Source organism: Streptomyces sp. NPDC048434 (assembly GCF_043200375.1).
In the GTDB taxonomy this organism is placed as follows: Bacteria; Actinomycetota; Actinomycetes; order Streptomycetales; family Streptomycetaceae; genus Streptomyces.
In genome coordinates this window covers 1-115,343 of record NZ_JBICXQ010000001.1, presented here as the reverse complement: position 1 = coordinate 115,343, position 115,343 = coordinate 1, and the positions used below count along the sequence as shown (strand labels likewise).

General features: G+C 69.9%; 87 protein-coding genes and 1 pseudogene. 33 read left to right on the top strand and 55 right to left on the bottom strand.

Translation table 11 applies throughout. From position 1 onward, the window contains the following. Positions 1-121 precede the first annotated feature (121 nt). The 7 genes from ACGFWI_RS00440 to ACGFWI_RS00410 all read right to left on the bottom strand — a co-directional run bounded on the left by ACGFWI_RS00440 (position 122) and on the right by ACGFWI_RS00410 (position 9,464). Positions 122-3,085 (bottom strand): polynucleotide kinase-phosphatase, encoded by a 2,964-nt coding sequence (locus tag ACGFWI_RS00440; protein WP_393903660.1) that lies wholly within the window; start codon positions 3,083-3,085, stop codon positions 122-124. Beyond that, positions 3,082-4,599: a 3' terminal RNA ribose 2'-O-methyltransferase Hen1 gene (locus ACGFWI_RS00435; protein WP_393903659.1), complete on the bottom strand. Its 1,518-nt coding sequence runs from the start codon at positions 4,597-4,599 to the stop codon at positions 3,082-3,084. The genes ACGFWI_RS00440 and ACGFWI_RS00435 overlap by 4 nt, the downstream gene beginning before the upstream one ends. 77 nt (positions 4,600-4,676) lie before the next feature. Next, positions 4,677-5,600: an LLM class F420-dependent oxidoreductase gene (locus tag ACGFWI_RS00430; protein ID WP_393903658.1), complete on the bottom strand. Its 924-nt coding sequence runs from the start codon at positions 5,598-5,600 to the stop codon at positions 4,677-4,679. A 638-nt stretch (positions 5,601-6,238) separates the two neighbouring features. Beyond that, a complete protein-coding gene (locus ACGFWI_RS00425) occupies positions 6,239-6,694 on the bottom strand; it encodes a DUF6099 family protein (RefSeq protein WP_393903657.1) in 456 nt (151 codons plus the stop codon). Between the two features lie 490 nt (positions 6,695-7,184). Beyond that, on the bottom strand, positions 7,185-7,544 hold the full coding sequence (locus ACGFWI_RS00420; protein ID WP_393903656.1) for a nucleotide pyrophosphohydrolase: 360 nt from the start codon (positions 7,542-7,544) through the stop codon (positions 7,185-7,187). Then, positions 7,541-9,019: a biotin transporter BioY gene (locus ACGFWI_RS00415; RefSeq protein ID WP_393903655.1), complete on the bottom strand. Its 1,479-nt coding sequence runs from the start codon at positions 9,017-9,019 to the stop codon at positions 7,541-7,543. The genes ACGFWI_RS00420 and ACGFWI_RS00415 overlap by 4 nt, the downstream gene beginning before the upstream one ends. 55 nt (positions 9,020-9,074) lie before the next feature. Beyond that, positions 9,075-9,464 (bottom strand): cell division protein SepF, encoded by a 390-nt coding sequence (locus ACGFWI_RS00410; protein WP_393903654.1) that lies wholly within the window; start codon positions 9,462-9,464, stop codon positions 9,075-9,077. 219 nt (positions 9,465-9,683) lie between these two features. Here ACGFWI_RS00410 and ACGFWI_RS00405 point away from each other — a divergent pair, with 219 nt between their 5' ends. The 3 genes from ACGFWI_RS00405 (at position 9,684) to ACGFWI_RS00395 (ending at position 13,175) form a co-directional block, all read left to right on the top strand. Next, complete coding sequence (locus ACGFWI_RS00405) at positions 9,684-10,841, top strand: magnesium and cobalt transport protein CorA (protein ID WP_393903653.1); 1,158 nt, start codon at positions 9,684-9,686, stop codon at positions 10,839-10,841. A 312-nt stretch (positions 10,842-11,153) separates the two neighbouring features. Next, positions 11,154-12,341, top strand: a complete 1,188-nt coding sequence (locus tag ACGFWI_RS00400) for a glycosyltransferase (RefSeq protein ID WP_393903652.1) — start codon at positions 11,154-11,156, stop codon at positions 12,339-12,341. Between the two features lie 189 nt (positions 12,342-12,530). Then, positions 12,531-13,175 (top strand): TetR family transcriptional regulator, encoded by a 645-nt coding sequence (locus ACGFWI_RS00395; protein ID WP_393903651.1) that lies wholly within the window; start codon positions 12,531-12,533, stop codon positions 13,173-13,175. Between the two features lie 244 nt (positions 13,176-13,419). Here the strand turns inward: ACGFWI_RS00395 and ACGFWI_RS00390 are convergent, their stop codons facing one another. The 6 genes from ACGFWI_RS00390 to ACGFWI_RS00365 form a co-directional block, all read right to left on the bottom strand. Further along, a complete protein-coding gene (locus ACGFWI_RS00390) occupies positions 13,420-14,847 on the bottom strand; it encodes a DUF2079 domain-containing protein (protein WP_393903650.1) in 1,428 nt (475 codons plus the stop codon). 347 nt (positions 14,848-15,194) lie between these two features. Continuing rightward, positions 15,195-16,058 (bottom strand): ABC transporter permease, encoded by an 864-nt coding sequence (locus ACGFWI_RS00385; RefSeq protein WP_393903649.1) that lies wholly within the window; start codon positions 16,056-16,058, stop codon positions 15,195-15,197. Beyond that, positions 16,018-17,115 carry an ABC transporter ATP-binding protein gene (locus ACGFWI_RS00380; RefSeq protein ID WP_393903648.1) on the bottom strand — a complete coding sequence of 366 codons (1,098 nt, stop codon included), beginning with the start codon at positions 17,113-17,115 and terminating at the stop codon, positions 16,018-16,020. The genes ACGFWI_RS00385 and ACGFWI_RS00380 overlap by 41 nt, the downstream gene beginning before the upstream one ends. Next, positions 17,112-17,348, bottom strand: coding sequence for a hypothetical protein (locus ACGFWI_RS00375; RefSeq protein WP_393903647.1), 237 nt, complete (start codon positions 17,346-17,348; stop codon positions 17,112-17,114). The genes ACGFWI_RS00380 and ACGFWI_RS00375 overlap by 4 nt, the downstream gene beginning before the upstream one ends. Before the next feature lie 129 nt (positions 17,349-17,477). Beyond that, a complete protein-coding gene (locus ACGFWI_RS00370; protein WP_393903646.1) occupies positions 17,478-19,040 on the bottom strand; it encodes a PTS ascorbate transporter subunit IIC in 1,563 nt (520 codons plus the stop codon). 294 nt (positions 19,041-19,334) lie between these two features. Continuing rightward, complete coding sequence (locus ACGFWI_RS00365; RefSeq protein WP_393903645.1) at positions 19,335-20,180, bottom strand: PTS sugar transporter subunit IIA; 846 nt, start codon at positions 20,178-20,180, stop codon at positions 19,335-19,337. 178 nt (positions 20,181-20,358) lie between these two features. Between ACGFWI_RS00365 and ACGFWI_RS00360 the strand changes: the two genes are divergently transcribed. Together ACGFWI_RS00360 and ACGFWI_RS00355 are read left to right on the top strand one after the other, a co-directional pair. Then, the gene (locus ACGFWI_RS00360; RefSeq protein ID WP_393903644.1) at positions 20,359-21,423 is read left to right on the top strand and encodes a hypothetical protein; all 1,065 of its coding nucleotides are present in this window, start codon (positions 20,359-20,361) and stop codon (positions 21,421-21,423) included. Positions 21,424-21,471: 48 nt separating this feature from the next. Continuing rightward, positions 21,472-22,005, top strand: coding sequence for a hypothetical protein (locus ACGFWI_RS00355; RefSeq protein ID WP_393903643.1), 534 nt, complete (start codon positions 21,472-21,474; stop codon positions 22,003-22,005). A 68-nt stretch (positions 22,006-22,073) separates the two neighbouring features. Here ACGFWI_RS00355 and ACGFWI_RS00350 read toward each other — a convergent pair whose 3' ends face one another. The 3 genes from ACGFWI_RS00350 to ACGFWI_RS00340 all read right to left on the bottom strand — a co-directional run bounded on the left by ACGFWI_RS00350 (position 22,074) and on the right by ACGFWI_RS00340 (position 25,162). Continuing rightward, complete coding sequence (locus tag ACGFWI_RS00350; protein ID WP_393903642.1) at positions 22,074-23,294, bottom strand: PP2C family protein-serine/threonine phosphatase; 1,221 nt, start codon at positions 23,292-23,294, stop codon at positions 22,074-22,076. Positions 23,295-23,530: 236 nt separating this feature from the next. Beyond that, complete coding sequence (gntA, locus tag ACGFWI_RS00345; protein ID WP_393903641.1) at positions 23,531-24,241, bottom strand: guanitoxin biosynthesis heme-dependent pre-guanitoxin N-hydroxylase GntA; 711 nt, start codon at positions 24,239-24,241, stop codon at positions 23,531-23,533. A gap of 222 nt (positions 24,242-24,463) precedes the next feature. Next, positions 24,464-25,162 (bottom strand): class I SAM-dependent methyltransferase, encoded by a 699-nt coding sequence (locus tag ACGFWI_RS00340; RefSeq protein WP_393903640.1) that lies wholly within the window; start codon positions 25,160-25,162, stop codon positions 24,464-24,466. A gap of 945 nt (positions 25,163-26,107) precedes the next feature. On the opposite strand from ACGFWI_RS00340, the gene ACGFWI_RS00335 reads away from it, so the two are divergent. Beyond that, complete coding sequence (locus ACGFWI_RS00335) at positions 26,108-27,427, top strand: sensor histidine kinase (protein WP_393903639.1); 1,320 nt, start codon at positions 26,108-26,110, stop codon at positions 27,425-27,427. A 47-nt stretch (positions 27,428-27,474) separates the two neighbouring features. Here the strand turns inward: ACGFWI_RS00335 and ACGFWI_RS00330 are convergent, their stop codons facing one another. Then, positions 27,475-27,702: a DUF5133 domain-containing protein gene (locus tag ACGFWI_RS00330; RefSeq protein ID WP_393903986.1), complete on the bottom strand. Its 228-nt coding sequence runs from the start codon at positions 27,700-27,702 to the stop codon at positions 27,475-27,477. 171 nt (positions 27,703-27,873) lie between these two features. Continuing rightward, positions 27,874-28,734: an RNA polymerase sigma factor SigF gene (locus tag ACGFWI_RS00325; RefSeq protein ID WP_393903638.1), complete on the bottom strand. Its 861-nt coding sequence runs from the start codon at positions 28,732-28,734 to the stop codon at positions 27,874-27,876. Positions 28,735-28,902: 168 nt separating this feature from the next. On the opposite strand from ACGFWI_RS00325, the gene ACGFWI_RS00320 reads away from it, so the two are divergent. Continuing rightward, positions 28,903-29,079: a hydrophobic protein gene (locus ACGFWI_RS00320; protein ID WP_393903985.1), complete on the top strand. Its 177-nt coding sequence runs from the start codon at positions 28,903-28,905 to the stop codon at positions 29,077-29,079. Positions 29,080-29,330: 251 nt separating this feature from the next. Further along, a complete protein-coding gene (locus tag ACGFWI_RS00315; protein ID WP_393903637.1) occupies positions 29,331-29,504 on the top strand; it encodes a CsbD family protein in 174 nt (57 codons plus the stop codon). A 139-nt stretch (positions 29,505-29,643) separates the two neighbouring features. Here the strand turns inward: ACGFWI_RS00315 and ACGFWI_RS00310 are convergent, their stop codons facing one another. Beyond that, on the bottom strand, positions 29,644-30,537 hold the full coding sequence (locus ACGFWI_RS00310) for a SigB/SigF/SigG family RNA polymerase sigma factor (RefSeq protein WP_393903636.1): 894 nt from the start codon (positions 30,535-30,537) through the stop codon (positions 29,644-29,646). A 303-nt stretch (positions 30,538-30,840) separates the two neighbouring features. On the opposite strand from ACGFWI_RS00310, the gene ACGFWI_RS00305 reads away from it, so the two are divergent. Further along, complete coding sequence (locus ACGFWI_RS00305) at positions 30,841-31,203, top strand: STAS domain-containing protein (protein ID WP_393903635.1); 363 nt, start codon at positions 30,841-30,843, stop codon at positions 31,201-31,203. A 188-nt stretch (positions 31,204-31,391) separates the two neighbouring features. Here the strand turns inward: ACGFWI_RS00305 and ACGFWI_RS00300 are convergent, their stop codons facing one another. Both ACGFWI_RS00300 and ACGFWI_RS00295 read right to left on the bottom strand, forming a co-directional pair. Continuing rightward, positions 31,392-33,284: a glycoside hydrolase family 15 protein gene (locus ACGFWI_RS00300; RefSeq protein ID WP_393903634.1), complete on the bottom strand. Its 1,893-nt coding sequence runs from the start codon at positions 33,282-33,284 to the stop codon at positions 31,392-31,394. Between the two features lie 308 nt (positions 33,285-33,592). Further along, positions 33,593-33,820, bottom strand: a complete 228-nt coding sequence (locus tag ACGFWI_RS00295; protein ID WP_393903633.1) for a DUF6458 family protein — start codon at positions 33,818-33,820, stop codon at positions 33,593-33,595. 114 nt (positions 33,821-33,934) lie between these two features. Between ACGFWI_RS00295 and ACGFWI_RS00290 the strand changes: the two genes are divergently transcribed. Next, positions 33,935-34,057, top strand: a complete 123-nt coding sequence (locus ACGFWI_RS00290) for a hypothetical protein (RefSeq protein ID WP_393903632.1) — start codon at positions 33,935-33,937, stop codon at positions 34,055-34,057. Between the two features lie 100 nt (positions 34,058-34,157). Continuing rightward, positions 34,158-34,604 carry a GNAT family N-acetyltransferase gene (locus tag ACGFWI_RS00285; RefSeq protein ID WP_393903631.1) on the top strand — a complete coding sequence of 149 codons (447 nt, stop codon included), beginning with the start codon at positions 34,158-34,160 and terminating at the stop codon, positions 34,602-34,604. Between the two features lie 251 nt (positions 34,605-34,855). On the opposite strand, the gene ACGFWI_RS00280 is transcribed toward ACGFWI_RS00285, so the two are convergent. After that, positions 34,856-35,215 (bottom strand): ATP-binding protein, encoded by a 360-nt coding sequence (locus ACGFWI_RS00280; RefSeq protein WP_393903630.1) that lies wholly within the window; start codon positions 35,213-35,215, stop codon positions 34,856-34,858. Between the two features lie 253 nt (positions 35,216-35,468). Then, positions 35,469-35,798: pseudogene (locus ACGFWI_RS00275) on the bottom strand (IS701 family transposase); the annotation flags it as partial. Positions 35,799-35,910: 112 nt separating this feature from the next. Between ACGFWI_RS00275 and ACGFWI_RS00270 the strand changes: the two are divergent. Beyond that, the gene (locus tag ACGFWI_RS00270) at positions 35,911-36,867 is read left to right on the top strand and encodes an NAD-dependent epimerase/dehydratase family protein (RefSeq protein ID WP_393903629.1); all 957 of its coding nucleotides are present in this window, start codon (positions 35,911-35,913) and stop codon (positions 36,865-36,867) included. A gap of 61 nt (positions 36,868-36,928) precedes the next feature. On the opposite strand, the gene ACGFWI_RS00265 is transcribed toward ACGFWI_RS00270, so the two are convergent. The 6 genes from ACGFWI_RS00265 to ACGFWI_RS00240 all read right to left on the bottom strand — a co-directional run bounded on the left by ACGFWI_RS00265 (position 36,929) and on the right by ACGFWI_RS00240 (position 42,158). Further along, positions 36,929-37,330, bottom strand: a complete 402-nt coding sequence (locus tag ACGFWI_RS00265; protein WP_393903628.1) for an ATP-binding protein — start codon at positions 37,328-37,330, stop codon at positions 36,929-36,931. Between the two features lie 114 nt (positions 37,331-37,444). After that, a complete protein-coding gene (locus ACGFWI_RS00260; RefSeq protein WP_393903627.1) occupies positions 37,445-37,888 on the bottom strand; it encodes a PRC-barrel domain containing protein in 444 nt (147 codons plus the stop codon). 304 nt (positions 37,889-38,192) lie between these two features. Beyond that, entirely contained in the window at positions 38,193-38,957 is a 765-nt protein-coding gene (locus tag ACGFWI_RS00255) for a thioesterase II family protein (protein WP_393903626.1), read from the bottom strand. Between the two features lie 122 nt (positions 38,958-39,079). After that, positions 39,080-39,769, bottom strand: coding sequence for a class I SAM-dependent methyltransferase (locus tag ACGFWI_RS00250; protein WP_393903625.1), 690 nt, complete (start codon positions 39,767-39,769; stop codon positions 39,080-39,082). Positions 39,770-39,847: 78 nt separating this feature from the next. Then, positions 39,848-41,176 carry an acyltransferase gene (locus tag ACGFWI_RS00245; protein WP_393903624.1) on the bottom strand — a complete coding sequence of 443 codons (1,329 nt, stop codon included), beginning with the start codon at positions 41,174-41,176 and terminating at the stop codon, positions 39,848-39,850. After that, positions 41,169-42,158 (bottom strand): alpha/beta hydrolase, encoded by a 990-nt coding sequence (locus ACGFWI_RS00240; protein ID WP_393903623.1) that lies wholly within the window; start codon positions 42,156-42,158, stop codon positions 41,169-41,171. Before ACGFWI_RS00240 ends, ACGFWI_RS00245 begins: the two co-directional genes overlap by 8 nt. 920 nt (positions 42,159-43,078) lie before the next feature. Here ACGFWI_RS00240 and ACGFWI_RS00235 point away from each other — a divergent pair. Next, on the top strand, positions 43,079-43,735 hold the full coding sequence (locus ACGFWI_RS00235) for a response regulator (protein ID WP_393903622.1): 657 nt from the start codon (positions 43,079-43,081) through the stop codon (positions 43,733-43,735). Positions 43,736-44,809: 1,074 nt separating this feature from the next. On the opposite strand, the gene ACGFWI_RS00230 is transcribed toward ACGFWI_RS00235, so the two are convergent. Next, the gene (locus ACGFWI_RS00230) at positions 44,810-47,530 is read right to left on the bottom strand and encodes a CHAT domain-containing protein (protein ID WP_393903621.1); all 2,721 of its coding nucleotides are present in this window, start codon (positions 47,528-47,530) and stop codon (positions 44,810-44,812) included. 280 nt (positions 47,531-47,810) lie between these two features. Between ACGFWI_RS00230 and ACGFWI_RS00225 the strand changes: the two genes are divergently transcribed. From ACGFWI_RS00225 to ACGFWI_RS00210, 4 genes are all read left to right on the top strand, one after another. Then, positions 47,811-48,572, top strand: coding sequence for a DUF6338 family protein (locus ACGFWI_RS00225; protein ID WP_393903620.1), 762 nt, complete (start codon positions 47,811-47,813; stop codon positions 48,570-48,572). 187 nt (positions 48,573-48,759) lie between these two features. Continuing rightward, positions 48,760-50,139, top strand: coding sequence for a serine/threonine-protein kinase (locus tag ACGFWI_RS00220; RefSeq protein WP_393903619.1), 1,380 nt, complete (start codon positions 48,760-48,762; stop codon positions 50,137-50,139). 86 nt (positions 50,140-50,225) lie between these two features. Beyond that, positions 50,226-53,249, top strand: a complete 3,024-nt coding sequence (locus tag ACGFWI_RS00215) for a DEAD/DEAH box helicase (RefSeq protein ID WP_393903618.1) — start codon at positions 50,226-50,228, stop codon at positions 53,247-53,249. A 34-nt stretch (positions 53,250-53,283) separates the two neighbouring features. Next, complete coding sequence (locus ACGFWI_RS00210) at positions 53,284-58,443, top strand: class I SAM-dependent DNA methyltransferase (protein WP_393903617.1); 5,160 nt, start codon at positions 53,284-53,286, stop codon at positions 58,441-58,443. Between the two features lie 61 nt (positions 58,444-58,504). On the opposite strand, the gene ACGFWI_RS00205 is transcribed toward ACGFWI_RS00210, so the two are convergent. Together ACGFWI_RS00205 and ACGFWI_RS00200 are read right to left on the bottom strand one after the other, a co-directional pair. Next, a complete protein-coding gene (locus tag ACGFWI_RS00205) occupies positions 58,505-58,702 on the bottom strand; it encodes a DUF397 domain-containing protein (protein WP_393903616.1) in 198 nt (65 codons plus the stop codon). Further along, on the bottom strand, positions 58,699-59,586 hold the full coding sequence (locus ACGFWI_RS00200; protein WP_393903615.1) for a helix-turn-helix domain-containing protein: 888 nt from the start codon (positions 59,584-59,586) through the stop codon (positions 58,699-58,701). The genes ACGFWI_RS00205 and ACGFWI_RS00200 overlap by 4 nt, the downstream gene beginning before the upstream one ends. Before the next feature lie 146 nt (positions 59,587-59,732). On the opposite strand from ACGFWI_RS00200, the gene ACGFWI_RS00195 reads away from it, so the two are divergent. From ACGFWI_RS00195 to ACGFWI_RS00185, 3 genes are all read left to right on the top strand, one after another. Beyond that, positions 59,733-60,224 carry an ATP-binding protein gene (locus tag ACGFWI_RS00195; RefSeq protein ID WP_393903614.1) on the top strand — a complete coding sequence of 164 codons (492 nt, stop codon included), beginning with the start codon at positions 59,733-59,735 and terminating at the stop codon, positions 60,222-60,224. A 145-nt stretch (positions 60,225-60,369) separates the two neighbouring features. Beyond that, entirely contained in the window at positions 60,370-60,753 is a 384-nt protein-coding gene (locus ACGFWI_RS00190; protein WP_393903613.1) for a hypothetical protein, read from the top strand. Between the two features lie 6 nt (positions 60,754-60,759). Further along, a complete protein-coding gene (locus ACGFWI_RS00185; protein WP_393903612.1) occupies positions 60,760-64,656 on the top strand; it encodes an AAA domain-containing protein in 3,897 nt (1,298 codons plus the stop codon). Positions 64,657-64,705: 49 nt separating this feature from the next. Here the strand turns inward: ACGFWI_RS00185 and ACGFWI_RS00180 are convergent, their stop codons facing one another. Continuing rightward, positions 64,706-65,761 (bottom strand): beta family protein, encoded by a 1,056-nt coding sequence (locus ACGFWI_RS00180; protein ID WP_393903611.1) that lies wholly within the window; start codon positions 65,759-65,761, stop codon positions 64,706-64,708. Positions 65,762-66,057: 296 nt separating this feature from the next. Between ACGFWI_RS00180 and ACGFWI_RS00175 the strand changes: the two genes are divergently transcribed. From ACGFWI_RS00175 to ACGFWI_RS00155, 5 genes are all read left to right on the top strand, one after another. Then, positions 66,058-67,275 (top strand): AAA family ATPase, encoded by a 1,218-nt coding sequence (locus ACGFWI_RS00175; RefSeq protein ID WP_393903610.1) that lies wholly within the window; start codon positions 66,058-66,060, stop codon positions 67,273-67,275. Next, positions 67,272-67,901: a hypothetical protein gene (locus ACGFWI_RS00170; protein WP_393903609.1), complete on the top strand. Its 630-nt coding sequence runs from the start codon at positions 67,272-67,274 to the stop codon at positions 67,899-67,901. Before ACGFWI_RS00175 ends, ACGFWI_RS00170 begins: the two co-directional genes overlap by 4 nt. Positions 67,902-68,013: 112 nt before the next feature. After that, positions 68,014-74,946 (top strand): DEAD/DEAH box helicase, encoded by a 6,933-nt coding sequence (locus tag ACGFWI_RS00165; protein ID WP_393903608.1) that lies wholly within the window; start codon positions 68,014-68,016, stop codon positions 74,944-74,946. Then, complete coding sequence (locus tag ACGFWI_RS00160; protein WP_393903607.1) at positions 74,943-77,237, top strand: UvrD-helicase domain-containing protein; 2,295 nt, start codon at positions 74,943-74,945, stop codon at positions 77,235-77,237. The genes ACGFWI_RS00165 and ACGFWI_RS00160 overlap by 4 nt, the downstream gene beginning before the upstream one ends. Before the next feature lie 102 nt (positions 77,238-77,339). Beyond that, complete coding sequence (locus tag ACGFWI_RS00155; RefSeq protein ID WP_393903606.1) at positions 77,340-79,913, top strand: DUF262 domain-containing protein; 2,574 nt, start codon at positions 77,340-77,342, stop codon at positions 79,911-79,913. 461 nt (positions 79,914-80,374) lie between these two features. Here ACGFWI_RS00155 and ACGFWI_RS00150 read toward each other — a convergent pair whose 3' ends face one another. The 3 genes from ACGFWI_RS00150 to ACGFWI_RS00140 all read right to left on the bottom strand — a co-directional run bounded on the left by ACGFWI_RS00150 (position 80,375) and on the right by ACGFWI_RS00140 (position 86,388). Then, positions 80,375-81,703 (bottom strand): class I SAM-dependent RNA methyltransferase, encoded by a 1,329-nt coding sequence (locus ACGFWI_RS00150; protein ID WP_393903605.1) that lies wholly within the window; start codon positions 81,701-81,703, stop codon positions 80,375-80,377. 217 nt (positions 81,704-81,920) lie between these two features. Continuing rightward, positions 81,921-83,972 carry an APC family permease gene (locus ACGFWI_RS00145; RefSeq protein ID WP_393903604.1) on the bottom strand — a complete coding sequence of 684 codons (2,052 nt, stop codon included), beginning with the start codon at positions 83,970-83,972 and terminating at the stop codon, positions 81,921-81,923. Positions 83,973-84,375: 403 nt separating this feature from the next. Beyond that, positions 84,376-86,388: an NAD-binding protein gene (locus ACGFWI_RS00140; RefSeq protein ID WP_393903984.1), complete on the bottom strand. Its 2,013-nt coding sequence runs from the start codon at positions 86,386-86,388 to the stop codon at positions 84,376-84,378. A gap of 329 nt (positions 86,389-86,717) precedes the next feature. On the opposite strand from ACGFWI_RS00140, the gene ACGFWI_RS00135 reads away from it, so the two are divergent. Together ACGFWI_RS00135 and ACGFWI_RS00130 are read left to right on the top strand one after the other, a co-directional pair. Beyond that, positions 86,718-87,386 (top strand): potassium channel family protein, encoded by a 669-nt coding sequence (locus tag ACGFWI_RS00135; protein WP_393903603.1) that lies wholly within the window; start codon positions 86,718-86,720, stop codon positions 87,384-87,386. Then, positions 87,383-88,054, top strand: coding sequence for a potassium channel family protein (locus ACGFWI_RS00130; RefSeq protein WP_393903602.1), 672 nt, complete (start codon positions 87,383-87,385; stop codon positions 88,052-88,054). The genes ACGFWI_RS00135 and ACGFWI_RS00130 overlap by 4 nt, the downstream gene beginning before the upstream one ends. Before the next feature lie 137 nt (positions 88,055-88,191). On the opposite strand, the gene ACGFWI_RS00125 is transcribed toward ACGFWI_RS00130, so the two are convergent. The 4 genes from ACGFWI_RS00125 to ACGFWI_RS00110 all read right to left on the bottom strand — a co-directional run bounded on the left by ACGFWI_RS00125 (position 88,192) and on the right by ACGFWI_RS00110 (position 92,911). Beyond that, positions 88,192-89,076 (bottom strand): DUF3159 domain-containing protein, encoded by an 885-nt coding sequence (locus ACGFWI_RS00125; RefSeq protein WP_393903601.1) that lies wholly within the window; start codon positions 89,074-89,076, stop codon positions 88,192-88,194. A gap of 3 nt (positions 89,077-89,079) precedes the next feature. Beyond that, the gene (locus ACGFWI_RS00120) at positions 89,080-89,478 is read right to left on the bottom strand and encodes an OB-fold nucleic acid binding domain-containing protein (RefSeq protein ID WP_030088861.1); all 399 of its coding nucleotides are present in this window, start codon (positions 89,476-89,478) and stop codon (positions 89,080-89,082) included. A gap of 117 nt (positions 89,479-89,595) precedes the next feature. Next, the gene (locus tag ACGFWI_RS00115; protein WP_093491608.1) at positions 89,596-90,279 is read right to left on the bottom strand and encodes a response regulator; all 684 of its coding nucleotides are present in this window, start codon (positions 90,277-90,279) and stop codon (positions 89,596-89,598) included. Between the two features lie 79 nt (positions 90,280-90,358). Beyond that, entirely contained in the window at positions 90,359-92,911 is a 2,553-nt protein-coding gene (locus ACGFWI_RS00110; protein WP_393903600.1) for an ATP-binding protein, read from the bottom strand. Positions 92,912-93,572: 661 nt separating this feature from the next. On the opposite strand from ACGFWI_RS00110, the gene ACGFWI_RS00105 reads away from it, so the two are divergent. Beyond that, positions 93,573-94,136 carry a GNAT family N-acetyltransferase gene (locus ACGFWI_RS00105; RefSeq protein WP_393903599.1) on the top strand — a complete coding sequence of 188 codons (564 nt, stop codon included), beginning with the start codon at positions 93,573-93,575 and terminating at the stop codon, positions 94,134-94,136. 94 nt (positions 94,137-94,230) lie between these two features. On the opposite strand, the gene ACGFWI_RS00100 is transcribed toward ACGFWI_RS00105, so the two are convergent. The 8 genes from ACGFWI_RS00100 to ACGFWI_RS00065 form a co-directional block, all read right to left on the bottom strand. Further along, positions 94,231-95,409 (bottom strand): alginate lyase family protein, encoded by a 1,179-nt coding sequence (locus ACGFWI_RS00100; protein WP_393903598.1) that lies wholly within the window; start codon positions 95,407-95,409, stop codon positions 94,231-94,233. A 265-nt stretch (positions 95,410-95,674) separates the two neighbouring features. Beyond that, positions 95,675-96,343 carry a potassium-transporting ATPase subunit KdpC gene (gene kdpC / locus ACGFWI_RS00095; protein WP_393903597.1) on the bottom strand — a complete coding sequence of 223 codons (669 nt, stop codon included), beginning with the start codon at positions 96,341-96,343 and terminating at the stop codon, positions 95,675-95,677. 5 nt (positions 96,344-96,348) lie between these two features. Then, positions 96,349-98,448, bottom strand: coding sequence for a potassium-transporting ATPase subunit KdpB (gene kdpB, locus ACGFWI_RS00090; protein WP_393903596.1), 2,100 nt, complete (start codon positions 98,446-98,448; stop codon positions 96,349-96,351). Positions 98,449-98,480: 32 nt separating this feature from the next. After that, on the bottom strand, positions 98,481-100,157 hold the full coding sequence (gene kdpA / locus ACGFWI_RS00085) for a potassium-transporting ATPase subunit KdpA (RefSeq protein WP_393903595.1): 1,677 nt from the start codon (positions 100,155-100,157) through the stop codon (positions 98,481-98,483). 34 nt (positions 100,158-100,191) lie between these two features. Next, on the bottom strand, positions 100,192-100,281 hold the full coding sequence (gene kdpF, locus ACGFWI_RS00080; RefSeq protein WP_055544543.1) for a K(+)-transporting ATPase subunit F: 90 nt from the start codon (positions 100,279-100,281) through the stop codon (positions 100,192-100,194). A gap of 326 nt (positions 100,282-100,607) precedes the next feature. Further along, positions 100,608-101,372: a DUF3710 domain-containing protein gene (locus tag ACGFWI_RS00075; protein WP_393903594.1), complete on the bottom strand. Its 765-nt coding sequence runs from the start codon at positions 101,370-101,372 to the stop codon at positions 100,608-100,610. A 1-nt stretch (position 101,373) separates the two neighbouring features. Beyond that, complete coding sequence (gene dut, locus ACGFWI_RS00070) at positions 101,374-101,895, bottom strand: dUTP diphosphatase (RefSeq protein WP_327154418.1); 522 nt, start codon at positions 101,893-101,895, stop codon at positions 101,374-101,376. Further along, complete coding sequence (locus tag ACGFWI_RS00065; RefSeq protein WP_393903593.1) at positions 101,892-102,485, bottom strand: PaaI family thioesterase; 594 nt, start codon at positions 102,483-102,485, stop codon at positions 101,892-101,894. Before ACGFWI_RS00065 ends, dut begins: the two co-directional genes overlap by 4 nt. Positions 102,486-102,543: 58 nt before the next feature. Here ACGFWI_RS00065 and ACGFWI_RS00060 point away from each other — a divergent pair, with 58 nt between their 5' ends. Beyond that, entirely contained in the window at positions 102,544-102,987 is a 444-nt protein-coding gene (locus ACGFWI_RS00060) for a DUF3093 domain-containing protein (RefSeq protein ID WP_393903592.1), read from the top strand. 22 nt (positions 102,988-103,009) lie between these two features. On the opposite strand, the gene ACGFWI_RS00055 is transcribed toward ACGFWI_RS00060, so the two are convergent. The 4 genes from ACGFWI_RS00055 to ACGFWI_RS00040 all read right to left on the bottom strand — a co-directional run bounded on the left by ACGFWI_RS00055 (position 103,010) and on the right by ACGFWI_RS00040 (position 106,666). Further along, complete coding sequence (locus ACGFWI_RS00055; protein WP_393903591.1) at positions 103,010-103,822, bottom strand: hypothetical protein; 813 nt, start codon at positions 103,820-103,822, stop codon at positions 103,010-103,012. A 92-nt stretch (positions 103,823-103,914) separates the two neighbouring features. Further along, positions 103,915-104,217, bottom strand: a complete 303-nt coding sequence (locus ACGFWI_RS00050) for a DUF4193 domain-containing protein (RefSeq protein ID WP_003982531.1) — start codon at positions 104,215-104,217, stop codon at positions 103,915-103,917. 526 nt (positions 104,218-104,743) lie between these two features. Then, the gene (locus tag ACGFWI_RS00045; RefSeq protein ID WP_393903590.1) at positions 104,744-106,006 is read right to left on the bottom strand and encodes a sensor histidine kinase; all 1,263 of its coding nucleotides are present in this window, start codon (positions 106,004-106,006) and stop codon (positions 104,744-104,746) included. Between the two features lie 6 nt (positions 106,007-106,012). Then, positions 106,013-106,666: a response regulator transcription factor gene (locus ACGFWI_RS00040; protein WP_006602630.1), complete on the bottom strand. Its 654-nt coding sequence runs from the start codon at positions 106,664-106,666 to the stop codon at positions 106,013-106,015. A 327-nt stretch (positions 106,667-106,993) separates the two neighbouring features. Here ACGFWI_RS00040 and ACGFWI_RS00035 point away from each other — a divergent pair, with 327 nt between their 5' ends. Next, the gene (locus ACGFWI_RS00035; protein ID WP_006602631.1) at positions 106,994-107,170 is read left to right on the top strand and encodes a hypothetical protein; all 177 of its coding nucleotides are present in this window, start codon (positions 106,994-106,996) and stop codon (positions 107,168-107,170) included. Positions 107,171-107,251: 81 nt separating this feature from the next. On the opposite strand, the gene ACGFWI_RS00030 is transcribed toward ACGFWI_RS00035, so the two are convergent. Next, positions 107,252-108,097, bottom strand: a complete 846-nt coding sequence (locus ACGFWI_RS00030; RefSeq protein ID WP_393903589.1) for an inositol monophosphatase family protein — start codon at positions 108,095-108,097, stop codon at positions 107,252-107,254. 43 nt (positions 108,098-108,140) lie between these two features. Further along, the gene (locus ACGFWI_RS00025; protein ID WP_393903588.1) at positions 108,141-109,295 is read right to left on the bottom strand and encodes a ferrochelatase; all 1,155 of its coding nucleotides are present in this window, start codon (positions 109,293-109,295) and stop codon (positions 108,141-108,143) included. 180 nt (positions 109,296-109,475) lie between these two features. Here ACGFWI_RS00025 and ACGFWI_RS00020 point away from each other — a divergent pair, with 180 nt between their 5' ends. Together ACGFWI_RS00020 and ACGFWI_RS00015 are read left to right on the top strand one after the other, a co-directional pair. Further along, positions 109,476-110,747: an MFS transporter gene (locus ACGFWI_RS00020; protein WP_393903587.1), complete on the top strand. Its 1,272-nt coding sequence runs from the start codon at positions 109,476-109,478 to the stop codon at positions 110,745-110,747. 247 nt (positions 110,748-110,994) lie between these two features. Further along, on the top strand, positions 110,995-112,338 hold the full coding sequence (locus ACGFWI_RS00015) for a D-arabinono-1,4-lactone oxidase (protein WP_393903586.1): 1,344 nt from the start codon (positions 110,995-110,997) through the stop codon (positions 112,336-112,338). Positions 112,339-112,422: 84 nt separating this feature from the next. Here the strand turns inward: ACGFWI_RS00015 and ACGFWI_RS00010 are convergent, their stop codons facing one another. Continuing rightward, positions 112,423-113,634 carry a hypothetical protein gene (locus ACGFWI_RS00010; protein WP_393903585.1) on the bottom strand — a complete coding sequence of 404 codons (1,212 nt, stop codon included), beginning with the start codon at positions 113,632-113,634 and terminating at the stop codon, positions 112,423-112,425. Positions 113,635-114,132: 498 nt separating this feature from the next. Here ACGFWI_RS00010 and sepH point away from each other — a divergent pair, with 498 nt between their 5' ends. Further along, positions 114,133-115,197 carry a septation protein SepH gene (gene sepH, locus ACGFWI_RS00005; protein WP_393903584.1) on the top strand — a complete coding sequence of 355 codons (1,065 nt, stop codon included), beginning with the start codon at positions 114,133-114,135 and terminating at the stop codon, positions 115,195-115,197. Positions 115,198-115,343 lie beyond the last annotated feature (146 nt).

Here is a 115,343-nt window from a genome sequence, read left to right as displayed (position 1 = left end):
CCCGTACGCAACTCCGGCCGGACGCCACTTCGGCCTTCACTCCGCTCCGGCCCGTACGCAACTCCGGCCGGACGCCACTCCTGCCCGTACCCCACCCCGGCCGTACGTCACTCGCGCCCGTCTACAGCCGCGGGTCCACCGGCTCCGACTCCAGCGCGAGCACCGCGAACACCGCCTCGTGCACCCGCCACAGCGGTTCGCCTTCCGCCAGCCGGTCGAGCGCCTCCAGGCCGAGCGCGTACTCGCGCAGGGCCAGCGAACGCTTATGGCCGAGATGACGAATGCGCAGACGCTTGAGGTTCTCCGGGCGGGTGTACTCCGGCCCGTAGATGATCCGCAGGTACTCGCGGCCACGGCACTTGACGCCCGGCTGGACGAGCCGTCCGTCGCCCTGCCGGATCAGCGCCTGAACCGGCTTGACCACCATGCCCTCGCCACCGCCGGCGGTCATCTCCAGCCACCAGGCGGTACCGGCCGCGACCGACGACTCGTCCTCCGTGTCGACGATGATCCGCCGGGTCGTGGCGAGCAGTCCCGGCCCGGCCTGGGTGCCGCCGGCCGCCACGCCGTTCCGGGCCGTCACCACGCCCTCCGCCGTGATGAGCCGGTCGATCAGGGCCAGCTGGTCGGTGTGCGCCAGCCCGGCGAGGCTGCGGCCCTGCACCGCGAGAATCTGGAACGGCGCGAGCCGGACACCGTCCAGCTCACCGAGCCCGGCGAACCGGTCCGACGCCTCCGGTGCAGGCCGAGCGTCCGCAGCCTCCGGTACGTCGTCGGCACGCGAGGAGCCGCCGGCGTGCGGTGCGTCCGGCACAACGGCGGCACCCGAGACATCAGCGGTATCCGAGGCAACGGCGGCACCCGACGCATCGGCGGCATCCGAGGCGACGGCAGCATCTGACGCATCGGCGGCATCCGAGGCGATGGCAGCATCCGACGAGTCCGCCCCGACGCGCCAGCAGTAGCGCCGGTATGCCTCCGTGAAGGCGGCGGCGTCCGCGGCCCGGTCCCGCTGCCGGGCGAGCAGCGGCGACACCTCAACCCCTCGCGCGGCCGCCGCCTCCAGCGCACCGAGCACACCTGGGAACGCCGCCCCGGATGCCGCGCCCACGGCCGCGTACTGCTTGCGCAGCAGACCGGTCGCCTTCAGCGACCACGGCATCAATTCGGCGTCCAGCAGCAGCCAGTCGGTCTCCAGCTCCGCCCACAGACCGGCCTCTTCGGCACAGTCCCTGACCCGCCGCAGGATGCGCTCGGTCGTCTCCGGGTCGTCGAAGAACGGCCGGCCGGTGCGGGTGTACAGGGCGCCCGAGACGCCCTTCGGCACCCCAAAGTGCTCCTCGGCCACCGTCTCGTCGCGGCACACCAGGACCACCGCACGAGACCCCATGTGCTTCTCCTCGCACACCACTTCCCGCACTCCGTCCGCCCGGTACCCGGCGAACGCCTCCGCGGGGTGCTCCAGGTAGCCGTCCTCCGCCGAGGTCGCGCAGGGCGCCATCGTCGGCGGGAGGTACGGCAGCAGCCGCGGGTCGATCGCGAAGCGGCTCACCACCTCCAGTGCGGCCGCGGCGTTCTCCTCCTTGACCGCGAGCCGGCCCATGTACCGGGTTTCCACGATCCGCCGCCCCGCCACGTCGTTCAGATCGAGCGGACGGCCGTCCGCCCCGCCGGGCGCCTCCGTGGCGAGCGGTTTGACGGGCTCGTACCAGACCCGCTCCGCCGGTACGTCCACCAGCTCGCGCTCCGGCCAGCGCAGCGCGGTCATCGCACCGCCGAAGACACAACCGGTGTCCAGGCAGAGGGTGTTGTTGAGCCAGTTGGCGCGCGGGGTGGGGGTGTGGCCGTAGACGACGGCGGCGCGGCCGCGGTAGTCCTCGGCCCACCGGTAGCGCACCGGCAGGCCGAACTCGTCGGTCTCGCCGGTCGTGTCGCCGTACAGCGCGAAGGACCGCACCCGGCCGGATGTCCGGCCGTGGTACTTCTCCGGCAGCCCGGCGTGACACACCACGAGTCCGCCGCCGTCCAGGACGTAGTGGCTGACCAGACCCTGGATGAACTCCCCGACCTCGGTGCGGAAGGCGGCGTCCTCCTTGTCCAACTGCTCGATGGTCTCGGCGAGCCCATGGGTGTGCTGAACCTTGCGGCCCTTGAGGTAGCGGCCGAGTTTGTTCTCGTGGTTGCCCGGCACGCACAGCGCATGCCCGGCTCCGACCATGCCCATCACCAAACGCAGCACTCCGGGGCTGTCCGGCCCACGGTCGACGAGGTCACCGACGAAGACTGCGGTACGGCCCTCGGGGTGTGCGGCGTCCACGGCCCGGCCGAGACCGTCGCGCACCAGCGCATAGCCCAGCCTGCCGAGCAGGGTCTCCAGCTCGGAACGGCAGCCGTGGATGTCGCCGATGATGTCGAACGGACCGGTGACATGCCGCAGATCGTTGAACCGCCGCTCGGTGACGACCTCGGCGGACTCCACCTCCTCCTGCCCCCGCAGGACGTGCACCTTGCGGAAGCCCTCACGTTCCAAATGCCGCAGGGAACGGCGCAGTTCACGCTGGTGACGCTGGATGACCCGGCGTGGCAGCCCGGCCCGGTCGGCGCGCGCCGCGTTGCGTGCGGCGCAGACCTGCTCGGGAACGTCCAGGACGATCGCCACCGGTAGTACGTCATGCTCCCGGGCCAGCCGCACCAGCTGGGCGCGCGCCTCGGACTGCACATTGGTGGCGTCCACGACCGTCAGCCGCCCGGCGGCCAGCCGCTTCGCCGCGATGAAGTGCAGCACCTCGAACGCGTCGCCGCTGGCGCTCTGGTCGTTCTCGTCGTCGCTGACCAGCCCCCGGCAGAAGTCGGAGGAGAGGACCTCGGTCTGCCGGAAGTGCCGGGCCGCAAAGGTGGATTTGCCGGAACCGGTGGCTCCGATCAGCACCACGAGCGAGAGATCGGGCACGGCGAGCGTGCGCCGGGCCGGCTCGGGCCGAGGCTGCGGCTCGGGCCCGCGCTCCTGCTGAGTCCTGCCTCCCTGCCGGTCCTCGTGCGTGTGCTGGTTTTCGTCTCCGTACTCCGTGCGGTCGTCATCCGTCATGCCGCGACCTCCTTCCCGGTCGTCGAAGCGCCGCTGCTTTCACGACTACTACTGTCTTCACGATTACTGCTGTCTTCACCGGTCGTACGGAAGTGCGCCAGTTGGGTGGGCGGGCCGACCTCGGGATCGTCCGGGCCCACCGGGGCAAAGCTCACCTCGTAACCGTGCCGTGCGGCGACCTCCCGCGCCCACTGCCGGAACTCCTCGCGTGTCCACTCGAAGCGATGGTCCGCATGCCGTACGTGACCGGCCGGCAGCGACTCCCAGCGCACGTTGTACTCCACGTTCGGCGTCGTCACCACGACGGTCCGCGGCCTGGCCGACCCGAACACCGCATACTCCAGCGCCGGCAGCCTCGCCGGATCGACATGCTCGACGACCTCGCTGAGCACCGCCGCGTCATAACCCTTCAACCTGCTGTCGGTGTACGCCAGCGACCCCTGTACGAGGCGTACGCGATCCGACTGCCGCTCGGAGATCCGGTCCAGCCGCAACCGGCGCCGCGCCTCATGCAGCGCCCGCATCGACACATCCACGCCGACGACCTCGGTGAACTGCCCTTCCTTGAGCAGCACACCGACCAACTGCCCCTGCCCGCACCCCAGGTCGAGCACGCGTGCCGCCTTGGCCGAGCGCAGCACCGTGAGGATCGCCTCGCGCCGCCGGACGGCGAGCGGCACCGGCTTCTCCTCGGTGTCCGCCTCCTCGTCCACGGCGTTGTCGATCTCCTCGGAGGCCGCGTCATCCGACTCGGCCAGCCGCTCCAGTTCCAGCCGCTCCATGGCCTGGCGGGTGAGCGACCAGCGCCGCGCGAGGTAGCGGCCGACGATCACCCGCTGCTCCGGGTGGTCCTCCAGCCAGCCCTCGCCGGCCCGCAGCAGCTTGTCGACCTCGTCCGGGGCGACCCAGTAGTGCTTGGCGTCGTCCAGCACCGGCAGCAGCACATACAGGTGCCTCAGCGCCTCGGCGAGACGGCACTCCCCTTCCAGGACGAGCCGTACGTAGCGCGAGTCACCCCACTCCGGGAACGTTTCGTCCAACGGCAGCGGCTCGGCCTGCACCGTCCAGCCCAGCGGCTCGAACAGCTTGCGCACCAGCGCCGCGCCGCCCCGGGCGGGCAGCACCGGCACCTCGATACGCAACGGCATCGGCTGTGCCACCAGTCCGGGCCGCGCCGCGCACTGCCCCTTCATCGCGCTCGCGAAGACGCTCCGCAGCGCCACCGCCAGCAGCGAGGAGGCCGCGTACGGCCGGTCGTTCACATACTGCCCCAGTGCAGAATCCGGAGCGCCGCCACGGCCCTTCCCGCGGCTCCGGCGCACCAAGGCAATGGGATCGACCTCCAACAGCAGGGCGGCCGTGCACCGCTGCGCGTCAGCCTCGGGATACAGGACGTGCGCGATGCCGTGCGACGTCGAGAACTGCTGCGCCTTGTCAGGATGCTTGTGCAGCAGGAATCCGAGGTCGGTCGCGGGACGGTCGGCGCTGCCGGTGGTGGTTATCGTCAGGAACACGCGTCCGAGTATTGCCGTAGTACGCCTCGATCCGCACCGGTTTTCCGGCAGCGCCGCCCGACGTCAGGTCTCAGACGTCAGCTCAGCTGCGACTGCACCTGCGTGGAGATCAGCTCAAGGTGGTCGAGATCATCCAGGTCCAGCATCTGCAAGTAGACGCGGGACGCACCGATGGCGGCGTAGCGCCCGATCTTGTCGACGACCTCGGCGGGTGAGCCCGCAAGGCCGTTGGCCTTCAGTTCGTCCACGTTCCGCCCGATGGCCGCGGCCCGTCGCGCCACCTCGGCATCGTCCCTGCCGACGCACGCCACGAGGGCGTTGGAGTAGACCAGGTCATCGCCCTTGCGCCCGGCGGCTTCAGCGGCCGCCCGCACCCGTCCGAACTGGCGCTCACTGTCTTCGAGCGAGGCGAAGGGGATGTTGAACTCATCGGCGTACTGCGCCGCCAGCCGCGGTGTACGCGTCGCACCGTGGCCGCCGACCAGCACCGGTACCTTGCCCTGGGCGGGCTTGGGCAGCGCCGGCGAATGCTCCAGCTGGTAGTAGGTCCCGTCGTAGCTGAACTCCTCTCCTGCCTCAGTGGCCCACAGGCCGGTGACGATCGCCAGCTGCTCTTCCAGCCGCGCGAACTTCTCCTTGGGGAACGGAATGCCGTACGCCTTGTGCTCCTCCTCGAACCAGCCGGCCCCGAGACCGAGTTCGACGCGGCCGCCGGACATCCGGTCGACCTGAGCCACCTGGATGGCCAGCACGCCCGGCAGCCGGAAAGTACCCGCCGTCATGAGCGTCCCGAGACGGATGCGCTTGGTCTCACGCGCCAGGCCAGCCAGCGTGATCCAGGCGTCCGTCGGTCCGGGCAGACCGTCGACATTGCCCATCCGGAGATAGTGGTCCGAGCGGAAGAACGCGTCGAACCCAAGATCCTCAGTGGCTTTGGCGACCTTCAGAAGGGTGTCGTAAGAAGCCCCTTGCTGGGGCTCGGTGAAGATGCGTAGCTCCATACCTCCATCCTGCACTCCGAACGACGAACCAATCGTCAGAGGCGTATTGATGCACTGGGTCGGGTCAGGGCAAGTCGAGCCAGGTCAGTTCAGGTCAGCCATCCCCTGCCTGCGCGCGGACGATGAGGCAAGAGCGACGGAACGGGCGACGGGGACGGCGTGGGCAACCGGGGTCGGCAGGGGGCGGCGGGGGCGGTGCGGGCGACCGGGACTGCGTGGGCGACATGGACGCCGCGCGACATGGACGGCGGGACGTCCGGTCGGCCCAGCTCGTTGACCGGCTGCGGGTGGGACGTCGGGTCGGCCCGAGCTCGCAGGTCGGCTGCGGGGGACGAAAATTGGCCGGCGGGGCAAGGGTCAGCGGCAGTAGCAGGACCAGTAGCAGCGGCAGAAGATGCGCCGGGCCGCCAACAGCGCGGGCGCGCGACCACGCCAGTGCGCCGTCAAGGTGCCGAGCATGGGATGTCGGGATATCCGGATGTTGGGGGGGTGCCGGACGTCGATGCGGGTGTCGGGCATCGGGACATCGATGCCGGGGCGGGCGTTCGGGCGTGAGCACTCCCCGGCCCTCGGTCGGTGAGTCACCGCTCGGGGCATATGTGCCGTGCGGACGCAGCCGGTTCGGTGCTGTACTTACTTCAGGCAGGATTCCGGTCGCGCACCTCCAGCCTCTCCAATATTCCGGCCACGCGATCTCTCGATTCGTCGACCGTGTCCATCGCCTCGACGCAGGTCCAGTACATCCCCTCCTCATCGGCGAGCAGCACTACGCCCACCAGCGCTTCGCACACTTCCCGCAGCAGTCGGCACAGGCTGGTTAAAGCCTCCTTGACGTCCCGCACTTCGGACAGCTGAGCCGCCCGCAGCCCGCCGGTGACCGATGCCGGGCACAGCAGTCCCCCGCTGAACCGCCCGCCCGCGTCGCCCAGCCCTCGGGCTCTGGACCGCACTTCGTACGGCCCGAATATCGCGAGATGGCTGCCGATCGCCTCCGCCAAGGCCTGCGCCTGCCATGCCTCGACGACCACTCCCTGCACCGTGTTCGCCTCGGCCAGACCGCGCCGGCTTGCCGCAATGATCCGCACCGCGTCCATCCGCTCCCTCCTCTCCTCATCATTCGCATGCACCTTGCACTCTTTCCACTACCCAGAGTGAGGGCGAACACCCAAAAAAGCCAGGGGAATTCGCAAATCTGTGGACAAGCAAGGCGATGTGGAGAGATTCATGACTCCATAGAGTGACGAAGAGCGACCTCGGTCCCGCTCCTTCCCCTCACGCCACAACACCCCCACCTTCCCCACGCCCTGCACAAGTCACGTGAAACGCCCGAAGGGGGCACCCCAGGCAGCATCAGCGGCTGAAGGAGCGTAGAGAGGGAAGCAGAGAGGGAAGCCCGCGAAGAACGCCGGAATGACGCGCCCGAGGGCTATGCAAGCCATCAGGCGAAGTCGACAGGCGAAGCCGACAGGCCCGGCGGGCCGAAGGCGACAGCCGGCCCCGGAAGAAGCCGAAACAACGGTGGGGCGGGAGCCGACGCCCCGCCCCACCGAGCCTCCCGGCCCAGCCCCCCACGCCCTCGGCCCGCTACTCCTCACCCTCCCGCGGACGGTCGGGCCGCGCCGAGCGGACCGCCGGGAACCGCGACTCATTACGCTCGATCTTCGCGGCGAGCGCCGCCAGCGCGTCGATCCCCAGCGCCTCGCAGAACTGCAGCAGATACGCCAGTACGTCCGCGACCTCGTCCTCGACCCGGCCGGCCTTCCGCGGATTCGACATCACCTTCGCCGACTCCTCCGGCGTCAACCACTGGAAGATCTCGACGAGTTCAGCAGCCTCGACGCTCAGCGCAGCGGCCAGGTTCTTGGGCGTGTGGTACTGCTGCCAGTCCCGCGCGGCCGCGAACTCGGCCAGGCGTCGCTGCAGCGCATGAAGATCCTCACTCATGCCTCTAGATGTAGCACCTGTACGCCGGGCAGCCCCTCGGCGACCGAGGGATCCCGCACCGTCCCCAGCAGCCGCACATGCCCGCGCTCGGTCATCCGCACGGCCAGCGACACCAGCTCACGCGCCTGCCTGCGGTCTATACAGCGATCCATACCGTCCGCCATCACCGTCATCTGCTGATGGGCCGACGGCACCTCCCCGACCGGGTCCATGGCCAGCACGTCCGGCCCGGTGAGCAGCACCAGCGCCAGCGCGAGAAACCGCAGCTCACCATCGCCCAGCTGCTCGACGGGCAGCTCCCCCAGTTCACCCCGGTCGAGGACGGCCCGCACGCCCGCCGCGCCCCCGGCCCCCTGCGCGCTCCGCGGACCTGTCGAGCCACTGCGCCCCACCTCCCCAGGAACGACAGCGGACCCGTCTCCCGTCCCGTCCGACTGGCTCGGCACCGCACGCAGCCCCTCGACGGGACCGGCACACGCCTCCCGTACCGCCGCGACCAGCACGGCATGCCGCCGCGCGCACTCCCGGCTCGTGCGCTGCAACACCATGGGCAGGTTGTCGCAGGACGACCGCAGCCGCCCCTCGTCCCGCGGCTCCCCCGCGTCGCGACCCCAGCCGCCCGACTCGCCACCGCCCGTCTTACGCCCCCGCGCACCCCAGGCCGCGGCAGCTCCCGTCCCGCCGGATCCTCCGGCTTTCCCCGGCCCACTCACCGATGCCCCGCGCCCGGCCCCGGAGCCGCCCCCTCGGCCGCCTCCTCGCGCCCCGGCAGCACGCCCCGCACCTCCGCCACCGTCCACGCCCCGTCCGCCGCCCTCACCGAAGGCACCCGTGCCGCCCGCCCCCGCCCGCCGCATGACCTCCGGCCGCGGGTCACACACGAACGCCGACCGCAGCGCGACCACAACCTGCTCCGCCGCGGCCAGCACCAGCCGCTGCCCCGCCGTTTTGCCCGCGACACGCAACGGCAGCAAAGAAGTGCCGAGTCGGTCGTCGGGCAGCGGCGCGCGGGTCACGGGAGTCGCACCCGCCGTGTACCAGGCAGCCTGGACCGCGGGGCGGGTGGGGTCGGTGAGTGCGGTGGTCAGCAACGTCTCGCCGCCGCCGGTCAACCGCTCGCCGACGATCCGCAGTTCGGGCTCGGCCTGTACGGCGAGATCGAGGTTGACGGGGCCGGCCGGGCCGTCGACCGTGCAGCCGATACGGAACCCGCGCCTCCCCTGTTCGTCGGGACTCGCCCCGGCCGGGACACAGGCCGCCGGGCTGCCCGCCACCTCCCCCACCGCCCGTGCCAGCGACTCCCCGCTGCCGAGCCGCGCGAGGATCTCGTACGCCTGCAGCGCACTGGACTTGCCGCTTCCGCTCTCGCCGCTCAGCAGGGTCAGTGGGGTGAGCGGCAGGATGACGCCGCGATGGGACTTGAAGGCGGACAGCCGTAACTCGGTGACCGCCGGCCGCACACTGTCGGAATTCATGCCCGGACGCTATGCAGCGTCCCGGCCGGAGAACCGTTACGCCGCACAGCTCTTCCTACGAACGGGGGACAGTTCCCGCCGCCTCCTCCGCCACCTCGGTGCCGATCGGCGCCAGCAGGAAGACATTGGTGTCGACGCGGTGCATCCCGCTGCTGAGCCCGAAGACGACTCCGCTGGAGAAGTCCAGGATGCGCTTGGCGACCTCACCGTCGGCGCTGCTGAGGTCCAGCAGGACCGGGATCTGCGCCATCAGGTACTCGGCGACCTCGCGGGCGTCCGCGAAGGTCTGGACGCGGATGACGATGAACCGCCGCGCCTCCTCCGCCGGTTCCTCCTCGGGGAGGGCACGGTGGTCGGGCCAGGAGGGCCATTCACTGCTGCCGCGGAGCGGGACGACCTCGGCAAGCCCTTCCCACTGCTCGTCGGTGGCATCGGGGCCGTTCACCGAATCACCTCACCCGGGAGAGCGCTGGCTGTCTGCGGTATCTGCATCGCACAATTCTAGGGATAAACATACAAAGCTCGGCGGACGCGACACACGCCGCGCCACGCCCCGCTCCATCCTGCACCATGGCCGCTGACCTGTTCCGACATCCGCGGCAGATATCCTCCGTCGTGATTCTGTGTGCCTGTTCATCCCCTTGTGACGGAGGTTGGTGCTGTCGTGGGCTCTGAGCCTCCCGGTCGTCGGCCGCGTGGCCTGCGCGGCCTGCGCAAGCCCGCCAAGAAGCGGCCCGCCGGGCCCCCGCCCGCCGAGGCCACGGACGACTCCGACGCGGCGGAGCCACCGGCCGAAACCACCAGCAGCGTCATCAACGCCGTCCTCTACCGTGACGGACGCCGGGTCAGCACCCATGACACGCTCGCCGAGGCCTTCCGGCAGCAGCGCACCACCTCCGGCACCCTCGCCTGGATCGGCCTGCACCGCCCCAGCCGCGAGGAACTGCTCACCCTGGCCTCGGAGTTCGACCTCCACCCGCTCGCCGTCGAGGACGCTCTGGAGGCCCATCAGCGGCCCAAGCTGGAGCGCTACGGCGGCACCCTCTTCGTCGTCCTGCGCGCCGCGCGCTACCTCGACGACCCCGAGGAGGTCGACTTCGGGGAGCTGCACATCTTCGTCGGCCGCGACTTCGTGATCACCGTCCGGCACGGCGGCGCGCCCGACCTCTCGGCCGTACGCGCACGCATGGAGGACGCCCCCGAACTCCTCAAACGCGGCCCCGAAGCCGTCCTCTACGCCATCCTCGACGCCGTCGTCGACGGCTATGAGCCCGTCGTCGCCGGCGTCCAGAACGACATCGACGAGATCGAGACCGAGGTCTTCGGCGGCGACCCCCGGGTCTCCCGCCGCATCTACGAACTCTCCCGCGAGGTCGTGGAGTTCCAGCGCGCCACCCGTCCGCTGAACGGCATGCTGGAGAGCCTGACCGCAGGCTTCGAGAAGTACGCCATCGACGAGGAACTCCGCCGCTATCTGCGCGATGTGGCCGACCACGTACTGCACACCACCGACCGCGTGGACGGCTTCCGGCAGGCCCTGCAGGACATCCTCGCCGTCAACGCGACCCTGGTGAACCAGCAGCAGAACGCCGAAATGCGAGCCCTGGCCGAGGCCGGCTTCGAACAGAACGAGGAGATCAAGAAGATCTCGTCCTGGGCGGCCATCCTCTTCGCCCCGACCCTCGTCGGCACCATCTACGGCATGAACTTCGATCACATGCCGGAGCTGCACTGGTCGTTCGGGTACCCCTTCGCGATCGTACTCATGGCCGTCGTCTGCACCAGTCTGTACGTCATCTTCAAGCGGCGGGACTGGCTCTGAGTGACCGGCGGGCTTTGCCGCTGCGGCAAGCCGGCGTGAGATCCAGGTGCTGAATCACCGGCCGCCACCCTGAGCGGTCACCACGACCAGGTGCGGTGGGCCGAAAGCCGTTGGGACGTGGGGAAGGCTCATGCCGCCTGTGCGCGCGGGCGCGTAAGCACCGGGACCCGAGCGGTGGGGCAGGGCCCTGACGCGGGCGCGAAGCGCGGGTGGTAGCTTCTCAACAAGCGTTTATTTTTGAGAAGTCGGCCGTGAAGCCCGGGGCGAGGCCCACACCGTGGCGCCCGCACCGCATCGTGGAGAGCGAGCACCATGCGCATCCTCATCACCGCACAGGCAATCTATTCGCACCTCGCCCCCCTGGTGCTGCCAGTGGCGGAGAGAGCCCAAGAGGCGGGTCATGAGGTGGCCGTCGCCACGGGAGCCGGCGTTGTCCCACACATCGAGAAGCGCGGACTTACCGCGTTGACGCTGCCCCACATGCAGTCGATGGGGGAATCACTTCAGGGCGGTGCGCTCCGGCCCCCGCCCGGCATGGAGAAGGTGGGCTCCGTGACCGTCGAGCTGGCGCCGGAATTCTTCGCTGCGGCCTTCGTCGGGCATCTCGCCGCGGCCAGCACCCCCGACCTTCTCGAAGTGGCGAGGAGTTGGCAACCGGACCTGATCCTCCATGAGTCGACCGAGTACGGCGGCTATCTGGCGGCGGAAAGCCTCGGCATCCCACACGGCGCTTTGGACATCGCGCCGATGGCACCCTATGCGCACCCCGTCGTGACGGAGGAGCTCAACCGGCAGCGGGGGAAACTCGGCCTGTCGCCGGTCAGCGACCCCTGGCACCCGTTCCGCGCCTTCCGCGCCGGCGTCGTTCCGGAGGACTTCTACCCCACGGACAGCCGACTGCCCAACGCCCGCTACTACCAGGTTCCCGCCCAGACGGCACAGGGTGGCCTCGACCCGGACATCGCCCAACTCTCCACGGACCGGCCGCTCGTCCTCGCCACGCTCGGCTCGAACGCTACCCGGCTTCCCGGCGGCGCCCAAGCTCTGCTGGGGACCATCATCGAGACGCTCGGAGAGCTGCCCGTCACCGGTGTCGTGGCTCTGGGGGTGGACCGCGACCCGCGGCAGTGGGACGGGCCACGCCCCGGCAACGTCCATCTGACGTCGTTCGTCCAGCAGGAACTGCTGCTCCGGTCCAGCGACCTGTTCATCACGCATGCCGGTTTCAACGGGACCCGGGAGGCGCTGGCAGCCGGAGTTCCCATGGTGGCTGTGCCGTTGTTCGCCGAGCAGTCCCACAATGCCAGCCGGCTCCAGCAGTTGGGCGTCGGGACTCGGATAGATGTCCAGGACGCCACCCGCGATGTGCTGGCCACGGCGGTGCGCAACGTACTGGAGGACCGCTCGTACCGGTCGCGCGCCCAAGGACTCCAGCGCCGGGCTCACGCTCTGCCGGATCTCGACCGGCTGGTGGAGGATGCGGCGGCGCTGGCCGCCTGAGCCGGACGGCTCCGGTCCGCACACCACCGCGGTGACGGTTTCGCCGAACCGTTCCGTCCCGCTCCGGCCGTTGGGACTCCACCGGCCGGAGCGCAGTGGCGGTACGGGCCGGTCCTTCCCGTGCCACGGTGCCGGCGCCGCCCGGAGGTGCTTGTAGCATCAGGGCCGGCACCGGAAAGGGGACCGACTTTGACCTGCGCCGATGCAGCGACGAATGCGCCCGGACAGGCCGCGGGGCGGAAGTCCGGTTCAGGTGGCCCGACCGCGGAAGCAGCCCTTCCGGAGCGCAAGGGCGAGCGCACCCGCCGGCGCATCCTGACGGCCGCCCGGCGGAAGTTCGCGGAAGTCGGCTATGAGCGCGCCACCATCCGCGCCATTGCGACCGAAGCCGACGTGGACAAGTCCTCCGTGATCCAGTATTTCGGCAGCAAGCAGGACCTGTTCCGCGAGGCCGTCCACTGGCAGATCCCCCACGACGAACTCACCACCAGCGACCCCGGCCACACGGTGGAGAACCGCCTGCGCGGCATGCTGGACACCTGGGCGGCGGATCCGGACAGCCCCATGGCAGTGCTCCTGCGGACCAGCATGACGAGTGACGAAGCGGCAGAGCTGCTGCGCCGGCATGTCACCGTGGAGGTCACCGACCACATCGCCGCCACCATCGATGCCCCCGACGCGCGACTGCGGGCCGCATTGTTCAGCGCGATCATGATGGGTCTCGCCGCCCAGCGCTATCTGCTGCACATGCCCGACCTGGCCGAGGCAGACGTGGAGGACATCGTGCGGATCGCCACCCCCCTGCTCCGTAGCCTCGTCGCTCCGGACGCGTGAACCACCTCCACCGCCCGACCCACCGTCCGGCCCGCGGTGAGGCCCTCGACCCGGCACGTGGACGACGCGCCGTACCCGTCGCCGTCGTCATCGCTCGCACCGAGGCGTACGTGTCATGGCCCCGGACTGCGGCACAACCGGCACGGCACCGGCTGCGCCGCAGTCCGCCCAGCAGGTGACCCGACCAGCCCGGTGGTGAACCCACGTTCCGGTCTTGTGGAGGGCGTGGAAGCCGGCTCGGCCGTTACCGCCTGCGCAGCAGGGTGATGCCGTCCTCCTCGGCGACCTGGACGTAGCCGTGGGCGCGGTAGAGGCGCAGCATGCGGTGGGTCTGTGCGACCGGGCAGGGGGTTTTGACGGTCGGGTCGTGACGGTCCGAGACCACCCAGCGCGGCGGGTCGGCCGGGAGGGCGGTCGGTGCGGCGGGGTCGGGGCCGGTGCCGAAGCAGACCAGGCTGACGGTGGCGCGTCCGGTCAGCATCGGTGCCAGCCGGTTCGAGGAGGCGACGGTGTCCCCGTCGGGTATGCGCGTCAACAGTCTCTCCGCCGTGCGGACATGGGCCGGGGTCTGCCAGGCCGAGGGGAGGACCAGGTCGTGGAGCGGATAGACCGCGGCCGTGACGGCGGTGAAGGCGGCGGAGAAGGCCAGGACCTTACGGCGTCTGTGGGGCGGCACGATATCCGGCCGTCGATGGAGCACATCGATGAGACCGGCGAATACGAGGGGCATCAGGATCGCGTTGTAATGGAAATTCGGCTGCCAGTAGTGCTCGTTGCCGGCCAGCAGCCGCCACGCGAGGGTGGGTATGCACAGCAGCGTCAGGGGGGAACGCAGGCCGAAGAATGCGGTGGGTGCGGCGAGCATGAACAGCAGCAGCCATTTCATCGGCGGCCAGAGCAGATGCAATCCGACGGATGCGAGGCCGAGGCTGCCGGACGAGGATGTCTCACCGGGCATCTGATGCCAGTAGTCGAAGCCGCCGCGGGGATTCATGGCGGGCAGCAGAACGAGAATCTCCACGGCCGTGCCCACCACGCCGAGGCATGCGACGGCCACGCCGAGCAGGAAGGGGAAGCGTCGCCGCGCCGTGGGGTGAGGACGCCGCTCGCGCAGTCCCTGCCATGCGATATAGCCGCCTATTGCGGCGAGCGTGAGCCCGAGGTCCTCTTTCACCAAGAGCAGCGGGAGTGCCCAGGCTGCGGCCGCCCACCAGCGCCGCTGTCCGAGCGCGGTGACGCTGAAGGCGAGAAGCGGGACCGCACAGCAGATTTCGTGGAAGTCCTTGGTGACCCCCGCGACGAGGCCCCACGAGGCGCCCAGCCCGCAGCCCACCACCAGACCGGTGACCGGTCCGACAGCACGGTGTGCCCAGCGGGTGAGCGGAAAACAGGCCAGTGCCATCAGGGCGGCCTGTACCACGAGCAGCGTGACGGCACTGGGGAAGAGCCGGTAGAGGGGGGCGAAGAGCGCCAGGATGGGGTGGAAGTGGTCTCCGAGGAGATTGAAACCCGGGCCCTTGAGTTCCACGACCGGAGCCTGCCCGTGCGCATAGGCACGTATCGCCTGCTCGAATATCCCCAGGTCGTAACCGGCATTGAGCATGCGGTCGTTCCGGAGAAGCGATACCAGGGTGTACACCACAAAAAATACCGCGGTGACGGTCCAGCCCATGGCCCGAGGGCCGGGTAGGCGTTTCCCGAACGCGGCACCGAAATCGGAGACTTGGCGGTCCGAGGGTATTCGGGTGAACCACGTTCCCCTGATCCGCTCCGCCGTTTCCACCATCGCACCCACCGTCATCGACTCTGCACCAGGAACACGATGTACTGCCCCGGTCAGGAGACGGAAAGCGAGATCGGGCCGGCAGGCCTGCCGGCGGCAGAGAATTCACTCCCGTCCCTGCCTGCCCGGGTGGCGGTACGACCGCAGGAACGCATCCCGCGTGAGTGTAACGCCGGGTCTGCGGGGCGAGTTCGAGGAGTTGCGGGGAGCGCGACGGCGGGCGAGGTGACGTGGAGTCAGCGGGCCAGGCGGCCCAGGAGTGAGGAGGCCGCGGCGATGCCCAGTACGGCGGCCCCCACCAGGACGGCGTAGTCCAGGAGCAGATGGGCGTGGGTGCCCAGGAGGAGTCCGCGGAGGGCATCGACCTGGTAGCTCAGGGGGTTGATCCGGCTGACCGTCTGGAGCCAGCCGGGCATGATCTCCACCGGGTAGAGGGCGTTGGAGGCGAAGAAGAGCGGCATGGTGATGGCCTGGCCGATACCCATCAGGCGGTCGCGGGTGAGCACGATCCCGGCGATCGTCATGGACAGACAGGAGAAGAAGGCCGAGCCGAGGATCACGGCGACGCCGACGGCGAGGAGCCGCAGGGGGTTCCAGGTCATGGCCACGCCGAGCAGTGCGGCGATGACGATCACCACGACGGCCTGGATCAGCGCCTTCACCCCGGCGGCGAAGGCCTTTCCGGCGATCAGGGCGGAGCGCGGGGTCGGCGTGACCAGCAGCTTGGTCAGGATGCCGGCATCCCGCTCCCAGATGATCATGATGCCGTAGAAGATCGCGATGAACATGGCCGACTGGGCGATGATGCCGGGCGCCAGATAGTCGATGTACGGGGTGCCGCCGGTCGGGATGGCCTTGATGCGGGTGAAGGTCTCGCCGAAGATCAGCAGCCACAGGGCGGGCTGGACGGCGCGGGTGTACAGCTCGGTCCGGTCGTGGCGCAGCTTTTGCAGTTCGACCACGCACATCGCGACGACTCTGGCGGGCAGCACCCGCCAGCCGGTACGTGCGCGGGGCGGGACCAGCAGCAGGTCCAGTCGGCCGGGGCCGACGGCCGGGTCAGCCGACTCGGTTTGCGGTGCGGCGGGTGCTTCGGACATCGCGGAAGTCTCCTGACTGCTCGTCGAGGCCGCTGCCGGCGACGTCCCGGAAGACGTCCTCCAGCGTCGGCACGGCATCGGACGAGTGCGATGGGGCCGACGAGGTGGAGGAGGGGGACGTGGCCGGCGAGGAGGCAGCGGCCGGTGCGGCGGTGGGGGTGGTGGAGGGGTTCGGTGGCGTCTGGGTGGGCGAGGCCGCGGCCGCGCGGCGGCGGGCGCGCAGGGCGGACCGGAGCTCGTCGGGGGTGCCGAGGGCGCGGATCCGGCCTCGGTGCATCAGGGCGACGCGGTCGCAGTACTGGTCGGCCTCGTCCATGTAGTGCGTGGTCACCAGGACGGTCATGCCGGTGGCGGCCCGTACGGCGTTGATGTGCTGCCAGACGCTGGTGCGGGCGATCGGGTCGAGGCCGATCGTCGGCTCGTCGAGCATCAGCAGACGGGGCGCGCTGACCAGTGCCTGGGCGAGTTCGAGGCGGCGGATCATGCCGCCGGAGTACGTCTTGGCAAGCCGGCCGGCCGCATCGGTGAGGCCGACCGCCTCCAGTGCCTGGGAGACGCGTGCGGCGCGCTCACGTCGGGGGACGTCGAAGACCCGGGCGAACAGCGCGACGTTCTCGCGGCCGGTCAGCCCGGCGTCCGCGGACAGCTGCTGCGGTACGTACCCCAGCAGCCGGCGCACCGCCATCCGCTCCTTCGCCGCGTCGTGCCCGAATACCCGCACCATGCCGGCCGGGACGGGGAGGAGGGTGGTGATACAGCGGATCGCGGTGGTCTTGCCCGCGCCGTTGGGGCCGAGCAGGCCGAAGACCTCGCCGGGGCGGACGGAGAGGTCGACGCCGTCCACGGCCTTGGTCTCACCGAAGGCGTAGCGCAGGGCGCGGCAGGTCACGGCGTCGGGGGTGGTCACGCCCCGGCCGGGAGCGGTCACGTCCGAGCCGGGCGCGGTCACGTCCAGGCCAGGGACGTCCGGTTTCGGGGCCTCCGGGGTGAGCGGCGCGCCGGCCGGCCCGGCGGGGCCGGACATCTGCCCCTGCCTTCCCTCGTCGTCGCAGGTCATGTGCGCTCCGCCTCCTCGTTGGCCGGGGTGGAGACCGAATTGCCCGCGAGACGGAGCTCCCGCGCCACGGCCGGGACCCGTGACCCTGGCCGGGCCGTGACCCACCGGAGGGGTTCCACCTCGGCACCGCACAGCCCGGAGGCGGTCAGACCGGCCCGCAGCCGGCGGCGGATCAGCCGCTGGACATCTGCCGGCACCTCGGCCGGCGAGTCGGGGATCTCCCCTGCAGCCATGCTCCGGATTTTAGCTCTGTGGGAGAGGCAGCGGCCGGGACGCGCGCGGGACAGGCTTCGAACGGCCCAGCCGTGAGCTGGGCCGTTCCGTGCCGTACGAACGGGAAGCTTGCGCCGGAACGGACCGGCTCAGCTCGCTTCCGGGGGCGGTGGCGGGGTCGGCGCCCCGGCCGGCGGCGCGATCCTCGCATGGACCCGGACCGGCCCCGCGGCCGTGCCGGAGGCCGCGGGTGCGGTCCGCGGCAGGAAGGCATCACGGCGGGCGCCCGGATCCCAGCCGGTCTCCACGACACGCTTCTGGAAGAGGATCGCCGCGCCCAGGAGTACGGCGCCGAGGGCCAGCATCACGAGGATGCCGCCGGTGGCACCCGCCTTGGCGGCATTGCCGAGCAGGGTGCCGAACCAGCCGAAGTCGGCATCTCCGAAGGTGGTGTTCTCCTTGCCGAACGCCCCGAGCACCTTGAGCAGCAGCGCGGGCAGGAACGTGATCAGCACACCGTTCAGGAAGGCGCCGACGACCGCACCGCGCCGGCCGCCGGTGGCATTGCCGTAGACACCGGCGGCACCCCCCGTGAAGAAGTGCGGTACGAGCCCGGGAAGGACCAGCGCGAGGCCGAGCGCCGGATGGCCCACCCAGGTGAGCAGGGCGAGGCTGACCAGACCGCCGCCGAAACTGGCGAGAAAGCCGATGAGCACCGCGTTCTGCGCGTACGGGAAGACGATCGGGGCGTCGAGGGACGGCACCGCGCCGGGTACGAGCTTGCCGGCGATGCCCTGGAACGCCGGGACCAGTTCGCCCAGGATCGTCCGGACGCCGAAGAGGATCACCGCGACCGCGATCCCGAACTGCAGGCCCTGCATGACGGACTGCATGACGTAGTTGCCGAGATCGCCGGCCGCGCTGCCGCCGTCGGCCGCGAACGCCTTGAACGCCGTTGCCCGGCCGGCCCGGGCCAGATAGACCAGCGACATGGTGACGTAGATCAGCACCATGGACAGTGCCGTGGCGACCATCGAGTCCCGCAGAAAGCGCAGGCCCTCGGGCAGTTTCATGTCCTCCGTGCTGCGGCTGCGCTTGCCGACGAGCTGTCCGGCGGCGCCCGCGGCGATATAGCCGGCGGTGCCGAAGTGACCGATGGCAATGCTGTTGTTACCGGTGATGCGCTTGGTCCAGGGGTGGGCAAAGGCCGGCATCGCCACCAGAAGAATGCCCAGCAGCAGTCCGCCGACGACCACCACGCTCACCGAGGACCGGCCGGAGGTCGCCAGGACCATGGTCAGCAAAGTGGCCATGAACAGCATGTGATGGCCAGTCAGGAACACGTACCGCAGTGGTGTGAAGCGGGCCAGCATCAGGGCGACCGCAAAGCCGAGGATCATCAGCCAGGCGACGCGGGCGCCGAACTGTGCCTGGGCGATGCCGACGATCGCCTCGTTGGTCGGGATCACGCCATGTGCCCCGGTCGCGCCCTGGATCATGCCGCCCAGCGGGCCGAGGGAGCTGACCACCAGCCCCGCCCCGGCGCCGATCAGCAGAAAGCCGAGCGTCGCCTTGATGGCAGCGCCGACCACTTGACCTGCGGTCTTCTTCAGCGCGATCAGGCCGGCCGCGGTGATCAGGCCGATCAGATACGCGGGTTGGCTGAGGATCTCGTTCACGAGAAACGTGGCGAGGGATATGAGCCAGTCCATGGTGGCTGTCCGTCCTCCCGGCTTCTGTCGATGGGGCGTCGTGTGTCAGGCGAGTTGGGCGAGGCGTTGCATGTCAGGCGTTGCATGTCAGGCGTGGCATGTCAGGCGTGGCATGTCAGGCGTGGCGAGTCGTGCGCCGTGGTTCCGGCGTCGTAGCTCAGGTGCGGTATCGCGCGCGGTGCGTCTCGGGTGTCGCGTCCCGGGCTTCGTGTCCAGGACGGCATGGGCCGGACGTCGTATCTCCGGCGCCGTCGGTCGGCCGCCGCTCTCGGACTCCGCACTCAGCTGCCGTACTCACACGTCATAGGTGTCGCGCAGGGTGCGGTCGACCTCGGGGCCGCTGGTGAAGTCCTCGATGACCTGTACCGGTACGCCGACATCACCCAGCGTCCCGGCGATCTCCCGGGAGGTGAGGATCGCGACGGCCTCGGACGCCTTCCCCTTGGCCGAGATGGTGTCGGTCGCCTCCACCGTCACATGGCGGGACCAGCCCCAGCGGTCGAGCACCTGCTCCAGCGTGTTCTTCAGGAACAGACTGGTGCCCACGCCATTGCCGCACACGGTAAGGATCTTGTGTACCGCCTGGGCGCCGCCGGCCCGCTCGTCTCCGGCCTGCTCGCCGCCGGCCCGCTCGTCTCCGGCCTGCGCATCTACGGCCTCCTCGCTCCGCGCCCGTTCCTCGCCCTCCCCCTCCGGCCCGGCGAGCACCGCAAGCAGCGCGTCCGGATCGGCCGCGTCCTGCAGGGCCTGTGCCGTCGCCGGGTCGGCCAGCAGCTGGGCGAGCGCGGCCATCGCCGCCGTATGCGCGCCGGAGTCCTCGGCGGCAAGTCCCACGACCAGCTGCACCGGGTCATTCGACTCGTGGCCGAACTCCACCGGTTGTTCCAGGCGGACCCACGACATCCCGGTCCGGAGCACGGCGGGCGAGGGCCGGGCATGGGCGAAGGCGAAGCCGGGCGCGATGACGAGGTACGGCCCGTTCTCCTCGACATTGCGGATCATCTCCGCGGTGTAGGTGTCCGTGGTGGCACCCGTCTCCACCAGCAGTCCACCCGTCGTACGTATCGCGTCCTGCCAGTCCGCCACCCGGACGTCGAGGCGTACGGCCGCCTGGGGGAGAAGATCATTCAGCGCTGCCATGGCAGGGGACTCTACATACGCGCAGGTGACCGCGCACCTATGCGGAAGCAGGAATTCCGATGGATCTCCGCGGAACTGCCGCCCCGGCCAACGGCCTTGACAGTCCCTTGTGGGCGGAGAAGCCTGGTTCTTTCGGCAGTTGCCGGATGTGGGGGATACCGGGGAAATCGGGGGACTCATGGTGAGGTACACCTCTGCGCACAGGACGTACGAGAGAGCGGCGGACGCGGACGGAACACCGCCGGACGGCAGCATCCACACCGCCACCCACCCGGCGCGGCCGGCTCGACGGCGGCGTGGCAGGAGCCGGGCCGCCGCCCTCGGCGCGGCAGTACTCGCCCTCTCGCTGCCGCTGGCGGCCTGTTCCTCGGACGGGGAGGACAGTGACCCGGTGGGCGGCTCCAGCAGTTCGGCGGCCGCTTCGGCGTCATCCCCCAGCCCGACACCGACCGTCGACCCGGCCGCCTACCGCCACGCGCTGACCGACGCCCTCGGACCGCTCAACGGCGCACTGCGCGCGGTCGACAGCGCACACGACGGCGGACCGCTGAACAGGGCGCTGGACGCGGCGGCGGCCAAGGCCGATACGGCCGCCAGTGCCCTGCAATCGGCCGCCACACCGGACGACGCCCACGCCGGGAACAGTCAACTCGCGACCGCACTGCGTGCGTTGGGGCAGGACCTCAAGAGCGCCCGTGGCAGCGGCGGCCGCTGCGCCACCTCCCCCCGCGTCGAACTCGGTACGGCCCGGAGCCCGCAGAGCATCAAGGAGGCCGGCCGCGCACTCACCGCCCTCGGCTACGACGCCACGCTGCGCCTGCCGCGTACGGAGCAGGCCAAGCACCGACGGCTCGCGAACGGTGCCTTCGTCCGCGACGGCAGCCGGGGCGGTCTGGGGCGGCTGACCGTCCGGAACGGCACCGGCACCGATGCGGTGGTGACGCTGACGCGCGGCTCGCGGACGGCTTTCTCCGTGTATGTGCGCAAGGGCTCCGATGCGACCGTCCGCAGCGTCAACAGCGGCTCGTACACGGTGTACTTCACCACCGGCGAGGACTGGAAGGGCTCGAAGAGCTCCTTCACCCGCGAGTGCAGCTTCGAGAAGTTCGACGACCGGGCGAACTTCCGGACGGTGCGGGTGGCGGGCGGCACGCAGTACACGGTGCTGACGTTCACCCTGAACAAGGTGATCGGCGGAAATGCGAGCACGAGTACGGTGCCGCCGGGCGAGTTCCCGTCGTAGCGACGGCCGGGGAGGGGTGCGTCGAAGCGGCTCGGTAGGGTGCGCCGTGTGGGCGACAGCACGTGGTGGACCCTGGCGATCGCGGCGGTGACCGGCGGCACGGCGGTGCTCGCCAGTTGGGTCACCAGCCGTGGCAGCACCCAGGCCGCCAGGATTCAGTCCGAGATCGCCGCACGCTCACAGCGCGCCGAACGGCTGCGGGAGAGCCGGCGCACCGCCTACCTGGATCTGATCGAACAGACCCACCGGATGGGCGAGTTGTTCTGGGAGATCTCCGCGACGCTCCGCGAGCCCGGCTCCGAGGCCCGTACCGCCGCACTGGGCGCGCAGCAGGACCGTGAGGTCGCCGAGTACGCGAAGATCCGCCGCTGTGCGCGCGTCGTCGAACTGGAGGGCCCGCCCTCGGCCGCCGCCGCGGCGCTCGCCCTCCAGAAGGCGACCGGCCCCTTCTACGCGGCCCTCACGGCCGGCCCGTCCGGCGACACCGATCGCCGTGACGCCTTCGATGCCGCCTACCGCCCCTTCTGGGCGGCGCTGGAGAACTTCGTGGACGCGGCGCGCGAGGCCCACCAGACCGACTGAACCGAACGAGCCGGTCTCCAGGACGACGCTGTGCGGCAAGGGCCTCGCGCACCGGTCATCGTCACCGCCTACGACTCGCCGTCGTCGTCGTACGGCGCGAGCGCGAGAAGAGCGACGTCGTCATGGAAGACACGGGTGTGGCGGGGCAGGTCGGTGTTGAGGAAGTTGATGACGTCGTCGGGGCCCGGGGCGGGACCGACGGTGAAGCGGTGGCGGAGGCGGTCGAGGAGGGGGTAGAAGGCGCCGGTGTGGTCGCGGGCCTCGATGAGGCCGTCGGTGCAGAGGAGCAGGACATCGCCCGGGTGGAAGCCGTGGGTGTAGGCGACGGGGTCCTCGTCGGCCGGGGCGTCGGCCAGGGCGCCCAGGCCGAGCGGGAGGGCGGGCGGACCGGTGAGAGCCGTCACCTCACCGCGGGAGATCAGGACCGGCTCGATATGCCCCTGGTTGACGATCGTGATGCGGTGGGCCGCGGCGTCGTATTCGACCAGGACGGCGGTGACGAACAGCTCATCGTCGGGGAGCGCTTCGGCCTCGCGGACCAGGCGCCGTTCCATACGGGCGGCGACGGCCGGCAGGCCCCCGGGGCCGTAGACGGCCTCGCGGAAGCTGCCGAGGATATCGGCGACCGTACGGACGGCCTGGAGCCCCTTGCCACGGACGTCGCCGATGATGGCGCGCTCGCCGGCGCCGGTGGCGCGGATGTCGTAGAGGTCGCCGCCGACCATGGTGCCGACCTCGCCGGACCGGTAGAGACCGGCCGCGAGTACCTGTCCGACCCGGTGCGGCACCGGTCGCAGCAGGGTACGCATCAGGGCCTCGGCCACCGAGTTGGCCCGCACCAGGTGCTGTTCCTGGCGTCGGCGGTGGGCCGCCAGCGCCACGCCGAGGATGCCGACGAGGCCGGTGGCGATATAGGCGGCGACATGGTGGTTCTCCCACAGCTGGTGGAGGTTGTGGCCGGTGCAGCAGGGGGTGCCGGCCACCACCCCTTCCAGCGCGATCGCCACGACCGTGAACGCCGCGACGCTGACCGGGCCGAGGGCGTACGCGGCGATCACCGGCAGGGCGATGAGCAGGAAGCTCACCGCCCAGGGCGTGGGGGTGAGGGTCTCCAGCAGCATGACGAACGCGACATAGGCGGCCGGCAGCCAGCGCATCCACACGGGAGGACGGGGCACCGCGAGGCCACTGTTGTCGACGATCTCCGTGAACCCTCCGGCCCCGCGGCCGCGGCCCGGCCGGCGGTCCCGACCGATCCGCTGAAAGATCCGCTCACCCCACCTGTCCACACGGGCTCCTGACGCGACCGTGATCAAGAAAGCACAGCCTGACGCGGCCAGACAGCCCAACCCGGCCATTAGGCCGTCGGCGGCATGTCACCTCCGTGTCAGGCCGGTGGCGGGCCTTGCGGTTCCCGGGGCTTGCCGGTCACCGGGCTTGCGGGTTACCGGGGGCTTCCGGTCTCGTGCGGCTCACCTTCATCGGCCGGACAGGAATCGCTCACCGCTTGCACTGGAGGAGCCGCTCACCGCTTGTGCTGGAGGAGTCCCTCGGTGAAGTCCTCGGTAGCCGGTTCGTGCCGCGAGGTGTAAGGGCACTTCCAGTTCTCTTCCGTGAACCGGCCCGAGAAGTGCCGGGCGGGCTGCTCGTACTCGTACTCGGTGAAACTCGGATTGACGGAGCCGTTGTTCTTGGCTTCACGCCTGCGGATTGCGCCCTGCATCGAGTAGAAATGCTCGCCGAGGAGCATGAACTGTGCGAGCGAGTTGAAGGCGATTGCCGACGCCGTGAAGCGACGGCTCGCCCGGGACGAGCCGGGATGCATGCCCACGACGAAGAAGGCGTGCCCGCCCGCGTGGAATCCGAAATTGGGCCGGTCGGGGTCGGAGGACGCACCCGTGTCCAGACCGAAGGTCTGGCTGTCGAGGTCGTGCATGAGCTGCAGATGCCGCCAGAGGATTTCCTCGTAGGCGCTTTCGTCCACCGTTCCGGGCTCGTCGAACGTCGCGACAAAGGTACGGAAGCTCTGGTCGGACAGCAGTGGACGGACTGCGTCGACATAGGCCACGAGGTCGCGGTGGTTTTCCTCCGCCGACGCCTCGTCGCCCATTCTTCGATAGTGCCGGTGCGTGATGGTGTGGCGTTTCAGTGCGGCGCGTGCGCCCAGGCAGCTGAACTCCCGGGTCTGGATGAATCGTTCCAGTTCGGTGCGCAGGGCGGTGCCGTGTTCATTCATCGGGAGACCTTGGCTTGATGCGGAGGTTGGCCCCACGACAGTGCGGGGTGCCGGACCGGTCGGCAAGCCATAAACAGGACGAAGAGGGAAAACGTATGGTCTCAGGTGAAGTGTCACCCCGTGTCGGGGCCGAAGCGGTGGCAGCCGAAGCCGCCACCGCAGCCACCGCGCGAGGAGTGGTACGCCGGGACGGGGGCGTGGACCGGCCCTGTGCCGAGCGGGCTAGGGAAGCGTGAAGAAGATCATCGGGTTGTGGTCGCTGTCCCGCACCGGCTCGTCCAGCCCCAAGTCCTTCTTGACCAGGGCCAGTTGCACGGTCACCTGTGGAGCCTTCGCCGTGGACGGCGTGAAGAACTCGATGTTCTGCTCGGCCAGCCACTTCACGATGACCGACCCTTCGCTGAACGGCTTGGGTCGCCGGCCGTGGAAGACGTCATGGACGCTGGTGGGCGTCCGCGGGGGGACGGCGGGGAAGAGGTTCTCGATGTACCAGTGGGCAAAACGAGCCCCGTGGTCCGCGTCGATGAAGAGATAGTCCGTCTCGGCGGGGATCTTCTCCGGGTGCTGCTGGATATCCCCCTTGGTGAACGTCCAGCGTTCCGCGGAGAGTTCGCGCGGGACATTGCTTACCACGTTGTCGACGATGTCGAACGAGTGGAGATGACCGATCCCGTTGTCACGGAGGGCGCTCAGGATCCACATCGTGGACCAGCCGTAGAAGGTCCCGACCTCCACCACGACTTCGGGGCGCAGGTCACGGAGGAGCAGATATGTCATCTCCGCCTCGTAGTCGTCGAGCTGCGCCTTCATCGACTTGCCCCGGTCCTGGAGGAACTTCCGCTGGGCGTCACGTACCACCCGCAGGTCATCCTGGTACTTCCCGTACAGACTGCTGATGTACTCGACGGTTATGGATTCCACTTTTCCTCCACCGGGATATTGCGCATTGATGAGAACGGACACTGGTTCAGGGGGATGACACGGACGAGGGGACGCGAATCGTCATGCCGCCTTTCGGCAGAGGAACCGGGACATGCGCTCCGGACGCCGAAAGACCGCGGACCGCACTCTCAGCACCCCTGGCGAATATCGCGACCCGGGCCAGGCGAGCGGCGGCGGCCCTGGCCGACGCGTCGGGGGGCGGATGGAGACCGAGGAACTATGGCTGTGGGCACGGAGACCCACTGCCGTGACCAGCCGGTGGCCGACGCCGGCCCCGGGTCTTGGGAGACATACGGCTGAGGACGTGGCCACAGACGACGGAGCCGTAGCCGTAGCCGTAGCCGTAGGAAGGACACAGCAAGGTTTTCCGTGGGGTTCCGGCCTGCGCGGTGAGGGGCCGTGGGGGGCCAGGCGCGCCGGCGGCCGACCGGGTCCCCGCGGCGATCATCCGCACGAGGGCCGCAGCGTCGGCCACCGTCAGGCCGCCCCTCCACCGCCTCGCAGCGCGCATAGCCGCCGTTCCCCCGCTCCTTGCCCGATCTAGATCGACCCTAGATTTCGCAGCCGGAAACGACATCACGCTCAAGGCCCATTCCGCGCGTAGCACTCAGGTATGACGGGCCCCCGTGGACAACTCCGGAGTACCAGCCCCGGACGGCCTGACCGTCGTACAGCCGGTGCGCCGGGCCGACCCCGGCCAACACCCCTGCCCACGCGGTGAGTTCGCCCATCGCACCGAGCGCATCGCCGATGCGGCACGGAATCAGTGCCGCCCTGTCGTCGGGTAGCACGTGCGGCACGCCCCTGAGCGGACAGATGCCGTCGTCCCGGGGGAATGCGCATCTGCATATCGTCGGCTGAAGCGGAAGCGCAGTCGCCATGAAGCGCTGCCAAGCACCCTTTGCGCCTCCGTACGATGGCCGCGTGACTCCGGATTACCTCACCGCCTCGAAGCGACCGGGGCGGCGCCCCTTCAGCGCGCGATATCTCGTGGCCGCGTCAGAGGCCCTGGGCCGCGACCTCTCCGTTCTCCATGGCGAAGCGACGGCCCCTTTGCCCCGTCCCAAGAACCGCGTACTGCGCTGTCTGCCGCCTGTCCTCGCCACACTCGTCGCGGCGGATCTGGCCGTCGGGGGCACTCTTGTCACCGACGGGCAACCCGGCCTGCTGCGGGCGCTCGCGGCGCTCACCGCCTGGGCCCAGGCCCCGGCTCTGGTGTTGGCCCTCTACCGGCCGGTGGCCGCCTGGTGGCTGTCGCTGGCGGCGTCCCTGCCGTACGCGATCGGCGGGGCCCTCATGAGCGGGGCGCTGGAGATCGACGGGCCGTGGCCCTGGACGGCGCCAGGGATGATGGGGCACCTCATCCTCACCCTGACCGTCGCCTGCCGGCTCAAGCCACGGGTGTACTTCGCGCAATGGGCGATCACGATGCTCGTGGGCGCGATGCTGACCGTCCTCCTGTCGCCCGTGGCCGAGATCAACGGCCTCTTGCCGTGGGGGCTGCTCTCGGCGTTCGGGCTGGCGGTCATCGCGGCCGTCCGCGGACGGCTGGAAGGCCGACGGGAGTTGCGGAAGCAGGAGGCGCTGACCGAGTTCGAACGCTCCCGACGGGCACTGCTGGAGGAGCGCACCCGCATCGCCCGGGAGCTGCATGACGTCGTGGCCCATCACATGTCCGTCGTCGCCGTGCAGGCGGAAGCCGCGCCTTACCGGGTGGCCGAGCCTCCGCAGGAACTCAGTGACAGTTTCACCAGCATCCGGGAGAACGCGCTGGCGGCCCTGACCGAACTGCGGCACATCCTGGGCATGCTGCGGTCGGAGGAAGACGTTCCGGACAACCGCTACACGCCCCAGCCCACCCTCGAAGACATCGATGAGCTGGTGGCCAACATCCGTTCGGCGGGCCTGCGGATCGAATGGTCGGTCACCGGTACCCCCCGGCCGGTGCCCCAGCGCGTCGAACTGTCGGCCTTCCGGATCGTGCAGGAGGCCCTGAGCAATGCCTTGCGGCATTCTCCCGGCTGCCGGGTCGAATTGGAGATATCCCACGGTCGGTCCACTGTCGGCATACGCGTCGCCAACAGCCCGGCGGCCACTGAGGTGAAGCGTCAGGCGAGCACGGGCCACGGGGTGCTGGGCATGCGGGAACGGGCGTCCTCACTCGGCGGCAGTGTGCAGATCGGGCCGCGAGAAGACGGCTGGTACGAGGTGATGGCCTCGCTCCCCACAGACACACGGGACTGACCGGTTTCCAGGCGTGCGCCGGTACGCAGTTCCGCCTGGGCAGGCGGTCAGCCCGCGAGGAGAGAGTCACCTTTCAGGCCCGCGCCCGGCAGCTGATGGCGGGCGGCGGCCAGCGCCGCATCCACATCGCGGGTCCCGGTGGAAACGCACAGGGTGTAGGCGACGTCATCCATCCGCCGGCGTACCTCGGCCTTGCCCTGCCGCGCGTGCAGCAACTCCAACGCCTCATATTCTTGGATGAGTTCCAGCAGTGCCGCAGAGCGGGCCATCAGCATCTTCCGGTCAGCGAAGGATGCTCGGCCACCGCTGATATCGGGTGGTCCGGGCATGGGATCGCCGGTGCCGTCCGCAGTGGACACTGCTGCGGACGGCACCGACGAGAGAGAAGCGCGGCGGTTCCTCATGACGGCTGCGGCGGCACTACCCGCATGCTGCGGGCGACGGTTTCACCGTTCGGTGAACATGCCGGCGCGGAGCTTGGAGAGCGTACGGGTGAGCAGCCGGGAGACATGCATCTGGGAGACACCGAGCTCATCGCCGATTTGCGACTGGGTCATCTCCTGGCCGAAGCGCAGCTCGATCAGGCGCCGTTCGCGTGCATCGAGCGTGTCGAGCAGCGGAGCCAGCACATGCAGGTCTTCGACGGCCTCCAGCGCCGGGTCGTTCTCCCCCAGGACGTCGACGAGGGTGCGACGCTGCTCCGACGGGTCCGGATCGGCGGGGGTGTCGAGCGAGCCGGCGGTGTAGCCGTTGGCGGCGACGATGCCCTCGATGACCTCGTCCTCCGACAGGTCGAGGTGGGCGGCCAGCTCACGGACGGTGGGGTCGCGGTCGAGGGTCGCAGCGAGGTGCTCCTTGGCCTTGGCCAGGTCGCTGCGGAGTTCCTGGAGGCGACGGGGCACATGGACGGCCCAGCCGGTGTCCCGGAAGAACCGCTTGATCTCCCCGAGGATGTAGGGAACGGCGAAGGTGGAGAACTCCACCTCACGCGAGAGCTCGAACCGGTCGATGGCCTTGATCAGACCGATCGTCCCCACCTGGATGACATCTTCCATGTCATCGCCGCGGTTGCGGTAACGGCGGGCGACATAGCGCACCATCGACATGTTCATCTCGATGAGGGTGTTGCGCACGTACTGGTACTCGTGCGTGCCCTCCTCGAGGACCTGGAGCCGGTCGAAGAACTGCTTCGACAACGCCTTCGCATCGCGCGGGGCCACCTTCTGCGGTTGCGTCACCTCCGGCAGTACGGAACTCGTGTCGGCGTGCCGTTGCTCGGTCGTGGTCTCGCTCACGATGGTGGTCATCTCGCCTTCCCGCGCGCCCGGCACCCGCGGACGCTGCAGCGGCCGCCTACCCCGCTCCCACACCACCATGCCTCCGCACCGGACCCAGATGCGATCAACGTCCCGGCTGGAGGGCGCGTGGTGCCGCACAGGGGCACATGATGGCCCGGAGGTTGATAACCCGTTCCCCTGCTTCTCCTACCCTTTCTCGCTCTGCTTTTTCTTGCTCTCCTTCTTTTCGGTGCCGGATTCGCCCTCAGGGCGCTGTGGGTTGTCGCGGTGGTCGTACTCGTCTTCCGGGAGCGGGGTTTTATGATGCGTTCCGCGGGAGTCGGCGGCAAGCGCAGCCGACGGAATCGCTGGTAGCCCGCCGGAAATAGGTTTGGGCCGGACAACATCGCATCGTTCCCCACTTTCTGCGTTGACTGATGCATCATCACCACACCCAGGGGCACACGACGCACCATGGCCCGGGGCGTGCACTGTTCCGCAAGGGACTCACCTCCTCCGCGGTGTGCGCTCCGGGTCGCTTTCGCTCCCCCGCCGTATCCCGCTCCGTCGTTTGACGGCGCAAAGCGGGGGCACGCGACGAGTGCCGCCAACGGAAGGACCGCACAATGAGTGCCAGCGAAAAGGTCAAGGCCATCGCCGAGCAGACCATCGGAAAGTTCAAGAAGGAGGCGGGACGCGCGGTCGGAAACGAGAGCGCCACAGCTGACGGCTCCGCAAAGAAATCCAAGGGTGATCTCCGCGGAGCGAAGGAGAAGGCCAAAGACGCGTTCAAGGAATGACCTGGGCGCACACTCCGCGGGAGGGGCCACAGCTTTCACGCTGTGGCCCCTCCCGCATGTCCGAACGGCGAGGCGAAAGGTGCCCGTACGGCGCGTCGCCCGCTTCCGGTGCCGGTACCGGAAGCGGGTCGGCTCGGGGTCACTTCTGGCTGAGCATGCCCCTGCGAAGCTGGTTGATGATGCCGGCCAGCAGGCGCGAGACATGCATCTGGGACACGCCGAGTACGGCACCGATCTGTGCCTGAGTCAGCTCCTGGCCGAAGCGCAGCTGGATGATGAGGCGGTCGCGGTCGCTGAGCAGCTTCAGGAGTGAGGCCAGGGTGTACCGGTCCTCGACTCTCTCCGTGGCGGGATCGGTCGCGCTGAGCACATCGGCGAAGGACGGTGCGTCGCCCTGCGCCGCATCACCGTCGCAGGGCACGTCCAAGGAGACCGCCGAGTAGCCGTTGCCGGCCACCATGCCTTCGATGACCTCCTCTTCTGTGAGCTGCAAATGCTCGGCCAGCTCATTGATGGTGGGTTCCCGGCGCAGCAGAGTGGACAGCTGCTCCGTTGCCCGGGAGAGGTCGGCACGGAGTTCCTGCAGGCGGCGCGGGACATGGACGGCCCAGCTGGTGTCGCGGAAGAACCGCTTGATCTCCCCGAGGATGTGCGGGATGGCGAACGCAGCGAACTCCGTCCGCCGTGAGCGGTCGAACCGGTCGATGGCCTTGATCAGACCGATCGTGCCGACTTGGACGATGTCCTCCATCTGGTCACCGTGGCCTCTGTACCGGGAAGCCGCATAGCGCACCAAAGACAGGTTCATCTCGATGAGCGTATTGCGGGCGTACTGATACTCGGGGGTGCCCTCTTCGAGCTCCCCGAGTCGCTCGAAGAACAGTGGCGACAGAGCCTTGGCGTCATGGGGAGCTACGCTCCCGGCGTCCTCGATGCGAGGAAGCGTGGTGGCAGATTCTCCGGTGCGCGGTGACGGCCCGTCATGGGCCCCCTGCAGTTTCGTGTCCGATACGTCCTCGAAAACCGCGTTCATGATTCACCTCCGGAATTCAGGTCGTTTGAGCACGCCCATTGCCCGACGTCGCGGCTCTTATGCGTGCTGGCCGAACAATCACCCCGCTGAGTGGCGCAGCCGGTGTACGGGGGGACATCACCCGCGAATTCCCGGATTTGTCACGCGGAGTATGACCGGCGCAGCGTGGCATTCCGCGCGAGAGATCCGGCGTCGTGCGGGAGGCGCTTCGATGACCTGTTGACGCGGGACCCGTTCCGGAGGGGGAGGCCGTCGATTGACCGAACGGGAGACTGCCTGGAAGCGGTGGCCGAAACTCGTGACATGCTGGCGCCCATGTACGTCCATACACCGGCTGTGGTGACTCATGCCGTCGACGACGAGGTCTTTGTCGTCCGTGTCAGCGGGTCCCTCGATCACGACAGCGCCCCTCTCCTGGAAGAGGCGTGTGCGCCGGCGAAGGACTCCGGCGCTCCGCGTACCGTCATCGATCTGTCCCTCACCGACTTCGCCGACTCCACCGTGCTGCATGTGCTGCTCGCCGCGCAGCGTGCCCACGACCGGCAAGAGCGCAAGCTGATCGTCGCCGGCCCGTTCCACCGAGTCATCCGTCGGCTCTTCGATGTCACCTGCACTGCCGGGTACTTCACGCTTGCCGACAGCATGCCGCGCGCCCTCGAAGCCTGAGCACCCCTGCGCCCCGCGTCCACCGGTCTTCTTGTCCTGCGGGATGCGTTCCAGCGGCCCTCGCAGGTCATCCGCGTGCTCTTCCTCCTGGGCCGGCAGATCCTCGCGATCGCTGTCGCTCCATCACATCGCGTCTGCCTTGCATTTCGGCGAAGAATCCCACCTGACCACGGTCAGCGAGTGGCGGCTCAGCCCATGAAACCGTCCAGGCTCGTGGCGGCGCTGATCAGTGCGAGATGGGTGAATGCCTGCGGGAAATTCCCCAGATGTTCGCCCGTCATCCCTATCTGTTCCGCATACAGACCGAGGTGGTTGGCGTAGGTGAACATCTTCTCCAGTGCCACCCTGGCCTCGTCGACCTGACCGGTGCGAGCCAGCGCCTCGACCCACCAGAACGAGCAGATCGAGAAGGTCCCCTCGGTGCCGTCCAGGCCGTCGGGAGACTCCTTCGGGTCATAGCGAAAAACCAAGCTGTCCGTGACGAGACTCTTGCCGATCGCCTGCACGGTGGAGCGGAATCTCGGGTCGTTGGCCGAGAGGAATTTGACCATCGGCATCACCAGGAGCGAGGCGTCCAGAGTGCTCTCCGGTGGCTGCTCCGGGTCGCCACTGAGGCGTTGGACAAAGGTCTGATCCTGCGCGCTCCAGCCTTGGTCCATGATCTGGTGGTAGATCTTGTCGCGTTCCGACATCCAGCGCCCCAGATCGCCCGGCAAGCCGCGTTGGCGGGCCATTCGGATCATGCGCTCCACCGCTACCCAGCACATCACCCGCGAAGAGGTGTGGCGCTGCGGTCCGGCGCGGGTCTCCCAGATGCCGGCATCTGGACCGTCCCAGTGCTCCAGGAGCCAGTCGAGGATGGTGCACAGGTCCATCCAGCTCTCGTGGGAAATACCGGCGCCGTGCTTGTTGAACAGATAGATGGAGTCGAACAGTTCCCCGTAGATGTCCAGCTGGAGCTGGCCGGCGGCGCCATTCCCCACGCGGACGGGGGCAGATCCTCGGTAGCCCTCCCAGTGGTCGAGAATCTGCTCGGGCAGCTCGGCATGACCGTCGATGGAATACAGCACCCGTAGCGGGCCGCGCTCACCACCACGTACACCGCGCAGGCAGTCGGTCAGCCAGCTGATGAAGGCCTGTGCCTCACGGGTGAAACCCAGGCGCAGCAGGGCGTGGAGGGAAAAGGCCGCATCGCGAATCCAGACGTAGCGGTAGTCCCAATTGCGTTCACCACCGACCTGTTCGGGAAGCCCGAGGGTCGGTGCGGCGACGATGGCGCCGCTGGGCTCATGGGTCAGGAGTTTGAGGGTCAGCGCCGAGCGGTGCACCACTTCGCGCCAGCGGCCGGTGTAAGTGGACTGGCTCAGCCATTGGCGCCAGAACCGTACGGTGGACCGGAACAGTTCCTCGGCGGCCTGGGCATCGACCAGATCGACGGTCGGCTCGGCACAGGTCGGTTCGGAGGACTCCAGCACAAAGAGCACCGACTGCCCTTCGGTCAGGTCGAATTCGCTGACCGCGTCCTGCCCCTCGGCATGGAGGGTCACGCTTGCCTGGAGCGAGAGTTCCAGCGCCTCGCTCGTAAAGCGCACACCGTGCGGCTGGGATTCCACCTTGTGCGGGTCCCGGCCGTAGTTCATGCGCGGGGCGATGACTGCTCGGATACGCGCGCCGCCCCGCACGCTGACCACCCGCCGCACCAGACGTTGCCGATGATTCCGGTCCCCTTCCGCCCGTATCGGCATGAAGTCCTGGATCTCGACGATGCCGTTCTCGGTCAGCATCCGCGTCATGAGGATGTTGGTGTCAGGGAAGTAGTACTGCTGCCGTTTGGCCACCTCCCCGACGGGGCTGATGTGCCAGTGCCCGCCGTTCTGTGCGTCGAGCAGCGAGCCGAAGATACTGGGCGAGTCGAAACGCGGGGCACAGAACCAGTTGATGCGGCCATCGGTCCCGACCAGTGCGGCGGTCCGCAGGTCGCCGATCAGCCCGTGTTCGGCGATGGGGAGATAGCCCTCGTTCGCCACACCACCCGCCGGTGCTTGACGGCCGCTCACGCGGAATGCACCAGCCCGCCGCATGCGGCCTCCTGCGGACGGAGCGGCGCTCGGCTCCCAGCTGCCGCGGGCGCCGGCGCGGAATCAGCCGCCCGGAGAAATCTGCCGTCAGCAGCGTCCCCGAATCCCTCTCCGTCCGGAGGGGATATCGCTCCGTGCAGGACGGACGCCGCTCCTGCCGTGCGGTCGTCTTTCATCAACTGCCTCTCTCGGCAATGCGGCTGTCTGCCGCCGTGCCGCTCGGCAGGGCCCCCACCGACCGAATTCATCGACGGCTACGGGAGGGCAGTTTGCATTCCTGGGGCGCCTGGTCCTTTGGGCCGGCCCGTCATTCACCGGTAGGTACGCGTCTCCTCGACGTCGACCACCGGAGCTCCGGGAGACGGCGGCTGGACACGCCGCCGCTTGAGGATGCTCACATAGGTCGCCAGACCGATCACTCCGACGGCCATCATGATGAGCCCGACCAGGTCGAGATTGACCCCGGACAGGTGCCAGTCCACTGCGAACGTCAAAATGGCACCCACCGCGATAAGCCCGATGCATCCGCCGATACCCATGATCGTCCTCTCCCTCCGGTACGCAAATGCTGCTGAACTCCCGTATGCCCCGGCGGAGCTCATTCATGAGTCGAGGCGCTTCCGCGTGACCGGGGGGCGCCCTGCCGGGTGCGTATGACCACCTTGCCGCTCGTTGCCGGAGCCACCAGCGTGCTGGCCCAGGTCATCCACGAACTCCGCGGAGAGCGGCCTGACTTGACGCTGCCGCGCTCCCAGTACTCCGCCTTGGCGTCCTGATGGGCACCGGCCTGGCAGCGCGCGCCTTCAGCGACACCGGCGACTCGCTCGGGTGGCAAATGGAGTTGACGTCCGAGGTGGACGCGGGTCTCCTGTTGCGATGTCTGACCTTCGCATTCAACAGCCGGACGACGACGCCACCCTCAAGGACTGGCAGCACGTCCACAACGTGATCATTCCTACCCACCTCCTCTCGCTGGATGAGGTGCGGGAACGTGCGCAGCGCCACCACTTGGAGGTCGCGTATTCCGGTGACGACCTCATCGGATGCAGCACGGTGCGCGCGCCTACGGACGACACGCTGACGGTCACAGTGATCGCCCGAGTGCTCGCCGCTCACCGTGGTCAGGGGTTCGGCGAGGAACTCTATGCGCGCGGGCTCAGCCGGGCGCGGGAGCTCGGCGCCGAAGTGATCGAGACCGTCGTCCTGTCCTCCAACGAGGACGGTCTGCGGTTCGCACGCAATCACGGGTTCGTCGAGATCGAGCGATACCTGCTGCCGGGCGACAGCATCCCCTGGATCGACTTGCGCCTTTCCCAATCCTGACTCTCCCGGAGCTCGTTGCTCCGGGCATGTCGACAGTCGAGCAACTGCTATCGGACGCGGTGTGGGGGTTCGACCCGGGCGAACCGTCCCGCTATCCGCTCATCAAGCCCTCGAACGCCTCCTGCCAGTGGGCAGGGTGAAGCCTGGTCGTCCGCATACTGTCCGGCGCCCGACCTGGCCGACGCACACGACGACGGGTGGGGCGGAGTGCATCAGACCTGGGCATCAGACCTGGGCATCAGACGCGGACATCAGAGCGGCAGCGTCACACGGATGGTCTTGCCGGTCACGGTCACGGTGATGTCGATGGTGCGGGCCAGGCGTTGTATCAGGGGCCAGCCGCATCCTCCGGTGGCGTCAGGGGCACGAGGGGCGGAAGCGGTGGGGCAGCGGTCACTTCCGTCCTCGACCGCCACCTCCAGGTATCCCTCGGTGATGCGCGCGGTGAACCCGGTGAGCCCTCCCCCGTGCCGCTGGGCGTTGGTGACCAGCTCCGTGGTCACCAGGAGGGCATCGACGAGAGCCAGGTCATCGACCGGGCTGCCTGGCCTGTGCAGCATGTCGTGCACAAAGTTGCGTGCCTCGGCTGCTCTTACAGGTACTCCCCGCATCACACTCTTCCACCTCAATGCGCCCACGCCGTCCTGGCGGCGCCGTGTCCCGTGTCCGCCTGCCCGGCGGGCATTGCCGGCCGGGGCCTTCTCGCACGGCAGGACGGCGGGACGGCAATACTCTCAGGCCCCCTTGCCGAGGCCACAGCGGGTACGGGCGCAAGCGGCGGCACACTGCCGACCAGGGTGAAGTGCCCGGCCGTGTCACACCGGCCAGGACTCCAGCCGTAGATCGTGAGCTTCGTGATCGGTTCGCGGCTTGTCGGCGGTCATGGCCGGCCTGGGCACGGGCTCGGTGGCGGCGTCGCCCATCGGACCAGCTGAGCCGGTGGGTCAGGTCGTGGACCTGCTGGCTGACGAGCGTGAGGGTGAACAGGCGCTGGATCTCATTGCAGCCGAGTCGAATCAGGTCGTCCGGTCCGGAATGTAGGCCGTGTTCGTCGGCTCGGACGGCGGCGAGGAAGGCGTGGGCGAGCATGGCGAGGGTGGCCCAGCGGGTCCAGGACGCGAAGCGGCGGACCTGGCGCTCGTCGAGTCCGGCCAGGCCCTTGGCGGACTGGAAGGCTGCCGCCACCCGGCGTCTTCACGCCCCGATGATCAGCGGTTGCTGCACCCGTCTCCTCATCGACCGCCGCCCGCGAGACCACGATCAATGCTACGGAGGCGGCGTGCGCAGGCCGTTATTGTCGGGCGCCATGCGCATCCTCGTACTTGGCGGCACCTCGTTCGTGGGCCGGGCCCTCGTGGACGATGCCCTGCGTGCGGGCGCGGAGGTGACCCTGTTCGGTCGGGGCCGGACGGGATCCGAGCTGTTTCCGCATGTGCCCAGGCGTATCGGCGACCGAGACACCGGTGACTACACGGCCTTGCAGGACGGTAGTTGGGACGCAGTAGTCGATGTCAGCGGGTATGTGCCGCGCCACGTCGGGCAGGCAATGGAGGCGCTCGGCGACCGAGTCGGCAGGTACCTGTTCATCTCCAGTCATGCGGTGTATGCGCGGACGGGTGTGGGGCCGGGCTCGGACGAGAACACACCGCGTCGGCCACCGGTCCGTGACACCGAGGACTTGAACGAAGAGACCTACGGGCCACTCAAAGCGGCCTGCGAGGACGACGTGTTGGCCAGATACGGATCACGGGCGACGATCGTGCGGCCGGGGAAGGTGGTCGGGCCGAACGACGTGCAGAATGGGCTCACGTACTGGGTGCGCCGGGCCGCGCGTGGCGGTCGGGTAGCCCTGCCGAGCCGCCCTGAGCAGCCGGTTCAGGTGATCGACTCGCGTGACCTGGCCCGCCTCGTGGTGCAGCTGCTGGTGGACGACAGACCCGGTGCGTTCCATGCCGTCGGTCCAGCCGAGCCGACCACGATGTCCGAGCTGATCACCACCTGCGCGCAGGTCGCGGGCAGCCAGGTCGAGGTCGTTCCGGTGCCCGCCGAAGCAGTGTCGCCGTTCTTCCCTCTGATCCGCCCCGAATCGATGTGGCCGACGCAGCAGCGCAGCCCGGCTCGCGCCCGAGCCGCCGGTATGCCCGCGACTCCGTTGGCGGTGACCGTCGCTGATGTGCTGGCGTGGGACCGCGCGCGTGGCGAGCCGCCGCTGGGCCACGGATTGTCCCGAGAAGAAGAGGCGAAACTGCTCGCTGGAACCTGATCTCCGGAGTACGCCGGGCTGCACAGCCACCATCACGATTTACGGCCGGAGTACTGGGACATCATTCGGGCGCGCGGTCGAAGGTGATCGGAAGGGTAACGGTAATGGCCTTACCGCCCGCCGTCGGGATAATGACGACACAGGCCGTGAGTTGCTGAATCATCGACCACCCATATCCACCGACCGCATACTTTTCACGTCCGACGGCCGTGGCGGGTTGCCGGCGGCTGCGATCGGCAACGGTCACTTCCAGTCGATCGGCCACGATCCGGGCCGAGAAACCGGAAAGCCCGTTTCCATGGCGCTGGGCATTGGTCACCAATTCCGAGGTGACCAGCAGGGCGTCGATCATGGAGAGTTCACCGATCCGCGGACGGTGAGCGCTCAGCAGCTCATGAACACCGGCCCGCGCCTCCGCCGCTTTGTTCACTGGGGTCTGTTGCGCACCCGCCACATCTGTCACCTCACGCCCTGTCCATCTCCATGCCCTGGGAATCCACCGCCACCTCATCCAGGGGCCGCGTAGCAGGCCACTTCTACGAGAAGGTCCTCTGACGGCTTCCCCGGATCCGAGGGTTCACGCACCACCTCCACGACGCCGCGCGTGCTCGGCGCCGGAGGGGGCGGCCACCCGGTCGGCGGCCGCCCCCTCCGACGCCGAGCACGCCTCACACGAGGGGAAATCCCCCGAAATACACCCCGACCTGATGAAGGTGGTCAGCACTGCCCTCGTGCCCATCCCCCTCGAAGGCGGCGCGTCCTTGATCTCCTGCCTGGTGCGGCCGACGTAGATCTTCTCCTCGCCCTGGTCGATACCGGTCACCGTGCCGGCCGGCAGCACGACCCGCCTCCCGAGGATCCAAGGGCCGGTGCCGACGACAAGGTGTGCGGAATCGACCTCATCGGAATGCTTGTCGACCTTGCCGATACTCCCGTCAACGGCTTCGACGCTGTACCCCGCGAGGGCCGTGCCCGCCCGATACCCGGAGTCGGGAAGGTATCCCCAGACATGGGAACTCATGCGAAATCCCTTCAGCGCGACGCGATAGCAGGCTCATCCCGCCCCTGTTCCTGCCCATAAACAAAGGGGAACGGTGACGGGCTCTTTCCAGCATGTCGGTCATCCCGACAGTGCTCTGCTGCCCCGAGACCTGTATCCAAAACAGCGTGCGAAAGCGCGGAGACCGGAACCGTCCGATGCCGTTTACCAGCAGATGCGGGAGCGGACCGGCCGCTTTTCGGCGAACGGAGTACCGCGCAAAGGGCCGGATAACGCCGCGCGCCTCCGACCGCACGTCAGACTTCGGCCGACGCCGCACCGGGCCTCATCCGAGGGCGACGAGTCGCTCCTGAATGTCGCGGGTCAGCTCGGCTTCCTGCGAGAGGAGGTAGAAGTGCCCCCCGGGAAATGCGCGCGCGTCACAGCGGGCCGAGGTCAGCTCCGCCCACGCCCGGACGTCGTCGGGGGCCGGGTCGGGGTCGTCCGTCCCGAAGTACGCGACCACGGGAATGTCAACGGCAGGTGCCTTGGGTTCCGCCACATACGCTTCGAGCAGCCCGTAGTCCGCACGGATCGGCGGCAGGAACAGCTCGCGCAGCTCGGGGTCCTGCAGGAAATCCGCCCCCGGGCCGCCGAGCCCGCCGACCCTGGCGAGCAACTCCTCATCGGTGAGGTCCCCCTTGCCGAGGCGCCGCAGGCGATGGGGAGCGGCCCGGCCGGAGACGAGGAGCGCTGCCGGGCCAGCCACCCCGCGCCCGGTGAGCAACGCCGTGACCTCATGCGCCACGGATGCCCCCATGCTGTGACCGAAGAAGACCGTACGGGGCGTCATATGAGGTGCCAGCTCGTCGGCGATCCGGCCGGCGAGTTCCGTCATGCTCGTGATGCCGGGCTCGTCCATCCGCGCCTCACGTCCCGGGTAGCACACCGCGCTCACTTCCCAGTCGGACGGGAGGTGCCGGGGCCAGGAGCGAAAGAAACTCGCCGAGCCGCCGGCGTGCGGGAAACAGACGAGCCGGAGCCGGGGTGCGGCCACCGGCTGGTAGGTACGCAGCCACGGGGTGGAGAGCGGGCCGGAAGAGAGAGGCATGCGGGGAAGTTTAGGTGCCGGACCTGGGTAAGCGCCGGGCTCGCATACACCGAGCGGCCCCGGTACGCGTACCGGGGCCGCTCGCCTTCTTCCTTCCCGCCGTCGGATCACCCCCGTAGGCCCTACGGCAGATTGAAGAAGATCATCGGGTTGTGGTCACTGACGCGGACCGGCTCGTCCAGGCCCAGCCTTTTCTTGACGGCGGCGAGCTCCGCCGTCACCTGTGGGGCCTTGGCGGTGGAAGGCGTGAAGCACTCGATGCCCGTCTCGGCCAGCCATTTGACGATGACCGAGCCTTCGCTGAGCGGCTTCGGGCGCCGTCCGTGGAAGACGTCGTGGACGCTGGTGGGTGTTCCCGCGGGGACGGCGGGAAAGAGGTTGTCGATGTACCAGTGGGCGAAGCGCGCCCCGTGGTCGGCGTCGATGAAGAGGTAGTCGGTCCGGGCGGGTATCTTCGCCAGGTTCTCCCGGACGTCTCCCATGGTGAACGTCCAGCGCTCCCCCGCGAGTTCCGCCGGCACGTTGCGCACGACGTTGTCGACGATGTCGAACGAGTGGAGGTGACCGTTCCCGTTGTCGCGAAGCGCGCTCAGGATCCACCTCGTCGACCAGCCGTAGAAGGTCCCGATCTCCGTCACGACATCGGGGCGCAGCTCACGCAGCAGCAGGTACGTGATCTCCGCTTCGTAGTCGTCGAGCTGAGCCTTCATCGACTTGCCGCGGTCCCGGAGAAACTGCCGCTGGGCGTCGCGCACCTTGCACAGGGAGTCCTGGTATTTCACATACAGGGCGCCGACGTATTCGGTCGTCATCGCTTGCATTTTTGCCTCCGTCGCAGCAGCGGGCACGAGGTGATCTGTCATGTCAGAGAGGTTCCGCACGCGGGCGGTTCACGGAGCCTTGTTCCGGCTGCTCCGCGCGTCGACCTCCACGTGCTGGAAGGCCCGGCACAGTGCCACCAGCAGCAGGACGAACACCGGCACCCACACCAGGCGGGCCAGGACCCAGGCCGACGCGTCGGGCGCGGTGTGGAGGCCGAAGAGCGGACCCGTCAGCGGGAGAGTGACCGCGGTGACCAAGAGCATCGCGGTCTGGTGCCAGAGGAAGATCGTGATCACGGAGAGGTTCATCAGGGCCACCGCCGCCCAGGCGAACTGACCGGGTGTGGCCGTCCGTTGCCCGCCCGGCGGGTGCTGGGCGGCGGACCGCGGGTGTCCGACCAGGCGCCGCAGCGGGCCGCACAGCAGGAGGGCCGCACCGCACTGGGCCAGGCCGAACGTGACAGCGGCGAGCGAGAGCGGGTTGAGGTTCGACAGGGCGGCGCCGGGAACACCGACCATGCTGGCGGGATAGCCGCCCCACACGATCAGTGCGGCGGTCGCCAGGACTCCGGTGACCAGCAGGCCGGCCGCGTGCCGGCGTCGGGCGAAGCCGCCGGCGGCCCACACCGCGCCCAGGCAGTACGGCACCAGCCAGCCCGCGAGGACGTTCACATTGCGGACCGTCTCGACCCAGGCGACACCACCGCTTGCGAAATGTGCCACGTCCAGTACGGCCACCACGGCACATGCCCCGACGGCGATCCGCCCCGGTGTCCGCCGGACGAGGGGGGTGGCGGCGGTCAGCACGATGAACACCAGCAGGAACCACAGGGGCGAGACCACCAGGTTCAGCAGCGTGCTGATCGTCTCGTGCGCGACGCCGGCGGCGGCCAGACCGAGCACCACCAGCAGCCACAGGAACAGCAGCGTTCCCACCGGCCGCAGCAGCCGGCGCAGCCGCCGGGCCAGCCAGCGGCCGTGGTCCGGGCGTGCGGACCGGGCGGTGGCGTAGCCCCGGGCCGCGACCCGTCCGCCGACGAAGAAGAAGATCGCCAGCGGCTGCAGCACCCAGGACACCGGCGCCAGAGCCGGCAGGTGACGCAGCGGGCTGTCCCCCATGAGATGGCCGTCGGCTCGCAGCGTCACCGCGGTCACCAGCCAGTGGCCGAGCACGACGCCGAGGGCGGACAGGGCCCGCAGCACATCGATCGCGCGGTCGCGGTCGGCCGGGGTGGCCGCGTCGATCCGGAGTACCAGCGCGTGCAGTCGGGCGAAGAGCGGCGGCGGGCCGGCGGACACGCTACTGCCGGATATCGGCGCCCCGCTGGGCGGGGCCGCGGGGCGGAGGCGTACGGCGGGGCGAAGTCGTACGGCGGGGCGGAGGCGTACGTCAGCCACGGGAGACCTCCGATGTCCGCCCCGCGGCGATCAGCGCGAGGTTGCGCAACGGGAGACTTCCCGGAGCGAGACAGTCACTGTGCCCGCCGGTCCCCGCGTCGAAGTGCTTGGCACCGAACGGCCGGGAAACCGGGTCGGCACCGAAGCCCAGCGTCCCGCCGAATGCGGGCAGGCTGACGTGCGGGGCCCCCGCGATCCAGTCGTCCGCTCCCCGCCCCGCCCACACCGGGATGCCGTGGAGCTCGGCCACGGACCCCACGCCCATACCGGGGCTGCCGAAGACCGCGAGGCCGGCGAGGGACGAGGGCGCCGCGCGACCCGTGCCGCCGACGGCGCTGCCGCAGACCACGGAACCGTACGAGTGGCACAGGAGCGTCACACGTGCCGCAGGGCTCGCCAGCCGCAACTCGTCCAGCAGCCGCCGCAACCGGCTGCCGCCCTCGGTCGCGCGTGCGGTGCTCAGCACATCCCGGCTCATGGTCCGGGGTGCGCGATAGCCGTACCAGGCCACCACGGCCACTGGGGTGGGCGAGACCCGGCGCAGCTCGTCGTGGAGCGCACGGGCGCCGCCGCCGAGCGAGGCCCGGCGCGAGCCGAGGTAGTCGAAGGTGTCGATCGTGGTGTCCGACCCCGGCACCACAACGGCGATCCGGCGCGCCGCGGCGAGATCACCGAGCACCTCCACCGCCTGGCCGTCGCCTGCCGCCCCGAAGGAAAGGAAGTGCCTGCCAGAAATGGCCAGTTGGTGCAGATGACGTTCCCGGTCGCGGTCCCCGATCCGGTGCGCGGCACGCTCGGACGCGGCGATGGCGGCCCGGTTCACGGCGTAGCGCGCGTCCAGCGTCCCGGCCGTGACCGCGGGAAGACGTGGCGGTGAGGGCGTACCGGGAACTGCGGACCGGGCAGCGGCACCGACCGACAACACAATGGTTGCGGCAACGGCCACCAGCAGCCCACGTCTCCCCCATTTACGTGCTCGCATTGACAGCCGTTCCTTCCCGTCATTCGCTCAACTGACTGGAAGGCTAGGATTTTGCGTGCGGGAAATCGTCACACTCAGGCGCCAACTGCATTTGTGGCTCTGCGGTATGACTGCCCCTCGTGAATCAGCAACAAGAGCTACTGATTCAACACCGGGCCGAGGATCACCGCCGAGACCTCACGGGCTCCGTGGTGGACCGAGGAGGAGGCACCCCATCGCCGAAGCCGCCGAGGGCCGGCGGCGGGCTACAGCACCCGACGCGGCACCACCTCGAAGATCTCGGCGAGCCACCCGCATTCCTGGTCAGGTGTACGCGCTGACTTCCCGGTCCGCCTCGGCATTGACTTCCCGCCCGGCTTCGGCGCGAGCCATACCGCAGATCCGGCCCGGCGTGCACCTCTCCTGCCCCACGTGCGGAACCGCGCACTGCGGAAGCTCCCGGCCGTGCTGGCCGCGTTCTTCGCGGTGGATCTGGCGATGCCCAACACCCTGGCCGTCTCGGACGGCTGGATCGGATGTGGGTGCGCGCCGCGGTCCTCGCCTGCGCAAAAGCCCCTGCGATCGTGCCGACTCTGGTGTAGCCCATGGCGGCCTGATGGCTTTCGCTGGTGGCGCCGCTGCCGCTGCCCCCGCACGTTGGAGCTGTCGGCGTTCCGGATCGTCCAGGAGGCGCCGAGCCCGCCCTGCACCATGCCCCGGGCTGCCAGGTCGAGTTCGAGATATCCTACGGCCGGACTGACATCCGCCTACGTGTTTCCAACAGCCCGCAACGGGTGCGCGGCGTCAGACGGGGAGGGGCACGGCGTGTTGGGCAGGAGCGAGCGGGCTTCCACACCGGGCGGCACCCTGAAGATCGGGCCACGAGAAGACGGCTGGTACGAAGTGACGGCGTCTCTGCCCACGAACGAGGGTGAGGCTGTATGACGATCCGCGTACTGGTCGCCGACGACCAGACCCTGATCCGGGAGAGTTTCGGCATCCTGCTCAATGCACAGCCGGACATCGACGTGGTGGGCGAGGCCGTGAACGGCGAGGACGCGGTCCACCAGGTCGGGGAACTCACCCCGGACATCGTGCTGATGGACGTGCGGATGCCCGTCCTCAACGGCCTGGAAGCGACGCTGAGGATCACCGAAGACAACCCGGACGTCAAGATCATCATCCTCACGACCTTCGATTCCGACGAGTACGTCTACGAGGCCCTGCGCGTCGGAGCGAGCGGTTTCCTCCTCAAGGACTCCTCGGCCCATCAACTCGCTGACGCGGTACGTACCATCGCCCGGGGCGGAGCCCTGCTCGCGCCGACGGTAACCAAGCGACTGATCGAGGAATTCTCCCGGATGCACACGCCCCGCCTCCGTAGCGAGCGCGTCGCGGACCTCAGCGAGCGCGAAACCGAGGTACTCGGCCTGATAGCCCAGGGCCTGTCCAACTCCGAACTCGCCGCCCGCCTGGTCATCGCAGAACAGACCGTGAAGACCCACGTCAGCCGCATCCTGGTGAAACTCGGCCTCCGCGACCGCACACAAGCCGCCGTCTTCGCCTACGAGGCCGGCCTGGTCGTCGCGGGCCAGTAAACCCCTGGACCCGTTCCTTCCAGCGTGGCCCCACCAAGAGCTTCTTCGTGGCATCGCCCGCACCGATGCTGTTGCGACTGCCCCGGAAGGCATTATCCGCTGACCGCTGGCCTTCCAATGGAGCTCGGACCTGCCAGCGACGTCCGGCTTCCCCGCTGACCGCCGCGATCCACGTCGATTGATTTGCCATGAGGTTCAGCTCGACGCGTGACTGTGGACGAGGTGACGATGGAGGTGCCGACCGGCAAGGTGCTCGGTTCCGCCCGGAAGCTGCCGCGCAACTACTCGGGCGGTATGCGGTGCCGAATCGACCTGGCACGTGAACCCGAGGTGCTTTCGCTGGAGGAGCCCACCACGGGCCGCCTCGGTCCCGAGCAGCCCTGTCGAACTGAGGGAAATAGCCGGTCGTTGAAACACACTCCACATGATGCGTCATAGGAAAGACGTGCCATAACGCGGAAGCATCATAGCCGCAGGCCAGCGTACGTTCACGGCCGCTCTGAGCGGCCGTCTGCCTCCCCGAGCGTCAAACGAGCGTCACCGTGGTGGCGCTGCAGCGTCGACCAAGTGGGGCCGGGAAGTGGCCAGGAGAGATGCCCTGGACCCAGCCGAGATGATGCGGGCCTCGGTCCGGACGGCCGAGCGTGCATTCGCCGAATTCGACAGGGAGGACGGCGATGCGTTCACGCCTGCCGCCATCGTCGGCCTCGCCGACGACCTCCTCAGGCTCCCGTCTGCCTACGCCGAGGCGGGCGACTACACGGATTCACTCCCGGTGACCAGTCGCGAAGGACAGCTGAGGTACCGACTGACAGTCGCCCACGCAGAACGTATCGCTGTCCTCACACCTGTTGACCGTGATGGAACAAGTCGTCGCGGTCGACTTCGCGGACAAGCGATTCGCAGCGGGTCACTTCACGATTCGCGACGCTCATCGAACTGTGGCAGCGGTGCCCGGCCGAGCATCGACGGGACCACAGCCCGGAGCGCTGACGTAGCAAAGCCTTTCCTTTCCGGCGTGGACAAACTCCGAGCCTGACGGCATGCCGAAAGGGAGCGGTTATGAGCAGTGGCTCAGACAACTCCGGTGATCTTGAATGCGGCCCAGAACAGCGGGTTCTCGTCGACCTGTTGGTCAATATGGCTCCGCCAGTCCGGAAGGATCGCGCCGATGGCTGATTCGGCGGCGAACACCGGACCTGCCTCTGAGGACACTCGCCACCGATGTTCGCGTAGGTAGCGGATGGTGCGGGCGTAAGCGGTGTGGGAGTCCGCGCCGACGCCGAGATGTGCGTGGAGCACAGCGGAGAACACGACACCTTGCAGGTCAGTGATGTCCCATAGGGTGGAGACGACTGCCTTTGCACCGCGGGCGAGAAACGCGGACTCGATGCTGCGCAAGGTCTGCACGGTACGACCGGTGCCTTCATGCGTGCCCGTTCTGCAAGCGTTCAGGATGACCAGGTCGACACTGGAGAAGACTCCGTCAGCGAGGACCCCGCTGGAAGTGAGCATGGCTCCACCGAGTGAATCGCCGTGCAGAGCGAGTCCGGCAGCCCAGCGATTCGGGTGTGTGAGGCCATGTGCCGCGACATGGACGATCCGGGCCATGGACATCATGTGCAGAGCGCGGTCCGGGGTCGCCTCCTCTTGCGTGAGGACTTCCACGCTGTTGTGGAGGTCGGCGATCACGTCGGCTTCGCACAGGGGCCCGCTGATCAGCTCAAGGCCGGGGAGGTGACCACCGCCGTGTGCCACCACCAGCACCTCGACCACGGCCGCGTGCCGCTGGGAACTCTCGATGGCGGACACGACTCGAGCCGTGGGGGCGTATACCACCTGATCGAAAGCATCGATCAGAGTCGAGGTGCGGGCGCTGTCGACCGGAGCTGCGTGAAGGGGCAGTAGCTCCATCGGAGCCGTGGGGCTGAGCACCAGCCGACGGAACTCACGAGGCGCGGCCGTCTCGATGATGGCTCGTGCCAGCCCTCCGCACTCGGCGACCAATTGCTGCAGGTAGTCGTGCCACACACGTCGAGGGTGATCCGGTGATTGCCGTGCCCATTCATCAACTGCGCCTGCGAGAGGCCCCAGGGGGAACTCCTCACACGACACCAGGTCAAAGTGCGAGTGGCCCGCACGGGTCCGGCACACCGCGAGCTGGAGGGTTCCGTACCGGTTGATGAGATGGACGAACGCTGTTTGTTCGTCCACAGAGGGTTTGTCGGAGCGGTGACTCCATCGCGTCTTGCCGTTACCTCGCCCTGTGGCCGCCCGAAGCAGTTCAAGGTGGCGCTGCCTGGCCTCAACAGCTGCCTTCAGCTCCGCGTCTTCATCCGACGGGCGTTTCCCGTCAAGCAGGCCAGCGGCATGCCGAGAACGCACCCAGGCGAGGTGCCGTGCGGCGGCCATGAAGGATTCGTACTCATCGGCGTCGGACTCCAGGGCGAGCTCATCGTGGATGTCCTCGCCCTTCGCGGTTTCACAGGTCTGGAAGGCGACCTCTGCGGCCTGATCGTGCCCCTCTAGGGCGATCCTTTGCCTTATGGTCTGCGTCTCGTCCCCGACCAGCCGACGGAGCGCTGCGATCGCGGCTTCCTTGGCCCGGGCGCACACCTCTTCCGGCAGCCCGAGCCAGATGCTGCCGACTGCCCTGAGCTCACCGTCGCCGACAAGCCGGACGACACTGAGGCGGGCGTACCCAACGGTCGCAAGATGCAGGAGCTCCAGAGCATGTTCCACCCAGGAGAGGGAGTAGGTGTACGGGGCCTGGAACGGAGGATCGGGGTCGGCCGGAAGCGTGGGAAACTCGAACCACAGCCTCAGGCCGTCACCGTAGTCCTCGACTCCGATGCCATACCGTGTTGGCGGCTCCATGAACGTCCGCACGGCCGCCATATGCGTGTCCGTCTCCACTGTGGCCAGCCAGACGGGGTGAGGACCTGCCTGTGTGTGGAAGAAGCGGGTTCCGCAAGTGATGACTTCCTCGGCCATCCAGTCGGGTACCGAGGGGTCCCGGGCGACGGAATCCGGCTGCCACAACAAAGCGTCATCCGGGTACAGTTCGGCTCGATGCAGGCCCCGACCCGCCCGAAGGCACTCCTCGCCGTACCGTTCATCCTCCGTCGTGGTCACGATCAGCTTGAGCTCATGTGCCGTCAGGTGAGATGCCAGCTGACCCATCTGGGCGTCCCACGCGTCGAGGTCCCTGCGTAAACCCGTCAACAGGTCTGGCGAGAGAGCCCTGAGGCGATGAACGGTCTCTTCCAGATCGATGCGGTGGTGCCAGCGCTTCGCGACCTCCATGAGGTCCGGTCGGTCAGCCAGCCCCGGCCTGGTGCTCAGAAAAGCGTCAGGGAGGGTGATCTTCATCAAGTCTCTGGTGACGAGGTACTCCGCGCACACCTTCGCCGTTCCGGTGGCGGACTCGTGCAGGAGATCCGGGGGCAGGAAGGTGAAGGGATCCTCCGCGTTGTCCAGGACAGTGTCGACAAGCCGGTCGTCCTCAAAGCACCAAACTGCCGTGAGTTCGTCGCGGACCTTCTCCGGTGAATGTGTCGACAGTCGGCGTCCAGCCCACAACTCGATCAGCAAGGCATGGAGTCCGCCAACGTCCCACCACCATTCCCACGGCACGCCATCACGGCGAACCGTGCGCAGGACCGGCATGACGAGGTCGCGGGCCACCATCGCTCCGGGAATCCCTGGGAGGACGAGACCGGTCGATCGGAGCTGATCGCCGATGGCCTGCGGAGAGCGGCACCCGATGTCCTCCATGGCAATGCGGGTCAGCACGGCGGCAAGCGTCAGTGGGTCATTCGCGACCCACGGGGGGAACATCTGGGAACGGCATGTGTCGGGTCTGAGTTCGTGGCAGACCCGAGCTGCGAGACTGTCGACCCACGTGGTGCGTATCCGAAGCAGATGGTCCCGCATCAGTTGTTCCGACCTCCCCGACAGTGAGCATTCGCCACGCCAGTATGTCTGCGGTACCCGCAAGTCATCGTGGGATCAGGGACATCAGGCCACCAGGTCGCGAGGATCCTGCACCCGCTGTTCGGAAAGGCATACGACGATGCCGCACGCGCCCACCACGGTCACCCAGGTCGTGATCGTTCTCCTTCTGGTACTCCCCGGCGTGACCTACCAGTTCGTCCGTGAACGCTCCCGTGGTCCGGTGCCGGGTCACAGAGATCTCGGAGAGCGCATACTCCGAGCCGTCACCGCCGGGATCGCTCTCGACACCCTTTACGTCCTGCTCGCCGGCCCGTGGTTGGTGCGTCTCGTCTATGACCGACGCCGGGGCTGGCTGACCGGCGCAGCCGACAACCCTCGCATCACCGCACTGGCGGCGACAACCCTGTTGATCGTGGTGCCGGCCGCCGCCGCCTGGCTCGCCTCCTGGCTGAGCTCTCGAGGAAGTCGGTCCACCTACGACCCGATCCCCACGGCATGGGACAAGGTCTTCCAGCGTCGGAGCCACTGTCTGGTACGTGCCCGTCTGAAGAGCGGCCTCTGGGTGGGCGGATATTACGGGGAGAGGTCCTACACCTCCGGCTACCCGGAAGCCGCAGACCTGTATCTGCAGACCACATGGACCGTGTCCGGCGCCGGATCGCTCGAACACCCACTGCCGCATTCCGGTGGGATCTATATTCGGATGGACGATGTGGAGTTCCTCGACTTCGTCGAGGTACCTCCTGGGGCCGAAGAGGGAGACACGACAGGTGACCGAGACACGACCGCAGTTGGACCCCAACGGGAAGAGGGGGTACCGGCCCGTCGGCAGCCAGCCCGAGCCGACGCAGGCTCCGTCGACGCCGCCTCCGGTCGCTGAGCCGGGCACCCGCACCGGCACGGCCGACGAAGAGTGACGCGAGGCGGCCGCCCTGCGGAACCGTCGCGCGTTCACCGCAGCCCGGATCAGGGTTCGCCCGAGTCACCCGAGCTGAGTGGCATGCTTTCCCCTCCGGGCGTGGTCTAGCTTGGCAGGTGCTGCCTGCCCCGTTTCGACCGTGCTGAAAGTGAGGCCTCAGGTGCACATCGCCCCCCTCAGCCCCGACGACCCCACCGAGCTGGGCGGATACGAGCTGCTCGGCCGGATCGGGCAGGGCGGGATGGGCCAGGTGTATCTGGGCGAGTCACCCGGCGGCGAACCGGCCGCCGTGAAGGTGATCAAGCCGTCCGTGGTGGACTCCGAGACGCGGACGAGATTCGCGCAGGAAGTGGAGATCCTCAAGACGATCTGGGGTGCCCGGGTCGCCGCCCTCCTGGACGCCGACCCGGAGGCGGAGCGCCCGTGGCTGGCGACCGAGTACGTCGAGGGCCTCGACCTGAGCCGACACGTGGCCGCCCACGGTCCGCTGCCCGCGCTGCTGACCGCGGCTCTGGGCGCGACCCTGGCCGAGGCCCTGGCGACCGTGCACCGGCAGGGTCTGCTGCACCGTGATCTGAAGCCGGCCAATGTGCTGCTCGGGCCGAACGGACCCAAGGTGATCGACTTCGGGCTCGCGGTGTTCGCGGAGTCGAGTGTGTCGCTGACGGCACCGCACACGGTCGTCGGCACACCCTCCTGCATGCCGCCCGAGCAGGCCAACGGCGAGAAGCCCCTGACACCCGCGGTCGACGTGTACGCGCTGGGCGCGGTCCTCTTGTTCGCTGCCTCGGGCCATCCGCCCTACCGTGCGGACAACATCCATCTGCTGTTCCACCAGGTCGTCGACCCTGCGTTTGCACCCGATCTGTCCGGGGTCCCGGACGAGTTGGTGCCGCTGCTCACCGCCATGGTGGCCCACCGTCCGCAGGACCGGCCGGATCTCGCCGGGGTCGTCCGCGAATGCCGCGCGCTGATCGAGGCGCAGGGGCTGAAGGTCGCCCAGGCACGCCGCAGGCTCACCACCTACACGGCCGCTCCCACTCACGTCCTGGACGATCTCCTCGCCGTCGACCGGGCGTCCGGGCCGGAGGCGCGCTCAGCGTCCGGGACGGCCGGGACTCCTCTCGCTTCTCCGCCTGCCGAGAAGGAGCGGGAAGCGGCGGGCCCCCCGCCGACTCGGCGACGGCAGGACGACTCCCCGGCCGGCCCCGAGGTGTCACCCGTGCCCGCTCCGGCGGAGCCGCCCGCCGATCCCCGCCTCCTGTTCCGCCGCGTCGGCACCCCGCCGGAGCCGCTCGCCGATGCCTGTGCCGACTCTGCGCCTGCCTCTCGGGCCCGGTCCCGGGCCGGGGCCACCGCCGCCGGTCCGGCCCAGGACCCGACCGCCGCGAGCTCCGCCGCGCAATTGTCCTCACGCCGCGCGGCCAGACGCGGCGGAGCGGACCGGCCCTCCCTGCGGAGTTCCGCACAGGCCCGGACCACCGCGCGGCGGCTGCGCGAGGCGTATGCGGCCAGTACACCCTTCTGACCCGTACGCCCCTGAGACCCGCGATAATGGGCGAGCCCCGAAGAGGGCCCGCACCCACACGATCGACCCGCTTCAGGAGGCCACCGGTGACCGCCGTCCAGACCATCGCGGAGCAGAGCGGCACCACGAGTGACCAGGAGCAGTACCCGGCCGGTGCCCTGGTGGTCGTGCGGGACGAGGAGTGGCTGGTCAAGAGCTCGATGCCGACGTCCGACGACGGGACGCGCATCGAGGTCACCGGCGTGTCGGAGTTCGTCCGCGACCAGGAAGCCGTGTTCTTCTCCGGTCTTGATCGCATCGAACTGCTCGACCCGGGCGCGACCAGACTCGTCATGGACGACTCCCCGAACTACCGCCGCTCCCGGCTGTTCCTGGAGGCGGTGCTGCGCCGCACCGCCCTGCCCCAGTCGGAACGCCGCCTGGCGCTCGCCGACTCGTTCCTGATGGATCCGCTCCCCTACCAGCGGCGCCCGGCCCAGCTGGCCCTGTCCGGCGCCAATCTGCGCCCGCGGTTGCTGATCGCGGACGTGGTGGGCCTCGGCAAGACCCTGGAGATCGGCCTGACCCTGGCCGAGCTGATCCGCCGCGGCCGGGGCGAACGCATCCTGGTGGTCACCCCGCAGCATGTGCTGGAGCAGTTCCAGCACGAGCTGTGGACGCGGTTCGCGATCCCGCTGGTGCGGCTGGACTCGGTGGGCATCGAGCGGATCCAGCGGGAGATCCCGGCCGGCCGCAACCCGTTCACCTCGTTCAAGCGGGTCATCGTCTCCATCGACACGCTCAAGAACACCAACCAGTACCAGCACCATCTGGAGCAGATCCGCTGGGACGCGGTCGTCATCGACGAGTCGCACAACCTGATCAACCGCGGTTCGCTGCGCAACCAGCTCGCGCGCACCCTCGCCCCCCGCACGGACGCCCTGATCCTGGCCTCCGCGACCCCGCACAACGGCGACGCGCGGTCCTTCGCCGAACTGATCCAGCTGCTGGACCCGGTGGCGATCCGCGATGCGGAGAACTACCGCGCGGCCGACATCGAGCACCTGTTCATCCGGCGGACGAAGATCAGCCCAGAGGTCCGCGAGCAGATGAAGGGCCAGTGGGCGGACCGGGGCCCCTCCCGCTCGGTGCACTGTTCGGCCACCCCCGCGGAGGAGCGGATCTTCGAGGAGCTGGCCGCCGTCTGGCTGCCCGGTGACGGCGGCACCTCGGTCAGCGCCGTTCCTCTCTTCCCCTACACGCTGCTGAAGTCGTTCCTCTCCTCCCCTGCCGCGCTGCGGGCCACGGTCTCCGCGCGGATCAAGACGCTGGAGAAGAAGGAGGACCGGCGCGGTACCGAGGCCGAACTCGCCGCCCTGTACCGGCTGTCGGAGCTGGCCGGCGACCTCACCGAGACGGACTCCGCGAAATTCGCCGCCCTGGTACGGCAGTTGCGCGAGGAGATCGGGGTGGGGCCCGGTTCCGAGACACGGGTCGTGGTGTTCTCCGAGCGGGTTCAGACCCTGGAGTGGCTGGCCGAATTGCTGCCCGCCGCCCTCGGCTTCCGTGGCCGCGCGGCCCGCGACTGCGTCCGCGTCATGCACGGCGGCCTCTCGGACGAGCAGCAGATGGCCTGCGTCGAGGAATTCGGCCTGGCCGACACCCCCGTCCGGGTCCTGCTCACCGGTGACGTGGCCTCCGAGGGCGTCAACCTGCACCGGCAGTGCCACCAGCTGGTGCACTACGACGTGCCGTGGTCGCTGATCCGAATTGAGCAGCGCAACGGCCGTATCGACCGGTACGGGCAGGCCCACCCGCCGCAGTTCCGGGCGCTGATCCTCACCACTGAGGTGGCGGGCGCCAAGGACGACACAGTGGTCGCCGAGCGGCTGCTGGAACGCGAGGACCAGGCGCACCGCTCGCTGGGAACGGCGGAGGCGGTGACCGGCCTGTACCGGGCGGAGGCCGAGGAGCGATCCCTCATCCAGGACCTGCTGCGGGGCAGGACCGTCGACGAGTCCCTGGACACCCCTCGCGCCGGCGCCGAGGGCCAGGACGCCGGTCTGGACGATTTCCTCGCGGACTTCTTCGGCGCGGTGGACGCGACCGCGGAGACAGCCGGGGGCCCGGGTGCCGACGAGCGTGACGAGCCGGCTCCGGACGGAACGCCGTCGTCGGCCGACGCCGCCGACGCGAACCCGGTACTCCCTCGCCTCTTCGACTCCACCGCCCACTTCATGGACGAGGCGCTGCGTGAGGTGTATCCGGACGCCCGCGACCGGCTGGACCTGGACCGCGACGAGCAGTCCGGGCTGCTGTCCTTCCGCCCGCCGGCGGAACTCGTCCACCGCCTCAAGGCCCTCCCCTCGGACTACCTGCGCGAGCAGCGGCTACGGGAACGGCTGCTGGTGACCTTCAACCGCCGTCTCGCCGAGCACTCGCTCCAGCGGGCCCGGCAGTCGTCCACGTCGAGCTGGCCCGAGATCTCCCTGCTCACGGACCTGCACCCGGTCGTCGAATGGCTCACCGACAAGGTTCTCGTCGGCCTGGGCCGCCAGGAGGCGCCGATGATCACGTCGAATGTGGCGGAGCCGGTCTACCTGGTCCAGGGCGTGTACTCCAACAAGCTGGGCCGGCCCACCGTCGTGAAGTGGATGGGCGTGACCTGGCGGGAGGCCGCCCGGGAGGGGCTGGCCGTCGACGACATGGTGTCCCTGCTGCGGCGTGCCGGTGTGGGCCCCGCCATGGCGAACAAGCGGGGCTACCGCGATCCCGCGCCCCTGCGCGCGGCCCTCCCCCGCGTCCTGGAGACCGCCGAGGCGTTCCTCAACGCCCACCGCGACGCCTGGGACGAACCGCTGCGCCGGCCCGTCGAGGAGTACAAGCTGCGCCTCGGCGCCTGGGAGCAGCCCACGCTGGACGGGGAACGCACCCGGAAACGCCTCGCCGATCTGGCCGACTCGCTGCTGACGACGGGCCGGCCCCTGCTGCGGGTCCTCGCGGTACTGGCGCCGGACACCGAAGCCGGCACGGACACGGCCCGCGGGAACGGCGACGGAACCCGTCCCGTCTCCCTCGCCGCCCCGTCCTCGTCGCCCTTCCGCCACTCGCCCCCGCGCGCCGCCCTGTGACCCCGGCCTGTGAACCTCTGAGAGAAGCCCTGTCATGACGTACGACTCCCTGGTCAACCGTGGCGACTACTTCTCGGCTCACTACCTGGCCGAGGTGCTGCCGAAGGATCTCAAGTCGGGCCTGCTCCAGAGGTGGAAGGAGCGCGAGGAGGCGGCGAAGCCGCCCGCCGGCGACGAGGGAACCGAGGAGGAGACGTCCACCGCGCCGACGCCCGGCCGGACCGAACTCCCGGTGACCCCGCGCGCCGGACTGCGGGCGCTCCGTCGGGGCTACTTCCGCGCGCGGTCCTCCTTCGCCCTCCCCGAGGACGAGGACGGCATCATCAGCGTCCGCGACACCGACGACGACGTCCTGACCTACCGGGCGCCGAAGTGGCGGGAACAGGTCCAGGCCCTCAACGCCGAGGTGCTCCGCGCGCTCGGCTATGACGCGAAGCCGCGCGTCCTCTCCGTCGAGCGTGCGGGACGGGCGTACGAGGTCCCCGTCGCCCACGCCGAGAAGGGTCTGGTCGCGCTGGACTGCGGCTGGGCCGCCGAACCCGACGCCGCGCTCGACCCGAAGGGCCGGGGACGCCTGCTGGAACCGGTGCCGCTGGACGGGCCGCACCCGGTGGAGACCGGCGCCAAGCTCGCCGCTTTCCTGTTCGCCTGCGAGGAGCCGCCCCGGTACGTGCTGCTGCTTGGCGGCGGGGTGATCGTCCTCGCCGACCGCGCGGTGTGGGGCGAGGGCCGTTATCTCGGGGTCTCCCTCGACACCGCGCTCCAGCGCAACGACACCCGGGCGGGCGGCGAACTCGACACCGTGGCCGCGCTGTTCGGCGCGGACTCGCTGCGCACCCCGGAGGAGGGCGGCGAGAACCCGCTGGCCGAACTGGTCGGCAAGTCGGCGAAGCACGCGGTCGGGGTCTCCAGCGACCTCCGCGACGGCCTGCGCAAGAGCGTCGAGCTGATCGCGAACGAAGTCCTCCAGCGGCTGCACGAGCAGGGCGTACGCCCCGAGGACATCGGCGAACTCCCGGATCTCGGGCGCCGGTTGACCCGCGAATCGCTGCGCTACCTCTACCGGATCCTGTTCCTGCTGTACGCCGAGGCCCGCCCCGAGCTGGGCATCCTGCCCGCCGACTATCCCGAGTACCAGCAGGGCTACGGACTCGGCCGGCTCGGCGAACTCGTTGCCGAGCGGGAGCCGGTGGGCGACACCGCCCGCAACGGCTTCTACCTGTACGAGTCCCTGGACCTGCTGTTCCGCAAGGTGCAGGACGGCTACCGACCGCGCCGCACCCACGGCGTGGAGGCGGCCGCCGCCGACGCGGCGGACTCGAGGATCAGCGAGGACCTCGGCCTGCGCTTCGAGCCGCTGCACAGCAAGCTGTTCGAGCGCGACGCCATCCGCCTGATCGGCGCGGACTGCCTCCCCGACCCGCGCCACGACTCGGACGAGGCCCTGGCGCGGGGCGAGGCCGTCCGTTACCTGGGCACCCGGCTGCGCAACGCCACCCTCCACCAGGTGCTGCACAGCCTGATGATCACCCAGGGGAAGCGCGGGGAGCGCGGCGGCTTCATCTCGTACGCACAGCTCGGCATCAACCAGCTCGGCGCGGTCTACGAGGGCCTGATGTCGTACAGCGGCTTCATCGCGGGCGAGGAGCTGTACGAGGTCGCCAAGCACGGCGACCCGAAGGACGGTTCCTGGCTCGTCCCCCAGTCGAAGATCGACGACTACCACGACTCCGTGTTCGTCCGGCGCCGGGACCGGCACACGGGCGAGGACGTCAGGGTGAGCCATGCGCCGGGCTCGTTCGTCTACCGCCTGTCCGGCCGCGACCGGCAGACCTCCGCGTCGTACTACACGCCCGAGTCCCTGACGCGGGTCACCGTGCAACTGGCCCTCCAGCAGCTCCTCACCGACACCACGGAGGCGAAGGACCTCCTGGACTGGCGGATCTGCGAGCCCGCCCTCGGCTCGGGTGCCTTCCTCAACGAGGCGATCAACCAGGTCGCGGCGGAGTATCTGCGGCGCAGGCAGGTCGAGTTGGGGCGGTCGATCGACACCGACCGGTACGCCGTGGAACTCCAGAAGGCGAAGGCGTACATCGCGCTGCACAACTCCTACGGCGTCGACCTCAACGAGACGGCCGTGGAGCTGGCCGAGGTCTCGCTGTGGCTCAACACCATGCATCCCGGCATGGAGGCGCCCTGGTTCGGCCTGCACCTGCGGCGCGGCAACTCCCTGATCGGCGGCCGGCGCGAGGTGTACGCGGCCGACCGCCTGAAGAAGGGCGGCTGGCTGGGGACCACTCCGGAGCGCTTCCCGTTGGCCGAGGCAGTGGGGGGTGCGTCGCTCCCGGAAGGCGCGGTGCACCACTTCCTCCTCCCGGCGAAGGAGTGGGGCTCGGTCGCCGCTGAGAAGGAGGCGAAGGCACTCGCTCCGACGGAGGCGAAGGCGCTGGCCGCATGGCGGAAGGCGGTCACGAAGTCCCCGACGGCCCGGCAGACGGCCAAGCTCCAGGGCCTGGCCCGCCGCGCCGAGTACCTGTGGGGTCTGGTCGTGCGACGGCTGGAGCTGTCGGAGCGGGACATCTCCCGCGACATCCGGGTGTGGGGAGCGGAGGACGACTGGCTGCGCCGGCCGAAGGCCGCCGTGCAGCGGGACGCGATTCTGGCCGACCTCCAGGCGGAGGACACCCCCTACTGGCGCCTCAAGACGCTGATGGACACGTGGTGCGCGCTGTGGTTCTGGCCGGTGCAGAGCGCCGCGCTGCTGGACGGTACGGACGAGCGGTACGCGCGGGCGGAGGCGCTGGCCGCGCGGGCCGCGGAGTTCGAGACAGTGAGCGGCGGGGCCGGTGCGGCGGCCGGCGCGGACGACGTTCTGCTGGCCTGGGAGGCGGACGCCCTGCCGGGCTTCACTGCCGAGCCCCAGCAGATGAAACTGACGCGGGACTCCGTGTCCCGCCGCCGCACCGGCCGCCGCGTGGAGCAGATCAGGGGCGAGCGCCGCGACGTCATCCCGCTCGCCAATCTGGACGACTGGATCGACTTCGCCGAGGCGCTGTTGGGCACGCAGGACGTGCCCGAGGAGTCGCTGGTGTCGACGTTCGAGACGCTGGACGACCTGTCCGTGTACGAGGACGAGCTGCCCGAGTGGATGGGCATGGACCGGTTCCAGTCGCTGGCGGACCGGTTCCTGTGGGCGGGCACGGCGCGGGATGTGGCGGAGGCGCAGGGGTTCTTCCACTGGGAGCTGGAGTTCGCGCAGGTGTTTGCGCGGGGCGGGTTTGAGTTGCAGGTGGGGAATCCGCCTTGGGTTCGGCCTCGATGGCAGGAGGATTTGGTTCTGGCGGAGTTGGAGCCGTGGTTCGTACTGGCGGACAAACCGAGCGTGGCGGAATGGCGGCTCCGCAAGGAAGAGGCGTTGGCCACACAATTGAACGGTCATCATTTCCTCCTCAACGAGCTGTCCGCTCATGCGGGAGCCGTCGCCACACTGGTCAGCCCAGCTGTCTATCCGCTCCTAATGGGTACCCAAGGCGATCTCTACCGAGCCTTCATGGCTCGGGTGTGGCAGCAGATCGCGTCTCACGGCAGTGCCGGTCTGATCCACCCGGACACACATTTTGGTGGCGTACGCGAAGGCGTGCTCCGGTCCGCCGTTTACCGCCATCTCCGATTGCATGCCCACTTTGTGAACTCGGCGAACTGGGCATTCGAGGACCTTAACCGTTCCGCGGAATTCGGAATGCACATCTATAGCACGCCACAGGAACCTGACTTCCTACACCTCAGCGAGCTCCGTGGCACTGAAGTTCTGCCCGCTTCCCTGCAGCACGACGGACAAGGCGTCGCACCCGGCATCAAGCACAACGGCTCGTGGGACATCCGGCCGCACCGCGAGCGTGTCGTACATGTGGACTCGGCTTTGTTGGCCAGTTGGCAGGCCCTGACGGGGTCAACGGGTGGGGCATCACAAACCCCATTGCTGTACCCGGTCCTTGCGGGCGAGCAAGGAGCCATTGAGGCGCTGGCCGCCTACCACAGCACTCTGGCCGACTACCGCCCGATGATCACAAGGGGGTACGACGAAGCCAACGCTAAGAAGGATGGATTGATCCGCTGGAGTAACCAAGCCGTCCCGGAGCTCTCGGATGTCATCCTCCAAGGTCCCCATTTTGCGTCAGCACTTCCATTTTCAAAAGAACCGAAGATCCCCTGCCGGAGCAACAGAGACTGGAACTTGCTCTCACCGAGGGAGCTACCCGAACGCTATACTCCCGTAACTAACTATGTTCGAGCCACCGATCAGGCAACATACTTGGCGGCCCAGGATTCGTGGCTCGGTAGGCCATTTACCGAGTATTTCCGGCTGGCATGGCGCATCATGATCCCCTTTGATAGCAGCCGCTGCCTTCATGCCGCCCTCATTCCGCCCGGCCCAGCTCATATTCACGGTGTGCACAGCATGGCACTGTCGAATAACTGCGCCACAGTGCTCAATGCTGGTTTTTGGGGCGCTCTCCCACTTGACTATCTCCTACGAATCACTGGCCGGGCCAATCTCATGACGGGCGAAGCGTTGAAGATGCTGGCTCCCGACCCGGACCACCCCCTCGCCCCCGCCCTCCTCCTTCGCACACTCCGACTAAACGCCCTCACCACCCACTACGCCCCCCTCTGGGCCGAACTGTTCGACCCCCGCTGGGCAGGCTACGAGGACTGGGCCAACCCCGACTGGCCCAACGTGAAGCCCCTCGCCGCCGGTTTCCAATCGGCCTGGCAATACGACACCCCGCTCCGCACTGAGCACGAGCGCCGCGCCGCGCTCGTGGAACTCGACGCCCTAGTCGCCGTCTGGCTCGGGATCACTGCCGACCAGCTCGCCGCGATCTTCAAGTCGCGCTACCCACAGCTGTACGACTACGAGTCGGCAACCTGGTTCGACGCCAACGGCCGCAAGATCGCCGCCGATTTCAACACCTACGGGCATGGTCAGACCAAGCAGGACTACCTCGACCTCATGGCTCACCTGGAAGACCCGGAGCACACCCCGCCCCCCGAGGGCTACCAGGCCCCCTTCTACAAGGCCGACCGCGAGGCCGAGATGCGAGCCGCACATGCCCACTTCCAGGCCCGGATGGACGCCGAGATCGCCGCCGGGCGCTGGACTCCGCCCGTCCGCGAGAAGACAAAGGCATAGTCGGCCAACACGGCCTGACATGAGTCTGCCCCCGGTGCAGAGCCAGGGGCAGACCCATCGCTTACTGACTGACGAAGCCGACGAACGCCGCCCAAGCCTCAGCATCAACCGCAAGGCCCCGACGGGCTACGTCCTTGGAGTCGCGTACATGGACGACATGAGGACAGACGGCGACCTCGATGCACTCCCCGCCCGAGCCCGTGCTGTAACTGCTCTTGAACCATGCCAACGCAGACGTGGTGGACTTCTCGGCGTTCATTGTTCTCCCAGCAACTTTTCGATGAAGGCCAGTGACGCACGTGGGGTGAGCGCTTGAGCCCTGAGGATGCCGTACTGCTCCTCAAGCTCCCGGACTGCCTTGCGCTCGGTGTGCAGGCGGCTGTCCTTGTACCCCTCCACGTAGGCGATCCTCCGCCCGTCACGCGTCTCGATCAAGGTGAAAGGCCCCTCAAGTCCAGCGTGCTCCTCCAAGTCGATTGGCACCACCTGGATTTCGACGTTGCGACGCTGGCCATAGAGCAGAACATGCTCCAACTGGCCCCGCATGACCGCCCTCCCCCCGAGTGGCCTCCTCAGCACTGACTCTTCGATGACGAAGCTGATGGTGGGCTGAGGCATGCGAGCGAAGATCTCCTGCCTGGCGAGGCGGGCCGCCACACGCTCCTCGATAACGTCCTGCGCCAGCAGCGGCCGCCACATGGTGAACACTGCGCGCGCATACTCCTCGGCCTGAAGCAGCCCCGGCACGGCCTTCGTCGCGTAGACATGCAGCTCAACCGCCTCCCCCTCCAACCGAGCCGCATCGCGGAAGAACGCCGGATACTGGGCCCGCGCCGCCTCCTCCTTCATCTCCAGCAGGACCCCGCCCGCGTCCAGCACCTCGTCCGCCTGGTCGATGAACCTCGGCGGCGGGACGCGGCGCCCCTGCTCGTACGCGGCGATGGTGGAGACCGAATAGCCCGTCAGCGCGCCGAACTCGGACCGCTCCAGCCCCGCCCGGAGCCGGAACCGCTTCAACTGACGCCCGAAGACCCGCAGAATGCCAGAGCCGGCGTCCGGTTCCGGCTGCCGCTCGTCACCGTCCCCGTCGACGTAGCCTGACGTCTCGTCCGCCTGGCCCGTCTCGTCCGTCGGTTCGCTCATCCCCGTACACCTCCCACGGCCAACGCATCCCCGCGCCGGCCGTCACGCTCCGTCCCGCCTACACCCGCGTACCGGACGCCCACAGCCACTCTCCGTGTGCGCGCCGTATCTGGTCACGCTAGGGCGGCACCGGCAGCGTGGACCACATGAACAGCCGAACTTCCTCCGCACGGCGACCCCACGAGGCCGAAGCGGCAGGCGAATCCCAGGCCAAGGCCGAGGGTGCCCGCCCGCTCCACGAGTTCGTGATGGCCTTCACCTCCTCGCCTCGCGGCGCGCGCCTCGCCCGCAGGCTGGTCTCCCACCGGCTCGACGCGTGGGGGCACCCGTACGGCGGCCGGGTCAACGACACCCTCACCCTGATCACCGCCGAACTGGTCGCCAATGCCGTCCGGCACGGACACGTCGCCGGGCGGGACTTCCACCTGCGGCTCACCGACGGCGCCGGCACCCTGCGCGTCGAGGTCACCGACACCCGGACCGAGCGCGTCCCGTTGCTCTCCGACCGGGAGCCGCCGGGCGACGCGGAGTTCGGCCGGGGCCTGCTGATCGTGGCGGGACTGGCGACCCGCTGGGCGGTCGCCCCGCGCGTGGGCGCACCGGGCAAGACGGTCTGGGCGGAACTGCGCCGGACATGAGACGCGCGGGACCCGGCCATCGGTAAGTACTTTCACGCCAACGGCCCGGAGGGCAAACTCCCGTGGGCGGCCGGTGTCAGTGCCGGGCACTAGTCTCGTTCGCCCGGCAAGGAGCCGGTGAACCCAGGGGGAGCACGAGACCGCCATGCCCGAATTCCACACCGGATACCGCCTCTCCGTCGTCGACGAGGACCCGCTGCGTGCCCGCAAGGAGGCGCGCGAACTCCTCGCAAACCTGGCCGAGTTGGATCCCACGGCCAGGCTCGACCTGCCCGCGCCCGGCGGCCCGGCGGGGGCCGGCGACAAGGGCGGCCCGTCCGCCGAGACCGTCGGGCTGTTGCTGAGCGCCGGTTCGTTCGTCGCCGCGCTGGTGCAGGTGTGGCTGGCGCGGGTGCCGCAGCGCACCCTCGTGGTCAAGCGGCCCGACGGGGCGACCCTGCAGATCACCGGCAAACAGGCCCGCGAGGACGACACCCTGGTCGAGCGGTTCCTCGCGGAGGACGGCGACGACGGCACGACGGCGGGCTGAGCGGCGATGACCGAGAACGACCGCCACGCCTTACTTGTCGGCGTCTCCACGTACGACAGCGAGACGTACGCCGACCTCCCGGCCGTGCGCGCCGACCTGCACTACATGCGGGCGGTGCTGGAGAACACCGAGATCGGCATGTACAACGAGTGCGCGCTGGCCGCCGAGCCGACGCGCGCGGAGATGCTGCACGCCGTCGAGACGTTCCTGGAGACCCGGCAGCCCAGTGAGACCGCGCTGCTCTATTTCAGCGGGCACGGCGAGTACTGCGAGCAGGACGGCCAGCTGTACTTCCTGCCCCGGGACACCGACCCCGCCGACCTGCCGGGTACGGCCGTACCGGCGGAGTTCCTGGAGCGGATGCTCCAGTCCTGCCGGGCCGCCTCGAAACTGGTCCTGCTGGACTGCTGCTCCAGCGGTTCCGTCGTCCAGGGCTGGACCGCCAAGGGCCCGTCGGGAGAACCGGACCGGCCGGCGCCGAGCACTCTGTTGCGGCCGACCGGCGTGTACTTCATCACCGCGTCCGACGCCCTCCAGGCGGCCTCCGCGATGGCGCCGCCGGGGTCGAGCCTGGGCACCTCCCGGTTCACCGGGGAGATCGTCGAGGGACTGCGCAACGGCCGGATCAAGGGCGGCGGCTGGATCACCCCGGACGACCTCTTCGAGTACCTGACCGCACAGATGACCCGCGACGGCGTGCCGGAGGAGCAGCGGCCCACCAAGTCCACGTTCCGGGCCACCCGGAGCCTTCCCTTCGCCCGGTCGGTGGCGCGACCCGTGCGGCTTCCCGCGCTCCCCCACGACGCCGCCGGGGCCGCCCCGCGCTCCCCCGCGCTGCTGAAGGCCCGGGAGCTAGCCGAGGCGGACGAACGGGACGGCGTCGACCGAGAGCGGCTGCTGCGGTACTACGCGGACTGCCTCACCGCACAGGCGGCGGCCGGTATGCGGCCCGACCGGGACGGCGGACGGGACACGAAGTACTTCCTGCTGGCCCAGGGCGAGGAGACCATCCAGTCGGGCCGCGGACCACACATCGTCGCGCCCGGATCGCTGCCCCGGCCACAGGTCGGGAAGACCGGATCGGACGCCCAGGCGGGGTCGCGGCAGGAGTACTGGTACGGCTACCCGGCGGTCACGCTGCCCGCGCGGGACGGCGGCCGGGGACGGCGCGCGACGGTGGAGCTGGCGCCGCTGCTCATCCAGCAGATGGAGCTGGCACCGGACGAGGACGGCCGGGACGTGCTTCGGCCCAGCGGCGTGCCGTCGCTGCACAGCGGCGTCGTCGCGGAACTGCTGGACGCCGGGGACGCCGCCGACCTGGTCGCCCGCTGGCAGCCCGCCTGGCAGGAGGGCAACGACGCCCAGATGCTGCGCGCCGTAAGGGAGTTGCTGGAGGAGCTGGGGCTGCCGGAACTCGAACCGCTGGACCCGTCCGCGCTGAGCGACCGCACGGTCATGCAGGCACTGCGGCCCGGCGCGCACAACGCGGCCGTGCTGCTGGTGCCGTCGGGCGCGGAGGCCATGGCCACCCAGGCGCTGGTGGACAACCTGCTCCAGATCTCCACGCGGACCGCCCAGATCACGGGCACCGCCCTGGACGCGCTGCTGAGCGGAGGGGCCCGGCAGGACCCCGCTCCGGCCGCGGCGGAGCCGGTGGCGCCCGTCGCTCCGGGGCCGTGCAACGAGAGCCAGGAGCAGGTGATCTCCTCGGCGATGACCCAGCCACTGACGGTGGCGACCGGGCCGCCCGGCACGGGCAAGAGCGAGGTCGTCACGGCGGTCGTCACCACCTGCGTCGCCGCCGGGCAGTCGGTACTGGTCGCCTCCACCAACAACGAGGCCGTGAACGTCGTCGCCCAGCGCTGCGACGACATCGCGCCCGGCCTGCTGATGCGGACGGGCAACGCGGAGGCGCTGGAGCGGGAGGCCACCAAACTGGAACGGCTGCTCGCCGAACCGGCCGGGGCCCCGCGGCGCGGATCGGCCACCGTGGGCGGCGAGTTGCGCAACACCCGGGGGACGGCCGACCGGCTGCGGGCGAAGGCGGCGCACCGCGTCGGTGAGGAGAGGCGGCTGCTGGAACTGCTCCGCGAACGGGAGGAACGGGCCGCCGCCCTGGAGTTGCCGCGGCCCCTCCTCGAAGGGGTCTGGGCGGCGCACGAGGACGACGTGGCGCCGCTGGAGCGGTGGGCGGGCAGGGCGCGGAAGACAGCCGCGGCCCGGTGGTGGCAGCTGGGGGCATGGCGGCGCGGGCGCGCGCTCGCCGCGCTGGTCGCGGCGGGGGCGGAGTGTCCCGAGGGGGACGGACCGGCCTGGCCGGAGTGGGCGACGGGACGACCGGTGCCGCCCGAGCTGCTGGAGTCCCTCGCCGGGATCGTGTCCGTGGAGCGGGAGGTGCGGGAACTCGTCCGCCGGCACGGGGAATGGGACGAGGCAGGGCTCAAGGAGTCACGGCTGGCGACGGCGGGAACGCTGTCCGACCTGTCGGCGGAACTCTCCCGCGCGCTGTCCACCGAGGCCCTCGACCGGGCCACCGCGCTCATGAACCAGCGGCTCCAGGCGCTCCGCCGCCGCTCCGGCTACCAGCGCAGCCAGAAGAACCTGATGACGCACATCAAGGGATGGGCCATCAGCACCCACTCGGTGCGGCAGCTGGAACTCACCCCGAAGCTGTTCGACCTGGTGGTCATCGACGAGGCCAGCCAGTGCTCCATCCCGTCGGTGATTCCGCTGCTGTTCCGGGCCCGCCGGGCACTGATCATCGGTGACCCCATGCAGCTCGGGCACATCCCCGGCGTATCACCGCAGCAGGAGCAGCAGGCGCGGAAGCGGACCGGGCTGAGCGCCGCGCAACTGGAGCACCACCGCCTCACCTACCACGTGTACTCCTCGTACCACGCTGCCGAACAGCACGGCGACAGCGCGCTGCTCCTCGACGAGCACTACCGCTGCCACCCGCGGATCGCGGACGTCGTCAACGGCCACTGCTACGGCGGCCGGTTGCGGGTGCTGACCGACGTGCGGGAACAGGTACCGGCACACGACCCGGTGGGAGCGGCCGATCCGGCACCGGTGCTCGGCTGGGCCGACGTACCGTTCGGGGAATCGGCGCGCGGCAGCGACGGCCGGTCCTGGCGGAACACGGTGGAGGCAGAGGCCGTCCGGCGCGTGGTCGACGGGCTGCTGGCACACCTCCCGCCGGAGGCGACGGTGGGAGTGGTCACACCGTTCCGGGCACAGAAGGAGACACTGGCCCGGATGTGGCGGGACGACGACCGGGTCCGGGTCGGCACCGTCCACACCTTCCAGGGCGGGCAGCGCGACGTGATGGTGCTCAGCCCGGTGGCAGCGCCCAACACACCGCCCCGGACGACGCATTGGGTCGCGAGCCAGGTCAACCTGTGGAACGTGGCCGTCACTCGGGCCAAGTCGCAGCTGATCACGGTGGGCTGCCGCGCCTTCTGGCAGGAGCAGAACGGCCTGCCGGCCCTCCTCGCCGCGCGCTCGGCACCGCTGGGAGCGGGCGAGGACGGCGCGACGGCCGAGGCCGGTACGCCCGGCCCGGTGACCGGAGTGCGCGAAGACCTCACCGACCGCGTGCAGCGCTACCTGACGGCACAGGGCATCACCGATCTGGAGCGATCCGTGCTGGTGGGCGGGCACCCGGTGGACCTGCTCTACACCGACGCCGGCGAGAACACGGCAGTGCTGATCGACCCCGGCCCGGGGCCCGGCGGGGACCCGGCGCGGCACCTCCGGCTCACCCACGCGCGAGGCGACCTGCTCACCGGACTGCCCTCCGGGGGCCATGGCGCCAAGCCCTGCCCGGTGAGCCGGACGGTGCGGGTGCCGGCCTGGCGGGTCCTGGCGGGCGAGACCGCGCTGGCACCGCTGTTCGACTGAGCCGAGGACGGCGCGGACCGGGCTCCGGCCGCCCGGCCCGGCGGCCCGCTCAGCCGCCCGGCAGGCTCCGCACGACGTACGTCATGTGCTGGAGGTTTCCCGCCCGCAGCCACTCCGTGGGCCCGCCCACACCCTCGCCGGTCGAGAGCGGGCCGTGCGCGCAGGCGCTCAACCATTCCTCGCCCTGCCCGGCCCCCGCTCCCCGGAACTCGGGCAGTTCGGTGATCCGGCGAGCGGCGGCGCGGTTGACGGCGATCCGGTCAGACCCCCGGGCCAGCGTTTTGAACAGGAGGTACGAACTGTCGGTGGTGTAGCGGAGTACGCCCCAGGGCGGACCGCCTTTCCTCCCGGGTGCCGGGGCCTGCGCGAGGGCACTCGGGGGCTGCACCCCGTAGTCGCCGTAACCGAGCAGCGGGGCGTAGGCCCGGCCCGTCGCGCGCACCTCGTGCCACATGCGCCACTCCGCCCGCGCCTGCTCACACGACCCGTCCGCCAGCATGTCGGCGGTGACCCGGGGAAGGCCCCCTCCGAGCAGAGCGGTGCTCCGCCAGACCGCCAAGGGCATCAGCGCATCGAGGGCGCGCAGCGCCTCCTTGCCCGCGTCGGGCCGATCGCCAAGAACAGCGCCCATGTCGAGCAGCAGATCCACGGACACCTCCGGACCGGTACGGGCAAGCAGGCCCCGGACATCCTCCCCGAGGCGACCGTCCCACTCCCCCGTGACCCGCACCCGGACACCCAGTCCGCGCAGACAGCGCCGGGCCGTCTCCACCGCCGCCCACTGCTGCGCCTCGGTCCTCTCCGGGCCGGTCACCGGCCGCAGCCGTCCCAACTCGCAGTAAACGGAGAGTGCTTCGGCAAGCGCGGCGGTCTGGGCATCCTCGCCGAAAGGAGCGTCGATCCATCCGCCGTGGCGGCTCACGGCACTCGCCGGGCCGACGTACTTGCCGACCACCGTGGGCAACGTCTCCGGGGCCGCCCCGGGTAACGGCGGCAGGTTCCACAGCGGCCTGATCGCGGCCTGGACGTCCGGCCACAACCGCCGGAAGACCCCGGCCGCGTGCGGCCTGGTCGGCAGAACGGGAACATAGAGCGGTCCGGACATCGCGGCTCCCCCTCGGCACCGTCCGTGCGCATCCCTTCCCACCAGATTCCGTTCACCACGAAGCACTTGAAAAGAGCGCGATTTCGGCCCGCCTGGCCGAAGTGTTCAAGTACCTGGTGGCGGTGTGACGCAAGTTGTACGCTTCGTGATGCTCGGTGGTCGGACGCGCCAAGTGGACGATTCACGTGGGGAACTGAGCGGCACTCAGCGGCACGCTTCAGGACCGTCTGCCGTGCGCCGAACAATTCGCTGACCGGGCGCGCGATCGCCTGGCCGTTCCACGATGGGCGCGAGGCGTGAACCACCGGATACTCGGTCTGACCGTGCGGAACTTCCGCACCCTCACCGACACGAAACTGCCTCTCGGGCCGCTGACCGTCATGGTCGGTCCGAACGCGGCGGGCAAGTCGAACGTATTCCACGCTCTGGAGTTCCTGCGTAGCGTGTCCGAAGACGGCATCGAACTGGCGCTGGAGGGGCGAGGCGGCTTCGAGGCCGTGGGCTTTCGAGGCGGATCCAGACCGGTGTCCCGGATAACGATCGGCATCGAGGGCATCTGGTCGGACTTCGCGTCGAAGGAACACCCGGACAGCTACGAGCTGAGCGTCAACCGGCGTCGCGTGCCGACGCGCGACCATGTCCTCTACCGGCAGGAGCGGTTCACCCAGCACCCGCGGCAAGAAACGGAAACTTCGCTCAACCTGAAGAGCGCGGCCGCGGAGATCAACAGCTCCCTGGCAGCCGACGTCCTGAAGGGCACCACCGACCTGGACCGGATGGCGTCCGCACTCCACCAGCCACTGCCCTGGACCGCGGACAGCCCAACGGCCCACGCGGTGGAAGAGATCAGGCGGCACCTCTCCGGCATCCGGGTCTTCGATCCGGACGTGCGGGCCGCGCGGAAGCCTTCCGCGATCACCCGGTCAGGGCGCCACCTGAAGGACGACGCCTCCAACCTCGCGGACTTCCTCAAGACGCTCCGAGCCATCAGGGACGAGGAGGGCCGCAGGTACATCTGGGAGGCACTGCTGGAGGACATCAGAGCGGTGATCCCCCACATCCGCGACATCCACATCGTGGACACCCCGGGGACGTACGACCATCTCTCGATCGAGCTGGAGGAAGAGGGCCTGCGGGGGCGCACCCGGCTGGAAGACGCCTCCTTCGGAACGGTGCGCGTCCTGTGCCTGCTGTCGATCTTCCACGATCCCGAGCCGCCGGCTCTCACCTGCATCGAGGAGATCGACCACGGCATCCATCCGCACGCACTGGAACTCCTCGCGGTGCGACTCCGGGAGGCGAGCCGCCGGGCGCAGTTCCTGGTCACCACTCATTCTCCCGTCTTCGTCAGTGAACTGACCCCGGACGAGTTCGTGGTCTGCGAGAGAGACGCGGACGGGGCGTCGCGCATCCCGGCGCTCACACCGGACGAGGTGCGCGAGGTCATCGAAGCGTCCGAGGGCATGCCCATCGGGGAACTGTGGTTCGCGAACACGCTGGGGGGCGGGCTGTGAAAGGCAAGGGAAAGACCGGCGGGAAGAAGGACTCCGTCATAGTCGTCGCGGGCGAGGGCAACTTCGACCGGGAGGTCCTCCGGCACCTCGTTCGGGCCTTCCGCCCCGACGCAAAGATCGTCAATCTCCGGGACAAGACCTATCTCAGGGACGCCGACAAGCAGCTGACCCCGCGCATCGACAGACTGCGCACACTGGTGCAGGGCGCATCCGCGCGGGCGGAGTTGGCGGGCATCGTGGTGCACGTGGACCTCGACCTGGTGAACGAGGAGAAGTATCGCGAGATCCGCAGACGTATCAGCGCCGAACTCCGGAATGCCTTCGCGTGCCCGTTGGCAATTGCACTGGCGGCCTTCGAGATGGAGGCATGGCTTATGCAGTTCCCCTCTGCGTTCACCAAGGTCAATTCCAGCTGGGCCCTCAAGGCCCGGTACAGAGGCTGTGACCTCGCCAAGGTCCACGACCCCAAGAAAGTGCTCAGAGAGCACTCGTGGAGACCTCCGTATCAGGTGTCGGACGCTCCCCGCATCATGGAGAAGGCGCTCGGCGCGGACGGGAAGGTCATCCGCCCCGAAGGGAAGAACCGGTCGTACGACGAGTTCGTCGCAGAGCTGGCAGCCTGGTAGCCGACCTGCGTGACCTGCGGCTCCGGGCGGCAGCAGGCCATCGGGAACGCCCGCACCGCGGATATACGGTGGTACCGATCACCAGGGCACCGGCATTGCAAGGGGGACCGTCGTGAAGCCCACCATGGCCGCCGCACAGCTCCGCGGCAGTCTGACGCAGTACCTCACGACGACGTACGCCCTCGCCGACGAGACCACCCGCGGCGCCCTCGAACGCTTCCTCGGCCACCCCGAGACCGGTATCTTCCGCGGGCCCTACCTGAGGATCCGTACACCGTTCCACGTCGCCGACGACGGCTGGCGGCGGGAGGTGGAATGGTCCGCGGGATTCCCCGGGTTCGCTCCGTGGCGGCACCAGGCGAAGGCGTGGGCCCGGCTGTCCACCCTGCGCGGGCCCGCCCGGCCGACGCTGGTGACCACCGGCACGGGCTCCGGCAAGACCGAGTCCTTCCTGATCCCCGTACTGGACCACTGCCGGCGCCAGAAGGCCGAGGGCCGGCGCGGGATCAAGGCGGTGCTGCTCTATCCCATGAACGCACTCGCCACCGACCAGGCGGGACGCATCGCCGACTACCTGGCGCGTCCGGAGCTGGCCCAGGTCACGGCGGGTCTGTACATCGGCGACCGACCCGACACCGACTTCCGGCGGGTGATGACGCGGCGCGAGGAGATGCGCCTCTCTCCGCCCGACGTGCTGATCACCAACTACAAGATGCTCGACCTGCTGCTCCAGCGCGGCGAGGAGCGGGGGCTGTGGGAGGGCGCCGAGCCCGCGTACGTCGTGCTGGACGAGTTCCACACCTACGACGGCGCGCAGGGCACCGACGTGGCCATGCTGCTGCGCAGGCTCGCCGCCGCCACCGGCGCGGCCCGGCCCGGCCGGCCCCTGGGGACGATCTGCCCGGTGGCGACCTCGGCGACCCTCGGCGAGGGAGCGCCGGGGAAGGGGGACGGGGGCATCCTCGACGTCGCGGCGCGGGTCTTCGGCATGCCGTTCGGGGCGGACGCGGTCGTGGGCGAGGAGCGGATGGCCGCCGACGAGTTCACCGGCGCCGTCGACTACGAGCTGCCCGAACCGCCGTCCCCGCAGGACGTCGTCGCGGTGTCCGGCGGGCCGGACGTCGAGGCACGGCCCGACCTGCTGGACCTGGATGCGCTCGCCACCCGGCTGCTGGGCCGTTCCGGCCTGGACGCCTTCCGCGTCGGACGGCTGCTGAAGCGGCACGACTTCACCCTCGGCGTTCTGTCGCTCCTCGACGGCGAACCGCTGGACGAGTGGACGCTGCGGGACCGGCTGGGCCGGTTCGGCTACTCCTGGGGCCGCACCGCGCGCGAAAACCCCCGGCTGGCGCTCCAGGCGCTGTCCCGGTTCGTGGCACTGCTGTCCGCCGCCCGCGACCCGGACTCCGACGAGCGCCGGCCCCGGCCGCTGCTGCACATCGAGGCGCACCTGTGGGTGCGGCCCGTGACACGGGTGCTGCGCGGAGTGGGACCGACCCCCGAGTTCCGCTGGTACGAGGACGACCGGACCGCCGCGCGCCGGGCCGCGCTCAGCGCCACGCCGCCTGGCGAGGAGGACTCGGACGCCTCCTCGGGGAGCATGCCGTCGTACGCGTCGAGCCGCCGACCGCAGCCGCTGCCAGGCGCCGACACCGCCCCGCGCCCCGCCCAGGTGCACCTTCCGGCCGTGTACTGCCGCAACTGCGGACGCTCCGGATGGGCCGCCTTGTCCCCCGAGGCCGACCCGCAGCAGCTCGTCACCGCGCAGGACCGCATCTGGCGGGCCGGCATCGGCCGGGACAAGCGGCGCCTGCGCTACTTCATCGCCGCCACCCCCGGCGAGCGACAGCAGGCACTCGACGCGCTGACCGGCGCCCGGCCCTCGGACGGCGGCGTCGACCCGCTGTCCGTCGTCGTCCTGGACGGCGGAGGAGGCACCTACCGGCTGCCCACCACCGCGGACGACGGGGAACTGGTCGACGCCTGGTTCGCGCTGGCCGTGCTCGACCGGAAGAGCGCCGACCAGGCCGCGAAGGACGACCGGTGTCCGGCCTGCCACACCGACAACAGCATCCGCTTCCTCGGTACCGCCCAGGCGGCCCTCGCCTCGGCGACGGTCACCCAGCTGTTCACCGGCGGCGACATCGCGCTCGTCCCGGAGGAACGCAAGACGCTGCTGTTCAACGACTCGACCCAGGACGCGGCACACCGGGCGGGATACGTCGCGAACGCCTCGTACAAGTTCTCGCTGCGCTCGCTGCTCGCGCACAACCTGGAAGAATCAGGGGCTCCGACGGCGCTGAACGATCTGATCGGCTTCGTCCTGGAATCGGTGGACGATCCCGAGGCGCTGGCCGCCGTAGTACCTCCCGACCTCCACGACGAACCGGGGGTCGACCGCCTGCTTTCCGGCCGGGGCACGGGCGATGCGCGGACCTGGCGGCTGATCGGCGAGCGTCTGGCCTTCGCGACGGTCATGGAGTTCGGGCTGCGCAGCCGCATGGGCCGCACCCTCGAACTGACCCGGACCGCGGCGGCCGAGGTGACGGTGGCCGACCCCGACAGCGTCACCGCCCTGGCACGGGACGTGCATCTGGCCCTGCCAGGCCAACTGCTGGCCGTGGGCGGGCTGCCCACGGCCGAACGCTACCTGGCCTACGTCCGGGGCCTGTTGGAACGGCTGCGGCTGCGCGGCGCGGTGCGGCACCGCTGGCTCGACACCTGGATCAAGGAAGCCGGCACCAACCGCTACCTCATCTCCGGGCGCAGGCCCGAGGGCATGCCCGCCTTCCCCGAGGGCGTCGCTCCGCCGCGCTTCCTGTTGGACGGGCAGAAGGACGGATCCGAGTTCGACACGGTCACCGGACGGCTGGGCTGGTACCAGGACTGGACCCGCAGATGCCTGGGCCTGGACGCCGCCGCGGCGACCGAATACCTGCGCAGGCTGCTGCCCCACCTCGCCGACGCCGGTGTCCTGTCGACGCGGACCGCCCGCGACCGGCAGACCCGGGTGTACGGGCTCCAGCCCGGTCACATCCAGGTCCGGCTGCTCGACGACGCCGTCGTCAACAGGGCCTTCGTCGCCTGCGAGGACTGCGGCTGGCAGCAGGTCGTCGTCCCCGAGCGGCGCACCCGCTGGTACGGCCATCCCTGCCCCCGCTATCGGTGCAAGGGACAACTCACCGCCCCTCAGCCCCACATGGTCTCCACCGGAGTTGAAGGCATCCGACCCGCCAGGCCCGTGCGGGAGCGGGACTTCAGCCGGGATTACTACCGTCGCCTGTACCTGACGGGCGGCACCTTCCGCGTGGTGACGGCCGAGCACACCGGCATGCTCGGCCGTCCCGAACGGGAGCGTGTCGAGCGCGCCTTCAAGGCGAGCACGCACTACACCGACCCCAACGTCCTGTCGTGCACCCCGACCCTGGAACTCGGCATCGACATCGGCGACCTGTCGGCCGTCCTGCTGGGCTCCCTTCCCGCCGGACCGGCCAACTACGTGCAGCGGGCCGGGCGGGCCGGACGACGCACGGGCAACGCGCTGGTGGTCGCGTTCGGCGGACGCCGGGCGCGCGACCTGTACTACCTGGACCAGCCACGCGAGATGATCGCCGGGACCATCCTGCCGCCGGGCTGCTATCTGTCGGCCGTGGAGATCCTGCGCCGCCAGTACACCGCCCGGCTCCTGGACCTGGCGGCCCGCGGGGAACTGCGGACCTCGGACGGCGAGACGCTCGCACCCGTGCCCCGGCTGTCGTCCGCCCTCTTCGGTACCAGCGGATGGTGCCAGGATCTCGCGGACGCCGCGCAGACGCACGGGGCGAGCCTCGTGGAGCAGTTCCTCGCGCTGTTCCCCGCTCGCGACGGCCAGGACACCGCCGCGGAGGGCGTCTCGGAGCACGCGGCGGACGCACTGCGCGCGTACGCGACCGGCGGGATCGTCCGGGTGCTGCAGGAGGCGGAGGAGGACTGGACCGGCCGACGCGAGGAGGTGCGCCGCAGAATCGCGGCGATCGACGAGGCGGCCGGACAGCTGGCCCGGTCCGACGACTCGCAGGACCAGGAGCGGCGCGAACTGCTGGCCGAGCGTCGTGCCGCCGGTGACCTGTTGCGGGAACTGAGCCAGTCCGCCGCGCACGCCACCCTGGTGGACCTCGGACTGCTGCCGAACTACAGCCTGACCGACACCACCACCCGGCTGGAAGCGACGCTGTACTGGTCGGAGACCCCCGACGAGGAAGACGGCCCGCAGGAAGAGGGGGCCCGGCCGGCCGGTGCCAAGGTGTACCGCAGCGAGACCCGGGACTACGAACGGTCCAGCACCCTTGCCCTGACCGAACTCGCCCCCGGCAACAGCTTCTACGTCAACGGCTACCGGCACGTGGTGCGCGCCCTCGACATCGGCGGTCCCGACCGGCGCGCCTGGTCGGTGTGGCGGCTCTGCCCCGCCTGCGGCTATGTGCGGAGCGAGAACGCCGAACGCGACACGGCGCCGTGCCCGCGCTGCCGCGGCCGGGAGATCGCCGACGCCGGCTGCGTCCAGTACGTGCTGCGGCCCCGGCGCGTGCTGTCCCGCGACAAGCGCGAGGACGCCAGGGTGCGCGACGACCGCGACGAACGCGACCGCAGGCGCTACGCGACCCTCACCACCGCCGACATCGACCCCGACCGCCTCGTTACCGGGTCCTGGCGCCACGACGAGGCCGTGTTCGGCGTGGACTTCACCCGCCACGCCACGATCCGGACCCTGAACCTCGGTCTCGACCGCGAGGACGGCAGCAGCACGGTCCCGCTCGCCGGGGAGGACGTCCGCCTCAACCCGTTCTACGTCTGCACCTCGTGCGGCGGCGCGACGGCCGACGGCAGACCGGTGGTGGACGTACCTCAGCACGCGCTCACCGAGTCGGGGGCGACGACCGCCCCGGCCTCGGCGCACCATCTGCTGTGGTGCCCGCGCCGTCGGGTCCACGGCGCCGCGGCGAGCACGGCCGGAGGCCATGGCGGGGGTCGGGACGTGCCCCTGCTACTGGCCCACGAACTGACCACCGAGGCCGTCCGCATCCTGCTGCCCGCCTCGGTGGCCCGCGTCAAGGAGCGCCTCGCGTCGTTCACCGCCACCCTGTTCGCCGGGATCGCCGCCCGCTACGGCGGCGATCCCGACCACATCGACATCGCCGAGGCGACCATGCCCGACAACGCGGGCGACCCGGAGGCCGACTGGCCCCGGCGCTTCCTGGTCGTGTACGACCGGCTGCCTGGCGGCACCGGCTACCTGCACCGGCTGGCCTCCTCGGACGGCTTCCGGGAGGTGCTGCTCAGGGCACGCGAGGTCATCGAGCGCTGCCCGTGCCAGGAGCAGGGCCTGGACGGCTGCCACCAGTGCCTGCTGCGGCGGGTGCCGGCCGCCGACTACGACAAGGTCAGCCGCAGCGAGGCCCGGCAGATGCTGGACGAACTGCTCGGTGCCGACGGCGAACGCTGGCGCACCTCACGGGTGACGACCACCCAGGACATCCCGCTCCAGCGGCAGGCCGAGAGCGACCTGGAGGTGTTGTTCGTCGAGACGCTCCGGGACTGGGCGAAGCTGGCGGAGTCGAAGGCGGCGGCGGACGCCTACACCACCTCGGCCGGCACCTACGCCCTTGATCTCAGGCTCACGGCACCGGACGGGTCCACGGTGAGCTGGCGCGTCTCCCAGCAGCGCGCGCTGGACGGCACCCGGCCCGACATACTCCTGGAGCGGTTGGACTCCCCCGGCCCACGCGTCGCGCTGTACCTCGACGGCTACGCGTACCACGCCACCCGCGAGCACAACCGGCTCGCGGACGACGCCAGGAAGCGCACCCGGCTCCGGGCCGAAGGGCTGCGGGTGTTCCAGCTGACGTACCACGACGTGATGGCATGGCGCCGTCGGATCAACGACACCGGTTACACCGGGACCGACACGGACACCTCCGTCTGGACGCCCTACGCCACCACCGGACAGCAGCGCGCCCGCGACTACTACGACCGGGTGGGCCGCGGGCTGCCCGGCGAGTTGGCCGAGACGATGTGGGTCAACCCCGCGCGAACGCTCCTGGCCTACCTGCGCTCGCCCGATCCCGAACGCTGGCGACGGCGGGCGGAAGCGGTGGCCGCGGGCATGAGCGGGGCGGACGGGACCCGTGGCGCCGCCCTCACCGGCCCCGAGGCCGCCGCGGGCCTCCGAGAAGCGCTGCGCGGCGGCGTACCCTCCGGGGCCGCAGGGCCGGTGCGACTGCTGTACGGCTCCGATGCGTCGGGCTGCCGCGTGGTGCTGGCCGCCGACGGCAGGCAAACACCGCCCGTGTGGACGGGACTGGCGGTCCTTTGCGACGGCATCGCGGCCCTGGAGGACGGACCGGCTCACAAGCGGCGCTGGCGCGCCTGGCTCTGGTGGGGCAACGTGCTGCAGTTCCTCGAACACGGCGGCGGTGACAGCGCGCAGCTGACGTCGGGCATGATCGAGGGCTTCGACCCCGAGGTCCTCACCGTGACCGGCGGAGAGGGCTGGCTGACCTCCGCGCGGGTCCCGGTCCACCGGCCCGCGGAGGAGCCTTCCGCCGTGGGAGTCGCCGCTGTACCCGCCGTCCCCGCCGTCACCGGCGACGAGACCGCCGCGCGGGAGCCGGAGGCCGCCGAGCCGCACAGCGGCCCGGACGACGGGCGGGACCCCCGCTGGAACCGTGTCATCGAGTTGCTGGATCCGGAGGAGCCGGGGCTCGCGGCCCTCGCGCACACGCTGGCCTCGGCGGCGGTGCCGGTCCCGAGGGACGGTTACGAACTGGACGGCCACGGCTGGCAGGCCGAACTCGCCTGGCCGCACGCCCGGATCGGCGTGCTCCGGGCCCCCCGCCCGACCGCCGACGAGCCGGACTACGAGGCCGAGGACCAGGAGCGCGCCTTCACGGCGGCCGGCTGGACGGTCCGCACGGCGGCCGGCTGGGACGGCGCGGAGCTGATCGCCCGGCTCGACGGCCGGGACCGGAACAAGGACACCACCAGCGACGGGGAGCCGAAGCGATGACCACCTCCTCCGGCGTCACACTGCGCCTGCTCGACAGGGCCGACAAAGAAATCCTCAAGCTGCCCCGCACGGTCAAGGGCGCCTTCTTCGACTTCCAGCACAAGTTCAGGACGAACCCGAACACCACCGGCCTCAAACTCCAGCAGCTCAAGGGGGACCACCGGCTCTGGTCGGCACGCGTCAACGACGAGTACCGGGCTCTGCTGCTGCGCCTCGCCGACGACGACTGGCTGATCGTCTCGGTCAAGCACCGCAAGCACGTCTACAACCGGCTCTCGTACGGCGTCAACCAGGTCACCGGCGGCATCGAGTACGTCGATCTGGAGGTGGTGGAGGACAGCGTCCTGGGCAGGCTGCCCGACGCGCCCGCTCGGACACCGGCCGCACCCGAGCCGCGCCCGCCGGCTCCCCCCGGACCACTCCCCCCTGCACCACGGCCCGAGCCGCTGTTCACGGCCTGGTCCGACCGCCAGTTGTCCGAACTCGGCGTCGCGGAACCCCTGTTGCCTGTCATCCGCACGCTCACCACCGAGGACCAGCTGCTCGGACTCGTCGAGTACGCGCCGCAGCTGACCGGCGAGGTACTGATCGCGCTGTTCGACGGCGCGTCGTACGACGACGTACTCGGCCAGGTGACCGGGCCGGTGGCCGCCACCGAGCCGGTCGACCCGGACGACTTCGCGGCCGCCGCCCAGCGGCCTGCGACGGTCGTCACCACCACGGACGAGGACCTCCGCGGGGCACTGGAGAGCGCGGATTTCGGCCGCTGGAAGAGTTTCCTGCACCCCACTCAGGCCAAACTCGTCGAACGCCGCTACAACGGCCCGGCCCGGGTCGGAGGTGGGCCGGGCACGGGCAAGACCGTCGTCGCGCTGCACCGGGTACGCCACCTCGTCCGGCAGCTCCCCCCGGGACACGACAAGCCGGTCCTGCTGACCACCTACAACAAGAACCTCGCCGCCGACCTGCGCTCCCGTTTGCTGGAACTGGGCGGTGAGGGACTGCTCGGCAGGGTCGACGTGAGTCACGTCGACCAGCTGGCGCTGCGTGTCGTCCGTGAGGCCGAACCCGGCAACGGCAAGCAGGCCATCGACGACGGACAGGCCGTACGCGAGTGGCGCGCGCTGCTCGACGAGTTGGGCGAGGACACCTGGGACCCGGAGTTCCTGCACGAGGAGTGGACCCAGGTCATCCTCGGCCAAGCCGTCGGCAGCCGCACCGACTACTTCCGTGCCCGGCGGGCCGGGCGCGGCAAGAGCATCGGCCGCGGCGAGCGGGCCGAGATCTGGCAGCTCGCCGAGCGCTTCACCCAGCGGCTCGACCGGCTCGGACGACAGACCTGGGACCAGGTGGCGGAGCGCGCGGCACGCCTTGAGATGGGCCGCGAACAGCGCATCCGGAACATCGCCCGGCAGCGGGAGGAAGCCGGCGGCCTCGACAACATCCACCTGACGGACGGCTCCGCAGGCTGGCTGCGCTACCACTATCGCCACATCGTGGTGGACGAGGCCCAGGACCTGCGCCCCGCCCACTGGAAGATGCTGCGCGCCATGGCCCCCCGTACGTCGGACGACCTGTTCCTGGTGGGCGACACCCACCAGCGCATCTACAAGAACCAGGTGACGCTGGGCAGTCTCGGCATCAACATCCGCGGCCGGTCCGCGAAGCTGACCCTCAGTTACCGCACCACACGGCAGATCCTGCGCTCGGCCCTCGGCGTCCTGGGTGAGACCACGTACGACGATCTCGACGGCGGCACGGAGACCCTCGCCGGGTACCGGTCCGTGCTCAACGGCGGGCTCCCGACCGGGCACGCCTTCCCGGACTGGGAGGCGGAGCGAGAGGGTGTGGCGGCTTTGATCACGGGGTGGGACGCGGACACGGACACGGCCATTCCGCATGAGCAGATCGCGGTGTGCGTCCCGACCAATCAGATGGCGGCGCAGATGGGGTACACGCTGAAGTTGCACGGCATCGACTCGGTCGAGATCCGCTCCGACGGACCGAACGGCTCCGCCGGCGTGCACATCGGCACGATGTTCCGGTTCAAGGGGCTGGAGTACCAGCGGATGATCCTCGCCGGCGTGACCGACGGGCTCGTTCCGCGTGAGGACGTGGGCCGGCTGCGTGACCGCGAACCCACCCGCTACCGGCACGAGATGCAGCGGGCCAGATCCCTGCTCTTCGTGGCCGCGACCCGAGCGCGCGACAGCGTGGACGTCTTCTGGCACGGCACGCCCAGCCCGTTCCTCGACAGCTCATGGGCGGAGACCGGGCACAGCGGCAGGTGACACCCGGCCCGGGGGGATTTCCGCCTTGGCCCGCCTTCCCCCGGGCGGCGGCCCTAGGGTCGTTCCCGCACGTCGTCACGCACCGTTCGCCGGGGGGACATCATGCAGGCAAAAGAGACCCTGTTCGCCGATCTCGTACAGGGCAGGGCCCAGCAGTTCCAGGTGCCGCTCTATCAGCGGACGTATTCCTGGACCGAGCGCCAGCTGGGACAGCTCTGGGCCGACATCCTGGAGCAGGCCGAGCTGCTGGAGTCGGGGGACAGCGCGAGCGCCCACTTCCTGGGCTCGGTCGTCCTCGCGCCTTCCCCGCAGAACGAGGCGACGTTCCCCCGATGGCTCGTCGTCGATGGCCAGCAGCGACTCACGACGCTGTCACTCGCTCTGGCCGCAATCCGCGACCACATCGCGGAAACTCAGCCGGACGAGGCCGAGCGCATCAACGAGGAATACCTGATCAACAAGCGCAAGAGCGGCACCGACCATTTCCGGCTGCTGCCGACGCAGGCCGACCGACCAGCGTTCGCCGCGCACATCCGTGGCCCGCTCGAAACTCCGGCCGGCGGCGGAAACGTCGGCACGGCCTACGGCTTCTTCCGCCGCAAACTCGTCGAAGCGGAGGACCCGGCCGCCCCGCAGGACGTGTTCCGCATCGAGCAGGCCCTCACCTCCCGGCTCACGCTGGTGGCGGTGACCGCCGAGCGCGGCGACAACGTCCACCGCATCTTCGAGTCCCTCAACAACACCGGCCTCAAGCTCAGCCAAGCCGACCTGCTGCGCAACTACCTGTTCATGCGGCTGCCCACGCGTGGTGAGCACGTCTACGAGACCTACTGGCTGCCGCTGCAGAACAGCCTCAGCAACGACGAACTCGAACAGCTCATGTGGCTTCAGTTGGTGCTGGGCGGGGACGACCGGGTGCGCCGCCAGGACCTCTACGCCTCTCAGCAACAGCACTTCGAGCGCCGCGAGATCACTGAGGCCGAGATCGAGGCGTACATCCGGGACTTGCGCCACCGCGGCGCGCTGTTCCGTCGGCTGCTCCACCCCGAGGAAGAGGCGGACCCCACCGTCCGCGCCCATCTGCGTCGTCTGGACACCTGGCAGGCCCAGGTCACCTACCCCGCTCTGATGCTGCTGATGGACCGGCGTGAGCGCGGGGAACTGGATTCCTCCGAAACCGTCCGAGCGTTGTCGTACATCGAGAGCTTCCTGGTGCGCCGGATGATCTGCCGGGTGCCGACGAACAACCTCAACCGGGTCTTCCAGGCCGTGCCCGGACAGCTACCGCGGGATATTCCCGTTGCCGACGGTCTGCATCAGCTGCTCTCCGCCGACAACCGCTTCTGGCCGGACGACGACGAGTTGCGCGGAAAGATCCGGACCGCCCCCTTCTACCAGTACGGGCGGTGGCATCAGCGCAAGATGGTGCTCCAGCGGCTGGAGGAGAGCTATGGGCACCCCGAGCCGGTGGACTTCGCCACCGCGCAGCTCACAATCGAGCACGTCCTGCCCCAGTCCGCCGGGGACGAGTGGATGCGGATGCTGCACGAGGACGCGACCGCCGCGGAGACCGCCGAGGACCTGCACGTGCAACTGCGGCACACACTCGGAAACCTGACACTCACGGCAGTCAACTCGGAGCTGTCCAACCACCCGTTCGAGCGCAAGCAGGACCTGCTGAAGAGCAGCCACCTGGAGATGAACCGACGTATCGCCGCCACCGAGCGGTGGGGCACCCAGGAGATCCTGACCCGCGCCGACGACCTTGCCGAGCGCGCGACCACTCTGTGGCCGGCCCCTCTGCGCGGAATCGGTCGGGCAGAGCGCAGCCGCGACTGGCAGCTGGCCCATCAGGTACTCGCAGCGCTCCCTCACGGCACTTGGACGTCCTACGGCGACCTTGCCGCATTTCTCGGTTCGGGCGCCCAGGCCGTGGGTAACCACCTGGCCGATACCCCGGGCGTGGCCAATGCGTACCGCGTGCTCACCTCCCAAGGCAAAGTCTCCGACGGGTTCCGCTGGACGTCCCCGGACGACGAAGGCGACGTCCGCGCCCGGTTGACCGCGGACGGCATCCGCTTCACGGTCAACGGTGCCGCCGATCCGGCGCAACGCGTCAATGCCGACGATCTCGCCCTCCTGCTCACCGGCGCTGCCGACACCGAGGCGGACGGCGAGGACGCGGCTCAGCGCACCGCACAAGGCCAGGGCGGGGAGACACGCGCCGACCGGTTCTTCCGTCAGCTCGCGGCAGATGACTCCCCCGAGACGGTGGCAGCGGTCCGTTCCCTCCTCCACCGCTGGGAGGAGGGCGGCGGATGGGTCGGCCACGGCGCCGGGCAGGTCACCACCAGCGCGTTCCTCATGCTCGGAGAGGCCGGGGCACCAGGCCGTGGCATCTGGCCGCTGACGCTCTACCCGGGCAGCGGGTGTGGCGGCACGGCGGAGGTGGTGTTCCAGCACCTGGCCGCGCGCGAGCCCTTCACGGACCGCGGGCTGCGCGCCGAACTCCTGGGGCGCCTCAACGAGCTGAAGGGCGTCGACATCTCCGAGGGAAAGCTGGCGCTGCGTCCCAGCTTCCGTCTTTCCCTCTTGGAGGAAGACCACAACCGCGAACTGCTTGCCGAGACACTCACGTGGTTCCGTCACTGCTGGGGCACCCGGGAGACGGCCTGAGGCGTCTCGCGTGGGCTTCAACGAACAGGCGGCTCTGACAGCCCCTTTCCGCACTGGGAACGCGATGGCGGGTCCGCCGCTCCGCAACATCGGCGACCTCTCGTGGTTGGCCGCCATCCCCGACGTCCGGCCCATTGCCATCGTCCGCTCAACCGGTGTTTGCAAGCTCCCCGCGTCCGGACTCAGGGCACGCAGGCACCGGGCCCGGCAACCGCGTGGCTACCGGGAGGTCGGGCCTCCGCCGGTGCTCCTCGGCCACGCGTGGACGATGCGGCAGCATGCCGAGCGGGCGTCATTCGAGCGTCAAGAGTTCTCGGCGCCACCACGACACTCATGCCGTCAGGACCGCGTACTCTCCCGAAACCGCAGGTCAAGGTGTCCACCACGGAGGAACCGTCCACTCCACCCGGTGCAGGTAGGCAAACAGGTCGAAGAAACCACTCGGCCCACAAACCTGCAGGTCAGGCGCCCTTGGTCGCCTTCTCCAGCACCACCACGCACTCCACATGATGCGTCATAGGAAACAAATCAAACGCCCGCATCCGCCGCGGTACATACCCCGCCTCCGCGAAGTACTTCAGGTCGCGGGCCAAGGCTGCCGGGTCGCAGGCGACGTAGGCGATGCGGCGGGGGGTGAGGGAGGCGAGGTGGGTGACGGTCTTTTTGCCGGCGCCGGCGCGGGGTGGGTCGAGGACGACGAGGTCGACGTCGGTGATGCCGGTGCGGGGGAGGATCTGGTCGACCTTGCCGAGTTCGATGCGTACGCGGTCGAGGTCCTGGAGGTTGTGGCGGGCGTCCTCGACGGCGCGCTTGCCGGATTCGATGCCGAGGACCGCGCCCTTGTCGCCGACGCGTTCGGCGAGGGCGCCGGCGAAGAGGCCGACGCCGCAGTACAGGTCAAGGGCCATATCGCCCTTCTTCGGCATCAGGCCCTGCATGACGGCCTCGACGAGGAGGTCGGCGGCCTTCGGGTGGACCTGCCAGAAGCCGCCGTTGCCGACCCGCCAGGTGCGGTCGGCGGCGCGCTCGCGGACGAAGGGGCGGCCGTGGACGCGGTGGACGCCGCCGTCCTTCTCGCCGATGCGCAGGACGGAGACCGGCTTGTCGAGTTCGACGATGGGGAGGCGGCCGCCGGGGCGCGGGGTGAGGATGACCTGACGGTCGTGGGAGCCGGTGGCGGCGATCGCCTCGACGGTGGCGATCTGGGGCCACTCGCGCTTCTCGATGCCGAGTTCGGAGACTCCCGGTGCGGCGATCATGCAGTGGGTGACCGGCTCGACGTCGTGGGAGCGGTGCTTGCGGAGCCCCGCGTGACCGTCGGCGTCGACGGCGTACTGGACACGGGTGCGCCAGGCGGGGACCTCGCCCTTGGCGACCTTGTCGCCGGGGGCGGGCTCGACCGTGCCGTCCCAGTGGGCGTCGTCCGGCGACAGCCCGGCCAGTCGTTCCAGCTGTTCGGCGATGACCGAGGCCTTCAGGCGGCGCTGGGCGCCGGGGGCGGCGTGCTGCCAGTCGCAGCCGCCGCACTTGCCGGGGCCGGAGAAGGGGCAGGGGGCCTCGACGCGGTCCTTGGAGGGGGTGAGGATGTCGACGGCGTCGGTGCGCAGGAAGCGGGCGCCCTCCTCGCCGTCGGTGACGCGGGCGATGACGCGCTCGCCGGGCAGGGCGTGCCGTACGAAGAGGACCTGGCCCTCGTCGTTGCGGGCGATGCAGTGGCCGCCGTGTGCGACCGGGCCGACCTCGACCTCGTACTCCTCGCCGACCAGCGATTTCTTCGGTTCTGCCTGCATGGCGGGAGGGCTCCTGAGGTGGGTGGTGCGGGGGTGGTACGGCGGGACGCCGACCGTCAAGTCTACGTCCCACCGTGTCATGCCCCGGCCCCGTGCCGTGACGGGGCCGTTCCGCGGCTCGCGCCTCGTCGGGGCGTGTGGTGGCCACCCGTAACTCGACGTGGCGTCCGTCCTGCCGCCCGTGCCTCCCCCGGTGTCCCGCCGAGCGGTGGGGCCCCTACTTCTTGGTGGCCGCCTTTTCCTTCTTCGGCTGGGTGACCGGACCACGGCGGACCGCACCCGGAGCGTTCCACTCCGCGCGCTTGCGGGCGCGCAGCTTGGCGGCCTCGGAGGAGTCCAGCTGCCAGGGCACGGAGGTGACCATGACGCCGGGGGTGAACAGGAGGCGGCCCTTGAGGCGCAGGGCGCTCTGGTTGTGGAGGAGGTGTTCGTACCAGTGGCCGACGACGTACTCCGGGATGTAGACGGAGACGGCGTCGCGCGGGCTCTCCCGGCGCAGTGACTTGACGTAGTCGATGATCGGCCGGGTGATCTCGCGGTACGGGGAGGCCAGGACCTTCAGCGGCACCTCGATGCCGCGGCGCTCCCACTCCTCCCGCAGGGCCTTGGTGTCGGCCTGGTCCACGTCCACGCTGACCGCTTCGAGGCTGTCGGAGCGCATCAGCTTGGCGTAGTTCAGGGCCCGCAGCGTGGGCTTGTGCACCTTGGAGACCAGGACGAGGGAGTGCACCCGGGAGGGGCGGACCACGTCGTCGTCGGGGGTGTCCTCGGCGGCGATCTCGTCGGCGACCCGGTCGTAGTGGCGGCGGATCGCGGACATCGTCACAAAGAAGATGACCATGCCGAGCAGCGCCACCCACGCGCCGTGGGTGAACTTCGTCAGGAGGACGACGACGAGGACGAGGCCGGTGAAGAAGGCGCCGAAGGCGTTGATGGCGCGGGAGCGGTGCATCCGGCGGCGCTTGGCCGGGTCGGTCTCGGTGAGCAGATGGCGGTTCCAGTGGCGGACCATGCCGGTCTGGCTGAGCGTGAACGAGACGAAGACGCCGACGATGTAGAGCTGGATGAGGCGGGTGGAGTCCGCGCCGTAGAGGTAGACGAGGATCGCGGCGGCGCCGGCCAGCAGGACGATGCCGTTGGAGAACGCCAGGCGGTCACCGCGGGTGTGCAGCTGGCGCGGCAGATAGCGGTCCTGGGCGAGGATCGAGCCGAGCAGCGGGAAGCCGTTGTAGGCGGTGTTGGCGGCGAGGAACAGCACCAGTGCGGTGGCGGCGGCCAGGATGATGAAGAGGAAGGAGCCGTTGCCGAAGACGGCGGAGGCTACCTGTGAGATGACCGGGTCCTGGGTGTAGCCGGCGCCGAGCGGCTTGCCGTGCTCGAACAGGTCCTTGGCGGGGACCTCCGCCATCCTGACGTGGGTGGCCATGGCCAGGCCGATGATGCCGCAGAACATGGTGACGGCCAGGCCGCCCATGAGGGCCAGGGTGGTGGCGGCGTTCTTGGACTTCGGCTTGCGGAAGGCCGGGACGCCGTTGGAGATCGCTTCGACGCCGGTGAGCGCGGCACAGCCGGAGGAGAAGGCCCGCAGCAGGAGGAAGACCAGGGCGAAGCCGGCCAGCCCGCCCTGTTCGGCGTGGATGGTGAAGTCGGCGGTGGGGGCCTTCATCGTGTCGCCCATGACGACGCCGCGGATCACACCCCAGATGATCATGATGAAGACGCCGGCCACGAAGACATAGGTCGGGATCGCGAAGAGCTTGCCCGATTCCCTGACGCCGCGCAGGTTCATCAGCGTCAGCAGCACGATGATGGCGATCGCGCACAGGGCCTTGTGCTCGACGACGAACGGGATCGCGGAGCCCAGGTTCTCCACTCCGGAGGAGATGGAGACCGCGACGGTCAGCACATAGTCGACGAGCAGTGCGCTGGCGACGGTGAGACCGGCCTTGGGACCGAGGTTGGTGTTGGCGACCTCGTAGTCACCGCCACCGCTCGGGTAGGCGTGCACGTTCTGCCGGTACGACGCGACGACGGTGAACATCAGCACCACGACCGCGACCGCGATCCAGGGGCTGAAGTTGTACGCAGACACACCCGCGACGGACAGGACAAGCAGCACCTCGCCCGGCGCATACGCCACGGAGGAAAGCGGGTCGGAGGCGAAGACAGGGAGTGCGATGCGCTTGGGAAGCAGGGTCTCCCCGAGCTTGTCGCTGCGCAGTGCGCGCCCGATCAAGATCCGTTTGGGCACGTCGGTCAGTTTGGACACGCAGAGGATGCTAAGCCTTCGTCAAGGTCTGCGCCCACCCGCTACCGGATCGGGTGGCTTCGACGGGCAGCACAGCGCGGCGAACCGGGCGCGTCTGCCCTGCTGAGGGCCCAGCACAGCCCGTCGCCTCCACAGGATCCGCACGTCGCGCGCACGTCACGGCTCCGACAGGCCGGCTCCGTGGCGTTCGTCACGTGGATGACCCGGCCCGTCACGCAGATGACCCGATCCGTCACGGGAACGGCGACGTCCGTCACGAAATGACGCTGCCCGTCACGCAGCGCGAGGCCCGAGTCGCCGTGAAGAGAGGTAAGGGGGCATGGCGTGGTCATAGGTGGGCGGTCATGGTGGGCGGTCATGCGTGGTCATGCGGAGGGGCGTGGAAGGCCGCTGCCTGCCGCAGTCACGCCTGCCGGGCGGCTCCGGCCCCGGTGCCGGCGGCTTCGGTGCCCGCGGGCCCGGTGGCGGCCGCTCCGGTGCCCGCGGCCCGTGGGCGCCGGGCGTGGAGATCGCCCAGTCCCTGCCGGGTGGCGACCAGCAGCACCCGGTCCTGCGGCCGCAGGACGTAGCCGTCACCGAGCTCGTGCACCAGATGTGCCGGCTCGCGCTCCGCGTCCGGCGGTGGCGCGGCGGCCGCGCCGTCCGTCTCCGGGTCGTCGGGCGCGGAGGTGTCGACCGCCAGCACCCGTAGCCGGCCCGGCCGGAGCACCTCGGCGACCGTACGGCCCTCCAGCGCCACATGGCCGCGTGCCTCGACCCGGGCGACCAGCAGCACCCGGCGCTCGACCGGAATGGCCCCGAGGATCTGGCGGCCCATCATCGCGCCGGCGAAGGCGGGCGCGGCGAGGTAGGTGACGCTCCGGCTGCGGGTCAGCGCACGCGGATGCGCGGCGCGCAGGGTGCGGTAGACGGCGGTGGCGAACCGGTCGTCGAACAGCCGCAGTGTCACCCGCAGCCGCGGCTTGACCGAGCGGGCGTAGAGGGCGGCCTCCAGGTTGGTGGTGTCCTCGCTGGTCAGGGCGAGCAGTGTGGCCGCGCGCTCGATCATCGCGGCTTCCAGGACACCTTCCTGGGTGACGTCGCCCAGTACGGTCGGCACCCGCAGCCGACGGGCCAGCGCGATGCCCCGCGCCTCCGGGTCCCCTTCGATGCACACCACGGGGATGCCCATCTCGTGCAGCCGCGCCAGCACCCGGGTGCCGACCTTGCCGAGGCCGAGCAGCACCACATGCCCCGACAGACCGCGAGGCGGGCGGCGCAGCGCCGAGGCGCTGCGGAAGGTGCCGAGCCCCTCGAACGCCGCCGCGACCAGCACCGGCAGCAGCAACAGCCCGGTCAGCCCGGACAGCAGCTGCAGCACCTTGCGGGGCGTCGGATCGTGGATCGCCGGGTCGTTGATCGCGAAGAGGTCCAGCAGTGAGAGATACGCGGCGTGCAGCGGATCCTCGCCGGTGGTCAGGGAGCCGGCGACGGCCAGCGCCAGCACCGCGCCGACGACCGCGGCCAGGGACCAGCGCAGCCGCCGGGAGAAGAGCGAGGCGAGCGGCGCGCCCCGGCCGCGCAGTCCACGGGGGCGCACCGGCCGCCCTGTGTAGGAGACGGTCTCCAGGACGACGGTTCCGCAGCCGACGGCGCCCGCGGCCGCGGCGTCGTCCGGCAGCAGCACGGGACCCTCGTCGCCGGCCGCCGAACTCGGTGCGTGCTCGGGGTCGTTGGCGGAGGCGGAGAGCAGCGCCAGGGTGCACAGCCCCGGATCGCCGGGCCGGCCCGGTGGCACCGGCGCACGCTCCACGGCCCGCAGCAGCAGCCCGTCCGCCTCGATGACCTTGCTGGTACCGGCGACCGCGGTGGCCGCCAGCGCGGGGGCCACGGTGTCGGCGTCGGAGAGCACGGTCGTGGAGGCATCGACGGCCTCCGCGTCCCCGCCGTCCTCGGAGCCCGGGGCGGCGACCGCCGCCGCCTGGTCGAGCAACTCCTCCAGATACTGGCCGAGTTTGCGGTTGTAGAGCCGGATGACCAGCCGCAGCCGGGGGTTGAGCCGGCGGGCCCGCAGTGCGGCGTGGATATTGAGCTCATCGTCGTCGTAGACCAGCGCCAGGGCGCCCGCCTCGACGATGCCCGCCTCGATCAGCGCCGTATCGTCCGGCTGCGACGCCTCCAGGAGCCGGACGGTCTCCTCCGACGGTTCCGCGCCGTCATCGAGGCCCTCGGACGGCAGCGGTGTCGTACGCGTCATCGCCGCCGACATCCGGCCCAGCAGCGCGGTGGCCCGGCCGAGCGCACGGGCCGGCGACGGGATGCGGGGGCGGTGCGGCTCCCGGGCGGAGGGGACGACGAGCGTCACCCGTTCGCCGTAGACGTCCCGGAGCTCGGCGGCGAGCCGATGCGCCAGCGCATCGTCGCCGCAGACCACCATGTGCGGGGTGCAGGAGCCCTGTTGGGGCTGGAGAGGCAGGTTGGGCACACCTCTTAGCGTGCCTTACGGGCGCCGCGCGGCGCAGCCCGGCGCGAGATGCCGTCGCGCGGACGGCGCAGATCCGCTTCCGACCACGGCCCACCGCGCCCCCTACCGGGAGCGTCATTACGGCTACGGTTGTACCGGACCACGGTGCGCCCAGCGCCTCCGCTGACGCGCCCGGTCCTGTCGCGAGCCGTGGCTTCGTGTCGCCGGTACTGGGAGAAGAAAGTAGTGAGCAGGGTGTTTGTGCAGGTCAGCGCGCTAGTACAGGGCACGGGGTAATCAGCATGCACATCGTCATCATGGGGTGCGGGCGCGTGGGCTCCGCGCTTGCGCAGACCCTGGAGAGCCAGGGTCACACCATCGCCGTGGTGGACCAGGACCCGACGGCGTTCCGTCGCCTGGGGTCGTCCTTCGGCGGCCGGCGGGTGACCGGCGTCGGTTTCGACCAGGACACCCTCCGCGAGGCCGGCATCGAGGAGGCAGGCGCGTTCGCGGCCGTCTCCAGCGGTGACAACTCCAACATCATCGCCGCCCGGGTGGCCCGTGAGATGTTCGGTGTCGAGAATGTCGCGGCCCGCATCTACGACCCGCGCCGCGCCGAGGTCTACCAGCGCCTCGGCATCCCGACCGTCGCCACCGTCCGCTGGACGGCCGACCAGATGCTGCGCCGGCTGCTGCCGTCGGGCGCCGAACCGCTGTGGCGGGACCCGAGCGGCGGCGTTCAGCTCGCCGAGGTGCACACCGCCCCCTCCTGGGTCGGACACAAGATCAGCACCCTCCAGGAGGAGACCGGCGTCCGCGTCGCCTTCCTCACCCGGCTGGGCGAAGCGATGCTGCCGACCTCGCAGACGGTGCTGCAGGAAGGCGATCTGGTGCATGTGATGATGCGCACCGACGAGGTCGAGAAGGTCGAAGCGGCATTCGCCACGGGTCCTGAAGGGGCGGACGCATGAGGGTCGCGATTGCGGGCGCCGGCGCGGTGGGCCGTTCCATCGCCGGCGAGCTGCTGGAGAACGGGCACGAGATCCTGCTGATCGACAAGGCGCCGACCGCCATCTCGGTCGAGCGGGTGCCGCTGGCGGAGTGGCTGCTGGCCGACGCCTGTGAGATCACCTCGCTCGACGAGGCGGCGCTGCAGCGCTGCAACGTCGTCATCGCGGCGACCGGCGACGACAAGGTCAACCTCGTCGTCTCGCTGCTCGCCAAGACGGAGTACGGCGTGCCCCGGGTCGTCGCCCGGGTCAACAACCCCAAGAACGAGTGGCTGTTCAACGAGTCCTGGGGCGTCGATGTCGCGGTCTCCACGCCGCGTCTGATGTCGGCCCTGGTCGAGGAGGCGGTGAGCGTCGGTGACCTGGTACGGCTGCTGCGCTTCAGCCACGGCGACGCCAACCTCGTCGAGCTGACGCTGCCCCCGGAGGCCGCGCTGGCCGGCACCCGGGTCGGCGATGTGGAGTGGCCCGAGGACACCTCCCTGGTGACGATCATCCGCGGTACCCGGGTGCTCACGCCCAACAAGGAAGACGCGCTGGAGGCCGGCGACGAGCTGCTGTTCGTCGCGGCCCAGTCGCGCGAGGAGCAGTTGGAGGACCTGCTGTCCGTGCGGCGCGAGGAGGCGTAGCGCCGGACCCCGGCAGCACCCGGCGGCCGTCCGCCGCCGGGGTCGCACCACCGGCCGTACGCAACGCCGGGGGCCCGGGAACCAAGCGGTTCCCGGGCCCCCGGCGTTGGTGTGTGCGTGTGCCGACCGCCGGTCCGTCAGCGGCGGTGGCGGGCCCGCCGCGGCCGCTCGTCGTCGGCCTCCGTCGCGGCCTCGGACGCCATCCCCTGGAAGAGGTCGTCGGCGACCCGGTCGAGCACCTCGCGCTCGCCGCGGCGCCGCTCCTCCGCCTCCTTCTCGGCCTTCTCCTTCGCCTCCATCTCGGCGAAGACGTCGATCGGCGCCGGCGCCTTCGCCAGGAAGATCCACGTGAGATAGACCGCGAGCAGGAACGGCGGGATCTTCAGCGCGATCAGCACCCAGCCGAGCTGGGTGGTGTCCGCCCACCAGTACAGCGGGAAGAGGATCGCGCACTTGGCGAAGAGGATCAGCCCCCAGGCCCAGCTGGCCTTGGCGTACGCCTTCTTCCGGCCCGGGTTGCGGGTGCGCCAGGAGAGGTTCTCCTTGAACACCGGCCCCAGGATCAGCCCGATCAGCGGGACACCAGCGAGCGTGGTGATCATGTACGCGAGGGCCAGTCCGAGGGTGTAGAGCATCCCCGGCAGGTAGAAGTCCTTGGCGTTGCCCGTCATCATCGCGAAGACCACGCCGAAGGCCACCCCGAAGACGCCGCTGAAGGCGTGCTTGACGGTGTCCCTGCGGATCAGGCGGACCGCCGCCAGCACCAGCGAGACGGCCAGCGCGGCGATCGCCGAGATGTGCAGGTCCTTGTTGATCGTGAAGATCGTGACGAACAGCAGGCCGGGGACCACGGTCTCCACCATGCCGCGTACGCCGCCGAACGCCTCGAACAGCGCCGCCTCGGTCACCTTCCTGCTGTCGGCGGCTCCTTGGGCGCCCGGGTCGGGCGAGTCGGTCGGTGGGCCTGCGGAGGCATCGGGGTCGGCATCCGCGTCAGTGGTCGGTCGGTCGTGAGACGTCACCGGCTACTCCTGTCCGAGCGGTCGGAGTTCGTACTTCGGATTGAAGAGCACCCGGCGTCCGTGGCTCAGGGAGACCCGGCCCGAGGCGATGAGCTTACGGCCCGGCTCGATCCCGACGATGGAGCGGCGTCCGAGCCACACCACGTCGAGCGCCGCGGAGCCGTCGAACAGCTCCGCCTCCAGCGCGGGCACACCGGCGCGCGGCCGCAGCGTGACATGCCGCAGGGTGCCGGTGACCTTCACTATCTGCCGGTCGTCACAGTCGCAGATACGGGTGCACCCCGCGTCCTGCGCATCCTGTTGCAGCTCGGCGGACTGCAGCTCCTCCTCGGAGGAGGACAGCCTGTCGAGCAGCCGGCGGAAGCGACCGGCCGGCTTCTCGGAACGGGTCCCAGCACTCATAAACCCAGCGTACCGGTGGCCAGGTCGCGAGATCACGGCCCGCTCACGGAGTTCGTACCCGCCTCACAAAGCCGCGCCCCGCCACGGCGGCCGGATCCCGGTCGCGGCCCGCTGCCCTCACTGCTCGAAGCGGTACCCCATCCCCGGCTCCGTGATGAAGTGCTTCGGGTGCGAGGGATCGCTCTCCAGCTTGCGGCGGAGCTGGGCCATGTACACCCGCAGATAGTTGGTCTCGGTGCCGTACGAGGGGCCCCAGACCTCCTGGAGCAGCTGCTTCTGGCTGACCAGCCGGCCCGCGTTGCGGACCAGGACCTCCAGCAGGTGCCACTCCGTGGGGGTCAGCCGGATGTCCCGGCCACCGCGGTTGACCTTCTTCGCGGCGAGGTCGACGGAGAAACCTTCCGTCTCCACGATCACCTCGTCTTCGGCCGGTCCGGTCGGCTCGGCCCTGCGCACCGCGGCCCGCAGCCGGGCCAGCAACTCGTCCATGCCGAACGGCTTGGTGACGTAGTCGTCCGCGCCGGCGTCCAGCGCCTCCACCTTCTCGTCGGAGGTCTGCCGGGCGGAGAGCACCAGGATCGGCACCCGCGTCCAGCCCCGCAGCCCCTTGATCACCTCGACACCGTCCATATCGGGCAGACCGAGGTCGAGGACGATGACGTCGGGGTGGCGGGCGGCCGCGAGTCTGAGCGCGGTGGCCCCGTCGGGGGCGGCGTCGACCTCGTATTTGCGCGCCTTCAGGTTGATCACGAGGGCGCGGACGATCTGCGGCTCGTCATCGACCACAAGCACCCGGTTCACTGGCGTTCTCCTCGTGGTGTCGTCGGCCGGCGGGGCGGGCCCGCCGGGCGTGTGGTGAGAGTGGTCCGTGCGGCCCGGCTCATGTCGTGGCCTGGGCCGGAAGGTCGGGCCTGACCGGCGGCCGGCCGGGCACGGCACGGAGCGTGAGGACCATCGTCATCCCGCCTCCGGGGGTGTCCTCGGCGGCGAGCGTGCCGCCCATCGCCTCCGCGAAACCGCGCGCCACGGCCAGCCCGAGGCCCACGCCGGCACCGCGCGGAGCGTCACCGTAGCGCTGGAAGGGTTCGAAGATCCGGTCCTTGGCGCTGTCCGGCACCCCCGGCCCGCGGTCGGCGATCCGCAGCTCCACCCGGTCGCCGAGCGCGCTGGCCGAGACCAGCACCACCGCACCGTCCGGGCTGTACTTCACGGCGTTCTCGACGAGATTGGCCACCGAGCGCTCCAGCAGCCCCGGGTCCACGGCGACGATCGGCAGCTCCTCCGGGATGTCCAGGGTGACGCTGCCCTCCGGTACGCCGCCGAGCGCCATCGGCACCACCTCGTCGAGGTCGATCTCGCGGATCAGCGGGGTGACCGTGCCGGTCTGCAGCCGGGACATGTCCAGGAGGTTGCCGACCAGGTGATCCAGCCGGTCGGCACCCGCCTCGATGCCGGCCAGCAGCTCCGCCTCGTCCTCCTCGGACCACGCGACGTCGTCGGAGCGCAGGGAGGTGACGGAGGCCTTGATACTCGCCAGCGGGGTCCGCAGATCGTGGCTGACCGCGGCCAGCAGCGCCGTTCTGATGCGGTTGCCCTCGGCCAGCTCCCTGGCCCGCTCCGCCTCGCCCACCAGCCGCTGGCGGTCCAGCACGACGGCGGCCTGGGCGGCGAACGCGGCCAGCACCCTGCGGTCCTCCGCGGGCAGCACGCGGCCGGTCAGCGCCAGCGCCATGTGGTCGCCCACCGGCATGTCGACATCGGCGTCCTCGGGGCGCATCAGCGGCGTGCCGTGGTCACCGCCCGCCCGGCCCGCGCAGGTCCACGGGTCGACGTCGCCGGCGCGCTCCAGCAGTGCCACCGTCTCCATGCCGAAGGTCTCCCGCACCCGCTCCAGCAGGGCGTCCAGGGTCGTCTCGCCACGCAGCACACTGCCCGCCAGGAACGACAGGATCTCCGACTCGGCGCGCAGCCTGGCGGCCTGATGGGTGCGGCGGGCGGCGAGGTCCACCACGGAGGCGACCGAGACGGCCACCGCGAAGAAGATCACGATGGCGACGATGTTCTTGGGGTCGTTGACCGTGAGGGTGTGGGTGGGCGGCGTGAAGTAGAAGTTCAGCAGCAGCGAGCCGACCGCGGCGGACGCCAGGGCCGGCAGCTGCCCGCCGAGCAGCGCGGCGACGACCGTCAGGAAGAGGAAGAGGAGGACGTTGTTGGCCAGCCCGGGGCCGTTCACCATGCCGCTCAGCAGCAGCGAGAGCAGGGCCGGTCCGACGACGCCGACGAGCCAGCCGGCGATGATCCGGGCCCGCCCCAGCCGCGCACCGCGCGCCACCGGCAGCCCCCGGCCCTTGGCGACCGCTTCGTGGGTGACGATGTGCACATCGAGATCGGGCCCGGATTCGCGAGCGACGGTCGCCCCCACACCCGGCCCGAAGATGTACTGCCAGGCCTTGCGGCGACTGGAGCCCAGCACGATCTGGGTGGCGTTGACCCCGCGCGCGAACTCCAGCAGCGCGCTGGGTATGTCGTCCCCGATGACGTGATGAAACGTGCCGCCCAGGTCCTCCACCAGGGTCCGCTGGACGGCGAGTTCCTTGGGCGAGGCCGAGGTGAGCCCGTCGCTGCGGGCGATGTAGACGGCGAGCACCTCGCTGCCCGACCCCTTCGCCGCCATCCGCGCCGCGCGGCGGATCAGCGTACGGCCCTCCGGCCCGCCGGTCAGTCCGACGACGATGCGCTCACGCGCCTGCCAGGTGGAGCGGATCGAATGCTCCGCCCGGTACTCCTGCAGATACTCGTCCACCCGGTCGGCGACCCACAGCAGGGCCAGCTCGCGCAGCGCCGTGAGGTTGCCAGGCCGGAAGTAGTTGGACAAGGCGGCGTCCACTTTGTCGGGCTGGTAGATGTTGCCGTGCGCCATACGCCGGCGGATCGCCTGGGGCGACATGTCGACAAGCTCGATCTGGTCGGCCCTGCGGACGATCTCGTCCGGCACGGTCTCGCGCTGCCGCACACCCGTTATGGACTCGACGACGTCCCCGAGTGACTCCAGGTGCTGGATGTTGACCGTCGAGATCACATCGATCCCGGCTTCCAGCAGCTCCTCGATGTCCTGCCAGCGCTTGCCGTTGCGCGAGCCGGGGACGTTGGTGTGCGCCAGCTCGTCGACCAGCGCCACGGCCGGATCGCGTTCCAGGACCGCGTCCACGTCCATTTCGGTGAAAACCGTGCCGCGGTACTCCAGCTCCTGGCGCTGGATCTGCTCCAGCCCGTGCAGCATGACCTCCGTACGCGGCCTGCCGTGATGCTCGACGAACGCCACGACGAGGTCCGTGCCCCGCTCCACGCGCCGGTGCGCCTCGGACAGCATCGCGTACGTCTTACCGACGCCCGGTGCCGCGCCGAGATATATCCGTAGCTTGCCGCGTGCCATGGCCCCATTGTCTTACGTGAAAGCCGCCCCCACCGGGCTGAACCTGCTGCGAGCCTACCGACCGGACAAGTGGACAAAAGGCACAGGCGGCGCCTTGGCGTCCGGTCTTGACGCGACTCTGATACGGGAGGCGGGAGGGGCGGGTGGCGGGGATTCATGGGGGTGGGTGGGCCTTCGGGTGGCGGGCGGGTCGGGGGGTGGTGTGTCGGCTGCGGGTGGGGGTGAGCAGCGGGTGGAGCGGGGTGGGGTGGCGCGTCGGGTGGCGGGCTGGGGGCCATCGGGTGGCGGCGTCGGCCGGGGGCCGGGCCGGCCGGGGGCGGAACGGTCGAAGGCGCGGCCGGCCCCGGGGAGCCGACGTTCAGCCCGGGCCACCCACCCGTACGGGTAACGGCGGCCGGGCGCCGCGCGAAGAGGTACGCGACGCCCGCCGTGACAGCCGACCCGGCCGGACCGGACGGCGGACCCCACGCACCGCCGTGCGGCAACGGCCCGGCGGCACCGATCGACCGGCCACCTCCATGACACCGACCGGGCTCGCGGGGCACCAGCGCAACCCCCGTTACCTGACACATCACTGACAGGGCGCGCGGCGGGAGGGAGATGAACCATGGCCGGAAAAATGCCATCGCCGGGCCACAGGCCGACTGCGACCATGACCCACATGACCGAGGCACATCCGACGGCGCCCCGCACGACCGACGTCCGTCTCGCCCACACCGCCGATCTCGACACCGCCACCCTCAAGGCGGCCCGCACCCTCCTCTACGACGTCTTCGACGACATGACCGCGGAGGACTGGGAGCACTCACTCGGCGGTCTGCACGCCCTGGTCCACGAAGACGGCGAACTGATCGGGCATGCGTCCGTGGTCCAGCGGCGTCTGCTGCACGGCGGCCGGGCACTGCGCTGCGGTTACGTGGAGGGCGTCGGCGTCCGCGCGGACCGGCGCGGGCGCGGACACGGCGCGGCCATGATGGGCGCCCTGGAGCGGGTCGTACGCGGCGGCTACGACCTCGGCGCGCTCGGCGCCGCCGACGAGGCCGCTTCCTTCTACGCCGCCCGCGGCTGGCAGCTGTGGCGCGGCCGGTCCTGGGCCCTCACCCCGGACGGCATCCAGCGCACCGCGGACGAGGACGGCTGCATCTACGTCCTCCCGACCGCGGCCGCCCCCCTCACCCTCGACACCGACCTCACCTGCGACTGGCGCGACGGCGACGTGTGGTGACGCGCGGGGGCGGCGGGGCGAGGGCCCTCGCGGCCCGCCTCCCCCGCCCCCGCACGCCACGTCCGCGCCGAAGCCGGTCCGGATCAGCTCCGCATCAGCTCGGGTTCTCCGCGTGGGTCAAAGTCTCCCAGCCGACAAAGAGATTGTTGGAACCGGCCGGCCGCTGCCGCTCCGTCAGCTTCTGGGTGTTGGTCATGTCGTAGTGCATCCGGTTGTGCAGCGCGTTGTAGCCGACCTCGGCGACCGGACCCAGGCCGCGCTTGACGCTGCCGCCGCACAGCCATGACGGCGGGGCGGTGCCCAGTTCGTAGGTGGCCTGGAAGCCGAGTGCATGACGCAGCCGGTCGGCGACCTCGGGGTAAAGGTCCTGGCCCTGGAGGCGGCTGGTTTCGGCGATGTGCGAGATGGCCGACAGGCCGTAGCCGGTGTGGGTGAAGTCGCGGCAGGTTTCCTGGGTGAGGCCGTCGACGAACGTGGACTGGCCCTGCCAGTACTTGACGATCTTGTCGCGAGTGTCCAGCCCGCTGCCGGGCGTGGTCTTGGGCAGATCGCCGTCGGACTTCAGATAGATGTACGCGGGCACCCGGGCGCGGAACGTGGCGATGGCCTTGTCGTACGAGGCCTTGTCCTCAAGGAAGACGGAGATACCGACGGCCGCCTCCATCATGCTCAGTTCCCAGTTGCCGTTGCTCCGGGAGCCGTTGATCACCTTGGGGAGGTAGACGGTGCGCAGCATGCCGGCGAAGCGGTCGACGCGGTCCTTGGGCCAGCCGTTGTACGTGTAGCGGATGATTTCGGCGGCGCGTGGCCAGGAGGAGCCGGCCCAGCCGGTCTGCAGGGGGGCGTTGCTGTTGGTGTGGTCCTTGAGGGTGCCGGACCAGGCGTCCATGATCTGGATCGCCTTGTCCGCGTACTTGCTGTCGCGGGTGATGTACCAGGCCAGCGACAGGGTGTAGGCGGCGAGGGCGTCCTCGCGTTCATCGGTGCAGCCGTAGTTGGGGTCGGAGTACGAGCCGCATTCGACGATGGCGCGGGGCTTGGGTGTGCGCGAGAGCGAGGCGTAGCTGCTCGCCCTCATGGTGTCGAAGGCGTTCTTCCAGGGCTGGGCCCCGGAGTTGACCTTGCCGCGGGTGAAGTCGAGCTGAGCGGTGCCGACGAGGACGCCGGGGTGGGTGAAGGCGGCCGGCGCCGCGGTGGACGGGGCGCCGGCGAGCAGGCCTGCCGTCAGGGCGCCGAGCAGCGCGCCGACGACGAGGGTGAGCTTTCTGCGCATGGGGGGTGGGTGCCTTCCTGTCGAGATGCTCGATGAGACGGGAGCTGTTCTCGTACATGAACAACAGGCGCTGACATGAACACCTGCGATGGCTGGCGAACGTAAGGGCAAGCCACCGTGCCGTCAAGACCTGGCGTGAGGGCGGTGGGAAATCAACCGCCTTGCCCCGACGGGTGGTTCAGGTCCCGAAGGAGAGGAACGCAGGAGAAACGGCCCCCGGAGGAGAGAAATCCTCCGGGGGCCGCCTCCCGTACTCCCGGTGCGCTCAGCTCTTGGTGTGACCCTTCACCAGATCCTTCAGCGCGATGTTCAACTCCAGTACGTTCACCCGTGGTTCACCCATGAAACCGAGGATGCGGGCGTCGGTGTGGCGCTCGACCAGCTCATGCACCGTGCCAACGGGCAGGTGGTTCTCCTTGGCGATCCGGTCCGCCTGCAGTTGGGCGTACGCGGGCGAGATGTCCGGGTCGAGTCCGGAGCCGGAGGAGGTGACGGCATCCGCCGGGACCTTCGCCTCGGGGACGCCGTACGTCGTGGCGACCCACTGCTTGCGCTCCTTCACCGCCTTGATGAGGTCCGTATTGGTCGCGCCCTGGTTGGACGCGCCGGAGACCTGAAGGTCGTACCGCGTGTTGACGCCGTTGGCCTTGTTGCTGCCCAACCCCGCCGAGGGGCGCGGCTGGAAGAACTTCAGGTCCGGGACCGGATTGCCGTTCTTGTCCTTGCCCTTGTCGTAGCGCTGGCCGATCAGCGACGAGCCGACGACCTTGCCGTGGGAGCTCACCTGGGACCCGTTGGCCTGGCCGGCGAACGCCGCCTGTGCCACTCCGGTGACCACCAGCGGGTAGATGACCCCGCAGACCACCGTCAGTACGAGCAGGGCACGCAGGCACGCACCGATCAACCGGGCGGTGTTGCGTACGGAGTTGTTCACGGCGGTCACCCGATTCCGGGGAGGAGAGTGATGAGCAGGTCGATGAGCTTGATGCCGATGAACGGTGCGATCAGACCGCCCAGTCCGTAGACGGCGAGGTTGCGGCGCAGCATCCGGTCGGCGCTGACCGGCCGGTACTGCACGCCCTTGAGGGCGAGTGGCACCAGCGCGACGATGATCAGCGCGTTGAAGATGATCGCCGAAAGAATCGCGGAGCTGGGGCTGGACAGCCGCATGATGTTGAGGGTGTCCAGGCCGGGGTAGGCCACCGCGAACATCGCCGGGATGATCGCGAAGTACTTCGCAACGTCATTGGCGATCGAGAAGGTCGTCAGTGCGCCCCGGGTGATCAGAAGCTGCTTGCCGATCTCGACGATCTCGATGAGCTTGGTCGGGTTGGAGTCCAGGTCCACCATGTTCCCGGCCTCCTTGGCGGCCGAGGTACCGGTGTTCATGGCCACGCCGACGTCCGCCTGGGCCAGCGCGGGCGCGTCATTGGTGCCGTCGCCGGTCATGGCGACCAGCTTGCCGCCGGCCTGCTCCCGCTTGATGAGCGCCATCTTGTCCTCGGGCGTGGCCTCCGCGAGGAAGTCGTCCACACCCGCCTCATCAGCGATGGCCTTGGCCGTCAACGGGTTGTCACCCGTGATCATGACGGTCTTGATGCCCATCTTGCGCAGTTCGACGAACCGTTCGCGCATCCCGTCCTTGACGACGTCCTTGAGGTGGATGACTCCCAGGACGCGGGGGCCACGCTCGTCCTCCAGGGCGACCAGCAGCGGGGTGCCACCGGCCTGCGAGATCGCGTTGCTGAGCGTGTCAGCGTCCTCCGCGACCTCGCCGCCGCGCTCCTTGACCCAGGTGATGACCGCACCTGACGCACCCTTACGGATCTTGCGGCCGTCGACGTCCACACCGGACATCCGGGTCTGGGCGGTGAACGGGACCCAGTCGGCCCCGGTCAGTTCGCCCTGGTGCCGCTCGCGCAGTCCGTACTTCTCCTTGGCGAGGACGACGATGGAGCGGCCCTCGGGCGTCTCGTCGGCCAGCGAGGACAACTGGGCGGCGTCCGCGACCTCGGCCTCGGTGGTGCCGTGTACGGGGACGAACTCTGCGGCCTGGCGGTTGCCGAGGGTGATGGTGCCGGTCTTGTCGAGCAGCAATGTCGATACATCGCCTGCGGCTTCGACGGCGCGGCCGGACATGGCCAGGACGTTGCGCTGCACGAGACGGTCCATACCGGCGATGCCGATGGCCGAGAGCAGTGCACCGATGGTCGTCGGGATGAGACAGACCAGCAGTGCGAGCAGCACGATCATGGTCTGTTCGGCGCCGGCGTAGATCGCGAAGGGCTGGAGGGTGACGACCGCCAGCAGGAAGACGATGGTGAGCGACGCGAGCAGGATGTTGAGTGCGATCTCGTTGGGGGTCTTCTGCCGTGCGGCGCCCTCGACGAGGTTGATCATCCGGTCGATGAAGGTCTCGCCGGGCTTCGTTGTGATCTTGATGACGATGCGGTCGGAGAGCACCTTCGTACCGCCTGTCACAGCGGAGCGGTCACCGCCGGACTCGCGGATGACCGGGGCCGACTCACCCGTGATGGCGGACTCGTCGACGGATGCCACTCCTTCGACGACATCGCCGTCACCGGGAATGATGTCGCCGGCCTCGCACACGACGAGGTCGCCGATGCGCAGCTCGGTGCCGGCTACCTGCTCCTCGCTGCTTCCGTTCAGACGGCGCGCCACGGTGTCGGTCTTGGCCTTGCGCAGGGTGTCGGCCTGCGCCTTGCCACGGCCCTCGGCGACCGCCTCGGCGAGGTTGGCGAAGAGGACGGTCAGCCACAGCCAGGCGGCGATCGCCCAGCCGAACCAGTCGGTGGGAGTCGTACAGGCAAAGATCGTGGTCAGCACGGAGCCGACCTCGACCACGAACATGACGGGCGACTTGACCATCACCCGCGGGTCGAGTTTGCGTATCGCGTCCGGCAGGGACGTGATCAGCTGCTTGGGGTCGAAGAGACCGCCGCCCACACGGCCGTCGCCGGGCTTGTGCCCACTGGGGACGTCCTGGTGCGGAGCACGGGTCGAAGTGGCGGTGGACATGGAGCCGGGCTCCTCCGGTTTCACGGGGGCGGTCATGACAGGCCCTCCGCCAGCGGCCCGAGGGCCAGCGCCGGGAAGTAGGTCAGACCGGTGATGATCAGGATCGTGCCGACGAGCAGCCCGGCGAACAGCGGCTTTTCGGTACGGAGGGTGCCCGCGGTCTCCGGGACCGGCTTCTGCTCGGCGAGCGAGCCGGCCAGAGCGAGCACGAACACCATCGGCAGGAAGCGGCCGAGCAGCATCGCCAGACCGATCGTGGTGTTGTACCAGGGGGTGTTGGCATTGAGGCCGGCGAACGCGGACCCGTTGTTGTTGGCGCCGGAGGTGAAGGCGTACAGCACCTCGGAGAAGCCGTGCGAACCGGCGCCCAGCGCCTTGGTGTTGAGCATCGAGCCCAGCGCGTGCGGCAGCACCATCGAGACGGCGGTGAAGCCGAGCACCAGCGTCGGGGTGATGAGGATGTAGCAGGCGGCGAGCTTGATCTCGCGGGTGCCGATCTTCTTGCCGAGGTATTCGGGCGTACGGCCCACCATCAGCCCGGCGATGAACACCGCAATGATCGCCATGACCAGCATGCCGTAGAGACCGGATCCGACGCCGCCGGGTGCGATCTCGCCCAGCATCATGCCGAGCAGCTGGACGCCCCCGCCGAAGGCCGTGAAGGACGAGTGGAAGGAGTCCACCGCGCCGGTGGAGGTGAGGGTGGTGGCCACCGAGAAGATCGAGGAGCCGCCGACGCCGAAGCGGGTCTCCTTGCCTTCCATGGCGGCGCCCGCGGCCTGCAGGGCCGGGCCACCGTGGGCGAACTCGGTCCACATCATCAGCGCCGTGAAGCCCAGCCAGATGACGCCCATCGTGGCGAGGACGGCGTACCCCTGCTTCACGTTCCCGACGAGCTTGCCGAAGGTGCGGGTGAGCGCGAAGGGAATGACGAGGATCAGAAAGACCTGGAAGAGATTGGTGAAGGCGTCGGGGTTCTCGAAGGGGTGGGCGGAGTTGGCGTTGAAGTAGCCGCCCCCGTTGGTGCCCAGTTCCTTGATGGCCTCCTGGGAGGCGACCGCGCCACCGTTGGTCTGCTGGGAGCCACCCATGAACTGGCCGACCTCGTGGATGCCGGAGAAGTTCTGAATGGCACCACAGAGAACCAGGACGAGGGCGCCGATGACGGCGATCGGCACCAGCACCCGCACGGTGCCGCGGACCAGGTCGGCCCAGAAGTTGCCGAGATCGCCGGTGCGCGACCTGGCGAAGCCGCGGACGAGAGCGATGGCGACGGCCATGCCGGTGGCGGCGGAGACGAAGTTCTGCACCGCGAGACCGGCGGTCTGCACGACGTGGCCCATGGCCTGTTCGCCGCTGTAGGACTGCCAGTTGGTGTTGGCGACGAAGGACGCCGCGGTGTTGAACGCCTGGTCCGGGCTGATCGACGCGAAGCCGAGGGACAGCGGCATACCGCCCTGGACGCGCTGCAGCAGGTAGAGGAAGAGCACCCCCACCGCGGAGAATGCCAGGACGCCGCGCAGATAGGCCGGCCAGCGCATCTCGGCGTCCGCATGCGCGCCGATGCAGCGGTAGATGACCTTCTCGATGCGGAGGTGCTTGGGGGAGCTGTAGACGGCGGCCATGTAGTCGCCGAGGGGGCGGTACGCCAGGGCCAGCGCCGCGGTGAGCGCTGTCAGCTGGAGCACGCCTGCGAGAACGGGGCTCATGTGGCCCGCTGCGGCAGCAGCAGCAGTCGACACCTCAGAACCTCTCCGGGAAAACGAGGGCGAGGACCAGGTAGCCGAGCAGGGCGACGGCCACGATCAGACCGACGATGTTTTCCGCGGTCACAGCTTCGTCACCCCCTTGGCGACGAGAGCCACCAACGCGAAGACCGCGATCGTGACGACGACGAAGGCCACATCGGCCATCGTGTGCTCCTAGTGGAATGGGGAGGACAGGACCCCTAGAGCAAAGCGCCGTTCCGGCCGTCTGTGACCGCCGTTGACGGCTCCCTTACGGCCATTGGCGTTCCCTTGACGACTTTCCTACGCATCGCGACCTGACCTGCACAAACGGAGCGGGCCCGCACCCCCCAGAGGGGAGTACGGGCCCTTGCGACCGTCACGATCCAGCCGTCACCCGGGCGCCATCACGCCGCCCGGCCGCCGGATGTGTCAGCGGATCTCGGTGATCTCCGGTCCACGCTCCAGGCGCTCGACACCACCGCCGAAGCGCGACTGCTCGACCGAGTCCTGCTGCACACCGTCCGGCACCATCTGGGCATCGTCCGGCAGCTTCAGCACGATCGGATCGCGGGGGGCCATCGGGCCCTCGCCGCGGATGATGACGGTGTCCCGGAAGATGTGTTCCAGCACGCCCGCGGCCTGCGGCTGCACCGCGCCCTGGCCGGAGATCACACCGCGCAGGAACCACCGGGGGCCGTCGACGCCGATGAAGCGCACGACCTGCACACCGTTCGTGCCGTCCGGCAGCTGTACGGGTACCTGGGCGCGCAGCTCCCAGCCCAGCGGGCCCTCGACCTCGTCGATGACCCCGCCCTGCTGGGTGATGCCGGTGGCGATCTCCTCACGGACCTCGCCCCAGATGCCCTCGTTCTTGGGGGCCGCGAAGGCCTGCAGCTGTACGGCGCTGTCCTGCAGCACCACGGTCGCGGCGACGATGGCGTCACCGGCGACCTCCACCCGGAGCTCCATGCCCTCGACACCCGGCACGAACAGCCCGCCGAGGTCCACCCGGCCCTCGCCGGGCTCGGAGACCTCAGACCCGTCCCAGGGACCGTCGGGGCGCGGCGCGGGCGGAAGATTGAGCCGCTGCTGCGGCGCCTCGTCCTCGTCGGCGTCGCTCACCGTGTGCTCGTCGAGCGTGGTGTCCTCGACCGACTCTTCAGGAGCCTCGTTCTTCTTGCGACGTCCGAACACGTCACTGTCCTTCCCGGTCGGCACCGACCGATGCGTATTCATTCCCGCCCGTGGAGCCGCCCACCGCCGCATGACCGCCGGTGGAACCGAATCCCCCCTCGGCCCGCGCCGAGCCGGGAAGTTCCGCCACCTCGTGGAAGCGCACCTTCTCGACCTGCTGGACGACCAGTTGGGCGATCCGGTCGAACCTCTCGAACCGCACGCTCTCGCGCGGGTCCAGATTGACCACGATCACCTTGATCTCTCCACGGTACCCGGCATCCACCGTCCCGGGGGCATTGACCAGCGCCAGGCCGCAGCGCGCGGCCAGCCCGGACCGCGGATGCACAAATGCCGCATACCCGTCAGGCAGCGCGATCGACACCCCGGTGGGCAGCACGGTGCGCTCCCCCGGCGCCAGCTCGGCGGCCTCGGTGGTCACCAGATCCACACCCGCGTCGCCGGGATGCCCGTACGACGGAACGGGCACGTCCGGATCCAGCCGCCGCAGCAGCACATCCACCGGATTCCGTACCTGACTCACGGGTTCACCTCGAAGGCACGCGCTCGCCTGACCTGGTCCGGGTCGGACATCGCCGCCTGGATCTCCTCGGTCCTTCCGTTGTCGATGAAGTGGTCGACCTTCACCTCGATGAAGACGGCCTCGGCGCGCACCGCGACGGGACCGTCCGGGCCGCCTATGCGCCCCACGGCCGTCGAGTAGATCTTCCGCCCGTGCACCGCGGTGACCCGCGCGTCCAGGTGCAGCACCGTGCCCAGCGGCACCGGCCGTACGAAGTCGGTCTCCAGCCGGCCGGTCACCGCGATCACCCGCAGCAGCCAGTTCAGCGAGCCGAGCGTCTCGTCCAGCGCGGTGGCCAGCACCCCGCCGTGCGCCAGACCCGGCGCACCCTGGTGGGCCTCCTTGACGGTGAACTCGGCGGACACGCTCACCCCGTCGCCGGCCCGCGCCTCCAGATGCAGGCCGTGCGGCTGGCCGGTGCCACAGCCGAAGCACCGGTCGTAGTGCGCGCCGAGAAGTTCTCCGGGTGCCGGCGCCTCGGCATGCCGGACCGGAGCGACAGCGTCCGCCGGTGGCGTCAGCCGCGCCCTGGGTTCGTCAGTTCCACTCACGAGGGGAGACCCTACCCGCGCGCATAAGGGGCCCGCGCCGCCGTGCCAAGCTGGAGCCATGCAGCCGTACGAAGAACGCCTCACCGCGCCCCGGTCCTGGTGGGTGATCGCCGCGCTGATCGGCGTCGCCTGCGCCCTGATGCTGCTCCCCCTGGGGACACTTTGGTTGCTCGGCGGACTGATCGGCGGAGCGGCGCTGTCCGCGGTGGCGGTGAGCTCGTACGGCTCGGTGCGGATCCGGGTGGTGGGCGGTGCCCTGATCGCCGGCGACGCGAAGATCCCGGTGACGGCACTGGGCGAGGCATGGGCGCTGGACGCGGACGAGGCGATGGCGTGGCGTACGCACAAGGCCGACGCCCGCGCGTTCATGCTGCTGCGCGGCTATATCCGCACCGCGGTGCGGGTGGAGATCACCGATCCGCAGGACCCGACGCCGTACGCCTATCTCTCGACGCGGGCGCCGGAGCGCCTGGTGGCGGCGCTGGCGGCCGGACGCGCCTGACCGGCGGCCGCGGGTTCGTGGATCAGTCGCCCGGTGGCGGCGGGGTCTCTCCGGCCCGTTCGACGCCCATCAGGGCGGTCGGCGCGGAGTCGGGAAGGGCGTCCCAGGGGACCTGCTTGGTGCGCAGGTCCTTACGGATTTTTTCCGCAACTTTTCTGGTGTCCCTGCGGTTCATGAACGCGCCGACGGCGGCGCCGACCATGAACGGCGTGAGGTTGGGAAGGTTGCGCAGCATGCGCTTCATGATCTGCTGACGCAGTTCGCGCTTCATCTGCCCGCCGAGGGCGATGTTCAGCGAGGTCGGCTTGGCGATGTCGACGCCCCGCTCCTCCGTCCAGGACGTCAGATAGGCCATCGCCCGCTGCCGGAAATTCCCCGCGGGCCGGAGCCCGTAGACCTCGTGCAGTTCTGCGATCAGTTTGATCTCGACCGAGGCGACACCGGTGACCTCGGCGGCCAGCTCGGCCGGCATGGCGGGCGGTACGGGCAGCATCGCTGCCGCGCCGACGCCCGCTCCGACGGTGGCGGTGCCCCTGCACGCGCCCGCGACGAGCTTGTCGGCCAGGTCCTCGGGGGTCAGTCCGGGGAACTGGGCGCGCAGGGTGGCGAGGTCGCGGACCGGGATCCGCGGGGCGGTGTCGATGATCCGGTCGGCGATCGCGGCAAGCCCTGCCCGCATCCTGCCGCCGGTTCGTCCGGCACCACGGCCGACCATGGCCGCGAGCGAGGCCGTGCGGCCTCTCCCCCGCTCTCGGCTTCGCTCGAGCGGGAGGTGCCCCCACTGCAATGCACCGGTCGTCCGCTCCGCGGGGAGGGCGGTCGGGTCGGCGGGCACGGGCGCGGTTTCCTCGCGTGATCGTGCGCCGGCCGCCGAGCCTTTGACGCCCTTACGGAACGGGTTCACGCCTGCCACGGCGTAGACCGGTCTCAGGCCGCGCAGTCGCGGCAGATCGGCTGCCCGTTCTTGTCCTCTGCGGCCAGCTGGCTGCGGTGGTGGACCAGGAAGCAGCTCATGCACGTGAATTCGTCCTGCTGCTTGGGCAGCACGCGCACGGCCAGCTCTTCGTTGGACAGGTCCGCGCCGGGCAGTTCCAGGCCCTCGGCCTGCTCGAACTCGTCGACGTCGACGGCCGAGGCGGACTTGTCGTTCCGCCGCGACTTCAGCTCTTCAATGCTGTCCTCGTTGAGATCGTCGTCGGTCTTGCGTGGGGTGTCGTAATCCGTAGCCATTTTCGCTCTCCCCCTCTGGGTGTCTGCGGTGTCTCAGCGCTCGTAACGCGTGAGAGGCCGGACTTGTGCCCGACCTGAGGCGGAGATTTTGCCTCACATCAAGGTCTGTTACTCAATCGACACCCAACCGCACCCCTGAAGAGGTGATCGGTTTGGATGGCGATCAGGACCGTACACGGTCCGAATGTCGCACCTCGCGCAGCCCATCACCTCTACTTCCCGTGATCTCACCCCCCGGAAACCCGGACTTCCCCGGCATTCCGACAGGCATTTCGATCACGGAGCGTAGATGGCCGGAATTTCGCGTCTGTGAGGCATCACACACGCGCAGACCGGTGGGCGGACCGGTTTAATTCCGCGCAAAGCGAACTCGGCGAAGGATCCACGCCGACCCCCCTTCTCGTCAAACCGGCAGGCGAAGCGGCGTACGGCCGCGAGACGGGCGATCGTACGCACAGATGTCCGACGACTGCTCACGGGGGCGCACAGTGGCTCCAGCGGGCGTACAACCGCCCTCTGGCCTGCGTCAGAGCGGCAGGACGACCCTCATCACGAGTCCGCCGCCCTCACGGGGCTCGGCCGTGATGGTGCCGTCGTGCGCGCGCACGACCGAGCGCACGATGGACAAGCCCAGACCGACCCCCTTGTCGCTGCCGGTGCGCTCGGTACGCAGCCGCCGGAACGGCTCGAAGAGGTTCTCCACCTCGTAGGCAGGCACCACCGGACCGGTATTGGCGACCACCAGGACCGCACAGCCGGGCTGCGGCTCCGTGGTGACCTCCACCCAGCCCTCCTCCGGCACGTTGTAGCGCACCGCGTTCTGGACGAGATTGAGGGCGATGCGCTCCAGGAGGACGCCGTTGCCCTGCACGAAGACCTGCTGGCGAACCCCCCGGAACTCCACACCCTTGCTGTGCGCCTCTTCACGGGTCTGGTCGACGGCCTGGGACGCGACCTCGGACAGATCGACCGGCTTCTTGTCGACGACCTTGTTCTCGCTGCGGGCGAGCAGCAGCAGCCCCTCCACCAGCTGCTCGCTGCGCTCGTTCGTCGCCAGCAGCGTCTTGCCGAGCTGCGCGAGCTCGGGGGACGCCTCCGGATCAGCGAGCTGGACCTCCAGCAGCGTGCGATTGATCGCCAGCGGCGTCCGCAGCTCGTGCGAAGCATTGGAGACGAACCGCCGCTGCGACTCGAAGGCCCGGTCCAGCCGGTCCAGCATCTCGTCGAAGGTGTCGGCGAGCTCCTTGAGCTCGTCGTCCGGCCCGCCCAGCTCGATCCGGCGGTGCAGATCGGAGCCGGCCACCCGCTGGGCGGTACGCGTGATGCGCCCCAGCGGCGACAGCACCCGGCCCGCCATCGCATAGCCGAAGGCGAAGGCCACGATGGTCAGACCCAGCAGGGCCAGCAGGGAGCGGTTGAGGAGGCTGTTGAGGGCCACCGCGCGCTGGTGCTGCAGGCACTGTTCGACGGCCTGCTGGAGCAGCTGCCCGGACGTCTCGGTGGGCAGGTCGCAGATGTCACTGGTCGACTGGAACTTCCCGCCGAGGATCTTCAGCGGCAGCGCGCTGCCGTCGTGCAGCGCGTCCGCGGCCAGCATGTAGATGATCGTGAGCAGCACGATCCCGGCCATCAGGAACATGCCGCCGTACAGCAGCGTCAGCCGTATCCGGATCGTGGGCCGCAGCCACGGGAACGGACGGACATCGACCGGCCTGGGGTCCCAGGTCGGCTTGGGCGGAACGGGCGGCGGCGGGGTGGCCGCCTTGGAGAACGAGGGCAGGGAGGGCATCGCCGGTCAGATCCGGTATCCCGAGCCGGGGACGGTGACGATCACCGCGGGCTCGCCGAGCTTGCGGCGCAGCGTCATGACCGTGACCCGCACGACGTTGGTGAACGGGTCGGTGTTCTCGTCCCAGGCCTTCTCCAGGAGCTGCTCCGCCGAGACGACCGTGCCCTCGCTGCGCATCAGGACCTCCAGCACCGCGAACTCCTTCGGGGCGAGCTGGACCTCCTTGCCGTCGCGGAACACCTCGCGGCGATTGGGATCGAGCTTGATGCCGGCCCGCTCCAGGACGGGCGGCAACGCAACGGTCGTACGGCGCCCGAGGGCGCGTACCCGGGCGGTCAGCTCGGTGAAGGCGAAGGGCTTGGGAAGGTAGTCGTCCGCGCCGATCTCCAGGCCCTCGACGCGGTCGCTGACGTCGCCGGAGGCGGTGAGCATCAGGACGCGGGTGGGCATCCCCAGCTCGACGATCTTGCGGCAGACATCGTCACCGTGGACGACCGGAAGGTCACGGTCCAGCACGACGACGTCATAGTCGTTGACCGCGATCCGTTCCAGGGCGGCAGCGCCGTCGTAGACCACGTCGACGGCCATGGCCTCCCGGCGTAGTCCGGTGGCCACCGCATCGGCGAGCAGCTGCTCGTCCTCGACGACGAGAACACGCACGTCGCTAGTCCTTCCTCAGGGCCCTTGCGGGCAGGCACAACAAAGTCTTCAGAGCTCTTCCATCCTGCCCCGAAGAGCCATAAACCGGCGGTAAGAGGGGGCGGAGGGGTGGAGAGCCCGGGCCTCGGCGCCCGACGGACATGATTCCTGGGCGGGTTGAGGTTTCCCTGAGGTGGGGGGTGGGGAGGACGGCTGTACACCCGCGATCACACCCTGTTTCTTCGGCTACGTGCCATGAACTGATCCATCGCAGGGACCACGCAGTGATCGATCGACCCACCCGTCGGCACACCCCCGTGCCCACCGACCCACGACGAGGGGGCGCACATGGACGCGTTCACCGCAGGCATTTTGCAGCGCATAGAGAACACCGAAGCCGACCTGGACCGGGCCCGCGCCGCGGGCGATGACTTCCTCGCCGAGGTCGAGCAGGCAGAACTCGAGGACCTGCAGCGACTGGCGACCGAGCACGGCGTGCGGTACGGAGCGGTCAGCAACGCCTGACCTCTCCCCGGCGTACGACGACAGCGCCCCGGCATCCAGGGGATGGTGCCGGGGCGCTGTCGTGCCCGGACGGCGGTCCGGTCAGTCGTGCCAGGCGCCGAGCTCGTCCAGGAGGGGCTGGAGCCGCTCGAAGAGGGCCGGGGAGGCGGCGAGGGTCAGCTCGTGGGAGACCGGCCGGCCGGGGCGCCCACCGGTGAGCGCCCCGGCCTCGCGGGCGATCAGGGCGCCGGCCGCCAGGTCCCAGGGGTTCAGACCGCGCTCGTAGTAGGCGTCGAGCCGGCCGCAGGCCACATCGCACAGGTCGATCGCGGCCGAGCCGCCGCGCCGGATGTCGCGGACCTGCGGCAGCAGCGTGCGCACCACCTCCGCCTGGGCCGCCCGGCGCTCGGCGAGATAGCCGAACCCGGTGCCGACGAGCGCCTGGGAGAGCGGCGGCGCGGGCCGGTGGCGGATGCGCTCGCCGTTGTTGAACGCGCCACGGCCCACGACGGCCTGGCAGGTCTCGCCGCGCATCGGGGCGGCGACCACCCCGACGACCACTTCGCCGTCCTTCTCCGCCGCGATGGACACCGACCAGGCCGGCAGCCCGTAGAGGTAATTGACGGTGCCGTCGACGGGGTCGATGACCCAGCGGATGCCGCTGGTGCCGTCGGAGCTGGCGCCCTCCTCCCCCAGGAGACCGTCGTCGGGGCGGTGCTCCGCGAGGAAGCCGGTGATCAGCTTCTCGGAGGCGAGGTCCATCTCGGTGACGACGTCGATGGGGCTGGACTTGGTGGCGGCCACACCGAGGTCGGCGGGCCGGCCGTCACGCAGCAGCGCCCCCGCGCGGCGGGCGGCCTCCAGCGCCAGTTCGAGAAGTTCGTCGTACAGCGCCTCGTGATGCGCCGGATCGGTCTGCGGGGCGTCGGGGTGCAGCGGGTCGGGCACGATGCTCCTTGCTCGGACGAGCGGTGATCGAGGGCGGAGGGGTTTACGCGGGGGCTTCGGCGGCCGGGCCCCGCCAGTCGGCGCCGGCGGCGGCCGGGCGCGGTGCGCGCGCGGGACAGCAGCCGATGGGGCACAGGTCGTGGCCGGCACCGAGGGCGCCCACGGCGCAGCGCTCCGGGGTGCGGCCCCGTTCGGTGGCCGCGCGCTCCAGGAGGAGGTCGCGGACGGCCGCGGCGAACCTCGGGTCGGCGCCCACGGTGGCCGACCTGGTGACCGGCAGTCCCAGTTCGGCGGCCTTGGCGGTGGCTTCGGTGTCGAGGTCGTACTTGACCTCCATGTGGTCGGAGACGAACCCGATGGGTGCCATCACGACGGCCGGAACGCCCGCGGCGTGCTGCTCCTCCAGGTGGTCGCAGATGTCCGGCTCCAGCCAGGGGATGTGCGGGGCGCCGCTGCGGGACTGGTAGACGAGCCGCCAGGGGTGGTCCACACCGGTCTGCGCGCGGACGGCGTCCGCGACCACCCGCGCCACGTCCAGATGCTGGGCGACATAGGCGCCGCCCGCGCCGTCCCGGGTGTGGTCGGCGGGTGTGCCGGAGGTGTCGGCCGCGGCGGTGGGGATGGAGTGTGTGGTGAACGCGAGATGGGCGCCGTCCCGCACCTCCCGGGGCAGTGCGGCGAGGGACGCCAGCACGCCGTCGACCATCGGACCGACGAAGCCGGGGTGGTTGAAGTAGTGCCGCAACTTGTCGACCTGCGGCACCGGCAGCCCCTCGGCCCCGAGGTCGGCGAGGGCGTCGGCGAGGTTCTCGCGGTACTGCCGGCAGCCCGAGTACGAGGCGTAGGCGCTGGTCGCCAGGACGGCGATACGGCGGTGGCCGTCCTGGACCATGGTGCGCAGGGTGTCGGTCAGGTAGGGCGCCCAGTTGCGGTTGCCCCAGTAGACGGGCAGGTCCAGGCCGTGCCCGGCGAAGTCCTTGCGCAGTGCGTCCAGCAGTTCCCGGTTCTGGGCGTTGATGGGGCTGACGCCGCCGAACAGGAAGTAGTGCTGCCCCACCTCCTTGAGGCGCTCACGGGGGATGCCGCGGCCGCGGGTGACGTTCTCCAGGAACGGGACGACGTCGTCGGGGCCTTCGGGACCGCCGAAGGACAGCAGCAGCAGGGCGTCATAAGGGCGGGGATCGCACTGTTCGGGCATGCCATCGATCCTGCCACCCTTCCCACGGGTGCGGCGGGCAGGTCCCGGCGCCGGGAAGGCCGACGGGCCGGAGGAGGTTGCGAAAATTCGGAGGCGGCCGACGGCACACCGCCCGTAAGCTGTATCGGCCCCTGTCATTCCTTACCGATCATTTCGGTCCTCACCGGCGGAGCACCCCCGTTGCCCAGTCCGTACCGCGCCATCTTCGGCCGCCCCGGCACCAAGTCGTTCTCCGCCGCCGGACTGCTGGGCCGGATGCCTCTGTCGATGCTGGGCATCGGGATCGTCACGATGATCTCCCAGCTGACCGGCCGCTACGGCCTGGCCGGCGCGCTGTCCGCGACCATCGCGCTGTCCGCCGCGGTCCTCGGCCCGCAGATCTCCCGGCTGGTGGACCGGCACGGGCAGAGCCGGGTGCTGCGCCCGGCCACCCTGCTGTCGATCGCCGCGGTCGCCGGTCTGCTGCTGAGCGCCCAGCAACGGTGGGCGGACTGGCTGCTGTTCGTCTTCGCGGCCTGTGCCGGGTGTGTGCCGAGCGTCGGCTCGATGATCCGGGCGCGCTGGGCCGAGCTCTACCGGGGCTCCCCGCGCGAGCTGCACACCGCGTACGCGTGGGAGTCGATCGTCGACGAGACGTGCTTCATCGTGGGACCGATCCTGTCCATCGGCCTGTCCACCGCGTGGTTCCCGGAGGCCGGTCCCCTGCTGGCCGCCGGCTTCCTGGCCGCCGGCGTGTTCTGGCTGACGGCGCAGCGTGCGACGGAGCCGGTGCCGCACCCGCGTGAGCAGCACGCCCAGGGGTCGGCGCTGCGCTCGCGGGGCCTGCAGGTGCTGGTGGTGACGTTCGTGTCGACCGGCGCGATCTTCGGGGCGGTCGACGTGGTGACCGTGGCGTTCGCCGAGGAGGCCGGGCACAAGGCCGCGGCCAGTCTGGTGCTGGCGGTCTACGCCCTCGGCTCGTGTGCGGCCGGTGCCGTCTTCGGGCTGCTGCACCTCAAGGGCCATCCGTCCCGCCGCTGGGTGGTCGGGGTCTGCACGATGGCCGTGAGCATGGTGCCACTACAGCTGGTGGGTTCACTGCCGCTGCTGGCCGTCGCGCTGTTCGTCGCGGGGCTGTCCGTCGCCCCGACGATGGTGACCACGATGGCGCTGGTCGAGGAGCATGTGCCGCGGTCGAAGCTGACCGAGGGCATGACCTGGACCAGCACCGGTCTGGCGGTGGGCGTCGCGCTCGGTTCGTCGGCGGCCGGCTGGGTGGTGGACGCCGCCGGGGCCGCCCGCGGCTATCTGGTGCCGGGGGCGGCGGGCGTGCTCGCCGCGCTGGTGGCTTTCGCGGGCTACCGCAGGCTCCGCCCGCAGTCGCCTCCGGTGGCGGGCTCGGCCGTGGCGGGCGGCCTGCCCGGCCGGCCCGGTCCGGCCACGGAGCGGCAGGGCGAGGAGAGCGTCGCCTAGGACCTGTCCCGTCGATCGGGGCCCGCCCGCCCCGTGTGGCGCCGGCCCGCCGGTCCGTGTGAACCCGCCCCGCCCGTCGGCGAGTTACCGGCGGTACGACATGTCCGGGAGCCGGGCGATTCCAGCCGGTTCCCTGGCTCTGTGATTCCCGTCACCCCGCCTGAACGGCACGTCGGTGACTGACATCATGCGCTCACACAACGGCGGCCGAACACGGCCGGCCCGCGCGGAGGGAGGGGACGTCACCATGGCAGTCAGCAATGCCGTCGGCGGCTCGGGAGGGCGCGGTCCGACAGCCGGGCCGTGGCGCAACTGGGCGGGCAATGTCACCGCCCGCCCCGCCCGGAGCGTGGCCCCGGCGAGCACGGAGGAGCTGGCGGCCGCGGTCCGCGCCGCCGCCGCGGACGGGCTGACGGTCAAGGCCGCCGGCACCGGCCACTCCTTCACCCCGGCGGCCGCCACCGACGGGCTGCTGATCCGCCCCGAGCGGCTGACCGGCATCCGCACCGTCGACCGCGAGGCCGGCACGGTGACGGTGGCGGCCGGTACACCGCTCAAGCGCCTCAACGAGACGCTGGCCGCGCACGGACTGTCGCTGACCAACATGGGCGACATCATGGAACAGACGGTCTCCGGGGCGGCCGCCACCGGCACCCATGGCACCGGCCGCGACTCGGCCTCGCTCGCCGCCCAGACCACCGCCCTGGAACTGGTCACCGCCGACGGCTCGGTCCTGACCTGTTCGGCCGAGGAGAACCCGGAGGTCTTCGCCGCGGCGCGGCTGGGCCTGGGCGCGCTGGGCGTGATCAGCGAGCTGACCTTCGCCGTGGAGCCGGAGTTCCTGCTGACCGCGCGCGAGGAGCCGATGGCCTTCGACGAGGTGACGGACCGGTTCGACGAGCTGGTCGCCGAGAACGAACACTTCGAGTTCTACTGGTTCCCGCACACCGGCAGCTGCAACACCAAGCGCAACAACCGCAGCCAGGGCCCGGCGGCGCCACCCGGGAGAGTGAGCGGCTGGGTCGAGGACGAGCTGCTGTCCAACGGGGTCTTCCAGCTCGCCTGCACCGTCGGGCGGGCGGTACCGGCCGCCATACCCCGCATCGCCAAGATCTCCAGCCGCGCGCTGTCGGCCCGTACGTACACCGACATCCCGTACAAGGTGTTCACCTCGCCGCGGCGGGTGCGGTTCGTGGAGATGGAGTACGCGCTGCCCCGCGCGGCCGCGGTGGCGGCACTGGGTGAGCTCAAGGCTCTGGTGGAACGCTCGGACTTCAAGGTCAGCTTCCCGGTCGAGGTGCGGACCGCGCCCGCCGACGACATTCCGCTGTCCACCGCTTCGGGCCGGGACACCGTGTACCTCGCCGTACACATGTACCGCGGGACGCCGTACGAGGCGTATTTCGCGGCCGCCGAGCGGATCATGACGGCACACGGCGGACGCCCGCACTGGGGGAAGCTGCACACCCGCGACGCCGCCTACCTTGCCGACGCCTATCCGCGGTTCGGGGAATTCACCGCGGTGCGCGACCGGCTGGACCCGGAACGCCGGTTCGCCAACGCCTATCTGCGGCGGGTCCTGGGGGACTGACCGACGACGGCTGCGGCCCGGCGCCCTGGGTTGGGCACCGGGCCGCAGCTGTTGGGTCCGCGTCGTCCGGACGGCCGCCTCGGGTCAGGAGGAGGCGCCGGGGCCGGGGTCCGGCGCACCGGACTGCTGTTCGTCCGGGTGGTCCCCCTGGTTTCCGGTGCCGGTCGAACCGTCGCCGGAGCCGGTGCCGCCGTCCCCGGCAGAGCCGCTCGGCGACGGATCCGGCGACGAGGGCGTGCCGGTGTCCGGCGAGGTCTTGCCGCCGTCGGACGGGTTCGGGTCCGGCGACGGGGAACCGCCGCCCTTCTCACGGCCGGTGCCGGTGTCGCCCGAGTTGCCCGGGTCGGGGCTCGGCCGGTCACCGCTGCCGCGCCGGCTGCCGTCACCCGGGGAGTGGCCGGAGCCGGGCGACTGCGGGGTGCGGGGCTCCTGCCGACTGCCTCCCCCGGTATGGGTGATATTGCTCAGCGTCGTGCCCTGCTCGCCGCTCGGCGTCTGCCCGGTGATCAGTTCGGTGCCGGTGACCACCCCCATGGCGAGCGCAAAGACCGCGAGCGCACCGAGCGTCGGCCGCTTCCAGCCGCGCAGCCGGGTGCCGTACATCGCGGTGCTGAGCTCCTCGGGCGAGCCGGCCGGGTGCCGCGCTGCCGGGACGCCGGGCGGGCGGGCGGCCGCCTGACCCAGCGCCATGGTCCGCTCGTCGAGACGCGGCACCAGCTGCGTACGGTCCGCGGGCCGCCCCGGACCGGTCCCGTCCACCACACGCAGTGCGCGGGTCGCATCGGGCTCGGCGGAGCGCAGCATCCGGGTCGCGTCATCGGTCCCCGGGGCGGGGTGGGCGCCCGCCGGATCGCGCCGGCGAGCCTGTTCGACCCGCGGGACCAGCTGCGTACGGGCGGTGCCGTACCCGCTCGTCCTGGCGGCGACGGAGGTGACCTTGTCCTCCGTGCCCTCCTTGTCGAAGGTCGGCAGCACCATCGTGGGCTCGGCCTGCCGGGCGCCGGGTGCGGTGGATCGAGTGCGGGTGGAGGAGGAGCGGTGTGGCTTCGGCCGGGTGGTGACCGTCGCCTCCTTGAGCTGTTCGCCGGTGCGCCGGAACAGGTGCTGGAACACCGAGCCGCCGGTGGTGGCCACGACACTGACCACCCCCGCGCCGATGATGCTTCCGTAGACGCCGAGCCGGCCCGCGAGGTACGCGGCGACCGCCGCGGCGAGCGCGCTGCCGGCCACCTGAGCAATGCTCAGGTCAATCCGCTTCTCCTTCTTCTTCGTGTCGCTTTCGGTTTCTTCGTCCATCTCCAACCTTTGATAGCCCGTTCGATCCATCTTGCATGGAGAAGTGACCATTCGGCGGAGCCAAAAGTTCCGATTTTGGGGAATCTGTGAAACTTGCCACCTGCGTGCCAGGTAGAGAGATCGACAAGACGACCCAACTCCGTTGCGCGCCCAGAAGTTCAGCGGCGCGGCGGTCCACCTCAGTGGTCCGAATGGAGTACTGTGGCGAGCCCTGGCCCCGGTTCCCGTCCGGCTGCCCGGAACCCAGGGGAGGGGGCCATGAAGGCGGCACTCACCCCGGGGCGCCGCCGCTCGGCACGGGTGAACGGTGACAGAGCAAGCGGCATGGTCACTGAGCGTGGCGAACAGGTAACCGTGTCATAACGGCGTTTCAGGGCCAAGCCCCGACACGCCGGGCAACTCGGCAATGTTGTGGCAGGCTGCACCCGGGCAGGCCACACTCGACTAGCGGAAGCAGCGACGCGAGTGACGTCGGCAGGCACCACCCGGGAGGTCCCCATGCCCGAACTGCGTGTCGTGGCCGTCTCCAACGACGGCACACGGCTGGTGCTCAAAGCTGCGGACAGCACCGAGTACACGCTTCCGATCGACGAACGGCTGCGCGCCGCCGTCCGCAATGACCGTGCACGCCTCGGCCAGATCGAGATCGAGGTCGAGAGCCATCTGCGTCCGCGGGACATCCAGGCGCGTATAAGAGCCGGTGCCTCCGCCGAAGAGGTCGCCCAGCTCGCCGGCATCCCCGTCGACCGGGTGCGCCGCTTCGAGGGGCCGGTGCTCGCCGAACGCGCCTTCATGGCCGAGCGGGCCCGCAAGACCCCGGTGCGGCGGCCCGGCGAGAACACCGGTCCGCAGCTCGGCGAGGCGGTGGCGGAGCGGCTGCTGCTGCGCGGCGCCGACAAGGAGAGCGTGCAGTGGGACTCCTGGCGCCGGGACGACGGCACCTGGGAGGTGCTGCTGGTCTACCGCGTCGCGGCCGAACCGCACTCGGCGAGCTGGACGTACGACCCGCCCCGGCGGCTCGTCCAGGCCGTGGACGACGAGGCGCGGGCGCTGATCGGCGAGAGCGACGACACGCCCGAGCCGAGCTTCCCGTTCGTGCCGCGGATCGCACGGCTGCCGCGCGACCGGCCGCTGGACCGCGCGTTGGACCGGCAGACGCCCGAACGCGGCGAGCGCGGGGCGCAGTCCAACGGCGAGGACGGCGAGCCGCGGGTCGCGGAGGAGGCCGTCGGTGAGCGCGAGCGCGATTCGCTGACCAGCCTGCTGGAGGCGGTGCCGAGCTTCCGTGGCGACATGGTCGTACCGGAGACCGTGAAGTCGGCGCAGAGCGACGAGGAGTCCGAGGCCGAGGTCGAGGAGCCGCCCGCCCCGGCAGCCAGTGCGGGCGCGGGTTCCGCGTACGCCGATGTGCTGATGCCGCGCGCGGTGGCCGGTCATCGCGACCGGCTGACCGGGACGACGGACCGGCAGGCCGAGGCGGACGGTGTACGGCCCGGCCGCCGCGCCGCGGTGCCCAGTTGGGACGAGATCGTCTTCGGCACCCGGCGCAAGAAGCCGGAGTAACGGGGCGGCCCTTGGGGCCCTCCCGCCGCATACCCACCCGTGGGGGCGCGCCCCGGCGGGGGGGGGGGGGGGGGCCCGGGGGGGGGGGGCCCCGGGGGGGGGGCGCGGGGGGGGGGGGGCCGGGGGGGGGGGGGGGGGGGGCGGGC

Coding starts and splice junctions, on each gene's coding strand:
- ACGFWI_RS00240 (WP_393903623.1), bottom strand. CDS start 42,158: ATGCGAGCACGTAAATGGGGGAGACGTGGGCTGCTGGTGGCCGTTGCC.
- ACGFWI_RS00140 (WP_393903984.1), bottom strand. CDS start 86,388: ATGGTGGTCTGCGGCGACGATGCGCTGGCGCATCGGCTCGCCGCCGAG.
- ACGFWI_RS00285 (WP_393903631.1), top strand. CDS start 34,158: ATGTCTGACCTTCGCATTCAACAGCCGGACGACGACGCCACCCTCAAG.
- ACGFWI_RS00290 (WP_393903632.1), top strand. CDS start 33,935: ATGACCACCTTGCCGCTCGTTGCCGGAGCCACCAGCGTGCTGGCCCAG.
- ACGFWI_RS00415 (WP_393903655.1), bottom strand. CDS start 9,019: ATGAATTCCGACAGTGTGCGGCCGGCGGTCACCGAGTTACGGCTGTCC.
- ACGFWI_RS00060 (WP_393903592.1), top strand. CDS start 102,544: ATGCAGCCGTACGAAGAACGCCTCACCGCGCCCCGGTCCTGGTGGGTG.
- ACGFWI_RS00100 (WP_393903598.1), bottom strand. CDS start 95,409: ATGCGCAGAAAGCTCACCCTCGTCGTCGGCGCGCTGCTCGGCGCCCTG.
- kdpB (WP_393903596.1), bottom strand. CDS start 98,448: ATGTCCACCGCCACTTCGACCCGTGCTCCGCACCAGGACGTCCCCAGT.
- ACGFWI_RS00305 (WP_393903635.1), top strand. CDS start 30,841: ATGCTGGCGCCCATGTACGTCCATACACCGGCTGTGGTGACTCATGCC.
- ACGFWI_RS00195 (WP_393903614.1), top strand. CDS start 59,733: ATGAACAGCCGAACTTCCTCCGCACGGCGACCCCACGAGGCCGAAGCG.
- ACGFWI_RS00010 (WP_393903585.1), bottom strand. CDS start 113,634: ATGGACGAAGAAACCGAAAGCGACACGAAGAAGAAGGAGAAGCGGATT.
- ACGFWI_RS00015 (WP_393903586.1), top strand. CDS start 110,995: ATGGCAGTCAGCAATGCCGTCGGCGGCTCGGGAGGGCGCGGTCCGACA.
- ACGFWI_RS00295 (WP_393903633.1), bottom strand. CDS start 33,820: ATGGGTATCGGCGGATGCATCGGGCTTATCGCGGTGGGTGCCATTTTG.
- ACGFWI_RS00045 (WP_393903590.1), bottom strand. CDS start 106,006: ATGCCCTCCCTGCCCTCGTTCTCCAAGGCGGCCACCCCGCCGCCGCCC.
- ACGFWI_RS00300 (WP_393903634.1), bottom strand. CDS start 33,284: ATGCGGCGGGCTGGTGCATTCCGCGTGAGCGGCCGTCAAGCACCGGCG.
- ACGFWI_RS00150 (WP_393903605.1), bottom strand. CDS start 81,703: ATGCAGGCAGAACCGAAGAAATCGCTGGTCGGCGAGGAGTACGAGGTC.
- ACGFWI_RS00315 (WP_393903637.1), top strand. CDS start 29,331: ATGAGTGCCAGCGAAAAGGTCAAGGCCATCGCCGAGCAGACCATCGGA.
- ACGFWI_RS00260 (WP_393903627.1), bottom strand. CDS start 37,888: ATGAGTTCCCATGTCTGGGGATACCTTCCCGACTCCGGGTATCGGGCG.
- ACGFWI_RS00430 (WP_393903658.1), bottom strand. CDS start 5,600: ATGGAGCTACGCATCTTCACCGAGCCCCAGCAAGGGGCTTCTTACGAC.
- ACGFWI_RS00325 (WP_393903638.1), bottom strand. CDS start 28,734: ATGACCACCATCGTGAGCGAGACCACGACCGAGCAACGGCACGCCGAC.
- ACGFWI_RS00330 (WP_393903986.1), bottom strand. CDS start 27,702: ATGCTGATGGCCCGCTCTGCGGCACTGCTGGAACTCATCCAAGAATAT.
- ACGFWI_RS00360 (WP_393903644.1), top strand. CDS start 20,359: ATGGTGAGGTACACCTCTGCGCACAGGACGTACGAGAGAGCGGCGGAC.
- ACGFWI_RS00380 (WP_393903648.1), bottom strand. CDS start 17,115: ATGACCTGCGACGACGAGGGAAGGCAGGGGCAGATGTCCGGCCCCGCC.
- ACGFWI_RS00365 (WP_393903645.1), bottom strand. CDS start 20,180: ATGGCAGCGCTGAATGATCTTCTCCCCCAGGCGGCCGTACGCCTCGAC.
- ACGFWI_RS00370 (WP_393903646.1), bottom strand. CDS start 19,040: ATGGACTGGCTCATATCCCTCGCCACGTTTCTCGTGAACGAGATCCTC.
- gntA (WP_393903641.1), bottom strand. CDS start 24,241: ATGAATGAACACGGCACCGCCCTGCGCACCGAACTGGAACGATTCATC.
- ACGFWI_RS00160 (WP_393903607.1), top strand. CDS start 74,943: ATGACCACCTCCTCCGGCGTCACACTGCGCCTGCTCGACAGGGCCGAC.
- ACGFWI_RS00050 (WP_003982531.1), bottom strand. CDS start 104,217: ATGGCTACGGATTACGACACCCCACGCAAGACCGACGACGATCTCAAC.
- ACGFWI_RS00425 (WP_393903657.1), bottom strand. CDS start 6,694: ATGGACGCGGTGCGGATCATTGCGGCAAGCCGGCGCGGTCTGGCCGAG.
- ACGFWI_RS00210 (WP_393903617.1), top strand. CDS start 53,284: ATGACGTACGACTCCCTGGTCAACCGTGGCGACTACTTCTCGGCTCAC.
- ACGFWI_RS00400 (WP_393903652.1), top strand. CDS start 11,154: ATGCGCATCCTCATCACCGCACAGGCAATCTATTCGCACCTCGCCCCC.
- ACGFWI_RS00105 (WP_393903599.1), top strand. CDS start 93,573: ATGACCGAGGCACATCCGACGGCGCCCCGCACGACCGACGTCCGTCTC.
- ACGFWI_RS00270 (WP_393903629.1), top strand. CDS start 35,911: ATGCGCATCCTCGTACTTGGCGGCACCTCGTTCGTGGGCCGGGCCCTC.
- kdpA (WP_393903595.1), bottom strand. CDS start 100,157: ATGAGCCCCGTTCTCGCAGGCGTGCTCCAGCTGACAGCGCTCACCGCG.
- ACGFWI_RS00155 (WP_393903606.1), top strand. CDS start 77,340: ATGCAGGCAAAAGAGACCCTGTTCGCCGATCTCGTACAGGGCAGGGCC.
- ACGFWI_RS00135 (WP_393903603.1), top strand. CDS start 86,718: ATGCACATCGTCATCATGGGGTGCGGGCGCGTGGGCTCCGCGCTTGCG.
- ACGFWI_RS00375 (WP_393903647.1), bottom strand. CDS start 17,348: ATGGCTGCAGGGGAGATCCCCGACTCGCCGGCCGAGGTGCCGGCAGAT.
- ACGFWI_RS00200 (WP_393903615.1), bottom strand. CDS start 59,586: ATGAGCGAACCGACGGACGAGACGGGCCAGGCGGACGAGACGTCAGGC.
- ACGFWI_RS00310 (WP_393903636.1), bottom strand. CDS start 30,537: ATGAACGCGGTTTTCGAGGACGTATCGGACACGAAACTGCAGGGGGCC.
- ACGFWI_RS00385 (WP_393903649.1), bottom strand. CDS start 16,058: ATGTCCGAAGCACCCGCCGCACCGCAAACCGAGTCGGCTGACCCGGCC.
- sepH (WP_393903584.1), top strand. CDS start 114,133: ATGCCCGAACTGCGTGTCGTGGCCGTCTCCAACGACGGCACACGGCTG.
- ACGFWI_RS00110 (WP_393903600.1), bottom strand. CDS start 92,911: ATGGCACGCGGCAAGCTACGGATATATCTCGGCGCGGCACCGGGCGTC.
- ACGFWI_RS00440 (WP_393903660.1), bottom strand. CDS start 3,085: ATGACGGATGACGACCGCACGGAGTACGGAGACGAAAACCAGCACACG.
- ACGFWI_RS00420 (WP_393903656.1), bottom strand. CDS start 7,544: ATGAGTGAGGATCTTCATGCGCTGCAGCGACGCCTGGCCGAGTTCGCG.
- ACGFWI_RS00180 (WP_393903611.1), bottom strand. CDS start 65,761: ATGTCCGGACCGCTCTATGTTCCCGTTCTGCCGACCAGGCCGCACGCG.
- ACGFWI_RS00190 (WP_393903613.1), top strand. CDS start 60,370: ATGCCCGAATTCCACACCGGATACCGCCTCTCCGTCGTCGACGAGGAC.
- ACGFWI_RS00390 (WP_393903650.1), bottom strand. CDS start 14,847: ATGGGCTGGACCGTCACCGCGGTATTTTTTGTGGTGTACACCCTGGTA.
- ACGFWI_RS00280 (WP_393903630.1), bottom strand. CDS start 35,215: ATGCGGGGAGTACCTGTAAGAGCAGCCGAGGCACGCAACTTTGTGCAC.
- ACGFWI_RS00130 (WP_393903602.1), top strand. CDS start 87,383: ATGAGGGTCGCGATTGCGGGCGCCGGCGCGGTGGGCCGTTCCATCGCC.
- ACGFWI_RS00035 (WP_006602631.1), top strand. CDS start 106,994: ATGGACGCGTTCACCGCAGGCATTTTGCAGCGCATAGAGAACACCGAA.
- ACGFWI_RS00205 (WP_393903616.1), bottom strand. CDS start 58,702: ATGAACGCCGAGAAGTCCACCACGTCTGCGTTGGCATGGTTCAAGAGC.
- ACGFWI_RS00225 (WP_393903620.1), top strand. CDS start 47,811: ATGCCGCACGCGCCCACCACGGTCACCCAGGTCGTGATCGTTCTCCTT.
- ACGFWI_RS00250 (WP_393903625.1), bottom strand. CDS start 39,769: ATGACGACCGAATACGTCGGCGCCCTGTATGTGAAATACCAGGACTCC.
- ACGFWI_RS00185 (WP_393903612.1), top strand. CDS start 60,760: ATGACCGAGAACGACCGCCACGCCTTACTTGTCGGCGTCTCCACGTAC.
- ACGFWI_RS00120 (WP_030088861.1), bottom strand. CDS start 89,478: ATGAGTGCTGGGACCCGTTCCGAGAAGCCGGCCGGTCGCTTCCGCCGG.
- ACGFWI_RS00025 (WP_393903588.1), bottom strand. CDS start 109,295: ATGCCCGAACAGTGCGATCCCCGCCCTTATGACGCCCTGCTGCTGCTG.
- ACGFWI_RS00235 (WP_393903622.1), top strand. CDS start 43,079: ATGACGATCCGCGTACTGGTCGCCGACGACCAGACCCTGATCCGGGAG.
- ACGFWI_RS00255 (WP_393903626.1), bottom strand. CDS start 38,957: ATGCCTCTCTCTTCCGGCCCGCTCTCCACCCCGTGGCTGCGTACCTAC.